The following is a 115343-nucleotide window of genomic DNA, read 5'->3' on the forward strand; positions in this document are numbered from 1 at the left end:
GCATGGAGATCTGGCGCCAGACCAATGGCTGCACCCTGATGCGGCCCGACAGCTTTTCCGAGAACGGCATTTACTGGCGGCGGAAATGGGAGGAATGCAGCCCCGGTTCAGCACTGGAATTCGCGCTTCATCCCGGCGCGCATGGCGTGCCCGAAGGCTGGGCCACCATGGCGCTGGACTGGTTCGAGGCGCTGCCGCCGCGTTAGGCGCGCCGCGCCTTCCATGGCTGCGATTTGAACCAGCCCACCAGCAGCGCCACGCCGACCAGCGCGGCGAAACCCGCCAGATTGACCAGCAGCACCAATGGCATGGCCCGCCCGGTCACATCCAGCAGCGCGCCCATCGCCTGCGCGGCCACCATGGAAAAGATGAACACCGCCAGCGATTGCTGGCCCACCTTTTCGACCACCGCCACGGCCTGCCGGAACAGCCGCTGGCCCGCCGTATCGCCCATCGGACGCAGCCGCGCGCCACCAAACCCCGCCGCCGCCCAGGCGAGATAAGCCAGTGCCAGAAAATGCACATAGCGCAGCAGGCCAAAGTCGGATTTCTGGGTCAGAAAGCTGATGCTCTTTGCCGCCTCGCGCAGTTCCGGCACGGCGTTCAGCAGGCGGAAATAGGCAAAGGGCACCGTGGCCACCACCACCACCCCCGCCAGCAGCAGCAGCCCGCGCGTCACTGGTGGCTGCGGCAGCCAGCCCCGCATGAAGGCAAAGCCGGTGAAGAACACCAATTGCCAGCCAAACGGGTTGAAGAACCATTCCCGCGCGCTCCACGGCTCGGCGGGCAGGCCAAGGCGGCCCATCTGCGCGCCCAGCCAGACCACGGCGATGAACCCCGCCACCAGCCACAGGTTCACCCGCGCCAGCGCCATGACCACCGGCATCATCGCCAGCACCACCAGATACATCGGCAGGATGTCAAAATAGTTCGGCACATAGGTCAGCGTCATCAGCCCGATCAGCTGCGCCTGCGCGCCCATGACCTGATCCTTGGCCCCCTCGAAAAACGGCACGAGGTTCAGGCGGCTGACATAGCTGCGTTCGCTGAAACCGACGCTGTCGAACAGCGCCATCATCATGGCGATGGTCAGGAACAGGCCGATATGCGCCCAATAGACCTGCCAGCAGCGGTGCGCCACCCGGGCCGTGCCCATCAGCCAGCCGCGCGTGTCGAACACCCGGCCAAAGGCAATGGCGCTGGCCATGCCGGAACAGAACACGAAAATCTCGGTCGCGTCGGAAAAGCCGAAACGCGCGGGGATCCACAGCGCCAGAAAGTTGCCCGGCACATGGGCGATCAGGATGATGAACATCGCCAGCCCCCGGAACACATCCAGCCGCGGGTCGCGCGTGCTGGCCGCGCCTGCGCGTGATGCGGCATAGCTGCGGGCGGCCGGGTCGGCCAGCATGGTCATTGCGCGGCCTGCCGGGCGGCATCCTCGGCGCGCGAGAGCAGGGCATGCCGCGCCTCGGCATAGCCATCGCGGCGACCTGCACGCAGGGCGGTGCGCTCGGCCAGCAGGGTCTGCGCATCCTCGTGATAGCCGGCACGAATGGCCGCATCTATGGTCAGTCGTTCGAACACGTCGCGCTGTGCGTGGCTGCCGCCGATGCCGGGCAGCGCCCGTCGCGCGCGGGCCAGATGCAGATAGGCCCGGCCGAAGTCCCCTTCACCAAACGCCTCCAGCCCGGTCGCTGCGGCAAGGCCCGGATGCGCGGCGATGCCCGCCATCTCGGTCTGGCCTTCGGCGGCGGTGCGCTGCATGCGGCCCATCATGCGGGTGATCGCCGTGTCGCGCTGGCCACCCACCAGCGCCAGCAGGTAATGCAGGTCGGCGAAGATCAGGCAGCCATCCTCGGTGCGTTTTTCGCAGATGTCGGCCAGTTCCTCCCACCGCGCGCCCACTTTCACGCCTTCGAGTTCGAGGCGGGACAGCAGCGAGGTGGCGTTGGAGATGTCACGGTAATCATCGGTGCGGTCGGCCCTGATCTGGGTGTCGTAAAGATCAAGCACCACATCGGTCTGCCCGAGGTCCAGATGCAGCAGCGCCTTGTGCCACCACACATGATAGCGGAAGTTGTTGCAATGCGCCCAGGCCTGTTCTCGCCCGGTCAGCCAGCCGATACCCCCCCGCGCATCGCCCGTCATGTCATACACATGGGCCACCGCATGCAGGCCCCAGGCATCATCAGGGGCCAGTTCCAGACCCGCGCGGCCCGCAGCCTCGGCCGCGGCATAATCGCCGGTTTCCTCCAGCGCGAAGGCGTGGCAGCCCAGCAGATAGCCGCGCGCCGCATGACCTGGGGCATAGGCGGGCAACACACGTTCCAGCGAGGCGCGCATGCCCGTGCTGTCACCCAGCATGAAGCGGATGCCATGGCCGATCTTCACCGCCAGCGCATCATCGGGGTGACGTGCCAGCACGGTTTCCATCTGCACGATGGCGCCGCGCGGGCTGCCGTTCAGCCATTCGGCCAAGGCCGCGATGAACGCCGCCTCACGCCGCGGCACGGGCCGGGCCAGCGCCGCCGCCTGCGCGGCAACCAGCGCCTCTTGCGCCACGGCCACCATTTCGCGCCGCCCCAGCATCAGGCAGAACAGCCCCTTCACCGCATGGGCCAGCGCAAAACCGGGGTCGCGTTGCAGCACGGCGGCCAGATGCACCGGGGTTTTCGCGCTATGGGCCAGAAAGGCCAGCACGGTCGCGCTCCAATCGTCGCGGACCTGGGCGCAGTTGGCCGAAACGTCCTGACCCATCATGTCGCTGTGGTTTTTCATTCTGCGCGCGCCTTCATTCCGGGACTGATCTTCCTGCCGAACGTATCACAGCGGGACGGAGTTTCATGATCTACACCGCCGAATAACGCGCAGTTTATCGGATGACGCCTTCTGTTCGCCATGGCCCGTGCCCTGCGGCAAGAATCGGCCTATCCGCTTGCAAATGAAGCGAAAAAAATACGGAAATCTGTCGAAATTCTTGATGCGGGCTGTAACGAAACCGGATTTCCCGCCCCGCATGGCGCAATTTGGCGCTGCCGGTTGACCGGCAGCCGGGAAATGTTTCAACCCGGTTTCGCGGATGCAGCAAGATCGGCCAGAATCCGGTCGGTATCCTGCCCGAAACGCGGCGGCGCGTGGCGGTAGCTGACCGGCGTGCGCGACAGATGCAAAGGGTTGCCCAGCAGTTTCACCGCGCCGCCCGCCACATCGTCGCGCGCCATGTCCACCACCAGCCCCCGCGCCGCCACCTGATCCGACGCCAGCGCCTGATCTATGCGGTTCACCGGGCCCACGGGCACGCCTGCGCCCTCCAGCCCCGCGATGATCGCGGCCATGGTCCGCGCGCGGAACAACGGCTCCAACGTGGCGATCAGGGTTGCACGGTTGGCGCAGCGGGCGGGGTTGGTGGCGTAATCGGGTGTGTCGGCCAGCCCCTCGACCCCCAGAAAGGCGCAGGTGCGGCGGAACTGGCCGTCATTGCCCGCCGCCACGATCACATGGCCATCGGCGGCGTCAAACACCTGATAGGGCACGATATTGGGGTGGCCGTTGCCGCGCCGTTGCGGCACCTGCCCCGAGGTGAGGTAATTCACCCCCTCATTGATCATCCAGGCGATCTGGGTATCGACCAGCGCCACATCGACAAGCTGCCCCTCGCCGGTGCGTTCACGGTGGCGCAGGGCGGCCAGGATGCCCACGGTCGCATACATGCCGCACATCACATCGGCGATGCCCACGCCCACCTTCATCGGCTGGCCATCGGGGTCGCCGGTCAGGCTCATGATGCCGCCATAGCCCTGCGCCATCAGGTCATAGCCGGGTTTCGCGGCATTCGGCCCGGTCTGGCCAAAGCCCGAGATCGAGCAATAAACCAGCCCCGGATGCGCAGCCAGCATGGTGGCGTGATCCAGCCCGTATTTGGCCAGCCCCCCGGGCTTGAAGTTTTCCAGCAGGATGTCGGCCTTTGCCGCCAATGCGCGGATGGTGGCCTGGCCGTCAGCCGTCGCAATATCCACCGCGACTGACAGTTTGTTGCGGTTGGCGGCCATGAAATAGGCTGAAAGATCGGTGGGTTGCCCGTCTGGGCCCATCACATAGGGCGGCCCCCAGGCGCGGGTATCATCGCCGCCCGAGCCGGGGTTTTCGATCTTTATGACCTTGGCCCCCAGATCGCCCAGCAACTGCGTGCAGGTCGGCCCCGCCAGAATGCGGCTGAGATCCAGCACCACGATACCATCCAGCGCACCTGCCATGATTTGCCCCCGTTCAGATTCGCCCGTCATATGACCTGCGATCAATGGCGGCTGCAATGAGGGTAAAGCGGTCGGCCTGCATCGCCTGTTCCAAGGCTGCGCGCAGGTCGGCGCGGTTATCCACCGTCACGCCATGGCCGCCAAAGGCCCGGCCAATGGCGGCAAAGTCGTGCCGCGCGAAATCGACGCCGGTGTTTGGCATCTGGCGCTGGCGCTGCTTCAGCTCGATCAGCGCCAGCGAGGCATCGACAAAGACGACAAAGATGGTGCGCAGGCCCAGTTCGGCGGCGGTGGACAGTTCGCCCGCCACCATCAGCATGCCCGCGTCACCGCTGAAGCTGACCACGGTGCGCGCCGGTTCCACCACTGATACCCCCATCGCCAGCGGCACGGCGCAGCCCATGGTGCAAAGGCCCGACGATTGCAGCAGCGCGCGGGGTTCGCCACAGCGCCACATCTGCGACAGAAGGATGCGGTGCGCGCCCGAATCCACCGATGCGATGGTGTCGCGCGGCAGAACGGCGGCGCATTCGGCAATCACCCCCGCTGCGCCCCAGTCATCATCGCGGGGGAAGGCCGCCGCCAGTGCCGCCTGCGTCTGGCCCGGCTCGCCGCCAGCCCAGGTCTTGCGCGGCGTGATCTCGCGCGCCAGCGCGGTCAGCGCGGCCCCGGTATCGGCCACGATGTTCACCCCGGCCTGATGCACGTAATGGTGGTTGGGCACGGCGGAAATGTCGATCACCCGCGTATCGTCGGGGTGCCAGATTTCCGTCCAGCCCTGCCGCATCTCGATCGGGTCGTAGCCCACGCACAGGATCAGGTCAGCCGCGCGCAGCAGGGGCAGCAGATGCCGGTCGGCCAAAGGCGACAGGCCCGCACCGCCCAGACACAGCGGATGATCCTCGGGCACGATGCCCTTGGCCTTGTAGGTGGTAAGGTATGGCACGCCAAAGGTTTCGGCAAAATGCCGGATCACCGGGCCCGCGCCATCCTTCACCGCATCCAGCCCCACGATCATCAGCGGGCGTTCGGCCGCGGCCAGCCAATCCTGCGCCAGCGCGAAACCTTCGGACGGTGCGGGCTCCAGCGGCAGGGCCACCGCGCGCCTGCGCAGCCGGTCAACCGTCACCGGCGCATCGGCCACGCTGATCGGCACGTCGATATGCACCGGGCCAGAGCGCCCCTCGGTGGCGATGCCCACCGCCTTGTCGGCGATGATGTCGGCCCCGGCGGCGGTCAGCCGGAACGTGGCCTTGGTGATCGGCGCGAACACCGCCTGATGATCCATTACCTGATGGGTATAGCGCAGCGCCTCGTCCGCATCGGTGCAGCCGGTCAGCACGATCAACGGCACGCGGTCTTGCAGGGCATTGGCCACCACATTCACCCCGTTCATCGCGCCCGGCCCGATGGTGGCCACCAGAATGCCGGGTGCGCCATCGCGGTGATGCACGCCCTCGGCCATGAAGCCCGCCGCGTTTTCATGCTTGCACAGGATGAACCGGATACCCGCCTTTTCCAGCGCGTCGATCAGTGTCAGCACCTCGCCCCCGGGCATGCCAAAGGCATGGCGGCATCCGGCCTGGTAAAGCCGTCCGGCCAGAAGATCGGCGGCGCGCGGCAAAGTGGTATCCTGTGGCATCCTGTCCCCCTGCTGTTGCCCCGATAAGCACGGGATCGGCCATGGCGGGCAAGAGCCTCACCACAAGTTGAGCCAGATTTCACCCCGCACCAGCCGCCAAAGCCACAGGGCTGCAAACCCCAGCGCCAGCCAGGGGCCAAAGGCCAGCGGCCGGTCGCGCTGCCCGCCATGCAGCACCAGCGCCTGCGCGATGCCCCCCAGCGCGGCAATCAGCAGCACGGCGGGCAGCGCCTGCCAGCCCAGCCAGGCCCCGGCGGCGGCAAACAGCTTGGCATCGCCCAGCCCCAGCCCCTCGACCCCGCGGCGGCGGAAATAGACCTCGCCGATGCCCGCCAGCATGCCATAGCCCAGGGCGGCACCGATCAGGTGATCGGGCCACCACGCCTGCGTCACGGCGGCCAGCGCCAACCCGGCGGCCAGCAGCGGCAGGCTCAGCGCATCGGGGATGCGGAACTGGCGCAGATCAATCAGCGTGATGGCCACCAGCACCAGCCCCAGCCCCACGCTGACCGCCAGCAGGAACAGGGTTTCGCCCGTCACCACCCGGCGCACCAAAGTTTATTTTCGCCAGAGCGCATCGCGTTGAAACTTCCTGTCGCCACCAGCCGTTGCATCGGTGCCGGGGATGAATTCCGAGAGGCAGGGCAGCGTTCCGTCCTGCGTCACAGCGATTCATTAAATGTTATTGCGCCCGAGCGCAAACGCACAGGGCGGTGTCTTGAACTGTCCGCATGGAGGAAGTGATGAAGGCAAGAAACACGTTTCTGATCAGCACGATGCTGGCAGGCTCGGCGGCCGTGCTGGCCCCGGTTGCCATGGCGTCCAGCCACCGCGAAGCCCCCGCAATTGCCGGCATGCCCCGCGTCGACGCCACCGATTTTTACATGTTCCGCAGCTATGAGCCTGGCCGGCAGGACTATGTGACCCTGATCGCCAACTATATCCCGGTGCAGGCCCCTTATGGCGGCCCGAATTATTTCACCATGGATACCGACGCGATCTATGAAATCCACATCGACAATGACGGCGCTGTGGATGCCGACGGCGCGATGGAGGATATCACCTTTCAGTTCAAGTTCGAAAACGCGCTGTCAAACGACGGCAAGGGGATCGAGCTGGACATCAACGGCACCATGGTGGGCATTCCGCTGCGCCAGGCCGGGCAGGTTGGCGTTGCGCCCAACGATGCCAACATCAACAACAACGAAACCTACCGCGTGACGATGATCACCGGCGACCGTCGCACCGGCACGCGCACCGAACTGGGCCGCGCCAGCAACCCGGCGGTAAAATCCTTCTCCAAGCCGGTCGACAACATCGGCCTGAAAACCATCCCGGACTATGAAGCCTATGCGCGCCAGCATCAGGCGAATTTCGAAATTCCGGGCTGCGCCAACAATGGCCGCGTGTTCGTCGGCCAGCGGGCCGAGGCGTTTGCCGTGAACCTGGGCGAGATTTTTGACCTGGTGAACCTGGTGCCGATCCAGGGTGCATCAAACCCCGACTGGCCCGCCTACAATGTCGCAGGCCCCTTCCCTGGCGGCATCACCCAGGACCGCGCCAATGACGATCTGGTGGGCAAGGCCAACGTGACCTCCATCGCGCTGGAACTGCCGATTGCCTGCATCACCGGTGACGGCAACGGCGTGATCGGCGGCTGGACCACGGCCAGCCTGCCGCAAGCCCGCCTGCTGGACCCCTCGCCCACCTATGACGCCGCAGCGTCGCAGGGCGGGGCCTATGTGCAGGTGTCGCGTCTGTCGAACCCGCTGGTGAACGAAGTGGTCATCGGGCTGAAGGACAAGAACCTGTTCAATGCGGTGGAACCGACCGCCGATGGCGCGGTGGCCACCTATGTGACCAACCCCACGCTGCCGGCGCTGCTTGACCTGCTGTTCCGTGGCGCGGTGAACGCGACGCTGGGCACCAGCATCACCAACCTCGCGCCCACCAACTTCCCGCGTCAGGATCTGGTGACGGCCTTCCTCACCGGCTTTCCGGGCGTGAACCAGCTGGCCACGGTGACGGCTTCGGAAATGATCCGCCTGAACACCGCCATTCCCGCAACACCGCGCGGGCAGCAGAACACCTTTGGCGTGGTGGCCGAGGATCTGGCGGGCTTCCCCAACGGGCGCCGTCCGGGTGACGATACGGTGGACATCGCGCTGCGCGTGGTGATGGGGGCACTGTGCCACCCGCTGCCGCTGGGTGCTGAACTGGGCATTGCGGGTGCCGTGGAAGACACGCCAAGCGACATGGTCAACCTGGGCATCTGCGCCCCGGAAGATGCGGTTGTGGGCAATGTCGCCTTCACCGATGGCGCACCCCTGCGCGCCACGGAGCTGCAGAACGCCTTCCCCTATCTGAACGCGCCGATCCCCGGCTCGCCGAACAACTGAGGGGATGGACATGACACGCGCACGCAAACTGGGCTGGACGGCGGGGGTTTCCCTGCTGGCCCTGGCCGCCTGTGATGGCAGCGACGGCATCATCGGCAACCCGTCCACGCAATTCGGCAAGATCTTCAGCGCCGCCTTTGCCGCCGACATGAACGCAGCCCCGGTCGATGATCCGCTGACGATCACCTACCGCGGCACCACAGGCCCCAGCCTGACAGAGGCGCCCCTCGACCTTTGAGCGGTTGACACTGTAGCGATTTCGAAAAGGCGGCAGGGCAACCTGCCGCCTTTTCGCATCGGTCAGCCGATACCGATCAGACGGATCGCACGATCCTGATCCAGCAGCCACAGCAGCACCCGCGCTGCCCGCCCGCGCGGGCTTTCCAGCGCCGGATCATCATGCAGCAGCTTGCGCGCATCACTTTGCGCCACCGCCATCAGCGCCGCCTGCCGTTCCATATCCGCCACGCGAAACCGCGGCAGGCCCGATTGCGCCGTGCCGATCAGATCGCCCGCGCCGCGCATCGCCAGATCCTCTTCGGCAATGCGAAAGCCGTCTTCGGTCTCGCGCAGCATCTTCAGCCGCCGCGCACCGCCCTCGCCCAAGGGTGCCTGATACAGCATGAGGCAGGTGGATTGCGCGGCCCCGCGCCCCACCCGGCCCCGCAACTGATGCAGTTGCGCCAGACCAAAGATCTCTGCCCGCTCCACCACCATGATTGACGCATTGGGCACGTTCACCCCCACCTCGATCACCGTGGTGGCCACCAGAACCCGCGTGTCGCCCGCCACGAAACGCGCCATCGCGGCATCCTTTTCGGCGGGGGGCATCTGGCCATGCACCAGCCCCACCACCCCCTCGCCCAAGGCCGCGCGCAGATGCTGGAACCGCGCCTCGGCGGAGGCGTAATCCAGCACCTCGCTGTCCTCGACCAGCGGGCAGACCCAATAGGCCTGCCGCCCCTCGGCCACCCGCGCCGCCAGACTGGCCACCACCTCATCCAGCCGGTCATTCGGCACCAGCGCGGTTTTCACCGGCTTGCGCCCCGCCGGTTTCTCATCCAGCACCGACACATCCATGTCGCCGTAGCTGGCAAGGGCGAGGCTGCGCGGAATCGGCGTGGCCGTCATCACCAGCACATCGGCGGCCTGCCCCTTGGCGCCCAGTTCCATCCGCTGCGCCACGCCGAAACGGTGCTGCTCGTCCACCACGGCCAGCCGAAGATCATGGAACTGCACGTCTTTCTGAAACACGGCATGGGTGCCCAGCAAGATGCCGATGCGCCCTGCCGCCAGATCGGCCAGTTTCGCCGCGCGCTCCGCCCCCTTGTCGCGCCCGGTCAATATCTCGATCCGCACGCCCGCAGCCCCGGCCATCGGGGCCAGACTTTCCAGGTGCTGCCGGGCCAATATCTCGGTCGGGGCCATCAGCACGCCCTGCCCGCCCGCCTCGACCGCGATCAGCAAGGCCAGCAGCGCCACCAGCGTTTTCCCAGACCCCACATCGCCCTGCAACAGCCGGTTCATCTTGAACGGCGCGGCCATGTCGGCGGCAATCTCGGCCACCGCGCGGGTCTGCGCAGCCGTCGGCGCATAGGGCAAGGACGCCAGCACCTGCGCCCGCAACGCGCCGTTGCCGCGGCTGGCCACACCCTTGCCCCGCCGCAACGATGCGCGCGCCAGGGCCAGCGTCAGTTGATGCGCAAAGAATTCGTCATAGGCCAGCCGTTGCCGGGCCGGGGCCGTGGCGGCCAGATCGGCGGCACCCAAGGGCGCATGCGCCGCCTGCACAGCGGCCTGCCAGCCTAGCCAGCCTTCGCGCGCCATCTGGCCCGCGTCGATCCATTCCGGCAGGGCAGGCGCGCGTGTTACGGCCGCCGCCGCCGCCCGGGCCACCACCTTTTGCGTCAACCCTGCGGCCAGCGGATAGACTGGCTCATAGGGCGGCAGATCACCCGCCTCTTCCAGCCGCAGCACATGGTCGGGGTGCACCATCTGCGCCACGCCGTCAAAAATCTCCACCCGGCCCGAGATCAGGCGGCGCTGGCCGGTGGGCAGCAGCTTTTCCAGGTAATCGCCGCGCGCGTGAAAGAAGATGAGCTGGAACTCCAGCGCCGCATCGCGCACCATCACACGCGCCGGCCCCCCCTTGCGCCGCGCGGGAAAATGGCTGCCCACCGTCACCTCGACCGTTACGGTGGCGGGCGGCGTGATGTCGCGAACCGATGCCTTGCGCGCCCGGTCCACCCCGGAATGCGGTAGCAGATACAGCAGATCCTTGGGCCGCTCGACGCCCAGACCGCTGAAATGCTTGGCGGTTTTCGGCCCCACGCCTTCCAGCGTCTCCAGATCCGCGTAAAGCGGGAACAGGATTTCGGGGCGGCTCATGCCTCGCCGATCAGGGCGATCCAGGCATCCTCGTCAATCATGCGGACCCCCAGCGCCTCGGCCTGCTTTGCCTTGCTGCCAGCGCCGGGCCCCGCCACCACCAAATCGGTCTTGGCACTGACCGAGCCTGCCACCTTTGCCCCCAGCGCCTCGGCCCGGGCCTTGGCCTCGTGGCGCGACATTTTCTCGAGCGTGCCGGTGAATACCACGGTCTTGCCCGCCACGGGGCTGGTGACGGGTGCGCGGCGCGTCACCTCCTGCACCGAAAGATGCGCGACCAGCGCGTCGATCGCCGCGCGTTCGGCGGGGTTGTGGAATGTGGCCAGCAGCGATTCGGCCAGCACCCGGCCCACGCCGTCGATGGCCAGCAGGTCATCCCATTCCGGCCCCTCGCCGGGCCGGGCCGCCGTCATCGCGCCCTCAAACGCCGCCCAGGTGGCGTAATGCGTGGCCAGCAGCGCCGCCGAAGTTTCGCCCACATGCCGGATACCCAGCGCGAAGATCAGCCGGTTCAACGGAATCTTGCGCTTTTCCTCGATGGCGGCGAACAAGTTCGTCACCGATTTCTTGCCGAATCCGTCGCGGTTTTCCAGCTTGCGCAGCGGGCTGGCCGCATCGCGGGCGGCGAGGGTGAAAATGTCGGCAGGGGCTTTCACCGGCAGGTCGGCGTCGTGAAAGAACATTTCCACCTGTTTCGCACCCAGCCCCTCGATGTCAAAGGCGTTGCGCGAGACGAAATGTTTCAGCCGCTCCACCGCCTGCGCCGGGCAGATCAGACCGCCCGAACAGCGCCGCACCGAATCACCCGGCTCGCGCAGCGCGGGCGATCCGCATTCGGGGCAGGTGTCGGGAAAGACATAAGGCACCGATTCCACCGGGCGCTGCGCCAGATCGGTATCGGCAATTTTCGGTATCACATCGCCCGCGCGGTAGATCTGCACCCAATCGCCGATGCGTATAGCCTTTCCGCCGCGAATTTCGCCGCCCTTGCTGTCGCGTCCCGCGATGTAATCCTCGTTGTGCAGCGTTGCATTGGCCACCACCACGCCGCCCACCGTCACCGGCGCCAGCCGCGCCACGGGGGATAGCGCGCCGGTGCGGCCCACCTGGATGTCGATGGCCAGAAGCCGCGTCCAGGCCAGTTGCGCAGGGAATTTATGCGCGATCGCCCAGCGGGGAGTGGCTGACCGGAACCCCAGCCGCCGTTGCAGCGCCAGGTCATTGACCTTGTAGACCACACCGTCGATATCATAGCCCAGCGTCGCGCGCTGCTGTTCTATCGCCCTGTAATGGTTCAGCAATTCTTCGGTAGAGTGGCAAAGATGCGTCAAAGGGTTGGTGGTGAAACCCAGCGCATTCAGCCGGGTGATCGCGCCGAACTGCGTGTCGGCCAAGGGTTCTGACACCTCACCCCAGGCATAGGCGAAAAACCGCAGCGGGCGGGCGGCGGTGATCGCCGCGTCCAGTTGGCGCAGAGAACCCGCAGCGGCGTTGCGCGGGTTGGCAAAGGTCTTGCCGCCGCTGGCCACCTGCCGGGCGTTCAGCGCGGCGAAATCATCGTGGGTCATATAGACCTCGCCCCGCACCTCCAGTACCGCTGGTGCGCCAGTCAGGGTCTGCGGGATATCGGCCATCGTGCGGGCATTGTCGGTGACATTCTCGCCCATCTCGCCATCGCCCCGCGTGGCGGCTTGTATCAGGATGCCGTTTTCGTAGCGCAAGGACAGCGACAACCCATCAATCTTGGGCTCGGCGGTGAAGGCCAGATCGCCCGCATGGCCCAGAAATTTGCGGATACGGTCGGCAAAATCGGCAATGTCGGCATCATCAAATGCGTTTTCGAGGCTGAGCATGCGCACCGCATGGGCCACTTTGGCAAAACCCTCGGCAGGGGCAGCCCCCACCTGTTCGGACGGGCTTTCACCGAGTTTCAGCTCAGGAAACAACGCTTCGATCGCGCGGTTGCGGGCCTTCAGGGCATCATAGGCAGCATCGTCGATCGCCGGGGCATCATCGCGGTGATAGGCAAGATTGGCGTCGGCCAGCAGGGCTGCCAGCCGGGCAAGCTCTTGCGCCGCCTCGGCCTCGGTCAGATGATCAACGGGTTTTTCCAGCACCATCCGCGCCTCCATCGCCTGCCCTTGGTTTAGGCAAGGCCCGGCGCGGCGTAAAGCCCTTCAGGCACCGATGGCAAAGCGGCGTTCGACATCGGCGGGGGCGGGATCACGCAGCACATAGCCCCGGCCCCAGACGGTTTCGATGTAATTCTGCCCACCCGTCGCCTCAGCCAGTTTCTTGCGCAATTTGCAGATGAAAACGTCGATGATCTTCAGCTCCGGCTCATCCATACCGCCGTAAAGGTGGTTAAGGAACATCTCCTTGGTCAGCGTGGTGCCCTTGCGCAGGCTGAGAAGCTCCAGCATCTGATATTCCTTTCCGGTCAGATGCACGGTCTTGCCATCCACATCCACCGTCTTGGCATCCAGATTGACGCAGACCTTTCCGGTGCGAATCACCGATTGCGCATGGCCCTTGGACCGGCGGATGATGGCGTGGATGCGCGCCACCAGTTCCTCGCGGTGAAACGGCTTGGTCATGTAATCATCGGCACCAAAGCCGAAGCCCTTGATTTTGTTTTCGTTATCATCCTGCCCCGACAGGATGAGGATCGGCGTTTCGATGCGGGCCAGCCGCAACTGGCGCAGCACCTCATGCCCGCTCATGTCCGGCAGGTTCAGATCAAGCAGGATCAGGTCGTAATCATAAAGCTTGGCCAGATCGATGCCATCCTCGCCCAGATCGGTGCAATAGACGTTGAGATTGGCATGGGTCAGCATCAATTCGATGCTGCGCGATGTTGTCGGATCATCCTCGACCAGAAGAATACGCATCTTGAAAAAATCTCCGCGACGCCCTTGTTCATCAACAATACTGGCGGTCAATGGTTAATCACGGGTTACTCTCGCAGAGCGCGTGGGAAAAACAATTTAAAGTTGCCGATACTTTTGTAGCATGGTCACCTTCAGGGCCTTTTCGCCATGGGCCTCGACCGCCGACCGCCACAGCGCGAATTCCTCGGCAGAAAGCGCATACCGCTCCAGTGCGTCGGCCTCGGAGATCAGACCGTGCTGCACCGCCTTTACCACCACCGCCTTGCGGCTGGCCACCCACCGCCGCGTATCGGTGGGCGGCAGGTCGGCCCGGCTGAGAACCGAGCCGTCGGGCAGCGTCACCTGACGCGGCCCATCCACACGTTTGAGATACATCACCATTCCCCCGCAGATCCCGGGTTGCCCTCACCGGGGGCAGTCTGGCGCAACAGGCTTAACAGCCCGTGAAACCGGGGGGTTGAGAATGGCGGGCATTTTCATATATTCCACGGTGAAAGCCGCAATGCGGCCACCTTTCCCCCACAGGTCTGCCCATGTCGCTTGATCATCCGCTGAATTCATTGGGCTTTGCCAAGCCGCCCGCCGCCACGCGGGTGGTGGTGGCGATGTCGGGCGGGGTGGACAGTTCGGTTGTGGCCGCCCAACTGGCCGAAGAGGGCTATGATGTGGTCGGCGTGACCTTGCAGCTTTACGACCATGGCGCGGCGCTGGCCAAGAAGGGCGCTTGCTGTGCGGGCCGTGACATCCATGATGCGCGCCGCGTGGCCGAGGCGATGGGCTTTCCGCATTACGTGCTGGATTACGAGAACACTTTCCGCGCGGCGGTGATGGATGATTTCGCCGATGCCTATCTGGCGGGGGCAACGCCGGTGCCCTGCATCCGCTGCAACGAACGGGTGAAGTTCAAGGATCTGCTGCAAACCGCCCGTGATCTGGATGCCGATTGCATGGCGACGGGCCATTACATCCAGCGCAAGCTGGGGGCCGAGGGGCCGGAACTTCATTGCGCAACAGATGCTGCGCGCGATCAAAGCTATTTCCTGTTTTCCACCACGGCAGAACAGCTGGATTACCTGCGCTTTCCCCTGGGCCACCTTGCGTCAAAGGCCGAAACCCGGGCGCTGGCCGCACGCTATGGCCTGGCCGTGGCCGACAAGCCCGACAGCCAGGACATCTGTTTCGTGCCCAACGGCAATTATGCTGCGGTGATCGAAAAACTGCGCCCCGGTGCGGCCGAACCGGGCGAGATTGTCGATCTGGCGGGCCATGTGCTGGGCACGCATCGCGGCGTGATCCATTACACGATCGGGCAGCGCAAGGGGTTGGGCATCGGCGGCCTTGGCGACCCCCTGTATGTGGTGCGGCTGGACCCTGATGCGCGGCGCGTGGTGGTCGGGCCGAAAGAGGCGTTGTCCACCCGCGTGATCCCCGTGCGGGAGATCAACTGGCTGGGCGATGCGGCGTTTGACAGCGTGGCGGAACGGCATGTGATGGTGAAGGTGCGCTCCACCCGCGCGCCCCGGCCCGCGGTGATCCGGCCCCTGTCGGCGACCGAGGCCGAGGTGGAGCTGCTGGCCCCCGAAGATGGCGTGTCGGCGGGGCAGGCCTGCGTGTTCTATGCGCCCGAAGGCTCACGCATTCTGGGCGGCGGGTGGATCTGGCGGGGTCGGTAAACCACTGATCTTCAAGACTGATTTCTTACTGGCCCAAGTATCCCTCGGGGGTCTGGGGGTGTGAAACCCCCAGCCGCCTGCAACCAATGCAGCGTGGGCCTCATGCCTCTGCCAGCCCCGCCCGGAACCGCCGCATGTTGGCCGCATATCCTGCCGCCGAGGCCAGCAGGCGGGCGCGCGCCGCGTCATCCAGCAGGCGCACCACCTTGCCCGGCGCACCCATCACAAGGCTGCCATCGGGAATTTCCTTGCCTTCGGTGATCAGCGCACCGGCCCCGATCAGGCAGCCGCGCCCGATTCTTGCCCCGTTCAGCACCGTGGCCCCCATGCCGATCAGTGATCCCGCGCCGATGGTGCAGCCGTGCAGCATGGCCTTGTGGCCGATGGTGCAATCCTCGCCGATGCTCAGCGGATAACCCCAGTCGGTGTGCAGCACGCAGTTTTCCTGAACATTGCTGCGCGCACCCACATGGATCGGTTCGTTGTCGCCGCGCAGGGTGGCACCGAACCAGACGGATGCCCCCTCCTCCAGCACCACCCGGCCGATCACATTGGCATCGGGCGCAACCCATGTGTCGGGGTGCATTTCAGGGGCAATCCCGTCAAGCGCATAGATCATCTGAGGTCAAACTCCCGGTTCAGGCCGCGCACAAGGTCGCTCAGCCCGGGCTGGCGGTCCCGGCGCAGGCGTTCGGCGGTCAGAATGCTTTTCAGCGCCGCTTCGGATGTATCCAGACTGTCGTTTACTAACACATAGTCATATTCCGCCCAATGGCTGATCTCGTCGCGGCTTTTCGCCATGCGGCCTGCGATCACGGCGTCGCTGTCTTGCGCGCGGCCGCGCAGGCGGCGTTCCAGCTCGGGGATCGATGGCGGCAGGATGAACACCGACACCACATCGCGGCCCAGCACCGAATTCCTGATCTGCTGGCCACCCTGCCAGTCGATGTCGAACAATGTGTCGCGCCCCTCGGCCATCGCCTGTTCCACCGGGGCCTTGGGCGAGCCATAGAAATTGCCGAACACCTCGGCATGTTCCAGCATTTCGCCCGCGTCGATCAGCGCCTGAAAGGCGGCACGGTCGCGGAAATAATACTCGCGCCCGTCCTGTTCGCCGGGTCGCGGCGCGCGCGTGGTGGCCGACACCGAAAACCGGATCGTCGGATCCCAGCCCATCAGCCGTTTCGCCAGCGTCGATTTGCCGGCACCCGAGGGCGAGGACAGGATAAGCAAAAGCCCCCTGCGGTTGGGCGTGCCAGAGCGGTCATCGGGCATGGTCATTCCACGTTCTGAACCTGTTCGCGCATCTGATCTATCACGGTTTTCAGGTCAAGCCCGATGCGGGTCAGCGCCAATGCCTGTGCCTTGGAACACAGTGTATTGGCCTCGCGCATGAATTCCTGCATCAGGAAATCCAGCTTGCGGCCCACCGGGGCGGGGTCGGCCAGCAGCGCGCGGGCAGCGGTCACATGGGCGGCCAGCCGGTCCAGTTCCTCGGTCACGTCGGCTTTCACCGCCAAGAGCGCCAGTTCCTGCGCCAGCCGTGTCGAGTCTGCGCCTTCGGCATTGGCCAGCACCCGGGCAAGCTGGGCTTGCAACTGCGCCGCAGCCTCACCCGCGCGGGCGGCGGCGGCGGTCTGCGCCTCGGCGGTCAGTGCGGCGATCCGGTCAAGCTGCGCGGCCACCACCTGCGCCAGTGCCGCCCCTTCGGCGGCGCGCATCGCGTTGAATTCGGACAGCAATGCGGGCAGATCGGCCAGCAGCGCATCGCGCAGCGGTGCGGTATCCTCGACCGCCTGTGCATTGTCCAGCACACCGCGCAGGCCCAGCACATCGGCCTGGCTGGCCTGTGCCAGCGTCACACCCGCCGCCATGGCGGCCTGTTCCACTTCGGCCAGCGCACGCAGCATGGCCGCCAGCATGCCGGGGTTCACGCGCGGGCCCTCTACAGACTCGCCGCCCTCACGCGCCAGACGCAGCGACAGGCTCACATTGCCACGCCCGATGCCGCGGCCCAATGCCGCGCGCAGCCCCGCCTCCAGCCCGTCGATGCCTTCAGGCAGGCGCAGCCGCAGATCCAGCCCCTTGCCGTTCACCGACCGGATGTCCCAGGCCCAGACATGGCCCGCACCAGCCCCCTTGCGGGTGGCAAAGCCGGTCATAGAGGTCATCATGCGGCGTCCTTCCGGCCCTACGGGGGCCATTTACCAACGGTTGAGAATCTTGCCCCGAATCCTCGGGCCAGGTGTAGTTTAACGATTGGGTAACAGGTCTTGCTTTACGGTTAACCCTGAAAGGCCAAGCCCGGTGCACACCTGCCAGACCAAGGCCGGCAGGGGCGGCCTAGCAGAGCCGGCGGGGTTGCGGCAAGGCCTTGCGGGCAGGTGCCGCAAGGCCGCGCGACAGGAAGACAGCAAGGGAAAGGTGACGATGACAGGGGCCACACGTTTCGCAGCCATCGCACAGGTCAGGGCCTATTGGGAGGGTCTGCGCCGCGGCAACGACCTGCCGCTGCGCTCGGCCATCGACCCGCGTGGCATCGAAGGCGCGCTGGAACAGGCCTTCCTGCTGGAACGCATCGCGCCCGGCCTGGCGCGGTTCCGGCTGGCGGGCATGACACTCAGCGACCTGATGGGCATGGATGTGCGCGGCATGCCGCTGTCGGCCATGCTGGACCCTAGTGCGCGGCTGCGGCTGGCAAGTGTGCTTGAGCAGGTGTTCCGTGAACCGGCCGCGCTGGACCTGAGCCTTGAGGCCGACCGGGGCATCGGGCGGCCCGCGCTGGAGGGGCGCATGCTGATCATGCCGGTGCGGGGTGACAGTGGCGCGGAACTGGCGCTGGGATGTCTGGCCACCGAAGGGCTGGTCGGCCGCAGCCCGCGGCGCTTTCATATTGCCCGCGCCTTGCTGGAGCCTTTGGCCCCCGCCAGCCCATCGGGGCCGGTCGCCCTGCCCCGCCAACCGGTTGCCGGTCTGGCAGATCCGCCCCGCTTGTTCCTGCGCCGCACCGATCCGCCGCCCCCCCGCACCACAGGCCGCGCGCATCTGCGGTTGGTGCGGCCCGACGAATAGCGCGCGGGTCATCGCCGGACAGCAAAAAACCCGGCGCAAGGCCGGGTTTCTGGCGTCATTCCAAAGCGTGCCTTACAATGCCATGCGCCGCGCGCTGGCACGCAGGCCCGACAGTTCCTCGGCCACCAGAAACGCAAGTTCCAGCGATTGCGAGGCGTTCAGGCGTGGGTCGCAGGCGGTGTGGTAACGGTCTGACAGATCCTCATCCGTCACCGCGCGCAGGCCCCCGGTGCATTCGGTCACATCCTTGCCGGTCATCTCGAAATGCACGCCGCCGGGGATCGTGCCCTCGGCCTTGTGGATGGCAAAGAACTCGCGCACCTCGCGCAGCACCGATTCAAACGGCCGGGTTTTATAACCCGAGGCCGCCTTGATCGTGTTGCCATGCATCGGGTCGCAGGACCACAGCACATTGGCGCCTTCCTGTTGCACCGCCTTGATCAGGCGCGGCAGGTTGTCGCCCACCTTGCCCGCGCCAAAGCGTGCGATCAGCGTCAGACGCCCGGCCTCGTTTTCCGGGTTCAGCTTGGCCATCAGGATTTTCAGATCGTCCGCCGTGGTGGTCGGCCCGCACTTCAGGCCAATCGGGTTCTGCACGCCCCGGCAGAATTCCACATGCGCGCCGTCCGGCTGCCGCGTGCGGTCGCCGATCCAGATCATATGGCCCGACCCCGCCACTGGCACGCCGGTGATGCTGTCGATGCGGCACAGCGCCTCTTCATATTCCAGCAGCAGCGCCTCGTGGCTGGTGTAGAATTCCACGCTGGACAGGGTATGCGCCGTATCGGCATTCACCCCGGCAGCATTCATGAAATCCAGCGCGTCCGAGATGCGGTTGGAAAGCTCGCGGTAACGCTCGGCCTTGTCCTGATCGGAAAAGCCCAGCGTCCAGGCATGCACCCGGTGGATGTCGGCGAAACCGCCGGTCGAGAAGGCGCGTAGCAGGTTCAGGCTGGCCGCCGCCTGGGTATAGGCCTGCAACATGCGCTGCGGGTCGGGCCGGCGCGCCTCGGGCGTCGCGTCAAAGCCGTTGATGATGTCGCCCCGGTAGCTGGGCAGTTCCACGCCGCCAATCACCTCGGTCGGGGCAGAGCGCGGCTTGGCGAACTGCCCGGCCATCCGGCCCACCTTGATCACCGGCACCTTGGCGCCGTAGGTCAGGACAACGGCCATCTGCAGCATCACGCGGAACGTGTCGCGGATGTTGTCGGCGCTGAATTCGGCAAAGCTCTCGGCGCAGTCGCCGCCCTGCAACAGAAACGCCTTGCCCTCGGACGCCAGCGCCAGCTGCTTCTTCAGCCGCCGCGCCTCGCCCGCAAAGACCAGCGGCGGATATTTCGCCAGTTGCGCCTCGACCGCGTTCAGCGCGGCCGCGTCGGTATAATCCGGCATCTGCACGCGGGGCTTCAAACGCCAGTCCGATTTCATCCAGCCCTTGGTCATGGCTCGTCTCCGAAGGTTAGCAGTATCGGCGCGGTATAAGGAAAGCGGCGCGGAATGCAAAGGGTGAAACCCCGCGATACCGCTTGAAGGTGCCCGCGATTCCTGCTTGCTTGCACCGATAACGACGCAGACAGGTCGCAAGATGGTATCCCCGCCGCGCAAAGCCACCCATATCGCCAAGGACATCCAGCCGCGGCGGTTCATCTTCCTGCTGCTGGAACGCTTTACCATGCTGTCCTTTGCCGGGGCGATCGAGCCTTTGCGCATCGCCAACCGGGTGTCGGGCGAAAACCTCTATCGCTGGGCGCTGGCGGGCGAAGGCGGCTTTGCCACCTCGTCCAATGGCGCGGCCTTCAAGCTGGACATGGGGCTGGACGAGATCGAGCGCGAGGACACCGTGCTGGTCTGCGGCGGCATCGACGTGCAGAAGGCCACCACGCGCGGCATCATCGGCTGGCTGCGGCGTGAGGCGCGGCGTGGCGTGGCGATCGGGGGCCTGTGCACCGGGGCCTATGCCGTGGCCAAGGCCGGTCTGTTGGACGGCAAGAAGGCCACGATCCACTGGGAAAACCAGGATGGCTTCCTCGAGGAATTCGAGGATGTGAAGCTGACGAAATCGGTCTTCGTGATCGACGGCAACCGGCTGAGCACCGCCGGGGGCACATCCTCCATCGACCTGATGCTGAAAATCATCGCCACCGATCACGGGGATGATCTGGCCAATACCGTGGCCGACCAGCTGATCTATTCCGCCATCCGCACTGACCAGGACACGCAACGCCTGTCGATCCCCACGCGGATCGGCGTGCGCCACCCCAAGCTGAGCCAGGTCATCCAGATGATGGAAACCAACATCGAGGATCCCATCAGCCCCGCCGATCTGGCCGAAGAGGTGGGCATGTCCACCCGTCAGTTGGAACGTCTGTTCCGCCGCTACCTGAACCGCAGCCCGAAACGCTATTACATGGAACTGCGCCTGTCCAAGGCGCGCAACCTCTTGATGCAGACCGACATGAGCGTGATCAACGTGGCGCTGGCCTGCGGCTTTGCCAGCCCGTCGCATTTTTCCAAATGCTACCGTGCGCAATACAACACCACCCCCTACCGCGAGCGCGGCACGCAAGGCAACCCGGTGGGCGCGCGGCTGTCGATCTGACGCGCCTGCGCATTTTCTGCCCTCAAGTATCCGCGCCGCAGGCCTCCCCGGCCAGCCCGGGGGTGCCGCCCTCGGGGGCATCGAGCCCCGCTCGGGCGGCATTGCCATGGGATGAACCCGAGCGGCCCGCAATCGCAGATGGCGAGGCCTGCGGCGCGGATATTTTTGCCAGTGTGAAAGCGCAAGGGTCTGCGACTTCCCGGTTGCTATCTGGACGGGGCTCCATGTGTCGCCCTGGTCCGGCTGTTCGAAAGCCACTCCACGCCCCTTGCAACGGAGAAAGTGACGCGACCGGCCGCGGCTTGCGCTGGCAAGGCCGCGCGAACGGGCTCGATGCCCGTGAGCGCGGCACCCCCCATTGCGTCAGGTGTCGGGCGCCATCCGGTAGACGGCGCCATTGCCCACCGACAGGAACCAGATCGCGCCGTCCGGCCCTTCGCGCACATCGCGGACGCGGGCGGTCTCGGGGGTTTCGATGCGTTCCTCGGCATAGCCGTTGTCGGGATCAAGCCGCGAGATATGGTCGAACTTCAGGCTGCCGGTGAACACATCCCCGGCCCAGGCATCGAACAGCGTGCCGGAGTGGATCATCAGACCCGACGGCGCGATGGAGGGGTCCCAGTAATGCACCGGCTGCTGCATGCCGCCTTTCGCCTGCCCCTCGCCAATCTGCGAGCCATCGTAATCCACGCCGTAGCTGATGACCGGCCAGCCGTAGTTGCGGCCCGGTTCGACCAGGTTCAGCTCGTCCCCGCCTTTTGCGCCATGTTCGACCACCCAAAGCCGCCCTGCGGCGTCCAGTGCGGCACCCTGCGGGTTGCGGTGGCCCAGGCTGTAGACCTCGGCCCCGCTGTCGCCCAGCAGCAGCACCTTGCCCTCGCCGCGCGCGGGGTCTTGCGACAGCATGGCCTGCCCCCTGTCACCCGTGGTCAGGAACACCTGGCCCTCTGGCCCTTCGACCAGGCGCGCACCGAAGTGCCTGCCCCCGGGCTGGCCCGCGACCGTGTGGAACGTCGTGAAATCATCCAGCCGCGCGCCATCTTCCGACAGGATGCCGCGCCCAACCGCCGTGCCCGCGCCCGCGCCGTCAGCGGCGGAAAAGCTGAGCCAGACTTCGCGCGTCGTGGCGAAATCGGCGGGGATCATCACATCCAGCAGGCCACCCTGCCCGCCCACGACAACTTGGGGCAGGCCCGCAACGGCGGCAGGTTCGCCCGCGCCATCGGCAGCGTGCAGCGTCAGCCGCCCGCCGCGTTCGGTGACAAGGAAGCGGCCATCGGGCAGGAACGCAAGGCCCCAGGGTTCGTCCAGCCCGTCGGCCATTGCGGTGATGCTTACCGGCCCGGCCGATGTTTCGGCTGCAGCAGCCGCCAGCGGCAGCGCGGCAATCCCGGCGATCAATGCGGATAGCGAGAGGGTTGTCATGGTCCGCCCGGTCATCGGAGGCTCCTTTTCCTGTGGTCTGGACGTTTTTCCTTGGTCTTGCCGCGACCTATGCAGGCGCGGGGCCAAGACCAGCCCCTGCCCGACCGGATGGCGCTTATGTGACCTTGCGTGAGCCGTCCCGGTGCCCCTTCGGCGAAGTTTCGCCGCTTTCCTTTTCAGATCGGGCGAATTAGGCTCCGCACAGGATTTCGATCCAACATGGGAGATACCAATGAAAAAACTGCTTCTGGCCTCAACGGCCTCCGTCCTTCTGGCAAGCACCGCAGGGGCCGAAGAGATCAAACTGGGCATTCTGATCGGCTTTACCGGCCCCATCGAATCGCTGACTGCCGATATGGCTGCCGCCGCCGAATTCGCCATGAAAGAGGTGAATGATTCCGGCCTGCTGCTGGATGGCTCCACCCTTGTGCCGGTGCGCGCCGACAGCACCTGCATCGACAGCGCCGCGGCCACCGCCGCCGCCGAACGCCTGATCACCTCGGACGGTGTGCTGGGCATCGTGGGCGGCGACTGTTCGGGCGTGACCGGGGCCGTGTTGCAGAACGTGGCGCGTCCGAACGGCATCGTGATGATCTCGCCCTCGGCCACATCGCCCGCGCTGTCCAGCGCCGAGGATGACGGCCTGTTCTTCCGCACCGCACCGTCGGATGCGCGCGAAGGCGAAGTCATGGCCGACATCCTGATGGAAAAGGGCGTGAAATCCATCGCGCTGACCTATACCAACAGCGACTATGGCAAAGGCCTGTCCGAAGCCATCGCCAATGCCTTCATCGCCAAGGGCGGCACCGTGACGATCAACGCCAGCCATGAAGACGGCAAGGCAGACTATTCGTCGGAAGTGGCGGCACTTGCGGCGGCGGGCGGTGATCTGCTGGTTGTGGCGGGCTATCTGGACCAGGGCGGCAAGGGCATCATCCAGGCCTCGCTGGATACCGGCGCGTTCTCGACCTTCGGTCTGCCGGGTGGCATGGTGGGTGACAACCTGCCGCTGGCCATCGGCCCGGCGCTGGATGGCTCCTACGGCCAGGTGGCACAGTCGGATGGCAGCGGTTCGGCCACGCTGATCGAAATGGGCAAGGAGGCGGGCTTCAACGCCGTGACCCCCTATACGATGGAATCCTATGATGCCGTGGCGCTGTTCGCGCTGGCGATGCAGGCGGCCGGCTCTTCGAAGCCTGCTGATTATGCCGCCAAGGTCATGGAAATCGCCAATGCACCGGGCGAAAAGATCTATCCCGGCGAACTGGCCAAGGCGCTGGAGCTTGTGAAAGCGGGCGTCGACATCGACTATGAGGGCGCGTCCTCGGTGGAACTGATCGGGCCGGGCGAAAGCGCCGGGCGCTACCGCCAGTTCGAGATCAAGGGCGGCAAATACGAAACCGTCACCTTCCGCTGATCACGCAAAGCGTGTAGGCGGGCGCGGCCCGGGGCCATGCCTCGGGCCGCGTCGTTAAAAACAACAGCCACCGGCGCCCCGGCAAACGGGCCTGCGAAACGGTGGATGACAGGGGAAACACATGATCGTCGTCGAGGATTTGCACAAGCATTTCGGCGGTTTTCACGCCGTTGACGGGGCCTCGCTTGAAATCGGGGCCGGGTCGATCACCGGGCTGATCGGACCGAACGGTGCGGGCAAGACCACATTGTTCAACGTGATCGCCGGGCGGCTGAAACCCACCTCGGGCCGGGTCTTGATGGCGGGTGAGGATATCACCGGCCTCGCCCCGCATGACCTGTTTCACAAGGGCCTGCTGCGCACCTTTCAGATCGCCCATGAATTCGGCAGCATGACGGTGCGGGAAAACCTGATGATGGTGCCCTCCGCGCAATCGGGTGAAACGCTGTGGAACGCCTGGTTCCGCCGCGGTGCCGTGGCGGCCGAGGAACGCGCGATCCGCGACAAGGCCGATGAGGTGCTGGAATTCCTGACCATCAGCCATCTGGCGGATGAACGGGCGGCGAACATTTCCGGCGGGCAGAAAAAGCTGCTGGAACTGGGCCGCACCATGATGGTGGATGCCAAGATCGTGTTTCTGGACGAGGTGGGCGCAGGCGTGAACCGCACGCTCTTGAACACCATCGGCGATGCGATCCGCCGCCTGAACACCGAGCGGGGATACACCTTCTGCGTGATCGAGCATGACATGGATTTCATCGGCAGCCTGTGCAACCCGGTGATCTGCATGGCCGAGGGCCGCGTGCTGGCGCAGGGCACGGTGGACGAGGTGAAGAACGACGAGCGGGTGATCGAGGCCTATCTGGGCACCGGGCTGAAGAACAAGGTGGTGGCGCATGGCTGACGGCGGCATGAGGGCCGGCGCCGGGGGGCTGACTGCCCCCCGGCCCCCCCGTGGATATTTGTCTCTGGAAAGAGGGGCCGGGTGGCGACAGGCGCGCGGGTGTTGGCATGGCTGAACCCTTTCTGATCGGCGAGAACATGACCGGCGGCTATGGGGCCGTGGATATTCTGCACGGCTGCACGCTGGCCGTGGAAAAAGGCGAGATCGCGGTGATCGTCGGCCCCAACGGGGCTGGCAAATCCACCGCGATGAAGGCGGTGTTCGGCATGCTGAAGCTGCGCGGTGGCGCGGTGCGGCTGGCGGGCGAGGATATCACCACGCTGACCCCGCAGGCGCGCGTGGCCAAGGGCATGGCGTTTGTGCCGCAGACGCAGAACATCTTCACCACCATGACGGTGGAGGAGAACCTGGAAATGGGTGCCTTCCTGCGCCGCGATGACATCAAGGGCACGATGGCGCAGGTGTATGACCTGTTCCCGATCCTGAAAACGAAACGTTATCAGGCGGCGGGCGAATTGTCGGGCGGGCAGCGCCAGCAGGTCGCCGTGGGCCGCGCGCTGATGACGCAGCCAAAGGTCTTGATGCTGGACGAACCGACCGCAGGCGTCAGCCCCATCGTGATGGACGAGTTGTTCGACCGCATCATCGAGGTGGCCCGCACCGGGATTTCCATCCTGATGGTGGAACAGAACGCCCGGCAGGCGCTGGAGATTGCCCACAAGGGCTATGTGCTGGTGCAGGGTTCCAACCGTTTCACCGACACCGGGCAGGCGTTGATGGCCGACCCCGAGGTCCGCCGTTCGTTTCTGGGGGGCTGAGGCCATGGACATTCTCAACGCCCTTGTGGCCTTTGCCAATTTCGTCTTTGTCCCCGGTCTGGCTTACGGCGCGCAGATTGCGCTGGGGGCGCTGGGGGCCACGCTGATCTATGGCATCCTGCGGTTTTCCAACTTTGCCCATGGCGATACCATGGCCTTGGGCACAACATTCGCCATTCTTGTGACCTGGGGGTTTCAGGCGCTTGGCATCACCTTCGGCTTTCTGCCCACCGCGCTGCTGGCCCTGCCCTTTGCCATCATCATGACCGCCGCCTTCGTGCTGGGCACTGACCGGGTGGTGTATCGGTTCTACCGGCGGCAAAAGGCGGCGCCGACCATTCTGGTGATCGTTTCGCTGGGGGTGATGTTCATCATGAACGGCCTCAACCGCTTCATCATCGGGGTGGGCGAGATCAACTTTGCCGATGGCGCGCGGTTCGTCATCACGGCGGGCGATTTCCGGGCGATGACCGGGCTGACAGAGGGGCTGGCGATCAAGGCCACGCAGGCCATCACCGTGGTGACGGCGGTGATCGTGGTGGGCCTGCTGTTCTGGTTCCTGCAAAAGACCCGCACCGGCAAAAGCATGCGCGCCTTTTCCGACAACGAGGATCTGGCGCTGCTGTCGGGCATCAACCCCGACCGTGTGGTGCAGGTGACATGGATCATCGCGGCCGGCCTCGCGACCATTGCCGGGGTGCTTTACGGGCTGGACAAAAGCTTCAAGGCCTTCACCTATTTCCAGCTTTTGCTGCCGATCTTCGCCGCCGCCGTGGTGGGGGGCTTGGGCAACCCGCTGGGCGCGATTGCGGGCGGGTTCATCGTGGCCTTTTCCGAAGTGATGGTCACATATGCGTGGAAAAAGGTGCTGACCTATCTGGTGCCCGAAAGCATGGCACCGGATGGTTTGGTGCAACTGATGTCCACCGACTATAAATTCGCCGTCAGCTTCACGATCCTGATCATCGTGCTGCTGTTCCTGCCCACCGGCATCTTCAAGGGGAAATCGGCATGAGCACCCGCATCAACGCAAACCCGAACAGCCGCAGCCGCACCTTGCTGCTGTTCGGCCTTGTCGCGGCCTTGTTCATCGGCACGGGGTTCGTGCAAAGCTGGAACTCGTCGCTGGGCATTCTGAACATGGCGCTGATCTCGGCGATCATGGCCATGGGGGTGAACCTGCAATGGGGCTATGCGGGCCTGTTCAACGTGGGCATCATGGGCTTTGTGGCGCTGGGGGGGCTGGCGGTGGTGCTGACGTCATCAACCCCGCTGCCTGATGCCTGGCGCGCGGGCGGGCCGGGGATCGTGGCGGGGCTGGCGCTGGGGGCGGCGACCATCGGTGTGGCCGTGGCGCTTTACAAGCGCCTGCCCAAGGGGCGGTTGCGGACGGTCGTCATGCTTGCGGTGCTGGTGGGCGGGTTCTTTGCCTATCGCGCCGTGTTTGACCCTGCGGTCGCGGCCGTCGAGGCGAACAACCCCGCCGCTCATGGCAATATCGGCGGGCTTGGCCTGCCGGTGCTGCTGGCCTGGCCGATGGGGGGCCTTCTGGCCGCCGCCGCCGCCTGGGCCATCGGCAAGACCGCGCTGGGGCTGCGGTCGGATTATCTGGCCATCGCCACGCTGGGCATCGCCGAGATCATCATCGCGGTGATGAAGAACGAGGACTGGCTGGCGCGCGGGGTAAAGAACCTGATCGGCCTGCCCCGCCCGGTGCCCTATGAGGTGGATCTGCAAAAGGATGCCGATTTTCTGGCCCGCGCCGCCGATTGGGGCGTGGACCCGGTGACGACTTCCTCGATTGTCGTGAAGCTGAGCTACGCCGGGCTTTTTGCCGCGGTGCTGGTGGCCATTGTCGTGCTGTCGGAACTTGCGCTGAAATCGCCCTGGGGCCGGATGATGCGCGCCATCCGCGACAACGAGGTGTCGGCCGAGGCGATGGGCAAGGATGTGACCCGGCGGCATCTGCAAATCTTCATCCTTGGGTCGGCCATCGTGGGCATTGCCGGCGCGATGATGACGACTCTGGACGGGCAGTTGACGCCAGGCACCTACAACCCGCTGCGATTCACCTTTCTGGTCTGGGTGATGGTGATCGTGGGCGGTTCGGGCAACAATCTGGGGGCTGTGCTGGGCGGCTTCCTGATCTGGTGGCTGTGGGTGATGGTAGAGCCGATCGGGTTGCTGCTGATGGACGGGATCACCGCTGGCATGGCAGACGGGTCTTGGCTGAAGGCGCATCTGCAGGATGCGGCGGCGCATATGCGGCTGCTGACCATGGGGATCGTGCTGCTGCTGGTGCTGCGGTTCAGCCCGCGGGGGTTGATACCGGAGAAGTAGCGATAGCAACCAAGGCCGGGGGGCTGTCTGCCCCCCGGACCCCCCGAGGATATTTGCCGACAGAAAATGAGAACAGAGCCGCAGTTCTTTCACGACATGTTTTGTCGCATCCAAACATGACCCCCGAGCTGTGACCGGGCCACTCTGCCCCAAAGTTCACGCGCGGAGTCCCCCATGAAAACCCATACCCGAGTCCTTGTCATCGGCGGCGGCGTTGTCGGCTGTTCGGTGCTGTATCACCTGACGAAGCTCGGCTGGTCGGATGTGATGCTGGTGGAGCGGTCGGAGCTTACCTCCGGGTCCACCTGGCATGCGGCGGGCGGGTTTCACACGCTGAACGGCGACACCAACATGGCGGCGCTGCAAGGCTACACCATCCGGCTTTACAAGGAGCTGGAGGCGATCACGGGTCTGTCCTGCGGGCTGCACCATGTGGGCGGCATCACGCTGGCCGACAATGCCGAACGGTTCGACATGCTGAAGGCGGAACGCGCCAAGCACCGCTACATGGGGCTGGATACCGCGATCCTGTCGCCCGCCGAGGTGGAGGCGATGACCGATGGCATGGTGAACACGGCAGGCATTCTGGGGGCGCTGTATGATCCGCTGGACGGGCATCTGGACCCCTATGGCACCACCCACGCCTATGCCAAGGCCGCAAAAATGGGCGGGGCCGAGATCGTGCTGCACAACCGGGTGCTGGAAACCAACCCCCGCCCGGACGGGTCGTGGGAGGTTGTGACCGAAAAGGGCACGATCATCGCCGAGCATCTGGTGAACGCCGGGGGCCTTTGGGCGCGGGAAGTGGGCGCGATGGCCGGGGTTTACCTGCCGTTGCTGCCGATGGCGCACCAATACCTCGTGACCGACGACATTCCCGAGATCGTGGCGCGGGGCCGCGAGTTTCCGCATGTGATGGACCCGGGCGGTGAAAGCTATCTACGGCAGGAAGGCCGGGGCTTCTGCATCGGGTTCTATGAGAAGCCCTGCGAGGCCTGGTCGGTCGATGGCACGCCCTGGACCTTCGGGCAGGAGCTGTTCAACGAACAATATGACAAGATCGCGGATTCCATCGAATTTGCCTACAAACGCTTTCCCGCGCTGGAACGTGCGGGGGTGAAGCGGGTGATCCACGGCCCCTTCACCTTTGCCCCCGATGGCAACCCCTTGATCGGGCCGGTGCCGGGCCTGCGCAACTACTGGTCTGCCTGCGCGGTGATGGCAGGTTTCAGCCAAGGCGGCGGCATGGGGCTGGCGCTGGCGCAATGGATGATCCATGGCGAGGTGGAGCGTGACCCGCGCGGCTTTGACGTGGCGCGCTTCGGGTCGTGGACGACGCCGGGCTATACCGTGCCCAAGGTGATCGAAAACTATCAGACGCGGTTTTCGGTGGCCTATCCGAACGAGGAAAAACCCGCCGCGCGCCCGTTCCGCACCACGCCGATGTATGACACGTTTACCGGGCTCAACGCGGTCTGGGGCCAGCAATACGGGCTGGAGGTGGTGAATTACCACGCCCTGCCCGGTGAGCCGCTGTATGAAACGCCCACCTTCAAGCGGTCGAACGCATGGGAAGCGACCAAGGCCGAGGTGCTGGCGGTGCGGGGTGGCGTGGGCATCAACGAGGTGCAGAATTTCGGCAAATACCGCGTCACCGGGCCAAAGGCGCGCGAATGGCTGGATGTGATCATGGCCGGGCTGATCCCCAAGCCGGGGCGGCTGAGCCTGACGCCGATGCTGGCGGCATCGGGCAAGATCATTGGTGATTTCACCGTGTCCTGCCTCAGCGAGACCGAGTTTCAACTGACCGCCAGCTATGGCGCCCAAGGGTGGCATGGCCGCTGGTTCGAACAGCACGCGATGGATGGCGTGACGGTGGAAAACATTTCCGACGCGCGGTCAGGCTTTCAGATTGCCGGGCCGCGCGCGCGCGACCTGCTGGCAAAGGTGACGCGGGCCGATGTGTCGGGTGCTGCGTTCAAGTTCATGGATGTGAAGCGGATGACCGTGGGCATGGCAGACTGCATCGTGCAGCGCGTCAGCTATACCGCCGATCTGGGCTATGAGATTTACTGCGATCAGATGTCAGTGCGGCATCTGTGGCAGGTGCTGACCGAGGCAGGGGCCGAATTCGGCCTGCGCCCCTTCGGCATGCGCGCGATGATGTCGCTGCGGCTGGACAAGTTTTTCGGATCATGGGGCCGCGAATTCAGCCCCGATTACACGCCCTGCGAGACCGGGCTTGACCGTTTCATCCGCTGGAACAAGCCGGTGGAATGGATCGGCAAGGCGGCAGCGATGGCGGAAAAGGCGGCTGGGCCGAAGCGGCGGCTCTGTGCCTTCGTGGTTGATGCGGTGGATGCCGATGTGGTGGCTTGGGAGCCGATCTGGGTCGGCGATCAGGTGCTGGGTTTCTGCACCTCGGGCGGGTTTTCGCATTACACCGGCAAATCCGTGGCGCAGGGTTTCCTGCCAGTGGACCGCATTGCGGATGGTCTGGCGGTGGAGATCGAGATTCTGGGCGAAAAGCGGCCGGCCGTGCTGGTGACAGAGCCGCTGTTCGACGCCGACGGCGCAAGGATGCGTGGGTGAGGTGCGCCCGGACGATCTTCCTGTGGAAGATCGTCAGCACCGAACGCCCATTCCGCAAGGAATGGGCCGGACGAGGCCGTAAAGAAAACGGTCCGGGGGACCGTTTTCAGGCCGAACGCACATTGCGCGAGCAATGGGCCGGAAAAGCTGCGCCCGGACGATCTTCCTGTGGAAGATCGTCATTACCGAACGCCCATTCCGCAAGGAAAGGGCAGGACGTGGCCGCAAAGAAAACGTGGTGGCGCGCAGGGTCGGCATGATCGCCCGTCCGGCACGTTTCCCTTATCCGCTTGCGCCATCCATCGCGTGAATCGTCAAGGCGTCCAGATCCACCGCAGGCACGCAGCGCAGGTTGACCGCGCGCACCGGCGAGCCGTCCGGCATCACACCCTTGAAAAACGGCTGCGTTCCGCAGTGGGTGCAGAACTGGTGTTCGACACGGTGGGTGTTGAACTCATAGCGTTGCAGCAGCGCCTCGCCAGCCGTCAGTGTGACCTGATCCTCGGGAAAGAAGGCCAGCACGAAGCCCTTCCGCCGACAGTAGGAACAGTTGCAGCTCATCGCCATGGTCGGCAGGTCGGCATCCACCGTGAACGCCACCGCGCCACAATGACAGCTTCCGTCAAAGGCCATGTCTTCCCCCCCTTTCGTGGAACGACGGTCGCGCCGTGCGGCGATTCGTGCAAGGGCCACTGCTTGACGCCGCCTGCCCCGCGGCCCAACCTGCGCCCTGATGGCCCGGTATGGGCGGAGAATGGCCGGGGATGCCGCACAATATGGCCTGCACGATCCTGATCCTGGCCGCCGGGGCGTCATCACGGATGCGCGGCGGCGACAAGCTGCTGGAGGAGGTTGCAGGCCACCCCCTGCTGGCGCGGCAGGCGCGGGCGGCGCTGGACACGGGCTGCCCGGTCAGGGTGGCCCTGCCGCCAGACCGCCCGGCACGGCACGCGGCACTTGATGGGCTGGATGTAGACGTGGTGACAGTGGCGGATGCGAATACCGGCATGGCCGCCTCGATCCGCGCCGGGGTGGCGGGGCTGCCGGGGGCCGTGCTGCTGCTGCTGGCCGACCTGCCCGAGATCACGCGAGACGATCTGGAGCGGGTTCTGGCGGCGCAGCCCGCCGACCCCGACATGATCCTGCGTGGCACGGCCGCGGACGGCACGCCGGGGCATCCGGTGCTGTTTCCACCTTGGGCCGTCCCGGCGCTGGCGCGGCTGACCGGCGACACCGGCGCGCGCGACCTGCTGAAGGCCGAGGCCGCACGCACGCGGCTGATCGCCCTGCCCGATGCCCATGCGACCACCGATCTGGACACGCCCGAAGATTGGGCGGCCTGGCGGGCACGGCAAGGGCGATAACACCCGCACCCGGCGGCAGCTTAGCCGAACAGCAGCGCCGCCTCGTGCCGTTTCAGCGACAGCCGGGCAGAGGCATAGGCCACCAGCCCCTCGGGCCGGCCGAGCTGGGGGAAAAGCGCCAGAATTTCCGCCCTTTGCGCCGCACCGATGCCGTTCAGCGTCAACTCGCCGGGCTGGAAGCTTTCAGACCAGGCCCCGTCGGCGCGAATGATTTCATGCCGGTCGAACATCAGGTGAATGTAGGTCACGTCACGCGGGGCGATGCGCGCCACGCCTGTCAGCCCGACCAGATGGGTCGCGGCAACCAGCACCTCATGCTCGCCAAAGAACATCTCGGCACGCGGCCCGGTTATCAGCATGCGGTGCTGCGGCGATACCTGCATGTCGCGTTCCGGCAGGGCATCGCCCAATGCGCCCGCGCGGATCAGCACGGGGTTCATATGCGGCTGGGCCAGCAGATCGGCACGGCCCAGCCTGCGGCTGCCCGCCCAGCGGATCACCTGATAGCCGTTGTCGCGCGTCAACACGCGGTCGCCGGGCTCCAGATCCTCGACCGGCACCTCGCCCCGGTCGGTCAGGATCAGGCTGCCGGGGGTGAAACAGGGCACGATGGATTCGATGTTGCTGAAGGTCAGCGAGCCCGTCACATTGCCATCGGCATCAAGGAAATTGACCGTCCCGTTTTCGGCATTGTCCGCGTCGGGCAGGATTTCGAAGCGGCCGGTGCCGGTCAGGTCCAGCACGTCGAAATCATCGCCGCCCTCGCCGCCATCCACGGTGTCGCCCGCATTGCCGAACAGCCGGTCACGACCATCGCCACCGAACAGCTTGTCGGGGCCCGCGCCACCCACCAGCGTGTCGTTTCCGGTGCCGCCATCCAGCACGTCCAGATCATCGCCGCCATAGATCAGGTCGTCGCCCGCATCGCCGAACAGGGCATCGGTGCCGGTGCCGCCAAAGATCGTGTCATTCCCGTCACCTGCCTGCACGGTGTCATTGCCCGCCCCGGCCTGCACCAGATCATCATCGGGCCCCGCCGCCGGATCAACCGCATCGGCATTGTCGATCCGGTCGCCCTCGGGGTCGCCGGTATAGCCGGCGTCGATCAGATCGGCGCCATCCGTGCCCTCGACCACCCCGTCACGGCCCAGATGCTGACCGTCGGCCACCACATGTTCGATGCCGGTGAAGGTCAGAGTGCCACCGCTGTTGAAGGTGACGATGCCATTTTCCGCGTTGTCGGCATCGAAATGCACTGAGGCCACGTCATTCACATGCAGCGTGTCAAGGTCATGCCCGCCCTCACCGCCATAGACCGCATCACCTTCGGCACCATGGAATGTGTCGGCATCATCCTCGCCCACCATTTCATCGGCCCCGGCCCCGCCGTAGAACGTGTCATTGCCGATGTTGCCCGACATCCGGTCGTCGCCGTCGCCGCCATAGATCACGTCATCGCCGAACATGCCGAACATCGTGTCATTGCCGTCTTCGCCAAAGATCGTGTCCTGGCCCAGCCCGCCAAACACGGAATCGTTGCCAACGCCGCCGAACACCTGATCGTTGTCGGCGCCGCCGAACACCTGATCGTCACCTTCGCCGCCATAGACGCTGTCATCCCCGGCATCGCCACGGATGAAGTCATCGCCCTTCTGGCCATGGAGCGTATCGTTGCCGGCGTCGCCCTGCGCGTAATCGTTGCCGTCGCCCAGTTCCAGCAGATCGTCGCCGTCGCCACCGTAGACATCATCCACGCCCGCGCCCGAACGCACGGTGTCATTCCCGGCCCCGGCCGAGATACCGTCATCATCCGGTGCTGTGCCCGCGAACACCGCATCGCCCGCATCCACCCGGTCGCCGCCCTGCGCATCGACATAGCTTTCGTCGATCAGGTCATCGCTGTCGGTGCCATAGATGATGCCATCCGGCCCGCCGTTCAGGATCAGACGCTCCATGTTGCTGAAGGTCATGGTGGAGCTGTCAAAGAAGGTCAGCGTGCCGCCTTCGGGGTTGCCGGGGTCAAGGCTGATCGAGAGGACATCGCCCGCATAAAGCGTGTCATTGTCATCGCCGCCTTCGCCGCCGTCCACCACATCGCCCGCGCCGCCGTAGATCGCATCGGCATCGGCACCGCCAGCAAGGTGGTCAGCACCCGCGTCGCCGCGCAACGTGTCGTTCCCGGCCCCGCCATATACCGTGTCATTGCCGGTGCTGGCAAAGATGTTGTCGGCCCCGTCGCCGCCAAAGACCACATCATCGCCGTCGCCGCTGTCGATCAGGTCGGCCCCCTCGCCCCCCGCCAGCGTATCAGCGCCGTCACCGCCGAACAGGCTGTCATCGCCCGTGCCGCCATCCAGTGCATCATCGCCGGAATCGCCGTGCAGCGCGTCATCGCCCGCGTCGCCGGTGATGTCGTCATTCCCGCCGCCGCCATAGACCGTATCATGGCCATCGCCCGCCGCGATGATGTCGTCATTCGGGGCTTCGCCCGGCAGCAGGGCATCATTGGCATCCTGCGCATCGCCATCGGCATCGACATAGCCGTAGCCGATCAGGTCATCGCCCGCCGTGCCATCGACCACGCCGTCTCGCCCTGCCGCAAAGACGTATTCCTCGATCTGGCTGAAGGTCATGGTGGAGCTGTCGATGAAGGTGATGGTGCCTGCACCCGGGTTCAGCGGGTCATAGGCAATGGTCAGCACATCGCGCAGCAGCAGCGTATCGCGGTCTGCGCCGCCATCCACCGTGTCGCCGCCCGTGCCGGAAATCGTATCCGCACCGTCGCCGCCAGCCAGCAAGTCGCCACCGCCGCCGCCAACAAGCACGTCATTGCCCGCATCGCCCAGCAGCGTCTCGGCCGCAGTGCCGCCTGTCAGCGTGTCATCGCCCGTCGTGCCGGTTATGGTTGGCATCCGTCTCACCCGTTCGCGCGGCCCCGGCATCATCGCAGGGCAGTCTCCACTTGCCATATGAGCGGGCCAGCGCGGCACAATGAAGGCCCAAGCTGCGCGCTTGGGGGGGCTTTTCGTGGCAAAATTGTGGCAAAGGCGCTGTTTCGGCGGTCAAAGACCCGGATTCAGCCCTTGTCGGCCCGAAATACAAAAAGAGGCTCCGCGGGCGGAGCCTCTTTTCTGTCGCACCGGGAAAACCGCAGGCGGAACCCGGTCCGCGCTGCATAACCCGTTATTTCATCATCAGCAGGCGTGCCTCGTGCCGCTTCAGGGTGCGGCGGGCCGAGGCATAGCTTTCCAGACCGTCATCATTGCGCAGATCGGGGAACAGCTCAAAGATCTCGTTGCGCTGCGCGTTGCCCATGCCCTTCAGGGTGAAATCGCCGGGCTGGAAGCTTTCGGTCCAGGCCCCGTTCGACAGCACAACCTGATGCTGGTCGAACATGAAGTGGTGATAGGTGGTGCCGATGCTTTCGACCTCGTGCACGCCCTTGCCCGACACCAGATGCTTGGCCGCGACCAGAACCTCGTGCTCGTCGAAGTAAAGCGCGGTGCGGTCATTGGCCACCAGAACGCGGTGGTTGGGGCTGACCATCATGTCACGTTCCGGCAGACCGTTGCCAAGCGCGCCCTGACGGATCAGGATCGGCTTCAGGTGCGGATTGGCGGTGAAGGTCTGCCAATCCATCGCCTTGGCACCTGTCCACGCGATTTCCTGAATGCCGTTGTCGCGGGTGATCACCTTGTCGCCGGGACGCAGGCTTTCCACCGCCACTTCGCCCTTGGGCGTGGCAATCATGGTGCCGGGGGTGAAGCAGGGGATGACATTCTCGATGTTCTTGAAGATCATCTCGCCAGTCACGTTGCGGTCGGCGTCAAGGAACTGGACCGTACCGTTTTCGGCGTTGTCCGCATCATAGATGATGCGCAGCGGGCCGGAACCCGTCAGGTCCAGCGTGTCGTAATCGTCGCCACGCTCGTTGCCATTGACGATGTCGCCAGCGGTTCCGCCAATGATCAGGTCACGGTCGGCACCACCGAATATGTGATCGGCACCCTCGCCGCCAATGATCGTGTCATTCCCCTGGGCGCCACGGATATAGTCATCGTCGATGCCGCCATACAGCAGATCATCGCCATAGCCGCCCTTCAGCGTGTCGTCGTCATCGCCACCATAGATCGTGTCGTTGCCATCGCCGCCAAACAGCAGGTCGGTGTTGTTGTCGGGGCGCGGGTCAATGTCATCGGGCAGCTCGACCGGATCGAACACACCGGGAAATCCGTCGCCATAAAGCACGTCATCGCCCGCTTCGCCATAGAGCGTGTCGGCACCTTCGCCGCCAATCAGCTTGTCGTCGCCGTAACCGCCCCAAAGCAGGTCATCGTCATCGCCGCCGTCCAGCGTGTCGTTCCCCACACCGCCATAAAGCGTGTCACCATCATCGCCCGAGCGCACCACGTCGTCGCCTTCACCGCCATAGACGACATCGCGGTCATCTTCGGGGTCGGCATCATCGCCGTAAAGACCGGGGAAGCCACGGTCGGGCGACGATGCAAAGCGACCGGTTTCGATCAGGTCATTGCCGTTGCCACCATAGACGGTGTCGCTGCCCAGCCCGGATATCACAGTGTCATCGCCATCACCGGCCTCGACAATATCATCATTCGGGGCATTGCCCGGAAAGATGTTGTCGCCCGCGTCGATCATGTCGCCGTCCTTGTCGCCCGTATAGGCCCCGTCGATCAGGTCGCCGACCATGGTGCCCATAACGATGCCGTCAGTGCCCCGCGGCGGATTGGGGTTCTGTGTGGCGTCTTCAAACTCATCAATCGTAGCCATGTCCGTTCCCTCATCTCAGCAGAGCCCCGGTTCGCCGGCCCCGTCCGATCCCATCAACCGCGCTGCCCACAGGACAACGCACGATCGGCGCGGCCCGGTTGCCCGGGCATCTGCGCCACGATGACCTGTCGTCAGACCGGCGAAATGAAGGAAGTGCGCGGACCCCGCTGCTGCGGAACCGTTTGCTGGCGTTCCTGACTGTCACCAATCAAGACGCACTCCTGAAACCTGTCCGGTTCCAGTTTCGGCAGCACTTTCAACACCATTCCTGCACCCTGCGGTGCGATACCACTGACAGACCGCCCCCACGGCCATTTGTCTTACCCAGCAAGACTCCTCTTAATTACCTTTCGTTAAGCCTTGCGGGAAGCGAAAAAAGGCGGCGCGGCGGCGCGAGAGCGACAAGGGGCGCAATACGCCACAATCGGCAGTCAAGGGGCCTGCACGCATAGCGCGAGTGTTGTTTCCGATCGGGCAAGGCCGGGCGCGGCGACTTTTCACCGAGGCCTTAGAACATTGGACAAAATCACCTCAATCCCGCCAATGTCAGCGCTGGCCATTGTAGCCAGGTTGGAAACGGCAGCTTCCGCTGCGCGTGCATTAAGGTTCTTCACTTTTTTGCCCTGTTCTCGCCGCAGCGCACCAATCCTTGTTGCCAGCGGCGCATCAATCGCGCGCGGCGGCGCGCTTCGATGCAAATCAACACACTATTAACGTTACGGAAAGCCGAATCACCCGCCAACTGCGGCTTCATGGGCGGGGCGTGGACCTCAGGCCGCCAGCAACCGGGCGACGGCAGCGACCAATGCGGCATCCGACAACGGATTCTTCTGCAGAACCGTGTTCATCAGGGTCGGCGGAACGGCACCGGCGCGGGGTGAACACTCTGCCGCAGGCGCTGCCGCCGCGCATAGCCGGATCACCGGCGTGTCGGTGTTGGGGCAGGTAGAGGCCCGCAAGTGCCGCAGCACGCGGTCGCCGCTGATCTGCGGCACGTTCTGGTCAAGGATCATCAGGTCGAACCGCCGCGTCATGGCCGCCACGAGTGCGGCATGGCCGTCCTGCACCACCGTCAGCACCACACCGGGCACATTGGCCAGCAGGCGCTGCACCCTGGCCTGAAATGTGATGTCCTGTTCGGCCAGAAGTATCCTGCGTTCCCGTGGCATGGCGCTGCCCCCCCCGTTCTGCCGGCGCATCGCCGGTGGTGCGCGGGACGAGGATAATCCCTTCGCGCACATACAACAGCACGGTCGGACTGACCCAAGACATTGGGCAGAAAACCGCCGTCCCCGGCCGGGCAACCGGCAAATCCCGGCAGTTTCCGCCGCACGCAAGGTCGGCTTTCGCATGTGAACCCTTGCCCTTGCGGCGGTCCGGCGGTTCAGCGCCCGATCAACGTGCGAATCGCATGCATAAGTTCCTGATGCTTGAAGGGCTTGGCCAGATGCGAATCAAACCCGCCCAAAATGTAGTCTGCCACCTGATGCGGCATCGCATTGGCGGTGACGGCCACGGCGGGCACCGCGGCCAGACCCGCCGCACGCTCGGCCTCGCGGATGGTCCCCAGTGCGCTGAGCCCGTCCAGCACCGGCATGGTGATGTCCAGCAGCAGCAGGTCAAACCCCTGCCCCGCCGCCTGCGCCGCCTGCCATGCCTCGATGGCAAGCTGGCCATTCTCGGCCGTTGTGATCTGCACGCCGGTGCCCGCCAGCATCTCGCACAGCACCAGCCGGTTGGTGGCGTTGTCATCGGCGATCAGCAGGCGCCGCCCGATCAGCACGCTGGCCCCGGGTGCCGGGGCCGCCAGACGCGGACGGGCGGGCTCAGTCTCGCGCGCGTCGGGCAGCGGCAGGCTGACACGCACCTTGGTGCCCCGGCCCGGTGCCGATTCCAGCGCCATTTCGCCGCCCATCAGCGCCACCAGCTCCTTGACGATCGACAGCCCCAGCCCCGTGCCGCCAAAGCGCCGCGTCGTGCTGCCATCGGCCTGCTCGAAGCTTTCGAACACGCGGGCCACCTGTGCCTCGGCCATGCCGATGCCGGTATCCGTCACCTCGATCACCATCGGCTTGCCGGGCTTGCACGACAGTTTCAGGCTGACCGCGCCCTTTTCGGTGAACTTGATCGCATTGTGCAAAAGGTTGTTCAGGATCTGCTGGATGCGGTGCGGGTCGCCCAGCAGCGAACGGTCGCTGCCCGCGCTGATCAGCACGTCGAATTCCAGCCCCTTTTCCTCGGCCTGCACGGCAAAGACCGCCTCGGTATGGCGCACCACCGTGCTGGGCTTGAACGCCACGGCATCCAGCACCATCTTGCCCGCCTCGATCTTTGACATGTCAAGAATGCTGTTCAGCACCATCAAGAGCGTCTCGCCCGAGGTGCGGATGATGCCGACGATGCGCTTGTGTTCGGGTTCCTTCAGGCTGGATTCCAGCACTTCGGTCATGCCCAGCACACCGTTCAGCGGCGTGCGGATCTCGTGGCTCATGTTGGCAAGGAACACCGATTTCGCGCGGCTGGCATCTTCGGCGCGCTGGCGGGCCTCGTCCAGGCTGCGGTTGATCGCCAGTTGCTCGGTCACGTCGGTAAAGGATTCCACCACCCGCAGATCGCCGTCATCCGACATCAGCCGGGCGGCGTTGCACGACAGGATGCGCCGCGTGCCATCAGGCCAGCGCAGCGCGAACAGCGCATCGCGCACCGGCACGCCCGAGGCCAGCGCCCGCCGGAAAGGGGTTTCGGCATCGGGCAAGGGGCCGCCCTCCACCCGCTCCAGATACCAGGCGGGGTCGTTGAAGGCGCGGCTCTCGGCCTCGGCGCGGGTCAGATGCAGCACGCGCTCGGCCTCGGGGTTGCAATAGACCAGCCCGCCCTCGGCATCGAACACCACCAGGGCGGCGATGCTGGTCTGCATCACCTGTTCCAGAAAGGCCCCGCCCATTTCGACGGCGCGTTGCAGGCGTTTCTGGTTGCTCACATCCAGATTGACGCCGCCGATGGCAATCGCCTCGCCATCCGGGCCGCGTTCTGTCACCCGGCTGCGCGACAGGATCCAGACCCAATGGCCGTTCTTGTGCCGCATGCGGAATTCGCGCTCGATGAAATTGGTGTCGCGCGCCAGATCCGCCGCGCGGTTGGCATCCAGCATGCGCATGTCGTCGGGGTGCACCAGACTGCGGAACATCTCGATCGGCACGATGTCGGATGTGTGATCCTCGTAGCCCAGCATGGCCAGCCAATGCCCGCCCACCCGCGTCACGCCGGTGCCCAGTTCCCATTCCCAGGTGCCCACCAACGCGGCCTCGATGATGCCCATCATCCGGGCCTCGGTGTTGGCGCGGTCATGCAGCGCGCGGCGCAACTGCGTGTTGGCCGCATCCAGCGCGGCCATGTGGTTGTGCCGCGCGGTCACGTCGAACCCCAGCGCGATGCAGCCACCGTCTGCCGTGCGCCGGTTGATGCGGTTGATCCAGCGCCCGTCGGGCAACTGCATCTCTTTTTCCGAGTCCGTCTCGCGGTAGTCGCGCAGCCGGTCCGCGACCCAGTGGTCGCGGGCTTGCGGCGATGCATCCGACAAGAACAGCCCGCGGTCAACGCCCGCGCGCAGCACATCGCCGACATGCGCGCCTTCCACCGCCACATCGGCCAGCGCGGGGAACATCTTGTAATAGGCTTTGTTGGCAACCACGATCCGCTCGTCGGCATCCAGCACGATCGCGCCGTCGGGCAGCGCATCCAGCGCGCGCTCCAGCCGCAGGCGCGCGGCGGTGGCCCTGTCCGCCATGGCTGCCAGTGCGGTTTCCTGCTGCTTTTGCGTGGTGATCACCGTTTCGACCGACACGAACCCCTGCAAGGCCCCGTCCGGTGCCCACAGCGGCAACATGTTGAAATCTATCCAGTAACGGTTGCCATGCCGGTCCTGATTCAAGGTTTCGCCGTGAAACGGCTCGCGCCGCGCCAGCGCCTCGGCCAGCCGCGCCGATACCGCCGGATCACTGGCGGCGCAGCGCACCAGATCGCCCAACACCTTGCCCCTGATCTCGTCCAGCCGCCATCCGGTCTGCCGCTCGAACGCGGCATTCACCCAGACAATGCGGCGTTCGGGATCGACCACGGCGACCAGATTGCTCATCGTTTCAACAATCTTGCCCAGTCGTGACAGTTCCTCGCGCAGCGCGGTGTCAGCAGTCACTTCACGCACGAGGAAAATGGCCGAAGGCTGTTGCCCGGCCGCATCCGGCTCCTTGCGCGCGCCAGAAAGTTCAAACCAGCGCCGGCCCTGAGGCAGATCAAGCGCATAGCGCACGCCACCCACCCGGCCCGTGGCAATCACCTGATCAAAGGCCCGCCGCGCGATGGCACCGACATCGGGCGGAAGCATGGCCTCCAGCCTGTGACCTTTCAGCAACTCCGGCGGGGCGGCCATCAGATCACGCGGGCCCGCGACAAAGCCGGAATAGCAGCCGCTGGCGTCGATCTCGAACAGCAGGTCCGGCAGGGCGGCAAGCGTCGCCTCCAGCTGGCGCGAGGTGGCGCGCAGCCTGGCCTCGGCCTGCTGGCGCAGCAAGGCCCCCTGCACCACATCTGCGGCCCCGGTCAGCACGCCCAACTGGTCATCACTGAACACGCCGGTCGCCCGGGTGCGGTCAAACCCGATGAAGCCGAACAGCCGCCCGTCCTCCAGCATGGGGGCGGCCAGCAGGGCGCGGATGCCCTGCATCCTGAGGCTTGATTTTTCCGGCGCATCGGCGGGCAGCGCCGCCACATCGGGAATATGCACCGGGCGGTCCTGCGCGAAATCATCACGCCAGCGCGCGATCAGGCTGACGGGCAGGCCCTGCAAACTGTCCTGCATCGGGGCCACACCGGGGGCGCACCATTCCTGCGTGTTGTCCATCAGCCCCGGGTCGCGCAGCACGAAGATATAAGCGCGGTCCGCCCCGGCATATTCGCCCAGACGGCGCAGCGCCGCAGCGATGGCCCGGTCCAGATCCGCCGAGGGGGACCGGACCAGTTCATTCAGCAGGCTCACCACCAGCATCTGTGCCGTCACTGTGCGCTCTCCCGCAAAGGTTGCAGGCCTGACAGGGCAACACAATGCAGGGCAATGTAAAGGCAAAGCCGCGGCAGAATTGGGCTTTTCCATGTTCGGATGCGTTGGCCCACCGGCGACACGACGACACGCAGACGGATGCCCGGCACAAAGTCCGCCAGCGGACAAAAAATCGGAAAAATTCACCGAGATAGCACCATCTTTCCGTTTGCACGCTATGGTTTAGTCGCAGTTTTGCTTCATTTCAGCGTTACAGACACCGTGATGCAGGATTGACGCAAGGCATCCCAGAGGGTGTGGATGAGCAGACTGATGCGGCCAGAGGCAGAAAAAAATACGCCGGAACGCGTGGTTACGGTGCAGGACATGGCATCGGATGTGGTGGGGCTATTGCTGCGCGCCGCTGATTCCCGCCTGCCCGCCGCGCTGACAGCGGCATTGGCGGAACTGGGCGGTTTCGCCGGGGCCGACCGGGTCGCGCTTTACCGTCTTGTGCAGGGCCAGCCGCGCCCGGTCGCATCCTGGTGCCGGGCTGAGACAGCCGCAGCGCCAGAGGCCGGGTTGCCCGGCGGGGCCGACCTTGTGGATCAGGTGCAACCCGCTCTGCTGCATGGCCAGCCGCTGCTGCTGACCAAATCCGCGTTGCAACGGCTGGATGAACAGGCAGGGCCCAAGGCCTCGCTTCCGGTGGCGGCTGAAATGATCGTTCTGCCATTGACCGAGGATGGACGCCTGACCGGGGCCATCCTGCTGGCCGCGCCGCCCACGGGCCGACTGAAGGCCGAGCCTATGTCGCTGATGCCCGCCGTGGGGGCTTTTACCCTGGCGCTGCACCGCTGTGACGTGACAGATGCCCCGCCTCACCTGACGCTGGTGGGGGCCACCCCGGCCCCAGCGTCGGCGGAACAGGCGTTGGCGCTGCGCCAGCAGATGCTGGATGCGGTCGAAACCCTGAACGAGGCGTTTTTCCTGTTTGACGCCGACGACCGGCTGGTGCTTTGCAACCGCCGCAGCAAGCTGCTTTACCCCAAGATCGCCGAACTGCTGGTGCCCGGCATCACCTACGAATCGATACTGCGGCATTCGCTGGCGGCGGACCAGCTGCGCGTCGATGACGGGGATGAGGATATCTGGCTGGCCGCACGTCTGGCGGAACGCCAGCGCGGCGATGTGCTGCGCGAGGAACATCTGCCCGACGGCACCATCCTGCGCATCGACGAACGCCGCACGCCGGGGGGGCTGTCGATCGCGGTGCATTCCGACATCACCGCGGTGAAGCAATCGGAACAGCGGCTGCTGCATGTGATCGAGGGCGCGCAGGTCGGCACCTGGGAATGGTCGCTGTTCACCGGCAAGCAGTATATCAACGACCGCTGGGCGGAAATGCTGGGCTACCGGCGCGACGAATTCGGCGAATTCCGCTATCAACTGTGGCAGGGCCTGATCCACCCGGAAGACATCGCGCGGGCCGAGGCGCGCATCCGGTCCTGCATGCAGGGCGATGCCGAAAGCTACGAGGCCGAATACCGCATGCGCCACAAGGCGGGCCATTGGGTCTGGGTGCTGGACCGGGGCCGCATCATCCTGTGGACCGCAGACGGCAGCCCCGAAACCATGGCCGGGGTGCAGATCGACATCAGCGAGCAGAAAGCGCGCGAGGCGGCGCTGAACGATGCCAAGGCCGATCTGGAAAAGGCGCTGGCCGACCGCGCCTCGGCGGAAAAGCGGTTTCTCGACATCGCTTCGGTATCCGAAGACTGGTTCTGGGAGATTGACCGCGATCTGCGCTTCCGCTTCGTATCGAAAAGCGGCCTGAACACGCCCGGCAACGATGTGGTGATGATCGGCAAGACCTATGACGAATGGCTGGCGCATTACCCGGTGGTGCGGGCCAGTGCCGACTGGGGCAGCTTTTTCATGAAGCTGCTGTCGCATGAGCCGTTCAGCGATTTCGTCTACCGCGCGCCCAATTCCACGCCGGATGACGAACGCTGGCTGCGCATCACCGGCGCGCCGGTGTTTGACGCCAAGGGGGCCTTTACCGGCTATCGCGGCGTGGGGTCGGACGTGACGCAGCTTTATCTGGCCAAGGCGCGGGCCGAGGTGGCCAACCAGACCAAATCGCTGTTTCTGGCGAACATGAGCCACGAGATCCGCACACCGCTGAACGGCGTGCTGGGCATGGCCGAGATTCTGGACATGTCGCTGACCGACAAGAACCACAAGCGCCTGATCGGCACGATCCGCGAGTCGGGCGAGGCGCTGCTGACCATCCTCAACGACATTCTGGACATGTCCAAGATCGAGGCCGGCAAGCTGGAGCTTGAATCGGTGCCGTTCCGCCCGATGGAAATCGCAGCGCGGGTCGAGGATCTGCATTCGCTGCGTGCGCAGGAAAAGGGTCTGGCGTTCGAGGTGCTGACAGGTTCGGGTGCCGAACTGGCCCGGATGGGCGACCCCCACCGGGTGCGCCAGATCATGCACAACCTGGTCAGCAACGCCATCAAGTTCACCGAGACGGGCGAGGTGACGGTGAAGGTCAGCGGCAAGGCGGGCAAGCCCCTGACGCTGGAGGTGCAGGACACCGGCATCGGCATGACGCCCGACCAGATCGCGCATCTGCACGAGGAATTCAGCCAGGCCGACAACTCGATCACCCGCCGCTATGGCGGCACGGGCCTTGGCATGTCGATCACGCGCAAGCTGGTGGATCTGATGCATGGCACGATCAGCATCCATTCCGAACTGGGCGAAGGCACCACGATCCGCGTCACACTGCCCCTGCCGATCTATGAGGGCAAGATCGCGGTCGAACGCCTGCCCGATGATCCCACGCCCAGCCTTGAAGGGCTGCGGATTCTGGCGGCCGATGACAATGTGATCAACTGCGCCGTGCTGGCCGAAATGCTGTCGCGGCTGGGGGCCGAGATCAAGATTGTCCACGATGGCCAGCAGGCCGTGCAGGAATGGGCACCCGGGGCCTATGATCTGGTGCTGATGGATCTGGCGATGCCGGTGATGGACGGAATGACCGCCCTGAAGAAAATCCGCAGCCTTGAGGCGGAACGCGGTGCTGCCCGCACCCCCGTCATCGCCGTCACGGCCAATGCGATGCTGCACCAGGTGGCCGACTATCTGGCCGAGGGGTTCGATCAGCACGTCGCCAAGCCGATCCAGATCGGTGAGCTTAGCCGGATGATCCGCGCGCTGGCCGCGCCGCTGCCCATGCGGCATTAAGCCACAGACACGCCCGACCCACCGGATAATCGTATCCAGATAAGTCTTTTCGCTGGGGCGAAGTGATTCGTTACAGATGCAGGTGCAGCAAAAAGACGTGATTGCATCACGAAATCGCGCGTTGCGTGGAAACAAGGCAGATTGCCGCCATGCGTCTGCAACATACCGCACATCCCGTTGAACCAGGGGGTCTGCGGCTTGCAACTGCGGGCGGTCGACCTTTATAGACAAGGGGCGCGAATCTTTCATCTGCGCTGCGCAAGCCCTTGGAATGTAGACCTCGTTGCAAAATATGCCCCCGATTTACGCAGGCCCCGCCCGTGTCTCGCGCCGTCACCTGATCCTGACGGCATCCTCTGCTGCAGCCTTGCTGGCCGGGGGGGCGTTTGGCCTGCCCGCCGCCGCCCAGACCGCGGCCGCGCCAGAAGCTGCGCCGCAGCAATTCAGCTTTGACCTGCTGACCGAAGAGATGCGGATTGCTGCAACGCAGCCCCATGTCACCGCGGAAATGCCCGAAGGTTTTCTGGGCGAGCTGCATTACGACGACTATCGCCTGATCAATTTCCGCGCGAACCAGGCGCGCTGGGGCGACAGCGACAGCCAGTATCGCGTGCATGCGTTCCACATGGGCTGGCTGTTCGGCGAACCCGTGCGCCTGTTCGAGGTCACGGGTGGCACGGTCAGCGAGATGCTGTTCACCACCGACGATTTTGAATACTACAATGAACTTGCCGCCAAGGTGCCCGCGCATGGGCAATTGCCCGGCGTGGCCGGGTTCAAGCTGAACACGCCGCTGAACCGCCCCGATCTTTATGACGAACTGGTGGCTTTCCTTGGGGCCAGCTATTTCCGCGCGCTGGGTCAGGGCAATGCCTATGGCATTTCGGCCCGGGGTCTGGCGATCAACACGGCCTCCAGCATGCCCGAGGAATTTCCACGGTTCTCGCGGTTCTATCTGGAACGCCCGGCCGCCGGGGTCAGCACCGTGGTGGTGCATGCCGCGCTGGAAAGCCCCAGCGTCACCGGCGCCTACCGTTTCGTCATCACCCCTGGCGTCGATACGGTGATGGAGGTGACGGCCCGGCTGTTCTTCCGCGCCGATGTGGCGCAGCTTGGTGTGGCCCCGCTGACCTCGATGTTCCTGTTTGCCGAAAAGAACCGCGCGGATTTCGACGACTACCGCCCGAATGTGCATGACAGCGACGGTCTGCGCATCCGCCGTTCCACCGGTGACATCATCTGGCGGCCGCTGAACAACCCGCCGCATCTGGCCGGGTCGTATTTTGGCGAGGATTCGCCGATGGGTTTCGGCCTGCATCAACGCGACCGCGATTTCGGCAATTACCAGGACCCCGAGTCGCGTTACGAACGCCGCCCCTCGCTGGAGGTGGAGCCGCTGGGCAACTGGGGCAAGGGTGTGGTGCGGCTGGTGGAAATTCCCACCGAATTCGAGGTGAACGACAATATCGTGGCCTTCTGGGTGCCCGAAGGCGTGGTGAGGGCAGGCGACGCGCGGGAATTTGCCTATCGGCTGCGCTGGGGCGATCTGGTGCAGGATGCCCGCGCGCCGCTGGCCTATGTGTTCGAGACGCGCTCGGGCCATGGTGGGGTGTCGGGCGTCGAACAGGTCGAAGAAACCCGGAAATTCGTGATTGATTTCAAGGGGGGTCTGCTGGCCGCGCTGCCCGCGCCCGACCCTGATGACACCGATCCGCCGGTGAAGGCTATCACCAATGTGCAGAACGGCGAAATTGTGGTGACGACGCTGCAGAAGCTGGATGGTCTGGATATCTGGCGTCTGGTTCTTGACGTGAAGGCAGCCGAAGGCGCGACCGTGGAACTCGGGGCGCACCTGGCGGGTTATGGACGCAAGCTGTCAGAAATCTGGCTCAATCAGTGGATCAACGCATAATGCTCGACCATCACTCATCGGCCGACTTCGATCACCCCGACCTTGCCGAGGCGCTGGGTGCCCTGCCCGATGCCCCGCTTGCCATGCCGAAACAGGCGCTGGAACTGAACACCGCCGGGCTGGCCGAGCGGCTGTCAGACCGGGCGCTGCGCCTGCTGCGTCCGCGCGCGCCGAGGCCGGGGCTGTGACCCATGACACGCGTGCCACGATCGGCTGACGCGGCCCGCGTGCTGCCCGCGCGCATTGTCGCGCTGGCCATCAGCACGCTTGCCGCTGCCGGCGCTTTCCTGTTGTTCTTGCAATTCGGCTGGGCCGACGGGCTGGACGCGATGGATATCGTGCGTTCGGCCTTCATCCTTGCCTCGACCTTCTGGCTGGCCTGGGGGGCGGCGCATGCGCTGCTGGGGTTGCTGACGCAGCCCCGCGCGCCGCAGATCGACCGCAGCGCGCCGATCAGGGGCCGCACCGTGATTCTGGTTCCGGTGTATAACGAGGATCCCGTGACCACATTCTCGCGCATCGCCGCGATGGATATGTCGCTGCGCGCCACCGGCACGACGGCGCATATTCACTTTGCCATCCTGTCCGACACCCGGGATGAGGGCATAGCCGCGCGCGAACGCCTGTGGTTCCTGCGGCTTCTGCGTGAAACGGCGGGCGAAGGGCGAATCTTTTACCGCCGCCGCACGGTGAACAAGGGTCGCAAAGCCGGCAATATCGAAGAATTCATCCAGCGGTCGGGTGCCGCCTATGATTACGCGCTGATCCTTGATGCGGACAGCCTGATGGAAGGCGAAACGATCGTCGAGATGATCCGCCGGATCGAGGCGGAGCCTCGCCTTGGCCTGTTGCAAACATTGCCCAAGGTAATCCGCGCCCGCGCGCGTTTCGGCCGGGCGATGCAGTTTTCCGCCAGTTTCCACTCGCCGGTCTTTGCGCGCGGTCTGGCGATGATGCAGGGCGATACCGGCCCGTTCTGGGGCCACAACGCCATCGTGCGCGTGCGCGCCTTTGCCGAAAGCTGCGGCCTGCCGGAACTGTCGGGCCCGCCGCCCTTTGGTGGCCATATCATGAGCCATGATTACGTCGAGGCGGCCCTGCTGGCCCGCGCGGGCTGGGTGGTGCGGCTGGATGATGATCTGGGTGGTTCGTTCGAGGAAGGCCCGGAAAATCTGGTCGATCACGCCAAACGCGACCGGCGCTGGTGCCAGGGCAACCTGCAACATGCCCGGCTGGTCGGTGCGCCGGGCCTGCGCGGCTGGAACCGTTTCGTGTTCGTGCAGGGTATCCTTTCCTATATTGCGCCGCTGTTCTGGCTGGGTTTTCTGGTGGCCAGCATCGCAGCCCCCTATTTCGCCCCCGCGCCCGATTACTTTCCCGTGCCCTACTGGCCCTTCCCTGTCTTTCCCAGTGACGAGACGTGGAAGGCCATCGGGCTGGCCGTTGGCATATTCGGCCTTTTGCTGCTGCCCAAGCTGATGGTGGCGGTGGATGCCATGATCCGGGGCCGGGCGCAGGGTTTTGGCGGCAATCTGCGGGTGCTGGAATCGACGCTGGCGGAACTGCTGTTTTCGTCCATCACCGCGCCGATCCTGATGATGTTCCAGACACGCTCGGTGGTTCAGGTGCTGTCGGGCCGCGATGGCGGCTGGCCCACCAACAACCGCGGCGACGGCAGCCTGACCTTTGCCGAGGCCTGGGCCGCCTGCTACTGGATCGTGACCTGGGGCCTGCTGGGCCTTGGCACAACGTGGACCTTTGCCCCCGGTCTGGTGCCCTGGCTGCTGCCCGTGGCGCTGCCGATGATCCTGTCGCCGCTGATCGTGGGCTGGACCTCGCGGCCCAGCAGCACGGCGCTGTTCAGCACGCCGCGCGACCGTGACCCCGCCCCGGTGATGCTGCTGCAAGAGGCGGTTCTGGCCGGTTGGCAACGCGCTGTGGCGGACGAGGCTGAACCCCTGCCCTTCGCCGCCGGTGCGCGTCATGCCTGACAGCGCCGCGCCTCCGGGCCGCGACCCCCGGCTGGATGTGCTGCGCGGGCTGGCCCTGGTGATGATCTTCATCAACCATGTGCCGGGGACGTTCTATGAACACCTGACCAGCCGCAATTTCGGCTTTTCCGACGCGGCCGAGGGGTTCGTGCTGATGTCGGGCATATCGGCCGGGCTGGCCTATGCTGCCGGGTTTCGCCCCCATGCCACATGGGCGGGCGCGCGCCGCATCTGGCGGCGGGTCTGGACGCTGTATATGGTGCATATCCTTGTCACCATGCTGGCCATGGCCGTTTCGGCGGCGGCGGCGATATGGCTGGCGGCCCCGCAACTGCTGCAAGAAAACCAGTTGGAATGGCTGTTCCAGCGCCCGCTGGGTGTCATGCTGGGCGTGCCGCTGCTGACGCATCAACTGGGCTATGCCAATATCCTGCCGCTTTATGCCGTGCTGCTGGCGGTGACGCCGGGCCTGATCATCCTGGGCCTGCGCTGGCCCAAGACGCTGATGTTCGGCGCGTTGGTGCTGTGGGCGGCGGCCGGGCAGTTCCGCCTGAACCTGCCGAATTACCCGATGCCGGGGGGCTGGTTTTTCAACCCATTTGCCTGGCAGGTGCTGTTCGTTGCCGGTCTGCTGACCGGACTTGCGATGAAAGAGGGCCGCCGTTTCGTGCCGGTCTCGCGCCCGCTGCAATGGCTGGCGGGCGGCTATCTGCTGCTGTCGCTGGTCTGGGCACGGTCCGATACGGTGGCGGGCGTGCTGGGCCATGGCATGTGGCTGCTCAGCGAGCTTGGCCTGCCGCATTACATCCATGTCTTTGACAAGACCTTTGTGACGCTGCCGCGCCTGCTGCATATTCTGGCACTGGCCTATTTTCTGTCCACGCTGCCGGTGGTGCGCAGGCTGGCCGCCAGCGCACCGGCGCAGCCCCTTGCCATGCTGGGGCGGCAGTCGCTGCCGGTGTTTGCCACTGGCACCGTGCTGTGCTTTGCCGCACAGGGCATGCTGGATGCATGGGGCAGCCCGTTCTGGCTGGATACGGTGTTGTTGGCCTGCGGGCTGGCGGTGCAGTTCGCGCTGGCCTTTCTGTGCGAACGCTGGGGGGCCAAGGCCCCGCGGCGCCAGCCGCCGGTTGCTGCGGTCGATGCCCAGCCCGTTGCGCCGCAGATCCCCCCGCTGACGGCGCCAGGTTCTGCCCCCGCCACCGCGCTGGCACCCGCCTAATCCGCCACCTGCCCCCTTGCCCCGCCCCCTTTCGGGTGCTTTATCTGGCGCATGAGCAAGCCCAGCGACAACCCCGCCGATCCCTTCAAGAAAGCCTTGGCCGAGGCCACGAAGACCATGGCCAATGACCCCGACATGGCGGTGGCCTATTCGGTCGATCCGCCCGGCATGACCAAGGACGGCATGCGCCTGCCGCAGGTCAGCCGCCGCATGACGCGCGACGAGGTGCTGCTGGCGCGCGGCACCGCCGATGCCTTCGCGCTGCGCCGCCGCTACCATGACGAGGGCGTGGCGGCGCGCTATGCCCCCACCGGGCAGTTGGCACGCGAGATTTACGACGCGATGGAAACCGCGCGCTGTGAGGCTGTGGGCGCGCGCGCCATGCCCGGCACGGCAGGCAATATCGACGCCAAGATCGGGCACGAGGCCGACCGCAAGGGCTATGCCCAGATCACGCAGGCCGCCGATGCGCCGCTGGCCACCGCGGCGGGCTATCTGGTGCGGCATCTGGCCACCGGGCGCGCGATGCCCAAGGGTGCCGCCAATGTGATGGAGCTGTGGCGCGGCTTCATCGAGGAACAGGCGGGCGGCAGTCTGGAAAACGTGGGGCATGCGCTGGCCGATCAGGCGGCCTTTGCACGGCTGACCCGCAAGGTGATTTCCGATCTGGGCTACGGCGACCAGCTGGGCGACGACCCCGATCAGGATGACCAGAACGACGAGGCCGCCGACGAGGCCGAGGAAGACCCCGACCAGCCCGACAGCACCGGCGACGATCAGGATGACGGCGACGATGCCGAAGCGTCACCCGAGCGCAGCCAGGAAGAACAGCAGGATGCGTCGCAGGCTCAGGTCAGCATGGACGATCAGCCGGATATGGAGCAGGGCGAAGAGGCCGAACTGCCCGAAGGCGAGGCCCCGCTGGAGCCGCCGCCCCCTGCCCCCCATTCCGACGCCGACCCGAACTACACGGTCTTTGTCACCGATTTCGATGAAGAAATCCGCGCCGAGGATCTGGCCGAGCCGGCCGAGCTGGAACGCCTGCGCGCCTATCTGGACCAGCAGCTTGAACCGCTGAAAGGGGCCGTGTCGCGACTGGCCAACAAGCTGCAACGCCGGTTGCAGGCCCAGCAGAACCGTTCGTGGAATTTCGATCTGGAAGAGGGCATGCTGGATGCCGGGCGTCTGGCCCGCGTGGTGGCCAACCCCACGACCCCGCTCAGCTTCAAGGCGGAAAAGGATACCGAATTCCGCGATACCTGCGTGACCTTGCTGCTCGACAACTCCGGCTCCATGCGCGGGCGGCCGATTTCCATCGCAGCGATCTGCGCCGATGTGCTGGCCCGCACGCTGGAACGCTGTGCGGTGAAGGTGGAGATTCTGGGCTTTACCACGCGTGCCTGGAAAGGTGGCCAAAGCCGCGAAAGATGGCTGGCCACGGGCCGCGCGCAGCAGCCGGGCCGCCTGAACGATCTGCGCCACATCATCTACAAAGGGGCGGACAGCCCCTGGCGGCGGTCGCGCACCAACCTGGGCCTGATGATGAAAGAGGGCCTGTTGAAGGAAAACATCGACGGCGAGGCGCTGGAATGGGCGCACCGCCGCATGACCATGCGCCCCGAGGCGCGGCGCATCCTGATGGTGATTTCCGATGGCGCGCCGGTGGATGACAGCACCTTGTCGGTGAACCCCGCGAATTATCTGGAAAAACACCTGCGCGACGTGATCGCCATGGTGGAGCGGCGCAAACAGGTGGAGCTGATCGCCATCGGCATCGGCCATGACGTGACGCGCTATTACAACCGCGCGGTCACAATCACCGATGTCGAGCAGCTGGCGGGTGCGATGACCGAACAACTGGCCGGGCTGTTCGACGCCGATCCGCGCAAGCGGGCCCGCGCAGCGGGGCGGCGGGCGGGGTAAGGGGGCTTGCCGCCCCCTCGGCCTGCGGCCTCTCCCCCGCGGATATTTTCATCTGGAAAGAAGACGCCATGTTTCAGAGTTTTGAGGCCACGTCTGACACCTCTACCGGCCCTGCCCGGCTGGCGGCCCTGCGCGCCGCCTTGGCCGCCGAGGGGCTGGCGGGCTTTCTGGTGCCGCGCGCCGATGCGCATCAGGGCGAATATGTGGCCGCGCGGGATGAGCGCCTGCAATGGCTGACAGGCTTTACCGGATCGGCGGGGTTCTGCATCGTGCTGCCCGATCTGGCGGGGGTGTTCATCGACGGGCGTTACCGTGTGCAGGTCAAGGGGCAGGTGGACCTATGGCATTTCACCCCGGTGCCCTGGCCCGAAACCAAACCCGGCGACTGGATCAGGGCGCATCTGGCGGAGGGTGTGGTGGGCTTTGACCCCTGGCTGCACACCGGCGACGAGATTGCGAAACTGGAAACCGCGCTGGCGGGCAGCGGCGTGACCCTGCGCGCAAGCGCAAATATGGTGGACCGGGTCTGGCCCGACCAGCCTGCCCCGCCGATGGGCCGCGCCTTTGTGCATCCCGAGGAACTGGCGGGCGCCTCCAGCCATGACAAGCGCGCGGCACTGGCCGAAGGCTTGCGCAAGGCGGGGCAGCGCGCGGCGGTCATCACCCTACCGGATTCGTTGTGCTGGCTTTTGAACATCCGGGGGGCGGATGTGCCGCGCAACCCGGTGTTGCATGGCTTTGCCGTGCTGCATGACGATGCCCGCGTGACGCTGTTTGCCGAGAGCGCCAAGTTCGATGCGGCCACCCGCGCGCATCTGGGCCCGCATGTCACGCTGCGCCCGCCGCTGGCCCTTGTGCCCGCGCTGCACACGCTGACGGGGCCTGTCAGGGTCGATGCGACCACCGCCCCTGTTGCGCTGCGCATGGAACTGGAGGAGGCGGGCGTGGTCGTGGCCGCGGGCGATGACCCATGCCGCCTGCCGAAAGCCCGCAAGACCCCCGCCGAGATTGCCGCCACCCGCGAGGCGCATCTGCGCGACGGGGCGGCGATGGTGGAATTCCTGTGCTGGCTGGACGCCGAGGCCCCGAAGGGCGGGCTGACGGAAATCAGCGTGGTGCGCGCGCTGGAAGGCTTCCGCCGCGCCACCAACGCCTTGCATGACATCAGTTTCGACACGATCTGCGGCGTGGGGCCACACGGGGCCATCATGCACTACCGCGTGACGGAACAGTCGAACCGGCCGGTGCGGGCCGGTGAGTTGCTGCTGGTGGATTCGGGCGCGCAATACATTGACGGCACCACCGACATCACCCGCACCGTGGCCGTGGGTGATCCGGGGGATGAGGCGCGGGCCTGCTACACCCGCGTGTTGCAAGGCATGGTCGCCATCAGCCGCGCCCGCTTTCCGCGCGGGGTTGCGGGCTGCCATATCGACGCGCTGGCGCGTTACCCCTTGTGGCTGGCGGGCATGGATTTTGACCATGGCACCGGGCATGGCGTGGGGGCCTTCCTGTCGGTGCATGAGGGGCCGCAAAGGCTGAGCCGGGTTTCGGATGTGCCGCTTGACCCCGGCATGATCCTGTCGAACGAGCCCGGCTATTACCGCGAGGGGGCCTTTGGCATAAGGCTGGAAAACCTGATCGTGGTCGCGCAGGCTCCGGCCCTGCCCGGCGGCGATAGCCGCGACCAGTTGTGCTTTGAGACATTGACCTTTGTGCCGCTGGACCGGCGGCTGATCCTGACCGATGAGCTGGCGCGGGGAGAGCGGGCCTGGCTGGATGCCTATCATGCCGAGGTCTTGGCCCGCATCGGCCCGCGCGTGTCGGCCCCGGCGCTGGACTGGCTGCGCGCCGCCTGTGTGCCGTTGTGACCGGCTGCGCCGCTTTGACGCAGGGGAAGGCGGCAGATCCGTGATCTACAGTTTCCGCAACGCAGAAAGCCTGCGGCGCGGCGACAGGCTGTCAGGGCTTCAGGGGGAATGAGCGATGAGTGACCATATCCACATCCGCAAGGCCTCGGGCACCTGGGTGATCCGGGCCGATGGCGCAGTGCTGGGCGAAAGCCGCAATGCGCTGGAACTGACCGAGGGCAGCCGCGCCCCGGTGATCTATTTCCCCCGCGCCGATCTGGCGATGGCGTTCTTTGACGTGACCGATACCACCTCGACCTGCCCATGGAAGGGCACGGCCAGCCACTATGCGCTGGTCACAGAAAGCGGTCGCATCCGCGACGCGGCCTGGTCCTATGAAGCGCCGAAGGCAGAGGTTGCGGCGATTGCCGGGCATCTGGCATTTTATACCGACAAGGTGACGGTGGAGCAGCTTTAGGCCGCCGCCACCTGCCGGATGCGTTCGACCATCGCGCGCACGCCGTTTGACCGCTGCGCCGACAGATGGTCGTTCAGCCCCAGCCGGCCCAGCTCGGCCACGGCATCGACACGGCCCACCTCGGCCAGTGTCAGCCCGGCGTAAAGCGCATGCAGGATGGCAATCAGCCCGCGCACGATCATCGCGTCACTTTCACCCTGAAAGTCAAAGGTCGCATCCGCGCCCTGCCCTGTCACGGTGGGCCTGATCCAGACCTGGCTGGCGCAGCCATCCACCTTGGTGGCGGGCACCTTGAAGGCGGCATCCAGCGCGGGCATCGCCTTGCCCAGTTCGATGACATGGCGGTAGCGGTCTTCCCAATCATCCAGGAAGTCGAAGGTTTCGGCAATCTCTTCAAAGGCGGGGGTGGCCATGCGCTGCTCCGGCTACTGCTGGGGGTTAGGTAGGCCGTGCGGTGGCAAAGGTCCAGCCTTGCGACCGCCCGCACCGCCAAGCGGCTTTTCAAACGCCCGTGCATCGGATACCCAAGGCGGGTGCAAGAGGGATACAGGCATGAGACAACCGCTGCTGGCCGCACTGACGCTTATGCTGGTTCTGGGGGGCTGCGGCGGGTTCAGCGCCCGGCTGAACCCGTTCAACTGGTTCGGCGGATCACAGGAAACCCAGACCGCCGCGCTGGCCGTGCCGATCGATGCTGACCCGCGCCCGCTGGTGGAACAGGTGACGTTCATGACGGTGGAGCCGATGCAGGGCGGCGCCATCGTGCGCGCCACCGGCCTGCCGCCGACCCAAGGCCATTGGGATGCCGAACTGGTGCCACGCCCGCTGGATGAGAATGGCGTGCTGGTCTATGACTTCCGCCTTGTGCCGCCGCTGCGCCGTGCCGATGTGTCCACCCAGCAATCGCGCGAGGTGCAGGTGGCGGCCTTCCTGTCGGATTTCAAACTCGACAGCATCCGCCAGATCACCGTGCAGGGCGCGGCCAACGCGCGGTCAAGCCGCAGGTAAGCCGCCCGCGCGGCGCAGGCAGCCAAATTTCTTTGAAGAAATTTGCAAAAAATCCTTCGGAGGATTTTTGTGTCCGGCCGTCGGCCGGATTGGCAAGGACGAGCCCGCATTCCGTGCGGAACCGCCGCTTACAGCACCACCACCCGCACTTCGCTGCCCTTGGCTGACAGGGCGATCTCGCCCCGGCACAGCCGCAGCGCATCGTCGCCAAAGGCCTCGCGCCGCCAGCCTTTCAGCGTCGGCAGGTCACGCTCGCCCGCTGCGATGGCATCCAGATCGACGGAAGATGCGATCAGCTTGGCCGCCACGCCCAGACTTTCCGATTTCGCCTTCAAGAGCACGCGCAGCAGGTCTGCCAGAGCCGGGTTTACCTGCAACTGGTCGCGGCTGAGGTCGGGCTTGGGCAGCAGTTCGGGCTTCATCTCTATCCCCGCCTTGACCGCCGCAAGGATGCCATCGGCTATGTCGCCACGCCGCCCTTCGCGCATCAACAGGCGCGAGCGGCCCAGCTCCTCATGATTTGTCGGCCGGGTCGAGGCAATCTCCAGCAGCGCGTCATCCTTCATCACCCGGCTGCGCGGCACGTTGTGGCCCTGCGAATAGACCTCGCGGAAACGCGCCAGTTCCTTGACCACCGCCAGAAACCGCCCCGAGGTGGTGCGCGTCTTGATGCGCAGCCAGGCCTCTTCGGGATGCACGGTATAGGTGGCGGGGTCGGTCAGCACCGACAACTCCTCGGCCACCCATTTCTGCCGCCCGTTCTTGGTGATCTGCGCCGACAGGCTTTCATAGATAACCCGCAGATGCGTCACATCGGCCAGCGCATATTCCTTTTGCGCATCCGACAGGGGCCGGCGCGACCAGTCGGTAAAGCGGCTGGTCTTGTCCAGGGGTTCATGCGCGATCTTCTTGACCAGCGTTTCATAGCCCACCTGTTCGCCAAAGCCGCAGACCATGGCCGCCACCTGCGTGTCGAACAATGGCACCGGAAACACATTGCCCTCGACAAAGAAGATCTCCAGATCCTGCCGGGCGGCGTGAAACACCTTTACCGTCGCCTCGTGGCGGAACAGGTCATAAAGCGGCTCCATCGACATGGCTTCGCCTTCGATCGGGTCCACCAGCACGGCCAGCCCGTCGCGGCCGGGCAGCGCCATCTGGATCAGGCAGAGTTTCGACCAATAGGTGCGCTCGCGCAGAAATTCGGTGTCGATGGTGACATAGGGCGCGGCCTTTGCCGCCGTGCAGAAGGCGGCAAGCGCTTCGGTCGTGGTAATGGTCTGCATGAAATTCCCGGTGCAAGGGGTGTCACGGGGGCATCCCGCCCTACCGCTATAGGGCCAAGGGCCAGCAAAATAAACCCCCGCGCGCGGCGGCCTGTCGGGAATGGGCGGCGATTGCGGCAGAATCCGCGTGAACTCGGGCCCTATGCGCGGTAACAGAGGGCCGGATTTGGGCAGGGGTGACGGCATGATCTATGCAACGGCAAGGGAATGGCGCGCGGCTTCGGCCAAGCGTGTGCTGCTGTTCGGCATGTCGGGGCTGGGCAAGACGCATGTATCCAACCTGCTGCGCGACACCGCGGGCTGGTTTCACTACTCGGTCGATTACCGCATCGGCACCCGCTACATGGGCGAACACATCGCCGACAATTTCAAGCGCGAGGCGATGAAAGTGCCGTTCCTGCGCGAACTGCTGCTGACGGATTCCGTCTATATCGCCTCGAACATCACCTTCGACAATCTGGCGCCGCTGTCCAGCTACATGGGCAAGCCCGGCAATCCCGAACTGGGCGGGCTGGATTTCGATGATTACCTGATCCGCCAGGGCCAGCACCGCGAGGCCGAGATTGCCGCCCTGCTGGACACGCCGCGTTTCATCCGCCGCGCCGCCGACATCTATGGCTATGCCGATTTCGTCTGCGACAGTGGTGGGTCGATCTGCGAGGTGGTGAACCCCGACGATCCCGACGACCCGGTGCTGCGGGCCTTGGCGGGCAACCTGCTGCTGGTCTGGATCAAGGGGTCGGAAGCCCATACCGCCGAGCTGATCCGGCGTTTCGACCGCGCACCCAAGCCGATGTATTACCAGCCCGATTTCCTGCATGCCGCCTGGCGTGATTATCGCAGCGAGACGGGTGAAACCGAGGCGCAGGTGAACCCCGATTCCTTTGTGCGCTGGACCTATGCCCGCGCGCTGGCGCACCGCCAGCCCCGCTATGCCGCCATGGCGCGCTGGGGCGTGACCGTGACGGCCGAGGATGTGGGCGCGCTGCGCGATGCCGCAGGTTTTACCGACCTGATCGCCACCGCTCTGGAAACCCGCAGCGAAACCGCCTAGACAGCCGCGCCAGACTGGCCGCCCCAAGGACCGAACATGCCCATCACCTTGCCCGAAACCCTGCCCGCCTTCGACGTTCTGCGCCGTGAAGGTGTCATGGTCATGTCGCCCGAACGGGCGGCCCGGCAGGACATCCGGCCCTTGCGGATCGCGCTCTTGAACCTGATGCCGAAGAAGATCCAGACCGAAAACCAGTTCGCCCGGCTGATCGGGGCCACTCCGTTGCAGATCGACCTGCACCTGATCCGCATGTCCGAGCATCAGACGAAAAACACCGCCGCCGCGCATATGGAGACGTTCTACCGCCCGTTTCAGGACGTGAGGGATGAAAAATTCGATGGCCTGATCATCACCGGCGCGCCCATCGAACATCTGGCCTTCGAAGAGGTCACATATTGGAATGAACTTTGTCAGGTGATGGACTGGACGCAGACCCATGTGCAATCCACCCTTGGCGTCTGCTGGGGCGGGATGGCGATGATAAACCATTTCCACGGCGTGCAGAAACACATGCTGCCCGCCAAGGCCTTTGGCTGTTTCCCGCATGTCAATCTGGTGCCCCATTCGCCCTATCTGCGCGGGTTTTCGGATGAATTCGTGATTCCGGTCAGCCGCTGGACCGAAATGAAACAGCCCGAGATCGACGCGGCTCCTGCCCTGACCACGCTGGTGGGCAGCGATCTTGCGGGGCCCGCGCTGGTCGAGGATCCGGCGCATCGCGCGCTCTATATCTTCAACCATTTCGAATATGACAGCGACACGCTGAAACAGGAATATGACCGCGACGTGGCCAATGGCACGCCCATCAACGTGCCGATGAACTATTACCCCGATGACAATCCCGGCAACGCGCCCCGCAACCGCTGGAGAAGCCACGCCCACCTGCTATATGGCAACTGGATCAACGAGATTTATCAATCAACCCCCTATGACATCACGCAGATTGGCTCTTAGTTTCGTCCTTGCCACGCTGGCCCTCGGCGGCTGCGCCGCGGTGGTGGGCAGCCGCGCGGCGGAACGCGAGGCTGTGGCGGAAACGAAATACCCACCCACCGGCCAGTTGATCGCGGTGAACGGCAAGGCGGTGCATGCCGATGTGCAGGGTGCCGGGCCTGATCTGATCCTGATCCACGGGGCCAGCGGCAACACACGCGATTTCACCTTTGCGCTGGTCGATCAGTTGAAGGACCGCTACCGGGTGATCAGCCTTGACCGGCCCGGTATGGGCTGGTCGGACAGTCTGGGCGATGCGGGCAATTCGCCGCTGGTGCAGGCCGATCAGCTGATCGCGGCGGCGCGCGTGCTGGGCGTGCGCGACCCCGTGGTGCTGGGGCACAGCTATGGCGGCGCGGTGGCGATGGCCTGGGCGCTGCGCGACCCCGGCAACACCGGCGCGCTGGTGGTGCTGTCAGGTGCCACAATGCCCTGGCCGGGGGGTCTGGGGCCGCAATATGCCATCCTCGGCAGCAGTCTGGGCGGGGCCACGGTGGTGCCGCTGGTCACGGCCTTTGCCGGGGAAAAACAGGCGCAGGCGGCGATCGCCAGCATCTTTGAACCCTTCCCCCCGCCCGCAGGCTATGCCGACTACATCGGTGCGGGCCTGACGCTGCGCCGCGCCAGCCTGCGCACCAATGCCCAACAGGTAGGCGGGCTGAAACCCTATGTCACCGCCATGGCGGAAAACTATCCAAAGCTGACCCTGCCGGTGGAAATCGTGCATGGCGATGCCGATACCACCGTGCCGCTGGCCATCCATGGCGAACCGCTGTCACGCCTGCTGCCGGGCGGGGTGCTGACCGTGCTGCCGGGGGCGGGCCACATGCCGCACCATACCCATGCGGCTGCCGTCATCGCCGCCATCGACCGCGCTGCCGCCCGCCGCTGATTGCGGCTGGCCGCGCCACGGGCCATACTGGCCTACGGCAGACATGGAGCATGCGATGGACCTTCCCTTTGACGGCGCGATCACCCGCTATTTCAAGGACGACGCCCCGAAGGCCATCCGCCAGGCCATCGAGGCGGCAGGCAAGGATGACATTCTGGCCAAGGATTTCCCCTACCCCGAGGAAATGAAGGGCAAGGACTATGACGCGCAGATGGAGGGGCTGCAAGTTCAGCTTGCCCGGCTCCAGGCCGATGTGAAGGACACCGGCAAGCGCATCGTGGTGATATTCGAGGGCCGCGATGCGGCGGGCAAGGGCGGCACCATCGCCGCGATGCGCGAGAACATGAACCCGCGCGTGGCATCCGTGGTGGCGCTGGCCAAACCGTCAGACCGCGAGGCGACGCAATGGTATTTCCAGCGCTATATCGACTGGCTGCCCGCCGCAGGGGAAATCGTGCTGTTCGACCGCAGCTGGTATAACCGCGGCGTGGTGGAACCGGTGTTCGGTTTCTGCACGCCCGCGCAGAAAGAGGCGTTCTTTCATCAGCTTCCCAGTTTTGAGCGCCTGCTGGTGGATGACGGGATCGTGCTGGTGAAGCTGTGGCTGAACGTGGGCCGCGCCGAACAGTTGCGCCGCTTTCTGGCCCGCGAGGCTGACCTGTTGAAGCAATGGAAGCTGAGCTGGATCGACATCGAGGGCCTGAAGAAATGGGATGAGTATTCGGCCGCCATCACCGAAACCCTGACGCGCAGCCATACCGATCTGGCCCCCTGGACGCTGCTGCGGTCCGACGACAAGAAACGTGCGCGCATCGCCGCGATCCAGACCGTGCTGCACAAGGTCGATTACAAGGGCAAGGATCCGGCGGTGATCGGCACGGTTGACCCGTTGATCTGCGCGGGGCCCGAATTGTGGCATGACCAGACCGCATGAAACGCGGCTACCACCACGGCAATCTGCGGCAGGCGCTGGTCGAGGCGGCGCTGGCGCTGATCAGCGAAAAGGGGCCGCAGGGGTTCACCCTGTCCGAGGCCGCGAAACTGGCCGAGGTGACACCCGCCGCCGTCTACCGCCACTTCGCAGGCCGCGAGGATCTGATCGCCGAGGTCGCCCGCCAGGGCTATGACATTTTCGCGGCGCTGATGGAATATGCCTACAACGACGGCAAACCCTCGGCTTTGGCGGCGTTCGAGGCGACGGGGCGGGCCTACCTTGCCTTCGCCCGCAAATACCCGGGCCATTACCCGGCGATGTTCGAAAGCGGGCTGACCTTCAACGCGCATCCCGAACTTGCGCTGGTGGCGGGCAAGGCGCGCGCGGTGCTGGAACGCGCGGCCGAAAAACTGTCAGACCACCTGCCCGCCGACCGCAGGCCGCCGCCCACAATGGTGTCAAACCACGTCTGGGCCATGAGTCACGGGGTTGTGGAACTGTTCACCCGGGGCAATCCGGGGGCCAAAAGCCCCTTCCCGCCCGAGGATCTGCTGGAGGCCGGGATCGGCATCTATCTGCGCGGGCTGGGGCTGATTGCGCCGGACCGGTAGCGGTGTGCGGGATGCGGGCGCCGGGGGTTTCACACCCCCGGACCCCCGTGGGATATTTTGAGACAGAAAATGAGAAAAGCGCTGTGTTCCGCAAGGCGGCACGGCAGCGGACGATCGGGCGGGAAGTTGCGTTCCGTCAGCAGTTCGGCACATTCACCGCCAGACCGCCCAGCGAGGTTTCCTTGTATTTCTCGTGCATGTCGCGGCCCGTTTGCCGCATGGTTTCGATGCAGACATCAAGGCTGACCAGATGCACCCCGTCGCCGCGCAGCGCCAGTGACGCTGCCGATACCGCCTTGATCGCGCCCAGCCCGTTGCGCTCGATGCAGGGCACCTGCACCAGACCCTTCACCGGGTCGCAGGTCATGCCCAAATGATGCTCCAGCGCAATTTCGGCGGCGTTTTCCACCTGTTCCGGCGTGCCGCCCAGCACGGCGGCAAAGCCCGCTGCCGCCATCGCCGCCGCTGATCCCACCTCGGCCTGGCAGCCGCATTCTGCCCCCGAGATGCTGGCATTGTGCTTGACCAACCCGCCCACCGCCGCCGCCGTCAGCATGAAATCACCCAGCCGGGTGATGGACGCGCCCGGCACATGATCCAGCCAGTAGCGGATCACCGCAGGCACCACACCCGCCGCGCCATTGGTGGGGGCCGTCACCACCTGGCCACCGGCGGCGTTTTCCTCGTTCACCGCCATGGCATAAAGGCTCATCCAGTCGTTGATCACATGCGGCGGGGCCATGTTCATTCCGCGTTCGGCCATCAGCGCGTCATGGATGCCCTTGGCGCGGCGCCGCACCTTCAGGCCGCCGGGCAGGATGCCATCGCGCGCCATACCCCTGTCGATGCAATCCTTCATCACCTGCCAGATGCGTGCGATGCCCTGATCCAGTTCCGCCGCCGTGCGGAAGGTCAGTTCATTGGCGCGTTTCATCTGCGCGATGCTGAGGCCCGAGGTGGCGGCCATCGCCAGCATCTGTTCCGCCGTATCAAAGGGATAGGGCACGCCGGAGGGTGCCTTGGCTTTGCCGCTGCCCGCCTCGGCCAGCTCATCCCCGGTCAGCACGAAGCCGCCGCCGATGGAATAATACGTCTCCTGCAGGATCACGTCGCCCTGCGCATCGGTGGCGCGCAGGATCATGCCATTGGCATGCTGCGGCAGCGCCGGGCCGAAATCGAACAACAGGTCGCTGCCGGGATCGAACCGCAGAGGGCGCAGGCCGGGCGCATGAATGGTCTTGGTGGCGCGGATCGAGGCCAGCGTTTCCTCGGCCTTTTCCGCGTCATATGTGGCGGGTTCAAACCCGGCCAGCCCCAGGATCGTGGCCCGGTCGGTGGCATGCCCCACGCCGGTAAAGGCCAGCGAGCCGTGCAGCGAGGCGCGCAGCCCATGGGCGTGGAACGGGCTGGCGCGCAGCCGGTCCAGAAAGCGCGCGGCGGCCACCATCGGCCCCATCGTATGCGATGACGACGGGCCGACCCCCACCTTGAACATGTCGAAAACCGAAAGGAACATGCCTACCTCACAGCAGCGGTGCGGAGAACGGATGCGGCCCCAGATCCTCGGCGGCACAGGCGCGCTGCGCTGCCGGATGCGCCTCCAGCGCCAGGGTCAGGGCGTGCAGCGCGGGGTAATCGGCCAGCCGCAGCCAGGCCTGATCGCCCGGAAAGCTCAGCGACCAGCGCAGCAGCGTGCCCAGATAGGGCGCGAGGATGGCGGGCGGCGCGAACAGCGCGGGCTCTGATGCCACCGCCTTCTCAAGCAGCCCGAAATGGCGGTGCATGCGTGCGACCAGCAGCGCGCGGTGGGCGGGTTCGCCTTCGGGCGGCACGAAACGCTCGGGGTAAAAGATTTGCAGCAGATCGGGATGCGCGGTATTGGCGATGAAGAACAACCACTTGAGCATATGCCCACGCGCCGGATCGCCCGGCTTTGGTGCCAGCGCGGCCTCGGGCAGATTGTCAGCCAGCCACAGCAGTATCGCCCCGGTTTCAAACAATGGCCCGTCCGGCGTTTCCAGCACCGGAATCAGCCCCGCCGGGTTCAGCTCACGGTATTCTGGCCGGTCGAGACCGGCATTCGCCCGGTCCACCTGCACGATGCGGTAAGGCAGGCCAGAATCCTCCAGCGCGACATGCACGATAAGCGCGGCCGAGTCGGGCGAGGAATGCAGCGTCAGCATGGCGGGCCTTTCGTGGTTTTTGCCTTTATGCGCCGCATCCTGCACCGGCACTGGGCGGAAAGCGACCCCATGCAGGAATTCGCGGCATCGCGCCGGAAAGGGTTGGGAAACTGCGGCGCGCATTCACCTTTCATTAAGGGTGGTGCGGCAGGATGGAATGAGAACAAAAAGGGGGTAAAGATGCTGCGAGTGGTGATGATGCTGGGCGTTCTTGCCCTGGCAGGCCAGGTTCAGCTTGCGGGTTCGGCCATGGCGCAGGACAGGGCCGCGCAGGGCAGCTCCACCCTGTCCGAACGGCTGGCCAAACGCCTGCGCGACAACCCGGAGCGGTTCGTGGAAACGGTCACAGGGCTGATCCTGGGCCATGGCACAGGTGGCGGCATCGACGCGGCCGGCATCGACCGCTTCATCGCGGTGGAACGGGCGGCGGCGCGGGCCAGCGCATTGCGCCGCCTTCTGGCCGCCGATCTGGATGATGACGGCACGGTGACGGCGGAAGAAAGCGCGGTGATCGTCGCACTGGCAGCCGCACGGCAGCGCGGGCGGCTGCATCTGGGGTTTCAGCGCGCCGATGCCGATGGCAACGGGCGCATCACACCGTCTGAACTGCGCAGAACTGCTCAGGCCGCGGCGGAAGCGGCCTTGCCAGAGGCAGAGGCGGCACAATGGCGCAGCCTGCTGGCGCTGGACGCTGACAGCAATGGCAGCCTCACTCTGTCCGAGGTGAGGGACGCGGCGCAAACCATTCAGGACAATGGCGAAACTGCCAGCGCCATGCGCCGTGCGCGCGGGGCCGGCACCGGGGCGGCGCAGTTGTGACGCGGCCCGCTTGCCTACCGGAACAGCACGAGCGCGCCAGGCGACCAGGCAATACGCGTGCGGGTGCCGATATCGAGCACAGGGCGGCCAAAGACATTGCGCATCGAGATGCGGGTGGCGCTGTCCATCCCGTCCAGCTTCACGTCGTAATAGGTCATGTCGCCGTAATAGACGACCTCCTCGATGGTCGCCATGGTCTCGCGGTCGGTCGCCTGCTGGCCGTCAAACAGGATCGTCAGCGTTTCGGGGCGGAAACCCACCATCGCCTCGCCGCCTGTCGCGGCACCGGGCGCCTGATCTGCGGCCAGCGTCACGCGGCCAAAGCCTTTGGCCTCCACCTCGATCTGCCCGTCCGATTCCGACAGGATGCTGGCGGGCAGGAAATTCATCGTGCCGATGAAATCCGCCACTTTCTTGGAGTTTGGCCTGCGATAGAGCGTCTCGGGATCGGCCAGTTGGGCAATCTCGCCTTCAAACATGACGGCGATCCGGTCAGACATCACCAGCGCCTCTTCCTGGTCATGGGTGACCAGGATGAAGGTGATGCCGACCTGCCGCTGCAACCGGATCAATTCAACCTGCATCTGTTCGCGCATCTTCTTGTCCAGCGCCGACAGGGGTTCGTCCAGCAGCAGCACCTTGGGCTTCAGGATCAGCGCCCGCGCCAGTGCCACCCGCTGCCGTTGCCCGCCCGACAATGCATGCGCGGCCCGCGCGCCATAGCCCTTCAGCCCCACCATTTCCAGCGCCTCGGCCACGCGGGCGGCCAGCGCCTCTTTGCTCAGCCCCTCGCGGCGCAGGCCAAAGCCCACGTTCTGTTCCACCGTCAGATGCGGGAAGATGGCGTAGCTTTGGAACACCATGTTGGTCGGCCGCTTGTTGGCAGGCACAGCCGCCACATCCTTGCCGTCAATCAGCACCACGCCCGAAGAAATGCCCTCAAACCCCGCGATGGTCCGCAGCAATGTGGTCTTGCCGCAGCCAGAGGGGCCCAGCAGCGAAAAGAACTCACCCGCCCGAATCGTGGCGGTAATGCCGCGCAACGCGTGATAATCGCCATAGTATTTGTGCACATCGCGGAATTCGATCATCGTCTGGGCCGGGCGCGCGCCCGGTGCCGCCATGGGTTTCACGCTCACAGGAAGCCTCCGGTATCCTTGGTGCCAGACCGGGCGAGACCCCGGCGGCGGAAAAACTCAGCAATGGAGAGTAGCACGATCGAAAGCAGCACCAGAATGGTCCCCAGCGCCATTATTGACGGCACCTTGGCCGGAAAGCGGAACTGGCCAAAGATGTAAACCGACAGGGTGGTCTGGTTGCCGCCCAGGAAGAAGGCGATGATGAATTCGTCCAGGCTGATGGTGAAGGAAATCAGCAGGCTGGAAACGATGCCCGGCATCACCAGCGGCAGGATGATCAGCCGGAACGTGGACAGCGGCGTTTCACCCAGATCATAGGCGGCCTCTTCCAGCGATTTGTCGAGGCTTTGAAAGGCGGAGGACAGGATGGCTACGGCAAACGGGGTGCAGATCAGCACATGGCCCAGGATGATCGTGAAGATCGACAGGTTCACACCCATCGCCAGCAACACGATCAAGAGCGCCATGGCCACGATCATCTCGGGCAGGACCAGCGGCAGCATCACCAGCCCCATGATGCCCGCCTTGTAGGGAAAGTTGAACCGGGTGGAGGCGCGGGCGGCAAAGACGCCAAAGGTGGTGGCCAGAATGGCGGCGGAACTGGCCACGATCAGGCTGTTCTTCAGCGCATTGTGCAACTGCGTGTCGGCCCACATCTCGGCAAACCATGCGGTCGTGAAGCCCGACAGCGGAAAGGCGATGACCTTGCTGTCGTTGAAGGCGAACAGCGGCAGAAGCAGGATCGGCGCGTAAAGGAACACGAGGTAGAGGATGGTGTAAAGGCGCAGGCCGGAGAATTTCATTTCGTCCCCCCCAGAAAGCGGCGGTTGAGAAAGACGAAGATCAGGCTCACCACCGTGACGATCAGCATGGCTGACACGGCGATGGCCGAACCAAGGGGCTTGTTGTCACGCACAAGCATCAGGTTTTCGATCATGTTGGCGATCATCGGTATCTTGCCGCCGCCGATCAGGTTGGGGGTCACATAATCGCCGATCACCGGGATGAACACGATCAGAACCGCAGCCACCACCCCCGCCATCGACAAGGGCAGCGTGACGCGCCAGAAGGTCATCAACCGGCTTTCGCCCAGATCCTGCCCGGCTTCAAGCAGCGAGCGGTCGATCTTTTCCATCGCCACGAAAATCGGCAGGATGGCGAATGGCGCATAGGCATGGGCCAGCGTCACCACAAAGGCCTGGATGTTGTAGTTGATCCATGTCAACGGCTCGTCAATCACGCCGATGCTCATCAGCGCCGAATTGACCACGCCGTTGTAGCCCAGGATCACCTTCCACAGGAAAACACGGATCAGATAGCTGGTCCAGAACGGGATGGTGATCAGGAAAAGCCAGAGGGATTTGCGTGACGGATCAACGTGAAAGCTGACGAAATACGCCACCGGATAGGCCAGCAGCACCGTCACCAGCGTGACGGCCATCGACACCGACAATGACCGGATCATGACCGAACGGTAAATCGGGCTGGACCAGGTCTCAACGTAATTGTCAAAGGTAAAGGCCGGGATCACCGTCAGATAACCGTCGCGGAAGACGGAGTAGAGGATGATCATCGCCAGCGGCGCCGCCAACAGCAGGATCGCATAGGCCGCCGTGGGACTGACCAGCAGATAGCCGCTTGCCGCCTCGGACCGCCTGAAGCGCCCCCACCGCGTTTCCTGTGCCATGGTGCCCCCTGTTGCACGCCCTTTGATGATTTAGTTGCACAGGTCTTCGGGCAAGGAAAGGGGGTCGCGGCGTGGAAGACCGTGATGCGCCTCAGGCTTGTGCAGATGCGGCAAGGCCCACACGGTGCTGTAACCTGCCCGTCACAACCCAGGTTTTCATGGGCTTTTCAGCAGGTTACACCAGAAATCGCAAGTTGCTGAACAGCACGGCAATCGCACCGCCACGGTTCAGCCCGCCACACGTTCAATCGCGATTGCCCGTTTTTTCAGCTCGTCATAAAGCGTGGGCACCACCCGCAGCGATCCTACCGCCACGCGCAGCGCATCCGACAGACGCGCCTCGCTGACCGCGGCAGCCCCGGCGACACGCCAGACCATGCGGCGGGTCACGCCGTCATCATAGACAATTTCGGTGTGTCCGTCCCGCGCAACGCGCAGGCCCAGAAAGTCCGCACCCCCGTGCGGGGCGTGAAAGGTGGCCTGATGTCCCATTTTGGGTCTCTTTTTTATAACTGCTCTAAAATAAGCGTGCCATTCCGGCCCCTCGGTCGTCAATCCTGCGCGCCCCGCCTTGTCACAATTGTGCGTGAACGGGTCAGGCGGGCCACAGTGCCCCCTGATCAGACGGCCAGCTCTGCCGGTGGACGCGCCAGCAGCCGGGCCAGCCGCAACAGGGCCGCCTCCAGCTGTGCGCGCGGGATGCCACCGGCAATCGCCAGCCGCACCGCATTCGGTGACCGCCCATGCACCAGCGCATATTCATCGGCTGAACGCACCAGCACGCCCTCGGCCTCGGCCATGCGGGCGAATGTGCTGACCCGCCAGCCCGAAGGCAGCCGCAGCCAGACAAAGGGCAGGCCCGGTTGCCAGCCCAGATCATGCGCGCCCAGGCAATTGACGATCAGTTGCAACCGGTCGGCAAATTCGGCCTGCACCTTGCGGCGCAGATCGGCAGCCACGCCGCTGGTCAAGAGGTCAAGACACAGGTCAGACACCGGGCGCGGCAGGGCGAAATAGCTGTGCTGCGCCGTCAGCCGCCCGGTGTGGCCCATGCCCGACGGGCAGATGATGTAGCCGAACCGCAGCGCGGCGGAAATGGATTTGGAAAAGCTGCCGACATACCAGGTGCGTTCGGGGGCCAGCGCGCGAATGGCGGGGGCGCTGCTTTCGGCGATGGAATAGCAATCATCCTCCAGCACTTGCAGGTCGTGGTGCTGGGCGATAGCGGCGATTTCGGCGCGGCGGGCCTCGGGCATGCGGGCGGCGGTGGGGTTCTGCGCCTCGGTCGTCAGGCACAAGACCTGGGGGCCGTGGCGGCGGCAGGCGGCCTCCAGCGCGTCGGGGCGCAGGCCGTGCTGGTCAAGCTCCACCCCCACCACCTCGGCGCGCGACAGCCGGGCGGCATGGCGGAACCCCGGATAGGCCAGATCCTCGGTCAGCACCACGGGGCGCTCGCCGCGCAGGCAGCATTGAAAGATCAGGCCGACGGCGCTTTGCCCGCCCAGTGTCAGCGCCACGTCATCGGCGGTAGCAGGCCCCAGCACCCGGTCGGCCAGCCAATCGCAAATGGCGGCGCGCAGCGGGGCTTCGGCGCGCTGGCTGGGGTAATCGACACAATCCGGGGCCATGGCATCGGCCATCCGGCGCAGGGACGCCGCAAGGGCCGCGCCCTGCCCCACATCAGGCAATTGCGGCGAGCGCAAATCGACAAGCCCGGTCACAAGCCCCGGATCGCGTTCAGTAAACAGCGATTGCGTGGGGCCAAGGCGCGGGGCGGCGGCAGCCACGAAAGTGCCGCGCCCCACGGTGGCGGCCAGCAGCCCCTCTTGCGTGGCCAGCTGATAGGCGCGCGAGACGGTGCCCGGCGTCGCCCCGATCTTCCAGGCCAGATCGCGCACGGTGGGCAATTGTGCGCCTTGTGCCAATGCGCCGCTGCGGATCGCCTCGCGCAGCGCCCGGCTGAGCGCGAGGTATTTCGGCCCGGGGAATTGTGTGAGGTCTGGCGCCCAAATTGTATCTGTCACAATGTTCCTCTGGTGGCATGCGGCGGCATATTGTATCTTTTCCCTATCCGAAAATCAGGATTGTATCAATACAAAAATCAGGTGTCCCATGTCACGCTCTCTGCCACTGTCGCCGTTGACCTCTCTTGCCGCACATCACCCGCTGCCGCCCTTCGCGCGCGTGGCGTTCAATGTGGCTTTGGTCATCCTGGCCTGGGAAGAGCGCCGACAGAGCCGCCGGCATCTTGCCAGGCTGGATAAGCATATGTTGCGCGACATCGGCATGACGCTGCGCGAGGCCGAGGACGAGGTGGCCAAACCCTTCTGGCGTGGCTGAGGCCCGCTGTTGATACTCCCCACTGGGGCCGGGGCAACCCGGCCCTTTTTTATTGGCCCGCCGGTGTTGCTCGGCCCTTGCCGGCAAACAAAAAGGCCCGCCGGAATGGCGGGCCTTTTGCAGGATGTGGCAGGTATCAGCGCTTGGAGAACTGGAAGCTGCGGCGGGCCTTGGCCTTGCCGTATTTCTTCCGTTCCACCACACGGCTGTCGCGGGTCAGGAAGCCTGCGGCTTTCAGCGCGCCGCGCAGGCTGGGTTCATAAAGCTGCAGGGCTTTCGACACGCCATGCTTCACCGCACCGGCCTGGCCCGACAGGCCGCCACCGGCCACGGTGGCCATCACGTCGAACTGGCCTTCCACACCGGCAACGGTGAAGGGCTGGCGCAGGATCATCTGCAACACCGGGCGGGCGAAGTATTCCGCCATGGTCTTGCCGTTCACCACGACCTTGCCGGAACCCGGCTTGATCCACACACGGGCGACGGCGTTCTTGCGCTTGCCGGTGGCATAGGCGCGGCCCAGCTTGTCACGCACCGGCACGCGGACGATGGCGATGGGGGCAGCGGCGGCAGGGGTGTCGGCGACGACCGATTTCAGATCGTCGAGGGATTTGATATCGGCCATGCTCATGCGCTCCGGGTGTTCTTCGGGTTCAGCGAAGCCAGATCCATCACGATCGGCTGCTGGGCCTCATGCGGGTGATCGGCGCTGGCATAGACGCGCAGATTGGTCATCTGCTGGCGGCCAAGGCTGTTGCGGGTGATCATGCGCTCAACCGCTTTCACGACCACACGCTCGGGGTGGGCACCGTCAAGCACCTGCGCCGCCGTGCGGAACTTGATGCCGCCCGGGTGGCCGGTGTGCCAGTAGTAGCGCTTGTCAGCGCGCTTGTTGCCGGTCATCTGCACCTTGTCGGCGTTGATGACGATCACGTTGTCGCCCATGTCCATGTGCGGGGTGAAGGTCGGCTTGTTCTTGCCGCGCAGGATATTGGCCACGATGGTGGCGAGACGGCCCAGAACGATGCCTTGGGCGTCGATCAGGATCCATTTCTTGTCAATATCCGCCGGGGTAGCGGTGAAGGTTTTCATGGGGAACCCTATGGAGTGATGCCGGGGTTGCCCCCCGCGAATTCGGATGGGGGTGTTTCGGGCATTTTGCGCGTCGCGTCAAGGGGCGCATTCCAGTTAAAATCACATGAAAACATGTGCTTGCAATATAGGTATCTATTTACCCCAAAAACCGCCGGTCCGTTGAGCCGATTTTTCGCAGAAAAATCACCCCCGGCCCGGTCAACGCAGGATCGGCGGGCGCGACGGGTCCATCCCCGGGGCGGCGGGGGCGGTGGGTTCGCGCGGTTCCGGCTGCGGCAGATCGAACCGCAGCGCCACGCGCGCCATGGCGGCAGTGGCCGGATCAGCCGCGCCCAGAAAGGTCACATCCATCTCGCCCGCCTCGATGCCGGAAAATGTCAGCGCCTCGGCCACCGCGCGCGCCAACGCGCCCTCGGCCCCCGGTGCGGCCCCCACCAGCGCCAGCATGTGCCCGCGCCGCCCGCCCGCATAGGTCACTCCCGCCAGCAGCGCGTGGTCGGCCAGACCGGCGGCGCGGGCCAGCTTGGCATCCAGCCCCTCCAGCAGCGCCTGCGGCAGGCCCATCGGCGCATGGAACGCCTCGGGCCGCGCCTCTACCTCGTCAGGGCCATGCACCAGCGTTTCGGCCAGCCAGTCCACCGCCTCGGGTGGCAGCAGCATCGAGGACGGCGCGGCCCCCAGATTGATGCCCAGCCCGATACCCTGCCCTGCCAGTTGCGCGGCGATCACCCGGCCCGGCAGGGCGGCATAGGGCGCGGGAATGCCGGTAAAGCCCGCCAGCCGTTCCTCGGTATCGAACACCAGCACCACCGGGCCATCCTCCAGATCGAACACCTTGGGGGTCAGGTTGTCGCCGCTGGGCTCTTCCTCCAGCAGCAGGAACATCTCGCCATCGGCCAGCCGTTCGTAGAACCGCAGCCGGGCGGCGTGATCGCCGGGTTTGGCTTCCATCACGGCATGGGCGGCGTCAAGCGGGGTCATGGCGGTTCCTTTGCGGTGGCGGGCGTCGATGGGCGGATGCGGCCCCACCTAATCCGCCTGCCCCTGCCGGGCAAGGGCACAGGCCGGCCCGGCCATTGCCCTTGCCTTGCCTTGCACTTTGCCGACATAATGCTGCCCAGAAGTGCGCATAAGAAAAATGACCGGGCGTTAAAGAAGATCCGGTATGCGGGACGCACCGCTGTTGGGGCGCAGGCCAAGGGCACGTCGATGATCGAGTTCGAGAATGTCAGCAAGTCCTTCTGGACGGGCACACGGCGCAAGGTGATCCTTGACCGGGCCTCGTTCCGGGTAGAGCTTGGCAATTCGCTCGGCATCCTGGCCCCCAATGGCGCGGGCAAGACCACGATCATCAACATGATGGCTGGGCTGGAAAAACCCGATGAGGGCAAGGTGCTGCGGTCCTCGCGCATCTCGTTCCCGCTGGGGTTCATGGGCGGGGTGGTCAGCAAACATTCCGGCACCGAAAACGCCCGCTACATCGCGCGGCTTTACGGCCTCGATGCCGATTATGTCGAAAGTTTCTGCCGCTGGCTGTGCGGGATCGCCGAATATTTCGACATGCCGGTGGGCACCTATTCCTCGGGCATGCGGTCACGCTTCTCGTTTTCGCTGATGCTGGCGCTGGAGTTTGACATCTATCTGATCGACGAAGGCATGCCCGCCACGACCGATGTCGAATTCAACCGCAAGGCGGGCAGCATCCTGCGCGAAAGGCTGAAGAATTCCACCGTGGTCGTGGTGTCGCATCAGGCGCAGACGCTGGAGAAATTCTGCCGCTCGGCGGCCGTGCTGCGCAACGGGCAGCTTTACATGTTCGAAACCCTGGAAGAAGCGAAACGTCTTTATGACTATGAAGCTCACAGCTAAGCGGTTCCGCATCCGTCGCCCCGATCTGGTGGTGGCCCCGCCGCCGCGCATGCAGGCGGGCGGGCAGTCGGGAACACAGTCGGGCGAACATCTGTTCAGCCCGCCGGATGACGATGGTTTCGGCCCGCTGCGCTATCCCTCTGCCGCGCCCGATGGCACGCCCGCCACCGGCCCCACCGATCTGGATTCGATCCGGCACGAAGGGTTGACGGGGCGCCAATTGCGCATGGCGCGGCGCGTGGCGCAAAAGCACGGCCTGCCCGCCACATCCGATTTCGACGCGGTGCGCCTGCTGCGGCAAGCGGGCATCGACCCGTTCCAGCGCAACAACATGCTTGAACTCGTGACTTCTGACGGTGAACCCACCGAAGCCTCGCGCGCGCTGGCGCCCCTGCCGCGCGGCGACGGGGTGCAATTGCCCGGCAGCCTGCGCCCGCTGAAAGTGCCCACGACCGAGGTGCGGGCCGAGCAAAGCCACGCCGCCGATATCATGCGCATCCAGCGTGACATCGCCAAACGCCGCCGCCGCAAGATGATCCTGCTGACCTCGCGGCTGCTGTTCTTCGTGATGCTGCCCACGCTGCTGGCGGGCTATTATTATCACGTCGTGGCCACGCCGCTTTTTGCCACGAAGTCAGAATTCGTGATCCAGCAGGCGGAAAGCCCGGCGGCGGCGGGCATGGGGGGCCTGCTAAGCGGCACCAGCTTTGCCACGTCGCAAGACAGTATCGCGGTGCAAGGCTATTTGCAGTCGCGCGATGCCATGCTGCGGCTGGACAGTGACATCGGTTTCCGCGACCAGTTCAGCCAGCCCGAGATCGACCCGCTGCAACGCCTGGCCCCCGATGCCACACAAGAGGCGGTCTACAAGGTTTATCAGCGCAACGTGAAAATCGCCTATGACCCGACCGAAGGCATCATCAAGATGGAGGTGGTGGCCCCTGACCCCGCCGTTGCCGCACGCTATGCGCAGGCGCTGATCGGCTATGCCGAGGAACAGGTGGATCAGCTGACCACCCGCATGCGCGAAGACCAGATGGCAGGCGCGCGCGACAGCTATGAAGACACCGAGGCCAAGATGCTGGAGGCACAGCGCCGCGTGGTCGAATTGCAGGAACGCTTCAAGGTGCTGTCGTCCGAGGTGGAGGTGACGCTGATCACCACGCAGCTGGGCCAGTTGGAAACCCAACTGACCACCGACCGCCTGTCGCTGATGCAGATGGAATCGAACGCCAACCCCAATGCCGCGCGGATGGAACCGTTGCGCCGCCGCATCGCCTCGCTTGAGGCGGAGATCGCCTCGGTGCGGGCGAAACTGACCGAAGACGGCGAAAGCGGGTTGTCGCTGGCCAAGGTGCAAAGCGAATTGCTGGTGGCGCAGGCCGATGTGCAGACGCGCCAACTGATGCTGGCGCAATCGCTGCAATCGCTGGAAACCGCGCGGGTCGAGGCGAACCGGCAGGTGCGCTATCTGTCGGTCTCGGTCAGCCCGGTGGCCCCGGATGCGCCCAGCTATCCGCGCGCCTTTGAAAATACACTGGTGGCAATGCTGATCTTTGCGGGTATTTACCTGATGATCTCGATGACCGCAGCGATCCTGCGCGAACAGGTCTCGGCGTAAGGACGAAGTGATGAAAGACGTGATGATCGGCGGGCTGACCGTCGGCAATGACCAGCCTTTGCTGGTGATCGCGGGCCCCTGCCAGCTGGAAAGCCTGGATCATGCCCAGATGATTGCGGGCGTGATGGCAGAGGCCTGCAAGGCTGCGGGAGCGCAATATGTGTTCAAGGCCAGCTATGACAAGGCCAACCGCACCTCGCTGAAAGGCAAGCGCGGCATGGGGATGGAGGCGGGGCTGGAGGTGCTGGCGGCGATCCGCGCCATGGGCATCCCGGTGCTGACCGACATCCACGATGCCGATCAGGCGCGCGCAGCGGCGCAGATGGTGGATGTGATCCAGATACCGGCGTTCCTGTGCCGCCAGACCGATCTCTTGATCGCGGCGGGTGAGACGGGCGCTGTGATCAACATCAAGAAGGGCCAGTTTCTGGCGCCCTGGGACATGGCGAATGTGGCCGACAAGGTGGCCTCGACCGGCAACGAGAAAATCCTGCTGACCGAACGCGGCGTGTCCTTCGGCTATAACGCGCTGGTGGCCGACATGCGCAGCCTGCCCACCATGGTGAAAACCGGCTATCCGGTGATCATGGACGCCACCCATTCGGTGCAGCAACCGGGGGGCCTTGGCGGGGCCACCGGTGGGCAGCGTGAATTTGCCCCGGTGATGGCCCGCTGCGCCGTCAGCATCGGCATTGCGGGCGTGTTCATCGAAACGCATCAGGATCCCGACAATTCGCCGTCAGACGGGCCGAACATGGTGCATCTGCACCAGATGCCCGCACTTGTCGCCAGCCTGATGGATTTCGATCGGCTGGCCAAGGCCAACCCGCTGCGGGTGTGATCTGATCTGGTCCCTGTCCGCTGATCCGGCCTGCCGGTGTTCTTTGCTGTGACACGCGAAGAAGGCCGTTCAGGCCTGATGAGCGTGGGGTGCCTTACAGCGCCCGCATGGCCCGGCCCAGCAGATTGCCCCGGCGCAGGGTGGCGGCAGGATAGCGCGGGTCGTCGCGGATCAGCGCAAGGCTGAAATCCGGCTCCACCCGGCGCAGGTCGGCCAGCACCTGATGCGCCTTTTCCACCCGGCCCGCCACCAGATGCAGCACCACCAGATGCCGCATCGGCGCGCGAAACGATGGCGCACGCACATGCGCCGCCTGATAAAACGCCGTCGCGGCCTCCAGTTGCCCCATCGACATGGCCGCCAGCCCCGCCAGCGAATCCCACCAGAAGGAATAGATCGACCGCCCGGCAACCGAGGCGCTGCGCCGTGCCGCGCGCAACGCGTCTTCCGACCGGCCCATGCGCAGATGCGCGCCTGACAGTGCGGCATGGGTAAAGGCGTTGAACGGGCTCAGCGCCGCCGCATCGCGGGCCAGCGCGAACCCTGCCTCGGGGTTGGCATCCAGCATCACCCTGACCTGCGACACCAGCGCCAGCACCAAGGGGTTGGCCCCCGGCACCTCCACCGCCTTGCGCGCGAATTCGTCGGCCTCGGCGCGCAGGCGTTCCCAGTCGGGCTCGGTGCGCTCTACCGCCATGATCTGCCGCAGATAGCCGCGCCAGGCATAGGCCCGCGCCGAGGGTGCGGCCGCCAGCACATCCTGCAACCGCCTGTCGGCGCGGCGCAGCTTGTCGGCCTCGAAGGTGAACATGTCGCGCATCGCCAGCGAGATCGCCGCATCGCCCCAGGCCTTGTGCTCCACCGGTGCAGGCAGGGCCGCAGTGGCGGCATAGGCGGCCTCGGCAGCCTGGAACACGATCTGCGGAAATTCGCCCTCGGCGATCAGGTCGGGCTGGTCCAGCGGCAGGGTGGCCCGGCGCGACCACAGCACCTGCCGCGACCCCAGCGCGGTCAGCGATACCAGCATGTGCAGCACGCCGCCGCTGGCCGCGCCGTTGATCGACAGTTCCATTCCACGCCCGGGCAGCAGCACCGGGCCCATGTGGCCCTGATCCGAAAACACCTCGACCTCGGCGAATTCGCCGATCAGCCGGGCAATGGCATCGACCAGCGCCAGCCCCACGAAACCGCCGATGCCTTCGGGCAGTTGCTGCGGCCGCACCAGCAGCGGCAGCACCGCCTGCACGATCTGGCCCCGCCGATCGGCGGGATAGGCGTGATCGACCGTCAGCCGCAGCCGTTCGCTGCGCAGCCAATCCTCGAATTCCTGATCGCCGATATCCAGCCCTTCCAGAAACTCGCGCCCCGAGACCAGCGCGCGCCGCGCCCCCTCGGGGTCTTGATCCAGGTCGGTTTCCAGCCCCGGAAAGGCAATGGTGTCACGGTCGCTGATCAGCCGGTGCGCATGTTCGCCCAAGGCACGCCGGATCTCTGTCAGCGCCTGGCGCATGCTGCCGCTGGCCTGATCTGCGCCCCGGTCCGACCACAGCTTGCCCTCCAGCCAGCGCCGCCCGCGCCGCCGTTCGGGCACGCGCCCCAGCATGGCCAGAATCGCACGGGCCTTGGCGCTGCGCGGGGTCAGGTCACGCCCCCCGTCATCGCGCAGCTCCACTGTGCCGATCAGTTGCAGTTTCATGGTATTCCGATGATTTCCCCAAGGTCAGCGTAGCGAAACATGGGGCCAGCAGCAATATCCGTGAAAAATACGCCAAACGGGCCGGGGGCTTGCGATCTGGCATTGATCGGGGCGGGCCATGCCGCATGCTGGGGCCTGTCTTGCGGAAAACGGGGGAAGATATGTCGGTCAGCGGTGTTCACGGTGTGCATGGTGTTCATGGGGTGCATGGCGTCCACGGGGTTCATGGCGTGCATGGGGTTCACGGGGTGCATGGCGTCCACGGGGTGCATGGCGTGCATGCTGCGGGTGGCGGCTCGCCGGGGCTGAGTTCGGCACTGGCCCTGACCGCCGAGGCGCTGATGGGCTATTGGGATGGCAACCAGAGCGGGTATTGGAAGGGCACAGAACCCTTTGCCCCCTCGACCAACAAGGTGGAGGAGTTGCGCCGCCTTGACAGCCTGCAACCCGATGCCCGCATCGCCGTGCTGACGCACGAGGCGATGTCGCTGTTTGACGTGATGCCCAAGAACGGCAATGTGCTGCTGAAGGCGGGCGGCAAGACGGTGCTGACGCTGACCTCGCCCACCCTGGCGGATCTGGAGCTGCAACTGCCGATCCTGCGCATGGCATCTGATCTGCGCGGCGACCGGATGGCCGAGATTCTGGCGCAGCAGGGTGACATGCTGTCGTTCTTCGGGGCGCAGCAGCCGCTGAACTGGAACCGCAAGCGCTGGACGATGATCTTTCTGCATGCGGTCTACAATGCCGTGTCGTCGCAAGAGATGCGGATCAAGCATTTCTGCTCGGTGCCGCGGCCCAACGCCCTGTCGCCGCAGGTGCAGCCGGTCATCGCCACGCCGGGGCATTCGGCCTATCCCAGCGGGCACGCGACCGAGGCTTTTGCCTTTGCCGCCGTGCTGGCCTGCCTGCGCATGGCGGTGGAAAACCCCGGCACCTCGCCCGTGGCGGCGGTGCGCGATGCCTTGGGCGTGATGCCCGCCCCCGGTGCGCCCGAGGCTGCGGGCGCGCCCGATGCGCTGACGCTGCTGTTCCGGCTGGCCGCGCGCATCGCCGACAACCGCACGGTGGCGGGGGTGCATTACCCGGTGGATTCGGCGCATGGCGCGTTGCTTGGTGTGGCCTCGGCCATGGCGCTGGTGGCCCATGCCGAAGGTGTGGCAACCCCCCTGCCCGTTCTGGCGGCGCGCGGCAGCGACTGGGTCATCCCGGCGGCAGGCGGGCAACCGGCCACTGCAAAGGATTTCACCCTGCGCGACTGGCGCGTGGCGCTGGCCACCGCCCCGGGCGCTGCGGATGCCTGGCAGACCGGCGACAGCTATGCCATGGCCAAGCCCGCTGCATGGCACAGCCTGCCTGCGGTCTGGAAAGCGGCGGTGGCGGAATGGTGACATGACACCGGGGGGCTAACAGCCCCCCGGTGTCATCAGCCTTGGCTGGGGGCCAAGACTGCCGGCCTTGCTGGGGAACGCGGCCGGATGGCGGTGCGGGAAAGAACCGGCCTCAGGCCAGCTCCCCCGCATGGGTATAGGCGGCCTGCCCGGCCAGCGCGCCCCAGCCGGTCAGCCGGTCTTTCGGCGCATTGGGCGGCACAGGGGTTTTCAGCAGGTCGTTCAGCACCACGCTGCCCGCCCCGGCCAGATAGGCGCGCAGCAGGGCGCGCGCCACGGCGGGGGCCGCCACCGATGTGCCCGACAGCCGCTGCACCGCACCCGACAGCACGCCCGACGTGCGCCGCCCGAACAGATGCGATCCGTCATCGGCCAGAGCCACCAGTGACGGCCCGGTGCTTTGCCGCAGGCCCGCGCCGGGTGCAGCGCAGGCGGCCCCGGGGGCAGCCGTGGCATCCAGCCCCTCGGCGGAATACAGCGAGGATACCGTGTCATCGCCGCCGCCCACACGCGGCTTGATCGAGCCCACCAACAGGATGCGCGGGTCAATGGCCCCGGCATGGGCGGCGCTGCTGCCCAGCCGCGACACGACGCAGGTCTGCATTTGGGCCCCCGGCATACCCGCCTCCAGCGGTCTGATCCAGTCACGGGTCTGGATATCCCATTCCCAGGCCAGCGGGTGATCCAGCCAGCTTTGCCGCCCCAGCGGGCGATAACCTGCGGGCGTGTCGTCGCGCTGCACATGGAACGACACGACAACACCCGCAGCATCCGCGCCCGTCACCTCTACCCGCCAGCGCCCGGCGGGGGCCAGCGGCCCGGCATCCACCCGCGCCGAGGGCGCCAGCGCCAGCAGCAGCGCCGCATGATGCACCTCGGCCAGCGGCAGGACGGCGGCCAGCGGCCCTGCCCCGGCGGGGCCTGCCACCTGCCAGCCCTGCGCCGCCTCGGCCCAGGTCATATCCAGCACATCGACCCGCCCGTCAGGCGCCACCAGCCGCAGGCGCAGCCCCGCCGTGGCCCCGGCAGGCGCGCGAATCTCCAGAAAGCTGGGGCTGTGGTCATCGGGCAGAAGGCACCAGTCCAGCGCGGCAGGGCTGCCCGCCGCCACGCAGGCCCGGCCATAGAGCCGCTGGCGGTGGGCATTGCCGTAGGGCAGCACCACATGCAGATCGGCCCCGGTCAGCGCGTGATAGCGCCCCGCCTCATAGGTCAGCCATTCCGCCAGAAAGGCCGTGTCATCGCCCGGCCCGCCCAGGCTGCCCAAGCTGATATTCACCACCAGCGGTCCGCCGCCACGCGCCAGCGCCTCGGCCACCAGCCAGCGCAGGCCCTGCACCACAAAAGGCTCCAGCCGCCGCCCCGATGTGTCGATCACCGCCGCCGGGGGCAGTTGCACCGCCAGCACATCGACCGCGCGCATCGCCGCATCATCGGCATCGCCGCCTTCGGCCAGCGCCCCCGCCGCCGCATCCAGCACCTGCGCGCCATGGCTGACGCGGTGGTTGGTGCTGTGGCGGTGGATCACCGGCAGCAGCGCCCGGTTCTTGCGGCGGTAGATGTCGGCCTCTTCCTCGCCACTGGCCAGCAGGGCATCAATATCAGCCGCGCGCAACACGCGGCCTGCGTGGATCAGGCCGCCCGACACCCCCGGAACAACCCGCGCATCGGCTTGAAGCCAGACGGCACGCACCCGGCTTTGGCCCGGCCCGCGCCTCAGCCGCGCGTGCAGAAAGGCGATGCCATCGTCGATCACCCCCAGCAGCGGCGTGGCGGGGGCCATGCCACCAGCAGCCAGCAAGCCTTGCCCCGCAGGCAGGCCATCGGCTGCGCCCGGCTGGTCTGGCAGCGGCAGCGGCGGGCCCACATGCAGCACATCGGCCACCGCCATGATCGCGCCGATCTGCCCGCGCGGCGCGTGCAGCACCAGACGCAGCCCGGCAACCGGCGGCCCGGCAGGCGGCCATTCGGTGGCAATCCCGTCCAGCTCGGCCTGCGTCAGAAACGCGCCACCGGCCACCAGCCCGTTCAGCAGCGCCATCAGCGCGGCATGGTCGGGCACGGCAGAATCATGCAGGCGCAGGAAAAGCGGCACGACTTGCGCCCCGGCAAGGCCCGGGGTCTGCAACGATTCCCAATCCGCATAGCCCCATTGCGGCGTTGCGCCAAAGCCCGTCCAACCCGGCATGATCACCCTCCGCCTGCCACTGCTTGGCGCCATCCTGCCACAGCCGCAGGGGCAGAAAAGCCGCCCCGCCCGCAATTCGCGGATTTTTCACGACCCCGCGCGCGGCCCCCAGCTGCGGCTCACGTCCAATTCACGGCCTTCGGGCATTGCTGAACCTGCGGCCCCTTTGTGTCGGGCCATTGCGAGGGGTTTGCCTGCCATGCCAAGTTTTTCCGAAGAAATAACATTCAGCGCCACGCCGATCGCCAGCCGACTGACGGTGAACGGTGCCCTGCGCCCCGCGCGCAACAGCGTGAATACCGCGCTGATCGGCATGCCGCGCGGCACCTATACACAGGATTGCCAGAACCCCACCAACCCGGCCTTCATCGCCATGGTCGAGACGGCGGATATGGGGCCGTTCCGGGTGACGGGCCTGCGCCCCGCCGTGCGTGCGCTGCGCCGCATCATGGATGACATCCAGGCCGAACAACCGGCGATCCACCGCGTGCTGGGCTCGGCCGGCATGCTGTGCTGCCGGCTGGTCAGAGGGTCGTCCACGTCAATCTCCAACCACGCCTGGGGCATCGCGGTTGACCTGACCATCGAGGGCAGGCTTGACGGCTACAACGACGGTCTGGTGCAGCGCGGGCTGGTCGAGATCTACCCGATCTTCAACCGCCATGGCTTTTACTGGGGCGCGGCCTTTCCGCGCGAGGATTCGATGCATTTCGAGGCGTCAGACCAACTGGTGCAGAAATGGGCCAGGGATGGCGAATTCGGCACCCCCGCCAGCGTGCCGCCACGCGCGCTGACCATCGGCGACCGTGGCCCCGCCGTGCTGGCGCTGCAAATGGCGCTGAACCGCGCGCTGGCCCCGGTGGAAATCGACGAGGACGGCATTTTCGGCAAGGACACGCGGGCCGCCGTTCTGGCCTTTCAGGCGCAGCGCGGGTTGACCCCCGACGGGCAGGGATCAGGCGTGGTGCTGGAGGCTCTCGGCCTGAAATGACCGAACCCGGCCCCGGGGGAAAGGCTGCCCCCCACCGCGGCATCGACGTGCTGCATGGCACTGTCGCGCAATATCTTGACCCGGCGAACCCCGATCTGCTGGACCGCTGGGCCATTGTTGCCGACTGGGTCAAGGCGCAGGCCGATGCCGGGCTGTCGCCGCATGGCAAGGCCACCGTCACACCCGTCGGGCCGCAGATCAGGGGGCTGGATGCGGCGGGGCACAATTTCGAAGGGGTGAATTTCGCCTCGCAGGATTGTCTGGGTCTTGGCAGCCACCCGCGTGTCGTCGCGGCGGCAATGGCGGCGGCGCAAAGCTCGGGCGTGCATGCCGGGGGGCCTGCCGGGCTGATGGGGCTTTCGACCCGCAGCATCGCGCTGGAACAGCGCATCGCCCGATTTCTGCGCTGCGCCGATGCCACGCTGTTTCCCGGCGGCGGGGGCGCGGGCCAGGCCGTGCTGCGCGCCCTGCTGCGCCCCGGCGACCATCTGGTGCTGGATGCTGCCGCCCCGGCATCCTGGCACGAGGCGGGGCGCGCCGCCATGGCCAGCCTGCATGCCGTGCCGCCCGATGCGGCGGCGGTGGCGGGCACGCTGGCCGCGATCCGTGGCAGGGCGCACGATGCGGGCATACTGCTGATGATCGAAGCCCTGACATCCAGCGGCAGCACCAGCCCCGATCTGACCGCGCTTTGCGATCTGGCCCGCCGCTGGCGCGCGACGTTTCTGGTGGATGTCTCGCAGGATCTGGGCGCGCTTGGCCCGACAGGCGGCGGCGTGATCGAAGAGCAGGGCCTGCCGGGTGAGATCGACATCGTGACCGGCGGCTTTGCCATGGTGTTTGCGGGCAATGGCGGCTTTGTGGCCGGGCGGCATCCGGCGCTGAAGACCGCGCTGCGGCTGGGGGCCGGTGCGCAGGGCGGCGGCTGCGCGCTGTCACCCGTGCTGACCGCCAGCGTGCATGCCGCCATTACCATTGTGGACAGTATCGAAGGCCAGGACAGGCGGCAGCGGCTGATGGCCAATGTGCTGGCCCTGCGCGGCGCGCTGGCGGCGCAGGGCTTTGTGCCGGGGGGCCGCCCGGGGCCGATGGTGCCGCTGGCCCTGGGTGATGCCGCCACCGCCCGCCGCATGACCGCCGCCATGCTGGCGCGGGGCGGCATCGTCAATCTGGTGGAAGGCCCGGGGGGCTGGCACTGGCCGCTGATGGTGATGGCCGATCACAGCGCCGAAGACATCGCTCGCATGCCCGCCCTTGCGGCCATGGCCCGGGCAGCATTGCACGAGGCTGACCTTGGCAGCACCGCACAAACCCCCTAACCAACGGCCACCCGCCGCAAAGCAAGACCCCGGCGCGGCGGCACCGGGGTTCGCATGCCGTCATGCCAGCGTCAGTCCTGCGCGCGGCCCTGATAGGAATTGTCTTCGGTGTTGATCACGATGCGCGTGCCGGCCCCGATATGCGGCGGCACCATCACCCGCACGCCGTTGGTGCAGATCGCGGGCTTGTAGGATGAGCTGGCCGTCTGGCCCTTCACCACCGGCTCGGTCTCTGCAATCTCTACCGTCAGCTTCTGCGGCAGTTCGACCGAAAGCGCGACACCCTCGAAGGTTTTCAGATAAACCTTCAGCCCGTCGGCCAGAAACACGCGTGCGTCGCCCACCACATCGGGATGCACGGCGATCTGTTCATAGGTGGTCGGCTCCATGAAATGAAAGCCCTCGCCGTCTTCATAAAGGAAATCATACTCCCGCTCGTCCACCGTGGCCTTTTCCACCATCTCGGTGGTGCGCCAGCGTTCGGCCACCTTCACCCCGTCGGAAATGCGGCGCATATCGACGGATGTGGTGGGCGTGCCCTTGCCGGGATGAAAATTCTCGGCGCTGAGAACGACATACAGCCGCCCGTCCAGTTCGACGACATTCCCTTTGCGCAGGCTCGAAGCGATGACTTTCACTGAGGTCTTCCTTGTGGTTGCAGGGCCCGCCAAGTAAGCAGCGCGGGCTTTGCCCTGCCGCTTAGCGCATCCTGATGAAAATCGCCAGCCGAAAGCCGATGCCATGACCCCCTGGTGGAATGCCACAACCCATGCCGACCGCCGCCCGCTGCTGATCACCCGCAACCGCATTCAGGCGGCGCTGCGCGGCTGGTTCGCCGATCAGGGCTTTACCGAGGTGGATACCGCCGCCTTGCAGGTCAGCCCGGGGAACGAGGCGCATCTGCATGGTTTTGCGACCGAGGCCATCGGCAATGATGCCGTGGCCCGCCCGATGTATCTGCACACCAGCCCCGAATTCGCGATGAAGAAACTGCTGGCGGCCGGCGAGACCCGCATCGCGGCCTTTGCCCATGTCTGGCGCAACCGCGAACGGGGCGCCCTGCACAGCCCCGAATTCACCATGCTGGAATGGTATCGCACGGGCGAGGATTACACCGTGCTGATGGAGGATTGCGCAGCCTTTCTGCGGCTGGCGGCGCGTGTGAACGGTGGTGGCCCGCTGCGCTACCGCGACCGCACCTGTGATGCCTTTGCCGAACCGGAACGGCTGGGCGTGGCAGAGGCGTTCCAGCGCCATGCGGGCATCGACCTGCTGGCCACGATCAACGCTGACGGCACGACCGATGCCGATGCCCTGCGGGCCGCTGTCACGGGCATCGGCCTGCGCGCCGTGGCGGATGACACATGGTCGGATCTCCTCAGCCGCGTTCTGGTGGTAAAGGTAGAGCCGCACCTGGGCCATGGCCGCATGACGGTGCTTGACCGCTACCCTGCCGCCGAGGCGGCCCTCGCCCGCCCCGCCGCCGATGACCCGCGCCTTGCCGAACGGTTCGAGCTTTATGCCTGCGGGGTGGAACTGGCCAATGGCTTTGGCGAACTGACCAACCCCGCCGAACAGCGCCGCCGCTTCGGGCTGGAGATGGACGAAAAGCAGCGCGTTTACGGCGAGCGTTACCCGCTGGACGAGGATTTTCTGGCGGCGCTGGCCCATATGCCACCCGCATCGGGCATCGCTTTGGGCTTTGACCGGCTGGTGATGCTGGCCACCGGAGCCCCAAGGATCGACGATGTGATCTGGACGCCGGTGGCGGGCTGACCCCCTGCCCCGGCGAAGCCCCGCGCATCCGCCGCTTCGGCTTTGCCGCGCCCGCCGGATGGGTTAGGATGCGCCAAAGCAGCAAAAAACGGGCGGGCAGCATGCAGGCAACACGACGCACATTGATCTTGGGCGCTATCGCCATGGGCCTGTCGGCCTGTGGTGGCGGCATTGGGGCCAGACCCACAGGTGGCGGCGCGCGCGCGCCGGAACCGGTGCTGCAACCCGTGCCGAATGCGGGCTTTGACGCCTGGCTTGCGGGCTTTCGTGGCCGCGCCGCCGGTCAGGGCATATCCGCAGGCACGCTTGATGCCGCCCTGCGCACCGCGGGCTTTCTGCCCGGCGTGATCGAGCGTGACCGCAACCAGACCGAATTCACCCGCACGCTGGAGGATTATCTGGCGATCGCCGCATCGGATGAACGGGTGGCCAGTGGCCGCGCGGCGCTGGCGCAGAATAGCGGCGTGCTGGCCGAGATCGAATCCCGCTACGGCGTAGAGGCTGCGGTTGTCACTGCCGTCTGGGGGCTGGAAAGCCAGTATGGCGCGCGGCGCGGCAATGTGCCGGTGGTGTCGGCGCTGGCGACGCTGGCCTATGACGGGCGGCGCGGCGCGTTCTTTGAACAGCAACTGGTGGCGGCGCTGAAGATCCTGCAAAACGGCGATGTCACCCCGCAGGGCATGACCGGCAGCTGGGCCGGGGCGATGGGCCATACCCAGTTCATCCCCACATCCTACCTTGCCTATGCGGTGGATTTCCGCGGCGACGGGAGGCGCGACATCTGGTCGGATGATCCCACCGATGCGCTGGCTTCGGCGGGGGCTTACCTCTCACGCTCCGGCTGGACGCGGGGCCAGCCCTGGGGGGTGGAGGTGCGGCTGCCCGCCGGCTTCGGCGGGCCATTCGGGCGCAGCACCACCCGCAGCCCGGGCGACTGGGCGGCGCAGGGCGTGCGCGACATGGATGGCCGCGCGGTGCCCGATCATGGCGCAGCCTCAATCCTGATCCCGCAGGGGGCCTCTGGCCCGGCCTTCATGGTGTTCCGCAACTTCACCGTGATCACCCGCTACAACAACTCCGAGAATTATGTGATCGGCATCGGCCACCTGTCAGACCGGCTGCGCGGCGGCCCGGCAATCCGCGCCAGCTTCCCCCCCGACGCACAGGGCCTGACCAAAGCCGACCGGCAGGAGTTGCAACGCCGCCTGACCTCGGCGGGTTTTGACACGCAAGGCACGGATGGCGTGATCGGCAAGAACACCGAGACGGCGATCAGAGGCTATCAGCAGAGCGTGGGCCTGCCGGTAACGGGCGTGCCCTCGGCGGAACTGCTGGGGCGGTTGCGGTAAGGGAAAACGGGCGAGGAGCAGTCCCCGCCCGTTCAATCACAGTTGAAAGCCGGGACGCATCGCGGCAACGCTGCGTCCCAACCTCAATCTCCTCAGCTACACCCACTCGTCCCACCGCAGGTGTTGCATTTCATGCACGTCCCGTTGCGCACCAGCGTGTAGTTGCCGCATTCGCCACAGGGGTCGCCTTCATAGCCCTGCATCTTTGCCTTGACCCGGGCGTCCATGCCCACGACACCGCTTACAAGCGCGGTCATGCCGCTGGTGCCGGTGGCCAGACCGGTCAGCAGGCCCATGTCGGCGGAAAGGCTGCCGCCTGCCCCGCCTTGCAGCACCACCAGATCCTGCGGCAGGCGTTTGCGCAGATAGCCGGTCGAGGAAATCTGCTTCAGCACCTCAAGGCTGCGCGACGCTGCCGCATCGGTCACTTCGGTGATATTGGTGCGCTTGCCCTCTTCGGTGCCGCCGCCGATGTCATCAAAAGACGCGCCTTTCGGGGCCACATGGGCCAGATCGGTGCGGTCAAGATAAGACACAGCCAGTTCGCGGAAGATATAGTCGAGGATCGAGGTCGCGTTCTTGATGCTGTCATTGCCCTGCACCATGCCCGCCGGTTCGAATTTGGTGAAGGTGAAGGCCTCCACAAACTCCTCCAGCGGCACGCCGTATTGCAGGCCCACCGACACGGCGATGGCGAAGTTGTTCATCATGGCGCGGAAGCCCGCGCCTTCCTTGTGCATGTCGATGAAAATCTCGCCCAGCGTGCCGTCTTTATACTCGCCGGTGCGCAGGTAAACCTTGTGACCGCCGACGATGGCTTTTTGCGTGTAACCCTTGCGGCGTTCCGGCAGCTTTTCGCGGTGCGATTTGATGATCTCGCGCACGATCACCTTTTCGATGATCTTCTCGGCCAGAACCACGGCCTTTTCCTGCTGCGACCCCGAGGCCATGATCTCCTCGGCCTCTTCATCATCCTCGACCAGCGCCGATGCCAGCGGCTGGCTGAGTTTCGATCCGTCACGGTAAAGCGCGTTGGCCTTGATGCCCAGGCTCCACGACAGTTCATAGGCCGCCAGCGTTTCGGCAATGGTGGCCGTGTTCGGCATGTTGATCGTCTTGGAAATCGCACCCGAGATGAAGCTTTGCGCCGCAGCCATCATGTGAATGTGGCTTTCAACTGACAGATAACGCTTGCCCTTTTTACCGCAGGCATTGGCGCAGTCGAACACGCTGTAATGTTCGGCCTTCAGGAACGGCGCGCCTTCCAGCGTCATCGTGCCGCAGACATGGTCGTTCGCCGCCGCGATCTGCGCCGAGGTGAAGCCCAGATGGCGCAGCAGGTCGAACGTCGGATCAGCCAGCTTGTCCGCCGGGATGCCAAGGGTTTTCTTGCAGAAATCCTCACCCAGCGTCCACTGGTTGAAAACGAAGCGGATGTCGAAGGCCGAGGGCAGCGCCGCCTCGACCTTTTCCAGCTCACGCGGGCCAAAGCCGTGGCCGACCAGCGAGGTATGGTTGATGCCGGGGCAGTTGCCCAAGGAGCCATGGCCCACGGCATAGGCCACCATTTCCGCAATCTGCGCCGAACGGTAGCCCAGCTTTTCCAGCGCGGCGGGCACCGACTGGTTGATGATCTTGAAATAGCCGCCACCGGCCAGTTTCTTGAACTTCACCAGCGCGAAATCGGGCTCGATGCCCGTCGTGTCACAATCCATCACCAGCCCGATGGTGCCGGTGGGGGCAATCACGGTAGTCTGGGCGTTGCGGAAGCCATGCTTTTCACCCAGGCTCAGCGCCTCGTCCCAGGCAGATTTTGCAAGCGGAACAAGCGATTGGTCCGGGCAGTTCGCGTGATCCAGCGGCACGGGGGCCACGTTGACAGCCTCATACCCCGTCACGCGGCCATAGGCGGCGGCACGGTGGTTGCGGATGACGCGCAGCATGTGTTCACGGTTGCGGGCGTAGCCCGAGAATGCGCCCAGTTCCCCCGCCATTTCGGCGGATGTGGCATAGGCCACGCCGGTCATGATCGCCGTCAGCGCACCGCACAGCGCGCGGCCCTCGGCGCTGTCATAGCCAAAGCCCATGTTCATCAACAGGCCGCCGATATTGGCATAGCCCAGGCCCAAGGTGCGGAAATCAAACGAAAGCTGCGCGATTTCCTTCGACGGGAACTGCGCCATCATCACGCTGATTTCCAGCGTGATCGTCCACAGCCGCGAGGCATGGATATAGGCGGCGCTGTCGAACTTGCCGTCCTTGAAGAAGGTCAGCAGGTTCATCGAGGCCAGGTTGCAGGCGGTATCATCGAGGAACATGTATTCCGAACAGGGGTTCGACCCCCGGATCGCGCCATCTTCGGGGCAGGTGTGCCAGGCGTTGACCGTATCGTGGAATTGGATCCCCGGATCGGCGCAGGCCCAGGCGGCATGGCCCACCTGATCCCACAGATCCTTGGCCTTGATGGTTTTCGCCACCTTGCCGTCGGTGCGGCGGATCAGCGCCCAGTCGGCATCATCCTTCACCGCTTGCAGGAAGGCATCGGTCACGCGGACCGAGTTGTTGGAATTCTGGCCCGAGACCGAGATGTAGGCCTCGGAATCCCAGTCGGTGTCATAGGTCGGAAACTCGATCGACCCAAAGCCTTGCCGGGCGTATTGCAGAACCCGGTTGATGTAGGTTTCCGGGATCATCACCTTTTTCGCGCCACGGATCGCAGCTTTCAGCGCGTCATTTTTCGCCGGGTCGGTGGCATCGGCAATCGCGCCGTCCCAGCCGCGGATCGCGGCAAAGATCAGGTTCAGCTTTTGCTCGTGCATCTTGGAGCCGGCGACGAGCGACGCCACCTTCTGCTCTTCGATCACCTTCCAGTTGATGAAATCTTCCACATCGGGGTGATCCATGTCGATGATCACCATCTTGGCCGCGCGCCGCGTGGTGCCGCCCGATTTGATCGCCCCCGCCGCCCGGTCGCCGATCTTCAGGAACCCCATCAGGCCGGATGACTTGCCGCCGCCCGACAGCTTTTCGCCCTCGCCGCGCAGGCTGGAAAAGTTGGTGCCGGTGCCCGAGCCGTATTTGAACAGCCGCGCCTCGCGCACCCACAGATCCATGATGCCGCCATCGCCCACCAGATCATCCTTGACCGACTGGATGAAGCAGGCATGCGGCTGCGGGTGTTCATAGGCGCTGGCCGATTTGGTCAGAACGCCCGACTGGTAATCCACATAATAATGCCCCTGCGACGGGCCGTCGATGCCATACGCCCAGTGCAGCCCGGTGTTGAACCACTGGGGGCTGTTCGGCGCCGCCATCTGCCGCGCCAGCATGAATCGCATTTCGTCGTAATAGGCCCGCGCGTCGGATTCGGTGGTGAAATAGCCGCCCTTCCAGCCCCAATAGGCCCAGGCCCCTGCCAGACGGTCAAACACCTGCTTGGCCGATGTTTCGCCGACGATCCGCTCGGATTCGGGCAAGGCCGCCAGCGCCGCGTCATCCGCGACTGACCGCCACAGGAATTCGGGCATGCCCTTTTCCTTGATCTTCTTCAGCCGCGCCGGAACCCCCGCCTTGCGGAAATACTTCTGCGCCAGCACGTCGGATGCCACCTGGCTCCAGCCCTCGGGCACTTCAACCGCGTCGTTGCGAAAGACCACGGTGCCATCGGGGTTGCGGATTTCCGACACGGTGGTCGTGAACCCCATCGCACCATAGGCCCCGGTCGCTTCGGTCGTGAATGTCCGCTCGATCTTCATCTGCCCCAACTCCGTTTCTTGTGGCGGGCGATACGCCCTTGTTTGTTCCCGGCGGGGCAATGGTTCTCGGCCCCCGTCCGCTTGAGCGGACAGGCCAGCGCGCCGCCTGGGCGCTGTGCTGTGACGAGTTCCGTGTCCCCGGTCGCGCGCCACAAGATGTAGTGGCTGCGCGACCAACTTCGTCAAACTGTCGTAATTCCGACTCTGCCGCAACGAATAAATTAGCCACCTGGTCAGGTTTTTGCGCTTGACCGCGACCCACCGCCAAAGGCCCGATTCTGCCCGGCCTGTGGGCGGTTCTGGGGATAAGCCGGGCCCTCGCTGTGGGTAACGCGCATTTCCCCAAGGCAGCGGCCCACTTGCCGCCCCCGCCTCAGACGGTGGATGAATTGTGACAGACCAAGGCGCCCCGGCGGCACATAATGCGCGCCTGTGGCCCCCGCGCCGCGCTGCCCAAAAATCAGGCGCGCCGGTTGATCAGGATGATTCCCCCGGCCACCAGACCAGCGGCCACCAGCACCTGTGCGCTGACCGGCTCGTTCAGCAGCAGCCAGCCAAGCGCCAGCCCCATGATCGGCGTGAGGAAGGAAAAGCTGGCCACGGTTGAGGCCGGATAGACCGACAGCAGCCACAGCCAGGAAATGAACCCCCCCGTCACCACGACCGAGGCCTGAAACACCAGCCAGAACAGATGCACCGGTTGCAGATCACGGATCAGCGGGCCAAAGAACGGTGCGGCCAGCAACAACAGCGGCCCCGACACCAGCACCATCCAGAACAACTGCATTTCCGGCCCCACCGCCGCCATCACCGGCCGCCGCGCGACAAAGGCGGTGGCCGCCCAGCCCAATGCGCCCCCCAGTGCGAACAGATCCCCCGTCAGGCTGGCCTGCCCCCCGGCCCCGCTTTGATCCAGTATCGCCAGCGCGGTGCCGCCGAAGGCCAGCACCAGACCCAGCGCGCGCAGGGGCGTGATCCGCTCGCCCGGCAGGCCGAAATGCGCCATGACCGCCATCCAGACCGGCATGGAATAAAAGATGATCGCGGCCCGGCTGACGGTCGTCAGATCCAGCGCCATGAACAGGCACAGGAATTCCAGCGCGAACACCGTGCCGATCAGCAGGCCCGGCCCCAGTTCGGCGCGGCGCAGTTGCGGCGGCTTGCCGCGGAACCACAGCCAGCCCGCCACGAACCCCACCGCCAGCACCGACCGCACCCCGGCAAAGAACACCGGCTGCAAGCCTTCGTTCACCACCTTGACGATCACCTGGTTGAAGGCCAGCAGCAGCATCACCGCCAGCAGCGCCACCGTGCCGAACGTGTCGATCCTGTCCTTGCGCATCTGGCCCCCCTGCGTTCGGCGCACCCTTTCGGTGCGGCAGGGGGAAGTCAAGCCGGGCAAAAGCACTGGCGATGCCGCCACGAATGGCTTAAACGCCGCCCGATACCCCAGCCCTACCCTCCAGCCCGACACTCCAAACGGACGCGCGACATGCAGGACAACATCATCGCCCGCTGCGAGGCCAAGGGCCTGCGCATGACAGACCAGCGCCGCATCGTGGCCCGGGTGATCGAGGCGGCCGATGACCACCCCGATGTCGAGGAACTGTATGCCCGCGCCGCGCGCATCGACCCGCGCATTTCCATCGCCACCGTCTACCGCACGGTGAAACTGTTCGAAGAGGCGGGCATACTGGACAAGCTGGAATTCGGCGATGGCCGCGCCCGCTATGAGGATGCCGAACGCAACCACCACGACCATCTGATCGACATGAATTCCGGCAGCGTCATTGAATTCGTCGATCCCGATATCGAGGCCCTGCAGGAACGCATCGCCGCCAAGCTGGGCTACAAGCTGATTGGGCACCGGCTTGAACTCTATGGCGTGCCGGTCAAACCAGCCCGCCCCACGGACAAATCCGGGTGAGCGCCACCGACAACAGACGCGGCGCGCTGCTGATGGTGGGGTCGATGTTCGCCTTTGCCTTCGAGGATCTGTTTCTGAAACGCGCCGCCATGGCGCTGCCGCCGGGGCAGGTCATCGCCATGATGGGGGCTGTGGGCGCGCTGTGTTTCTGGGCGGTGGCTGCCTGGAAAGGCCAGCCGATACTGACCCGCGTGGCCCTGTCACGCCCCGCGCTGATCCGCAGCCTGGCCGAGGCTGTGGCGGCCATGCTGTATATCACCGCGCTGGCGCTGATACCGCTGACGATGAACGCGGCGATCCTGCAAGCCTCGCCGCTGGCCGTCACCATGGGCGCGGCATTGTTCCTCGGCGAACCTGTGGGTTGGCGGCGCTGGACGGCCATCGCGCTGGGATTTCTGGGCGTGCTGATCATCCTGCGCCCGGGGACGGATGGCTTTGCAGCGGCCGGGCTTTTGACCGTGGCCTGCGTGGTGGTGCTGGTGGTGCGCGATCTGGCGACCCGGGTGATGCCCGCCAGTATCGGCACGTTCCAGCTGACGACATGGGCCTATATCGCGCTGATCCCCGCCGGGCTGGTGCTGATGGTCCTCGCCGGCGACACCCCGCAGCTGATTGCGGATGACCGCTGGGGCGACCTGATCGGTGCGCTGCTGACCGGGCTTGTGGGCTATTGGGCCGTCACCGCCGCCATGCGGCTGGGCGAAGTGTCGGTGGTGGCCCCGTTCCGCTATGCGCGGCTGGTCTTTGCCATGGTGCTGGCCATGCTGTTTCTGGGCGAACGCCCCGATGTGGCGACGCTGCTGGGGTCAGCGCTCATCATCGGCTCCGGCCTTTACACCTATTTCCGCGAAGCCCGGCGCAAGCGCACCCTTTCCATAGGGGCCTCCCCAAGGTAAAGACGCAGCCGAGAGCACCCCCCTTCAGTCTCGGGAGACCCCCATGAGCACGATCATCGACATCCACGCGCGCGAAATCCTCGACAGCCGCGGCAACCCCACCGTCGAGGTGGATGTGACGCTGGAAAGCGGCGCGATGGGCCGGGCCGCCGTGCCCTCGGGCGCATCGACCGGCGCGCATGAGGCGGTGGAACGCCGCGACGGCGACAAGGGCCGCTATAAGGGCAAGGGCGTGCTGGAGGCCGTGGCCGCCGTGAACGGCGAACTGGCCGAGGAACTGGTGGGCTTTGACGCCACCGAACAGGTCGGCATCGACCGCACCATGATCGAGATGGACGGCACGCCGAACAAATCGCGTCTGGGTGCCAATGCGATTCTGGGCGTGTCGCTGGCCGTGGCCAAGGCCGCCGCCGAAGTGACCGGCCAGCCGCTTTACCGCTATGTCGGCGGCACCTCGGCCCGCATCCTGCCGGTGCCGATGATGAACATCATCAACGGCGGCGAACATGCTGACAACCCGATCGACATCCAGGAATTCATGATCATGCCGGTGGGCGCGGACAACATCCGCGAAGCCGTGCGCTGGGGGTCGGAAGTGTTCCACACGCTGAAGAAGGAACTTCAGCAGGCCGGCCACAACACCGGCATCGGCGACGAGGGCGGCTTTGCCCCCAACCTGTCGTCAGCGCGCGAGGCGCTGGATTTCATTCTGAAATCCATCGAAAAGGCCGGTTTCACCCCGGGCGAGGACATCTATCTGGCACTGGATTGCGCCGCGACCGAGTATTTCAAGGGCGGCAAGTATGAGATGGTCGGCGAAGGCAAATCGCTGAGCATCGCGCAGAATGTCGATTTCCTGGCCGGTCTGGCAGCGGATTACCCGATCATCTCGATCGAGGACGGCTGCTCCGAGGATGACTGGGAAGGCTGGAAACTCTTGACCGACACGCTGGGCGGCAAGGTGCAACTGGTGGGTGACGATCTGTTCGTGACCAACCCCAAACGTCTGGCCGAAGGTATCGCGCGTGGCTGCGCCAACTCGATGCTTGTAAAGGTCAACCAGATCGGCACGCTGACCGAAACGCTGGCCGCCGTCGATATGGCGCACCGCGCGCGCTATACCAACGTGATGTCGCACCGTTCCGGCGAAACCGAGGACAGCACGATCGCCGACCTGGCCGTGGCCACCAACTGCGGCCAGATCAAGACCGGATCGCTGTCGCGGTCTGACCGGCTGGCGAAATACAACCAGCTGATCCGCATCGAGGAAATGCTGGGTGAGGTGGCCGAATATGCCGGACGCTCTATCCTGAAGGCCTGACCGCCTGCCCCGCCGCAGCCAATCACGGCTGCGGCGGGGCGGTTCAAGAATTTTTGGGAAAATTCTTGAAAAAATCCTGGAAGATTTTTTAGGTGACATGCGCCCTGACGGGATCGGCCTTTGCTGCGGCGGAGACCTCCGGTGGGGATATTTGAAGACAGAAAATGAGCGGGCCCATGACCGAGGCTGATCGCCTGATTGCTCAGCTGAAGCTCTCCCCCCACCCGGAAGGCGGCTGGTATCGCCAGACATGGGTGGCCGAAAACGCAGGCCGCGCGATCGGCACCGCCATCTTGTTCGTGCTGAAGGCTGGCGAAGTCAGCCATTGGCACCGGGTGGATGCGGTGGAGATCTGGCATTTTCATGCGGGTGCGCCGCTGATCCTGTCCACCGCCGCCGATGCCGCGGGGCCCGCCCGCGACCTGCGGCTTGGCCCCGATGTTCTGGCAGGGGATGCGGCGCAGGGCATCGTGCCTGCCCATCACTGGCAGAGGGCGCGCAGCAGCGGCGATTGGAGCCTTGTGGGCTGCACCGTCTGCCCCGGCTTCCGGTTCGATGGGTTTGAACTGGCCCCCCCGGGCTTTGACATTCCAGGGTGAGAGCGGGGCTCACCGCACCGTGGCCTGACTGAACCGTGGCCACATCAAACCGGGCCCGCCCTCAACCCTCCGGCAGCACCACGGTAAACGTGCTGCCCCGGCCCAGATCGCTGTCGATACGGAACCGCCCGCGGTGCCGGTTGACGATGTGTTTCACGATGGCCAGCCCCAGCCCCGTGCCGCCCTTTTCGCGCGAACGGTGGCTGTCGACCCGGTAGAACCGTTCCGTCAACCGGGGCAGGTGTATCGGGTCTATTCCTTCGCCCCGATCGGTCACGGCAATGGCAACCGAAGGCCCCAACCGGGCCTGATCGCGCAACTGGCGGGTGATGCTGACCGTCACCAGCTTGCCGGGCGCACCATATTTCACTGCGTTTTCGATCAGGTTGTGGAACACCTGTGTCAGCTGGTCAGGGTCGGCGGGGATGACAAGCGGGCCTTCTTCGCCCTCGACCTCGATCACCACGCCTGCCGCGTCGGCCACCGGCCGCAGCGCCGTCACTGCCATGCCGATCAGCGCCACGATGTCGATACGCTCGGTCGGGCGCACCCGTTCTTCCGATTCCACCCGGCTGAGTGACAGAAGATCACGCACCAGCCGGTTCATCCGCTCGGCCTCGCGCGCCATGATGCCAAGGAACCGGCCGCGCGCCGCCGGGTCATCCCGGGCAGCACCCTGCAACGTCTCGATGAAGCCTAGCAGCGCCGTCAGCGGCGTGCGCAGCTCGTGGCTGACATTGGCCACAAAATCGCGGCGGATCTGGCCCATCTGCTCTTGCTCGGTGATATCCTCGAATGCGCAAAGCGCACCGGCCTGCCCCTCGCCCGCCACCGGGCTGATGGTGACGCGGTAGGTCACTTCGCGCGACGGGCCGGTGATCACATGCCGCGCCTGCCCGGGCTGGCGGTGGCGCAACGTGCCCTCGATGGCATCCAGCAGCCCGGGTTGCCGCATGGCGATGATGTAGTGCCGCCCCACGATACCCGGTCCGAACAGCGCCAGTGCGGGCGCATTCGCGGCGGCAATCCGCTCGGCCCGGTCGATCAGCACCAAGGGCAGCGGCACCCCGGCCAGCACCGTTCCGACAAGCTGCGATTCCATACCCGGCCCCCTGATCACCACCCGCCAAAGGCGAGTCCGCGTGTTCTATACGGTGGCGTGTAACAGAATGTGACAGCCCGGCCCATGGGTTGCGCCTGACCCTCGCCGTGCGGCCCTGCCTTACAAGGCATTGTCACGTTTGAAAATCCAGTCATGGTCGGGATGGTTGGCAAACCGCCACTTGCGCAGCGGCCCGGCCATGACATTCAGGTAATACATCTCATAGCCATGCGGCACGCCGCAGGGATGATGCCCTTTCGGCACCAGCACCACATCGTGATTGGCCACCGCCATCGTCTCATCCAGGCTGCCATCCTCGGTAAACACCCGCTGGATGCCATAGCCCTGCGCCGGGTTCAGCCGGTGGTAATAGGTCTCCTCCAGATAGGTCATGCGCGGGTAATCATCCTCGTCATGCCGGTGCGGCGGATAGGACGACCAGTTCCCCGGTGGCGTGAACACCTCTGTCACCAGCAGGCTGTCGCAATAATCCTCGTTCTCCATGGCGATGTTGTTGATGTGGCGCAGGTTTGCGCCCTGCCCGCGTGGCGTCAGGGTGATGCCCTCCGGCCCGATCCGCCGCGCCGGATGCCCGGCCCTGCCCGGCGCCGCACACACCGCCAGCGTGCAATCCGTCACCGCCACCGCCTCCCAGTCGCTGCTTGACGGCACATACAGGCAGTGCGGCGGCGTCTTTTCAAACACATCCATCCGGTCGCCCAGCACACCGAAATCCACGGCCCCCGCGCGGCATTCCGCGCGGCCTTCCACCAGCACCAGGATCACCTCGCGCCCGCCGGTGGCCGCGCCCACCCGCTCGCCCGCCGCAAGCCGGTGCAGCGCAAAGCCCACATAACCCCAACCCGCGCTTTCGGGCGTGATGTCATGCAGCGTGCCGGTCTTGCCCAAAGGCTTGCGCAGAAGATCAGCCATTTTCGCCCTCGCTCGGGGGCGTCCTCCCCCCATTTTCTGTCTCTAAACATCCTCGGGGGGTCCGGGGGGCAGACAGCCCCCCGGCGCTGGCCCGATCAGATCAGGCCAGCGTCCCGCGCCAGACGCTTCAGCGTCGCCAGCCCCAGCGTCTGATACAGCAGCGGGTTCCTCGCCGCCGGATCCTGCTCCGCCTCGATCACGATCCAGCCGCCATAACCCGCGCCCGCCAGCACCTTCAGCAGCGGGCCGAAATCCACACAGCCCTCCTGGTCGCCCGGCACCGTGAAGGCACCCGCCACCACGCCTTGCAAAAAGGACAGCCCTTCCGCCCGCACCCGCGCCACCACAGCGGGGCGGATGTTCTTGGCGTGGAAATGCCGCACCCGGGCCACGTGCTTTGTCAGCACCGCCAGCGGGTCGCCGCCGCCAAAGGCACAATGGCCCGCGTCAAACAGCAGATGCGTGGCAGGCCCGGTCGCCGCCATCAGCGCGTCGATCTCCTCGGGCGTCTCCACGATGGTGCCCATGTGGTGATGATAGACCAGCGTGACACCCTCACCCGCCAGATAAGCGGCAAACTCCTCCAGCTTCGCGCCAAAGGCTGCCATTTCCGCCGGGCTCAGCACCGGCCGGTCATTCACCGGCTTCGACGCATCCCCGTGAATCGCGTTCGAGGTTTCGCAGACGATGCAGACCGCGCAGCCGTTGTGTTTCAGCTTGGCCAGATGCGGCTGCACCGCTGCAATCTCATCCGCGACAGAGCGCACCAGCAGGTTGGTGGAATACCAGCCCGAGATGAACTTCAGCCCGTAACCCGCCAGCAATGCACGCAAAGCCTCGGGTTCCTCGGGCCAGCGGTGGCCGTTTTCGATACCGTCAAAGCCGATCTGCCGCCCGGCCTCGTCCAGTATGCGCGTCGTCGGAATATCCGCGCCGATGGTCTGGTCGTCGTCATTGGCCCATGCAATCGGGTTCGTGCCAAACAGGATCATCATTCACCTTAAGATCAATCAGCAAGCCGCTGGTTCTGTGTCATTTCTTCATAGCGCGCCCGGGCCGCGCCCACTTCCGGCCGCACCGATACCGCAGGCACCGCCACATCCCACCAGTATCCGCCGGCCTCGGTCGAAGGCGCGGGGTCGGTGTCGATCACGATCACAACCGGAATGGCCGCACCCTTGGCCGCCGCCAGTTCCCGCTCGAGTGCCGCAATATCCGCCGCCTTCACCGCCTTGGCCCCCATGCTGGCCGCATGCGCCACGAAATCAATCGCCGCGGGGTTCACATGATGGCTGTCATCCAGCAGGTTGTTGAAAGGCGCGCCCCCCGTGGCCTGTTGCAGCCGGTTGATGCAGCCGTAGCCACGGTTGTCGGTCAGCACCACGGTGAATCCGATGCCCATCATCACCGCCGTCGCCAGTTCGCTGTTGGCCATCATATAGCTGCCATCGCCCAGCATGCAGACCACATCCGCCCCGGGCCGCGCCATCTTGATGCCCATCGCGCCCGCAATCTCGTATCCCATGCAGCTAAAGCCGTATTCCATGTGATAGCCGCCCTGCGCGGCATCCCAGATCTTGTGCAACTCGCCCGGCATGGTGCCCGCCGCGCCCATCACCACCGTTTCCGGCATGGCCGCACGGTTCACCGCGCCGATCACCTGCGCGTCGGTGGGCAGCGCATTGCCCGCACCCGGCGCGGCCTTGACCGCCGCCGTGGCCGCGAACCAGTCGTCCCGCAGGGCGGCGTTGGCGGCAAAGCTTTGGCTTCCCAAAGCATCGCCAAGGGCTTGCAGCGCGATCTTCGCATCCGCCACCAGATGCAGCGCGCCGTGTTTGTAGGCATCATAGGCCTGCACGTTGATGGAAAGTATCCGCCGCGCCGGGTTCTTGAACAGTGCCCAAGACCCGGTGGTGAAATCCTGAAACCGCGTGCCAAGGCCGATCACCAGATCCGCCGCCTCACACGCGATATTGGCCGAGGACGCCCCGGTAACACCCACCGGGCCAAAATTCAGCGGATGGTCAAAGGCCAGCGCCGACTTGCCGCCCTGCGTTTCCACCACGGGAATGTTGTGCGCCGTCGCGAAAGCCGCCAGTTCCGCCTCGGCCTGGGAATAGATCACCCCGCCACCCGCCACGATCACTGGGGCCTTGGCCGCCTTCAGCGCCGCCACAGCCTCGGCCAGATCGCCTGCATCCGGTTCGGGGCGGCGAAAGCGCCAGACCTTCGGCGCAAAGAATTCCTCGGGGTAATCAAAGGCTTCTGCCTGCACATCCTGACAGAAGGCCAGCGTCACCGGCCCGCAATCGGCGGGGTCCGTCATCACGCGGAAGGCGCGCGGCAGGGCTGTCAGTAGATGTTCGGGCCGTGAGATCCGGTCGAAATACCGCGACACCGGGCGGAAGCAATCATTGGCCGAAACCGTGCCATCGCTGAAATCCTCGATCTGTTGCAGCACAGGGTCGGGGGCGCGGTTGGCAAACACATCGCCCGGGATGATCAGCACCGGCAGGCGGTTCACATGCGCCAGCGCCGCCGCCGTCACCACGTTCAGCGCCCCGGGGCCGATCGAGGTTGTCACCGCCATGGCCCGCCGCCGCTTGGCCGCCTTGGCATAGGCAATCGCCGCATGGGCCATGGTCTGTTCATTATGCCCGCGCCAGGTGGGCAGAGCCGCGCCGATGCCATGCAGCGCCTCGCCGATGCCCGCCACATTGCCATGGCCGAAGATTGCCCAGACACCCTCGATGAACCGCCCGCCATCCTCGGTTTGCTGCACCGAAAGCCAGCGCATCATCGCCTGCGCCGCCGTCAAACGAATGGTCATGCTGCCAACCCCTTTGCGGCCCGCGCCGCATCCCAGATGCGGCACAGCCGCGTGTAACGTTCCGCCATCATGGCCACCGCGCCGGCATCGTCCAAAGCACCCGCCAGCCACGCTTTTGCCGCATCAACGAAAATCGTGCGCCCCACGGCGAAACCCTTGACCAGATCATGCCGCGCGGCCAAAGCCATCGAGGCCGCCAGTTCATCCTCTGCCGCATCCAACCCCAGCACCACGACGCCGCGCACATGCGGGTCATTGGCGGTGATCACCGCGCAGGCCCGTGCCCAGGCGGCATCGGTGCCAAAGGGTTCCAGCTTCCACCAGTCGGGATAGATGCCGATGTCATAGAACCGCTGGATCAGCCGGGCCGAGGTGTCATCATCCACCGCCCCCACCTTTGACGGAATGATTTCCAGCAGCATTTCCAGCCGGTTGCGCCGCGCGGCGTGGAAAAGCCGCGTCACCACCGCCTCTTGTTCGGCCTGCATCGCCGCATCGTCATCGGGGTGGCAGAAGCACAGCACCTTGACCACATGGCCCAGCGGCCATTCCGCCAGCCCGCCATAATCCGGCCCGATCTCGGGCTCCAGCGTCAGGGGGCGTGAGCCCGGCCATTCCACCGGCCGCCCCACCCACAGCCCCGTGCCCGCCGCCGCCTGCAATGCCTGCCGCCCCAGCCGGTTGTCGCACAAGATGCCATGGCCGGGCTGGCCATCCGCCACCTGCAAGGCCGCCGTCAGGCACAGCTTCTTGAACGCCCCGATCCGCGCAGGGGTTGCCCCTTCCATCGCCTCCAGCTGCATGCGGTGGTCAAAGGCGAACACCCGCATGGTGGACCAATCCTCATGCCGGTTGGTGGACCAATGCACCTGCTCCAGCGCCGCATCCTTGCGCAGGGCGGGCGTCACCACGCCCCGGTTCAGGAAAAACCGCAACTCATCCCAACTGGGATAGGCCGGGGTGCAGCCATGCCGCGACACCGCGAAAGCCCCGCAGGCATTGGCATATGTCAGCGCCACGGGCCAGGGCTCGCCATCCAGCCAGCCCTTTATCAGGCCCGACATGAACCCGTCACCCGCCCCCAGCACATTGAACACCTCGATGGGAAAGCCCGGCCCCGCCTGCCCCTGATCCAAGGTATCGGGGATCGGCCCGGTAAAGGCCGCAGCCCCCATCGGCCCGCGCTTGCACACCAGCGTGGCCCCCGACACCGCCCGCACCGCCCGCAGCGCGGCGATGGTATCGGTTGTGCCGCCCGCGATGTGAAACTCTTCTTCCGTGCCCACGATCAGGTCGAACAGATGCAGCGTGGCCTGCAACTTGGCCGTTACGGCGGCGCTTTCAATGAACCGGCTCTCGCCAGCGCCATGCCCCGCCAACCCCCACAGGTTCGGGCGGTAATCGATATCCAGCGCGGTCTGCGCGCCATTGGCCCGCGCCAGATGCAGCGCCTTCATCACCGCCGCCTCGGTGCGGGCATGTGACAGATGCGTGCCGGTCGCCACCACCGCCCGCGCCTCGGCGATGAACACCGGGTCAATGTCATCCTCGCACAGCGCCATGTCGGCGCAATTCTCGCGGTAGAATATCAGCGGAAACTGCGTGTCGTCGCGGATGCCCAGCAGCACCAGCGCGGTCAGCCGCTCCGGGTCGGTTTTCACCCCCCGCACATCCACCCCTTCGCGGGCCAGTTCCTCGCGGATGAAGCGGCCCATGTGTTCATCCCCCACCCGGGTGATCAGGGCTGAACGCAGCCCCAGCCGCGCCGTGCCCGCCGCCATGTTGGTAGGGCTGCCGCCGATGTATTTCTGGAACGACCCCATATCCTCCAGCCGCCCGCCCACCTGCGCGCCGTAAAGATCGACCGAGGAGCGGCCGATGGTGATGACATCCAGCGTCTTCATCTGATATGCATTCCCCGTGCATGGGTTGTGCATCGGTTAAGCAGCTGCCTTTCGGCCATCCCACACCCCGATGTCCCTCCCAGAGACTCAACCGTTTGCACGGTTTTGGAATATTTATTCCATTTTATTCGGCAGGCAAAGCCTTTTCTTCGGGCTTGCGCAAATCATCTGCCCCGCCCCGCGCCGACCCCACCGCCACCGCCAGCGAAATCGCCAGCGCGATAGTGGCCGACAGCGAACGAAACGCGCCAAAATCCACCTCCGGCACGGTCAGCACGGCATCCGAATGCCGCGCCAGCGGGCTGGTCAGCCGGTCGGTGATGCCGATCACCGGCAGGCCACGCTCGCGGGCATCCTGCGCCAGTTGCAGGGTTTCCTCGGAATAGGGGGTAAAGGTGATGGCGATCATCGCATCGCCGGGCCGCAGCGCGAAACGGTGGTCAAGCCGGCCAACCGCATCATGCAGCATCGCCGGAACCGCCATTTTCTCAAACACATAGGTCAGGTATGTGGCCACCGGAAAGGCGCGGCGCAGCCCCACCACATGCAGGGTTTCCGCCCGGGCCAGCACCGCCACTGCCGCATCCAGCGCCGCCTCGTCCACCGATTTGGCCAGCGCTTCCAGCGACAGCCGCCCCGCCTCGACAAATTCGGCCAAAAGCGCGGCAGGGCTGCCCGCACCATTGTCTTTCAGGTTCTTCAACCGCGTCGAATAATCCGGCCAGCCGGGGGCATAAGCCTCGCGGAACAGCTTTTGCATTTCGGAAAAACCCGAAAATCCCATGATCTGACAGAATCGCATCAGAGCCGAGGGCGGCACATCCGCCCCGGCCGCCAGTTCCGCCACGGTCGACACGGCGATCCGGTCGGCGTTGGCGGCGATATGGTCGGCGCATTGCCGCAGCCGCTTGGGCAGGCCTTCCGACACCAAGGCCAGCCGGTCGCGGAATTCCTCCACCGTGGCAGGGGCGGTGTTGAGGGCGGGCGCGGCATCATCCATGCGTTTTTCCTTGACAGGGACGGGTCATTTCAGGCTAGCACGCATGGAACAAATATTCCAATCGGAAAGCGGTGGGGCAACGAATGCTTAACATTGGTGTGGCACTGATCGGCACAGGTTTCATGGGCAAGACCCATGCCCTGGCCTGGCGCAATGTCAAGGCGGTGATGGGTGATGTGCCCACGCCGGTGTTGACCGTGCTTTGCGACACGCCTTTGCCGCAGGCCGAACGTTTCGCGGGCCAGTTCGGCTTTGCCCGCGCGACCGATGACTGGCAGGCGATGCTGGCCGACCCGGCGGTGCAGGTGGTGTCGATCACAACGCCCAACCGGATGCATCACGCCATGGCGCTGGCGGCACTGGCGGCGGGCAAACATGTGTGGTGCGAAAAACCCATGGCCCTGACGCTGGAACAGGCCGAGGAGATGGAGGCCGCGGCCCGCGCGGCGGGCGTGGTCACGATGGTGGGCTACAATTACATCAAGAACCCCGCTTTCACCCATGCGCAGCGCCTGATTGCCGAGGGTGCCATCGGGCGGCTGGTGCAGTTCCGCGGCTGGGTGGATGAGGATTATCAGGCCGATCCCGCCCTGCCCTGGTCCTGGCGCGCGATGATCGCCGAGGCCGGGCTGGGCGCGCTGGGTGACATCGGCAGCCATCTGGTCAGCATGGCGCATGGGCTGATGGGGCCCATAGCCTCGGTCATGGCCGACATGCAGACCATCCACGAAACCCGCCCCCTGCCCGACGGAAGCGGCAGCGGCGTGGTGGAAAACGAGGACGCGGCCTCGGTCCTCTTGCGCTTTGCCAGTGGCGCGCAGGGGTCGATGGTCATCTCGCGTTCGGCCTGGGGCCGCAAATCACGGCTGGGGTTCGAGGTGCACGGCACCACCGGCATGATCACATTCGATCAGGAACGGATGAATGAATTGCAGCTTTATCAAAACCTTGGCCCGATGGCCGAGCAAGGCTTCAAGACCATCCTCACCGGCCCCGCGCATCCGCCCTACGGGGCCTTCTGCCCCGCCCCGGGGCACCAGCTGGGCTTCAACGAGATGAAGATCATCGAATGCGCCGCCCTGCTGCGTGCCATCGCGGGCGGGCCAAAGGCGCATCCCGATTTCACCGATGCCTTGGCCTATGAACGCGCAATACATGCCATGGCGCAATCGGCGCGCGAGGAACGGCGCGTATCGCTCTGATCTTTCTTCATTTTCTGTCTCTAAAATATCCCACGGGGGTGTGGGGGTGTGAAACCCCCACTCCGCCCTCAGACAAGGCACCACCCCCGGCAGTCATCAGCAAAAATCGCCGTCAGGCGTGATGAGCGGCCCCCAGCGCGCCCAGCACAGACCGCGCCGCGCGCAGGCCCGGGGCCTCACCGCCCTGCCCCAGCCGCTGCATGGTCAGCGCCATGGCCGCCCGCTGGCCTTTGGCCCCCGCCAGCAGCGCCTCCAGCGCCGGGGCTATCCGCTCTGCCCGGCAGTCGCGGCCCAGAAACTCCGGCACCACGCGAGTTTCCGACACCAGGTTCACCAGCGTCACCGTATCCACCAGCGCCGCGCGGCGCATCAGCCACAGCGTCAGAGGGTGCATGTCATAGGCGATGACCATCGGCACACCGGCGGCTGCCAGTTCCAGCGACACGGTGCCCGATGCCGCCAGCGCCACATCCGCCGCGCCAAAGGCTGCGCGCTTTTCCGCAGCGGTTTCAATGATCTGCGGGGCCACCGGCCAATCCGCCACCCGTTCCCGCACCAGCCCGGCCACGCCGCGCACCGTGGGCAGCAGCACCCGCAGCCCCGGGTGGCGTGGCAGCAGCAGCCCCAGCGTCGCGCCGATCACCGGGGCCAGCCGCGCCACCTCGCCCCGGCGCGAGCCTGGCAGCGCCAGCAGCACCGGCCCCGGCCCCAGCGTGGCGTGCAGCGCCGCCACATCGGCAGCGGGGGCCAAAGGCTCGGCCACCACCGGATGCCCCACGAAATCGCAGGTCATACCCGCAGCGGTCATATAAGGCGGCTCGAACGGCAGCAGCGCCAGCACATGATCAATCACCTGCGCCATCTTGGCCGCCCGGCCCGGCCGCCAGGCCCAGACCGAGGGTGCCACATAGTGGATGGTGCGCAGCCCCGGCCGGGCCGCTTTCACGATCCGCGCCACCCGCAGGCAGAAATCGGGGCTGTCGATGGTGATCAGCGTCGCCGGTTCCGCCGCCAGCGCCGCCGCGGCGGTTTCGGCAATGCGGCGTTTCAGGTGGCGGTATTTCGGCAGGATCTCGGCGATGCCCATCACCGACAATTCCTCCATCGGGAACAGGCTGGCCAGCCCCTCGGCCTGCATCAGCGGCCCACCCACCCCGGCGAATGTCACCCCGGGGGCCAGCGCCTTCAGCCCCGCCATCAGCGCCGCCCCCAGCCGGTCGCCCGAAGGCTCGCCCGCGATCAGGAACAGTTTCAAGGCCTTGCCCACAGGAACAGGCCAAGCCGCCCCGCCTCGGCCACCATCGCCGCCGGGTCCAGCAAGATCACCCCGCCCGCCTGAAACGCCACCCCGGCCAGCCCCGCCGCCGCGGCCCGGTGCAGGGTTTCCACCCCCAGGGCGGGCAGGTCGATGCGCCGGTCCTGCCCCGGTTTCGGGGCCTTGTAGAACACGCCCTTGGCGCCTGCGGGGTTGGGGCGGCGGGCGGTTTGCGCCACCCAGTCCAGCATCGCATCGGTGCCGGGCAAAGCCTCGACCGCCAGACACAGGCCCTGCGCCACCACCGCGCCCTGCCCCACATCCACCGCACCCAGCGCCGCCACGATGGCCGCCGCACGGTCGGCATCGCGGGCATCCGCCTCGGTGGGCGCACCGCACAGCACGCCTTCGCCGGGCAACAGCGCCGGGGCCAGATCGGCCACCCCCTGCACGGCAAAGCCGTGATCCTCGAATATGCCGATCACCGCGCGCAGGGTGGCGTCGTCACCGCCCTGCAAGGCCGCCAGCAACACAGGCACCAGTTGCGCGGTGGCAGGGTCGAACAGAGCGGGGTCAAGGCGGGGCCGTGTCACCGCCCCGGCAAAGACCACGCGGGTCACGCCCTCGTCCTGCAAAAGCCGCAGGAACGGGGCCAGCCGTTCGACGCGGAACACATGGTCTACCGCCACGGCATCGGGCACAAACCCCTCCAGCGCCGCCACCAGCGGCGGCTGCGGCAAGGCCGCCACCAGCGCGGCAGGCAACCCGCCACGCCCGGCGATCAGCGCCAGCCGCCCGGATTCAGCGGCCCCTGTCATTTCGGCGTCAGGAATGATCGGTCAGACGCGGCGAGAATGAAATCGGTCATCTCGCGCACATGGTCGCTGTCGGTTTCGTCATGCAGGCGCTGCGCGCGTTGCAGGAACGTGCCCTCGCCCTGCGCCAGCATCTGGTAGCCTGCGCGCAGCGCGGTGATCTCGGCCCGGTTGACGCCACGGCGTTTCAGCCCCACCAGGTTCAGCCCGTCCAGATCGCCGCGCGGACCCTGCACCAGCCCATGCGGCAGCACGTCATTCGTCACCATGGTCACGGCCCCGATGATCGCGCCGCGCCCCACCCGCACCCATTGATGGATGCCCGACAGACCGCCCACGATCACATCATCGCCCAGCACGCAATGGCCCGCCACCGCCGCCTGATTGGCCAGGATCACACGGTTGCCCACCTGCGCGTCATGGCCCACATGCGCACCGGTCATCAACAGGCAGTCATCGCCCACCCGGGTCACACCGCCGCCGCCCTCGGTGCCGGTGTTCAGCGTGGCCCCTTCGCGGATGCGGCAGCGTTCGCCCACGATCAGCCGCGTGTGCTCGCCCCGGTATTTCAGATCCTGCGGCACCTCGCCCACCACGGCAAAGGGGAATATCACCGTGCCCGCACCCACTTCGGTCCAGCCGGTCACGACGGCATGGCTTTTCACCACCACGCCCGCGCCCAGTGTCACCTCGGGGCCGATCAGCGCAAAGGGGCCGATCGTGCAGCCCTCGCCGATCACCGCGCCGGGCTCGATGACGGCGGAAGGGTGGATGCTGGAGGTCATGCCTCAGGCCTTCGGCACGTCGAACATGGCGGTATAGACCGCCTCGGTGGCCAGTTCGCCCGCCACCATGCCGCGCCCTTCGAATTTCCACACCCGGCCACCGCCGCGCAGCGCCTTGACATGCAGTTCCAGCACATCGCCCGGCACCACCTTGCGGCGGAACTTGGCGCTTTCCACGCCCATGAAGAACACGTTCGCGCCCTTGTCCACCAGATCCATCGACACGCCCACCAGCACGCCCGCCGTCTGGGCCAAGGCCTCGATGATCATCACGCCGGGCAGAATGGGCATGCCCGGGAAATGGCCCTGAAACTGCGGCTCGTTATAGCTGACGTTCTTGATGCCCACGGCGCTTTCATGCGGCACGATGCTGTGCACCTTGTCGATCAGCAGGAACGGGTAGCGGTGCGGGATGATCCGCTGGATCATCGACAGGTCGGCCTCGGCCATGCGGGGGGTCATGTCATTCATCGCGCTGGCTCCTCGTTATGCGGCACAGGCCCTTGGCCCTTGGTTCTGACTAGCAACTTGATCGGGGTGAAACAAGCGCAACGGCGCAGCAATCAGGGTGCTGCGCGCGGGGTGCCCGGGTCGTCGCCGGGGGCTTCGGGCAAGGCGCTGCCGTCGCCAAGCACCTGATCCAGCCGGGCAATCGCCGCCTCGGTGATGTCGATGCGGTCAAATGAAATGAGGACGGTGCTGCGTTCGATGATCGCCACCGCGCCCATTTCCTCCATCAGCGCGGCCAGCACGGGCACGGCGGCGGCAAAGATGCGCTGGCGATCCTCGTCGCGCTGCCGGGTCAGGGCGCGCGATTTCGCCTCGCGGGCGTCGCGGATGCCTTCGGCCTTGGCGTCAAACGCATCGGCCAGCGCGCGGAATTCCTCGGGCGGCAATGTGGCGCGACGGTTGGTCAGATCGCGTTCCTCGGCCTCCAGCGCCGTCTCGATCTCGCGATTCTCGGCCACCAGAGCGCGCGATTCCGCCTGAAACCGGGCCTCGGCCGCCTGCCCGATGCGGCTGCCGGAAAACAGCCGCTCCTGCGTCACCGTCAGGATGCCGGCGGGCGGCACCGTCGTATCGGCACCCTGCGCGGCCAGCGGGCCAGCCAGCCCCAGCATCAGGACGGCCGGCAGAAAGGCCCGCAACCCGTGCATCAGAACTGGGTCGAGATGGTCAGGTCGAACACCCGGTCCCTGTCGTAATCTTCCTGCACCAGCGCCTTGGCAAAGTTGAAGCGCAGCGGCCCGATCGGCGTGGCCCAGAACACCGAGAACCCGATGGACGACCGCAGGTGGAACCCGTCATCCACCGGCCCGCCGGTGCCAGCGGTGTTGTCAAGGCTCCAGATAGAACCCACGTCAAAGAACAGACCACCGTTGATGCCGTATTCCTCGGGCAGGCCCAGCGGGAAATCGGCCTCCAGCCGTGCCACGGCAAACATGTTGCCCCCCAGCGCATCCTCGTTGGTGGCCCCCAGGTCGCGCGGCCCGATGCCGTTCGGCTCAAACCCGCGGATCTTGCCATTGGCGAAATAGCGGTTGGTCACGCGGCTGACATCGCCGCCCAGCATATGCACCATGCCGCCTTCGAAGATGGCCCGCACCGTGACCTCTTCGTTCAGCACCTTGGTTTCGGCCAGCGCCAGCAGGTTGGTCGAGATGTAATTCACATCGCCACCAATACCCGCGAAATCCTGGCCAAAGCGCAGCAGCACGCCGCCCTTGGGGTTCAGCCCGTTGATGCGCGTGTCATAGGTATAGGTATAGCCGATGCTGCTGGTGATCAGCGCGCCCTGAGCCTCTTCATCCCGCAGGATCTGTGACGAGCCGTTTGTCAGCGGGTCATCAGGGTCTTCGATGCCCAGATCAACGCTGCTGATCCGGTCTTCGGACAGGCGATAGCGCAATTCCAGACGCCCGCTTTCGCTGACCGGAAACGCGATCGACGGGCTGATCGAGATGCTGCGCGTGTCGTAATCGGCGTTTTCGTTATCGGTTTCGACATAGGCCGCATTGAAGCCGAACCGCAGGTCGCGGCCCAGGAACGCCGGTTCCGCGAAGGTGATGCTGGAATTCACGCTGTCAGAGCCGGTGGAAACGTTGACCCCCACAAACTGCCCGCGCCCCAGAAAGTTCGACTCGGTAAAGCCGATGTTGAAACCCACGCCCGAGGTCTGACCATAGCTGACCCCAAGGCTCAACGAGCCGGTGGGCTGTTCCTCCACATCGACGTTGACGATGACCTGATCGGGGCCGCTGCCCGGTTCGGCCTCGACCGAGGCGTTGGAGAAAAATCCCAGCGCGCGGATGCGTTCTGCCGACTGGCGGATTTCGCGCGGGTTGAAGGGGTCGCCTTCCACGGTGCGGAACTGGCGGCGCACCACCTGATCCAGCGTCGTGGTGTTGCCCTCGATGTCGATGCGTTCCACGAACACCCGGTCGCCGCGCACCAGCGCAAACTGGATGTTCAACAGCCGGTTCTGTTCGTCACGCGTCACGCGCGGGTCGATGCGCACAAAGGTCAGCCCCTTGCGCAGCGCCAGATTTTCCAGCCGGGCGATGTTGTTCTCGACGATGGCGGGCGAATAGGTCGTGCCGGGGCGAATGCGCAGCAGCGCCTCGAATTCCGCGGCATCCAGCCCTTCGATCTCGCTGACGGCGCTGATGTCGCCAAAGGAAAACTGCTGGCCTTCCTGAATGCTGAAGGTCACGAAAAACGCGTCACGCTCCCGCGCCAGTTCGGCCGAGGCATCCTGCACCTGCATGTCGATATAGCCGCGCGACAGGTAGAAATCGCGCAACAGCTGCTTGTCCAGTTCCACCCGTTCGGCAATGAACGTGTCCGACTGGATCAGCGTGCGCAACAGGCCCGCCTGCTTGGTTTCCAGCACCTGCCGCAAGCGGCGGTCGGAATAGCTGCGGTTGCCGACAAAGGCCAGACGCTCGATCTCCACCACCCGGCCCTCGGCGATGTCGAACACCAGATCGACGCGGTTGTCTGACCGGCGGATGATGCGCGGCGTGACGGTGGCGGCCACGCGCCCCGACTGGGTATAGGCGGCGGTGATGGCGGCGGCATCCGCCTCGGCCTGCGCGGGGGAATAGGCGCGGCGCGACTGCGAGCCGACCAGCTCGGCCAGCGCCTCGTCCTTCAGGCGGCGGTTGCCCTCGAAGTTGATGATGTTGATGGTGGGAAATTCCTGCACCCGGATCAGCAGCGTGCCGCCCTGCGGGATCAGTTCCACCTCTTCGAACAGGCCCGAATCCACGATCCGCTGATAGGCCGCGTTCAGACCGCCGCCCGACACCGCCTCGCCCCGGGCGATTCCGGCGAATGACAGGATCGTTGCGGCATCGACACGGGTGTTGCCCTCGATCACCACATTGGAAAAGCTGTAGGCCTGCGCCAGCGCGAACTGCGGGAACGCCGCAGAAACCCCTGAAACACCAAGGAAAACCGAAAGAACCACCGGGCGGATGCGCCCTTTGCCCCTGCTGCCCCGCATGCCGTAACCCGATGTCGCCCGTTGCATGCCGCCGCCCCGCAGAAAACTGATGTTGTGACCTGACTAGCGGGAATGGCCGGGCTTGTCAAAAGGCGAGGGCCGCCCGGTTTGCGCGGGCGGCCCTTGGGCAGGATCGGCGGCAATCCGCCGCCGATGTCAGTGCTGGATCAATGCGGTGCCCAGAAACGCCCCGGCCAGCAGGCCCAGCACCATGGTGCCCGCGCTGAACACCCAATCCCAGTTCAGCCCCACCAGAAAGGACAGCCCGCGATAGCCCTTGATCACCGTCTGCATGATATGTCTCCGAGTCCCCGTCTTGGGCACGGCAATAGACCATGAATATGGCAGCATTTTGGCGCACAACCACAGCGGGTAAGGGTTGCAGGCGCTTGGCCCGCACCCGTCAGGGATGTGCGGCGGTCAGGGGCAGAAGATGTCGTTGGTCAGCGCGAACACCATCAGCGTCAACAGCAGCGCAAGGCCGGTGGTCATCAGCACTTGCAAGGCGCGGTCGCTGGGCGGTTTGCCCGACACCGCCTCATAGGCGTGAAACACCAGATGCCCGCCATCCAGCACCGGCACCGGGAACAGGTTCATCAGCCCCACGGCGGTCGACAGCATGGCGATGAACCAGATGAAGCTGGCCGCCCCCGCACTGGCCGCAGCACCCGAGGTTTCGGCAATGCCGATGGGGCCTTGCAGGTTGCACGACGAAATCGCCCCGGTGATCATGTGCCACAGGCCCGAAAGGCTGGTCTGCGCGATGCGCAGCGTCTGGGCCGCGCCGTCGCCCACAGCCTCGAACGGGCCCGGAGTGCGGGTTTCGGGCTGAAACACCAGCCCCCCCGACAGGCCGATCAGCCAGCGCGTTTCAAACCCGCCCTCGGGCAACGGAATATCCATGCGGCGCGGCACCAGCGCCGCCTCATAGGTGGTGCCACCGGGCCGCCAGATGTTCAGCAGCAGGGGTTTGCCACCCGATGCGCCCACGGCATCGCGCAATTGTTCAAAGGCGTGGATAGCGGTGCCATCGACCGACAGCACCACATCGCCCGGCATCATGCCCACATCCTGCGCCGCCGACATGGCCTGCACGCCGTCAGCCACCGGGGGGAAGGGGAACGGCCCGTCAAACGTCACCTCGGCCCCGTCGCGCAGCACGCGGTAGGCCACGGCGGGCGCGGGCGGCAGATCACCGGCCTTGGCCACCAGTGCTGCCAGATCGGGCGTATCCTGCCCTGCGACCGACAGGATCTGATCGCCCGGCAGCAGGGTCTGGCCCTGATGCGGCACATCTTTCATCTGGCCCACCACTGGCAGATCAGTGGCGATGCCGTTGATCATGAAAAACCCGGCAAACACCAGAATCGACAGGATGAAGTTGAACACCGGCCCCGCCGCCACGGTTGATGCCCGCGCCCACAAAGGTGCCCCGTGCATCGTGTTGCGCGCCTGATGCGGGGTCATGCCCGCCATGGCCACGGTATCCTTGCCGGAGGCCGCATCAGCATCGCCCAGAAACTTCACGAACCCGCCAAAGGGCAGCGCCGCCAGTTGCCAGCGCGTGCCGCGCCGGTCCACCCGGGACCAGATCACCGGGCCGAAACCCAAGGAAAACACCTCGGCATGGATGCCGGTCCAGCGGCCCACGATGTAATGGCCGTATTCATGCACCGCCACGATGATCGACAGGGCGACCACAAAGGCCAGCACCGTCCAGACCAGCCCGCCGAACGAGGGGATAAGACCGAGAATATCCAACTGTGCTACCTTCTGCTCTGCCGTGCCTGCACGGTCTTTTCTGCCGCCCTGCGTGCGAGATGGTCCATCGACAGCACATCCTCAAGGGTCGGCGGGGCATTTCCAAGGCAATTCTGGCGCGAAAGATCGGCAAGCGTGTCTTCCACCACCTCGGCCATGGCGGCAAAGCCCAAGGCCCCGCCGATGAAATGATCCAGCGCCACCTCTTTGGCCGCGTTGAAGGCACAGCCGGCCATGCCGCCCGCCGCCATCACCTCGCGTGCAAGGCGCAGCGCGGGGTAGCGGGCAAGGTCTGGCGCGCGGAAGGTCAACTGGCCCACGGCGGCAAAATCCAGCCGCGCCACGGGCAGCGCCGCGCGTTCGGGCCAGTTCAGCGCATAGCCCACGGCATGCCGCATGTCGGGCGCGCCCAGATGCGCCATCACCGCGCCATCACGAAAAGCCACCATGGAATGGATCAGCGATTCCGGGTGGATGATCACCTCGATCTGGGCCGGGTCCACGCCAAAGTATTCCCGCGTCTCGATCACCTCCAGCGCCTTGTTGAACATGCTGGCCGAATCGATGGTGATCCGCTTGCCCATCGCCCAGTTCGGATGCGCCAGCGCCTGATCCACCGTTGCCGCCGCCAGCCGGTCCAGCGGCCAGTCGCGCAACGCGCCACCGGATGCGGTCAGGATGATACGTTCCACCGCCGCCATATCCTCGCCCGCCAAGGCCTGAAAGATGGCGGAATGTTCACTGTCCACCGGCAATATCCGCGCGCCATGCCGCGCCGCCGTGGCCATCAGCAAAGGGCCCGCGGTGACAAGGCTTTCCTTGTTGGCCAAGGCCAGCGTGCCACCATGGGCCAGCGCGCGAAAGCCGGGCTCCAGCCCCGCCGCGCCCACGATGGCCGACATTACCCAATCGGCGGGCCGGTCTGCGGCCTCGGCCAGTGCCTGACGCCCCGCCGCCACCTGCACACCCGACCCCGCCAAAGCCGCACGCAGCGCGGGCAGGCAGTCATCATGCGCCGTCACCGCCAGTTCGGCCCGCAGCGCGCGGGCCATTTCCGCCAGCCGCGCCACGTTGCGCCCGCCGGTCAGCGCCACGGTGCGGTAGCGGTCTGGCCCGCCCTGCCGCATCAGAAGGTCAAACGTGCTGCCCCCCACCGACCCGGTCGCCCCGAACACCGAAACGCTGCGCATCCTATCCCCCCGGTCGTGGCAGGGGCAGCGGCAGCGGCAACAGCAGGCTCAGCACCAGCACGGCCAAGGCCGCGCCGATCAGCGCATCGAACCTGTCCAGCACCCCGCCGTGCCCCGGGATCAGCGTCGAGGCGTCCTTGACGCCCGCCCGCCGCTTCACCCAGCTTTCGGCAATGTCGCCCATCTGGCCCGCCAGGGCAATCAGCGGCGACAGCGCCACAAGGCCCCAGCCCGCCCGGCCATCCAGCACGAACAGCGCCCCGGCAAAACCGGCGCCAAACCAGCCCGCCACCGTGCCCGACCAGGTCTTGTTCGGGCTGATGCGCGGCCAGAATTTCGGCCCGCCGAACCGCCGCCCCACGAAATAGCCCATGACATCGGACGCCACCACCACGGCGATCAGCCACAGGATCACGGGTGATCCGCCCTGTTCGCGCAGGCCCACCAGCGTATGCCCCGCCGCCACGATTGCCAGACCGTAGAACAGAAACACCCGGCGGTTCTGGCCCATCAGCGCAAAGCCCAAAACCGGCGGCAACAGCAGCGGCAGGGGGCCAAGCGGCACCGGCACCGCCAGCACGCCGAACATCACCGCTGCCGCGAATATCCCCAGCCCCACCCAGACTGCGGGCCGCCGTGCATCGGTCATCCGCGCCAGTTCCCAGATCATCAGCCCGGTCAGCACCACCACCAGCAGGGCAAAGAACGGGCCGCCGAACCACAGCTCGAACGCCGCAACGGCCAGCATGATCACCGCCGAAATCAGCCGTTTCGGCAGGTCTCCCCAGCGGCCCTGACGCTTTGGCCGTCGGCTCATCCGCGTGCCACGCCGCCAAAGCGCCGGTCGCGCCCCGAAAACGCCGTCAGGATCGCAGCCAGTTCGGCGGGGGTGAAATCGGGCCACAGGGTCGGGGTGAATTCATATTCGGCATAGGCCGACTGCCAGGGCAGAAAGTTCGACGTGCGGCTTTCGCCCGAGGTGCGGATCACCAGATCGGGGTCGGGCAGGCCCGCCGTATCCAGATGCGCGGCAATCGCCGCCTCTGTCACCTGTGCGGGGTCGATGCGGCCCTCGGCCACGTCGCGGCACAGCGCCCGTGTGGCGCGCAGCAGTTCATCGCGCCCGCCATAGTTGATGGCCACCGTCAGGTTCAGGCGGCTGTATTGCGCCGTGCGCGCCTCGATCCCGGTCATCAGCCGTTGCAACCGGTCGTCCAGCCGCCTCCGGTCGCCGATGAACCGCATGCGCACGCCCTCGGCGGCCAGCCGGTCGGCCTCGCGCTCGATGTAGCGCGCGAAGATCGACATCAGGCCCAGCACTTCCTCGGTCGAACGTTTCCAGTTCTCGGTCGAAAAGGCATAGATCGTCAGCCAGTCGATGCCCAGATCGGGGGCGCAGCGCACGATTTCCTTCACCCGCTCGGCGCCTTTGCGGTGCCCCACAAGGCGCGGCCAGCCCCGGTTCGTGGCCCAGCGGCCATTGCCATCCATGATGATGGCCACATGGCGGGCTTGGCGCGGTGCGGGCTGGGCCTCGCTTGGGTCTTTGGCGGCCAATTGCTGCCCCTTCTGCCTGGCTGTTCAATGTCGTCGCGGGTCGTCGCGGGTCGTCATCGGGCGGCAGGCCCGGCAATCATGCCCCTGCCCCCCGCGCGGGTCAGACCTGCATGATCTCGGCCTGCTTGGCCTCCAGCGCGCGGTCCACATTGGCGATGGCCTTGTCGGTCAGGGCCTGCACCTCGTCCGACCACATCTTCTGGTCATCCTCGGCCATGCCCGAGGCCTTGGCCTTCTTGATCTGGTCCATCCCGTCGCGGCGCACGTTGCGGATCGCCACCTTGGCGCTTTCGGCATATTGCGCGGCCACCTTGGTCAGCTCGCGGCGGCGCTGTTCGTTCAGTTCCGGGATCGGCAGGCGGATCAGCGGGCCGTCCGAGACGGGGTTGATGCCCAGCCCGCTTTCGCGGATCGCCTTTTCCACCTTGGCGATCATGCCCTTGTCCCAGACGTTGATCACCACCATGCGCGGCTCGGGCACGTTCACCGTGCCCAGCTGGTTGATCGGCGTCATCTGGCCGTAGGCGTCGACATGGATGGGATCAAGCATGCTGGCCGAGGCCCGCCCGGTGCGCAGGCTGGCAAATTCCGTGCGCAGCGCGTTCATCGCGCCATCCATCCGCCGTTCGATCGCATCAAGGTCAATGTCCAGATCGTCTTGCGACATGCTGTCTTCCTTCCGGTTCTGCAAGGGCCGCTGCTGGCGGCCCGGTGTTCGGCCCGACGCGCGGGCGGCTTTGACTTGGGCTGTGCCTTGCTTTGCTGAGGGCGGTCTATAGCAGCCCGACCGCCGCATGTGGAGTCAGGCGTTGCGCGCCCCGCAGCCCGCAAGCGATGGGGTCAGCCCTGCACCCGCGTATAGGTGCCCTCGCCCCGCAGGATGCCGCAGAAACCACCGGGCTCGTCCAGCGAAAACACGATGATCGGCAGGTCGTTGTCACGGGCCAGGGCGATGGCGCTGGCATCCATCACCGCCAGATGCTTTTGCAGCACCTCGTCATAGCTGACGCGGTCGTAACGCACCGCATCGGCATGTTTGCGGGGATCCTTGTCGTAGACGCCATCCACCTTTGTGCCCTTGAAGATCGCCTGGCAGGCCATTTCATTGGCGCGCAGCGTGGCCGCCGTGTCAGTGGTGAAATAGGGGTTTCCGGTGCCTGCGGCAAAGATGCAGACGCGCTTTTTCTCCAGATGGCGCACGGCGCGGCGGCGGATGTAGGGCTCGCAGACCTGATCCATCGGGATGGCGCTGATGACGCGGGTGAACACGCCCAGCTGCTCCAGCGCCGACTGCATGGCCAGCGCGTTCATCACCGTGGCCAGCATGCCCATGTAATCGGCAGTGGTGCGTTCCATACCCTGTGCCGAGCCGGCAAGGCCGCGAAAGATGTTGCCACCGCCGATCACCATGCAAATCTCGACCCCCAGATCGCGCACCGACTTCACCTCATGCGCGATGCGCTGCACGGTGGGCGGATGCAGGCCGAACCCCTGGTCGCCCATCAGCGCCTCGCCCGAGATTTTCAGCATCACGCGGGTGTAGGTGACGGGGGCGGGCGGGGCGGCTAGGGTGTTCATCGGCGAGGCTCCCGCAAGGTGAAATGTGTTTTCGGTCTGGACTGCGGCGCAAAATGTCGCAAAACGCCGGGAGGTTCAACGGGGAAGGTGGCGGGCATTCCGG

Annotated in this window: 98 protein-coding genes (1 of these 98 running past the window's edge); 43 read left to right on the plus strand and 55 right to left on the minus strand. The window is 65.6% G+C overall.

Annotated features, from left to right (window positions below):
• Nucleotides 1-206 carry the 3' portion of a CE1 family esterase gene (locus GEU84_RS02750; protein ID WP_174539275.1) on the plus strand. Its footprint begins 628 nt before the window's first position, so 206 of the gene's 834 nt are visible here — the last part of the coding sequence; its start codon lies off the left edge, out of view; its stop codon occupies nt 204-206.
• Here the strand turns inward: GEU84_RS02750 and GEU84_RS02755 are convergent.
• The 5 genes from GEU84_RS02755 to GEU84_RS02775 form a co-directional block, all read right to left on the minus strand.
• Nucleotides 203-1417, minus strand: coding sequence for an OpgC family protein (locus tag GEU84_RS02755; protein ID WP_152823945.1), 1215 nt, complete (start codon nt 1415-1417; stop codon nt 203-205). The genes GEU84_RS02750 and GEU84_RS02755 overlap by 4 nt on opposite strands.
• A complete protein-coding gene (locus GEU84_RS02760; RefSeq protein WP_420899260.1) occupies nt 1414-2781 on the minus strand; it encodes a tetratricopeptide repeat protein in 1368 nt (455 codons plus the stop codon). The genes GEU84_RS02755 and GEU84_RS02760 overlap by 4 nt, the downstream gene beginning before the upstream one ends.
• Before the next feature lie 284 nt (nt 2782-3065).
• Nucleotides 3066-4256, minus strand: a complete 1191-nt coding sequence (locus tag GEU84_RS02765) for a CaiB/BaiF CoA transferase family protein (protein WP_152823946.1) — start codon at nt 4254-4256, stop codon at nt 3066-3068.
• Between the two features lie 13 nt (nt 4257-4269).
• A complete protein-coding gene (locus GEU84_RS02770; RefSeq protein WP_152823947.1) occupies nt 4270-5898 on the minus strand; it encodes a thiamine pyrophosphate-binding protein in 1629 nt (542 codons plus the stop codon).
• Nucleotides 5899-5955: 57 nt separating this feature from the next.
• The gene (locus tag GEU84_RS02775; RefSeq protein ID WP_174539276.1) at nt 5956-6450 is read right to left on the minus strand and encodes a prepilin peptidase; all 495 of its coding nucleotides are present in this window, start codon (nt 6448-6450) and stop codon (nt 5956-5958) included.
• Between the two features lie 191 nt (nt 6451-6641).
• On the opposite strand from GEU84_RS02775, the gene GEU84_RS02780 reads away from it, so the two are divergent.
• Both GEU84_RS02780 and GEU84_RS02785 read left to right on the plus strand, forming a co-directional pair.
• On the plus strand, nt 6642-8297 hold the full coding sequence (locus GEU84_RS02780; RefSeq protein WP_152823949.1) for a DUF4331 domain-containing protein: 1656 nt from the start codon (nt 6642-6644) through the stop codon (nt 8295-8297).
• Between the two features lie 10 nt (nt 8298-8307).
• Nucleotides 8308-8535, plus strand: coding sequence for a hypothetical protein (locus tag GEU84_RS02785; RefSeq protein WP_152823950.1), 228 nt, complete (start codon nt 8308-8310; stop codon nt 8533-8535).
• A 62-nt stretch (nt 8536-8597) separates the two neighbouring features.
• Here GEU84_RS02785 and recG read toward each other — a convergent pair whose 3' ends face one another.
• The 4 genes from recG to sciP form a co-directional block, all read right to left on the minus strand.
• A complete protein-coding gene (gene recG, locus GEU84_RS02790; protein WP_152823951.1) occupies nt 8598-10685 on the minus strand; it encodes an ATP-dependent DNA helicase RecG in 2088 nt (695 codons plus the stop codon).
• Nucleotides 10682-12805, minus strand: a complete 2124-nt coding sequence (gene ligA / locus GEU84_RS02795; RefSeq protein ID WP_152824106.1) for an NAD-dependent DNA ligase LigA — start codon at nt 12803-12805, stop codon at nt 10682-10684. The genes recG and ligA overlap by 4 nt, the downstream gene beginning before the upstream one ends.
• 57 nt (nt 12806-12862) lie before the next feature.
• Nucleotides 12863-13576: a response regulator transcription factor CtrA gene (gene ctrA, locus GEU84_RS02800; protein WP_152823952.1), complete on the minus strand. Its 714-nt coding sequence runs from the start codon at nt 13574-13576 to the stop codon at nt 12863-12865.
• A gap of 96 nt (nt 13577-13672) precedes the next feature.
• Nucleotides 13673-13951, minus strand: coding sequence for a CtrA inhibitor SciP (sciP, locus tag GEU84_RS02805; protein ID WP_152823953.1), 279 nt, complete (start codon nt 13949-13951; stop codon nt 13673-13675).
• Nucleotides 13952-14109: 158 nt separating this feature from the next.
• On the opposite strand from sciP, the gene mnmA reads away from it, so the two are divergent.
• Complete coding sequence (gene mnmA, locus GEU84_RS02810; RefSeq protein ID WP_152823954.1) at nt 14110-15249, plus strand: tRNA 2-thiouridine(34) synthase MnmA; 1140 nt, start codon at nt 14110-14112, stop codon at nt 15247-15249.
• A gap of 100 nt (nt 15250-15349) precedes the next feature.
• Here the strand turns inward: mnmA and GEU84_RS02815 are convergent, their stop codons facing one another.
• From GEU84_RS02815 to GEU84_RS02825, 3 genes are read right to left on the minus strand one after another with little or no spacing between them, the layout of a single operon-like run.
• Entirely contained in the window at nt 15350-15868 is a 519-nt protein-coding gene (locus GEU84_RS02815) for a gamma carbonic anhydrase family protein (RefSeq protein WP_152823955.1), read from the minus strand.
• The gene (gmk, locus tag GEU84_RS02820) at nt 15865-16524 is read right to left on the minus strand and encodes a guanylate kinase (RefSeq protein WP_152824107.1); all 660 of its coding nucleotides are present in this window, start codon (nt 16522-16524) and stop codon (nt 15865-15867) included. The genes GEU84_RS02815 and gmk overlap by 4 nt, the downstream gene beginning before the upstream one ends.
• 2 nt (nt 16525-16526) lie before the next feature.
• On the minus strand, nt 16527-17423 hold the full coding sequence (locus GEU84_RS02825) for a YicC/YloC family endoribonuclease (protein WP_152823956.1): 897 nt from the start codon (nt 17421-17423) through the stop codon (nt 16527-16529).
• 256 nt (nt 17424-17679) lie between these two features.
• Here GEU84_RS02825 and GEU84_RS02830 point away from each other — a divergent pair, with 256 nt between their 5' ends.
• A complete protein-coding gene (locus tag GEU84_RS02830) occupies nt 17680-18321 on the plus strand; it encodes a PAS domain-containing protein (protein ID WP_152823957.1) in 642 nt (213 codons plus the stop codon).
• Nucleotides 18322-18393: 72 nt separating this feature from the next.
• Here the strand turns inward: GEU84_RS02830 and GEU84_RS02835 are convergent, their stop codons facing one another.
• On the minus strand, nt 18394-19764 hold the full coding sequence (locus GEU84_RS02835; protein WP_152823958.1) for a class II 3-deoxy-7-phosphoheptulonate synthase: 1371 nt from the start codon (nt 19762-19764) through the stop codon (nt 18394-18396).
• A gap of 142 nt (nt 19765-19906) precedes the next feature.
• Here GEU84_RS02835 and GEU84_RS02840 point away from each other — a divergent pair, with 142 nt between their 5' ends.
• Nucleotides 19907-20920, plus strand: a complete 1014-nt coding sequence (locus GEU84_RS02840; protein ID WP_152823959.1) for a GlxA family transcriptional regulator — start codon at nt 19907-19909, stop codon at nt 20918-20920.
• 363 nt (nt 20921-21283) lie between these two features.
• On the opposite strand, the gene GEU84_RS02845 is transcribed toward GEU84_RS02840, so the two are convergent.
• Nucleotides 21284-22360 carry a PQQ-dependent sugar dehydrogenase gene (locus GEU84_RS02845; protein ID WP_241427549.1) on the minus strand — a complete coding sequence of 359 codons (1077 nt, stop codon included), beginning with the start codon at nt 22358-22360 and terminating at the stop codon, nt 21284-21286.
• Between the two features lie 217 nt (nt 22361-22577).
• Between GEU84_RS02845 and GEU84_RS02850 the strand changes: the two genes are divergently transcribed.
• The 7 genes from GEU84_RS02850 (at nt 22578) to GEU84_RS02880 (ending at nt 30726) form a co-directional block, all read left to right on the plus strand.
• Nucleotides 22578-23762, plus strand: coding sequence for an ABC transporter substrate-binding protein (locus tag GEU84_RS02850; RefSeq protein WP_152823960.1), 1185 nt, complete (start codon nt 22578-22580; stop codon nt 23760-23762).
• A gap of 121 nt (nt 23763-23883) precedes the next feature.
• Nucleotides 23884-24666 (plus strand): ABC transporter ATP-binding protein, encoded by a 783-nt coding sequence (locus tag GEU84_RS02855; RefSeq protein ID WP_152823961.1) that lies wholly within the window; start codon nt 23884-23886, stop codon nt 24664-24666.
• Between the two features lie 107 nt (nt 24667-24773).
• Complete coding sequence (locus tag GEU84_RS02860; RefSeq protein WP_152823962.1) at nt 24774-25484, plus strand: ABC transporter ATP-binding protein; 711 nt, start codon at nt 24774-24776, stop codon at nt 25482-25484.
• Between the two features lie 4 nt (nt 25485-25488).
• Nucleotides 25489-26499: a branched-chain amino acid ABC transporter permease gene (locus GEU84_RS02865; protein WP_152823963.1), complete on the plus strand. Its 1011-nt coding sequence runs from the start codon at nt 25489-25491 to the stop codon at nt 26497-26499.
• Nucleotides 26496-27824, plus strand: a complete 1329-nt coding sequence (locus tag GEU84_RS02870; protein ID WP_152823964.1) for a branched-chain amino acid ABC transporter permease — start codon at nt 26496-26498, stop codon at nt 27822-27824. Before GEU84_RS02865 ends, GEU84_RS02870 begins: the two co-directional genes overlap by 4 nt.
• Before the next feature lie 174 nt (nt 27825-27998).
• Entirely contained in the window at nt 27999-30416 is a 2418-nt protein-coding gene (locus tag GEU84_RS02875; protein ID WP_152823965.1) for a GcvT family protein, read from the plus strand.
• 133 nt (nt 30417-30549) lie between these two features.
• Nucleotides 30550-30726, plus strand: a complete 177-nt coding sequence (locus GEU84_RS02880) for a hypothetical protein (protein ID WP_174539277.1) — start codon at nt 30550-30552, stop codon at nt 30724-30726.
• Here the strand turns inward: GEU84_RS02880 and GEU84_RS02885 are convergent.
• Entirely contained in the window at nt 30699-31049 is a 351-nt protein-coding gene (locus GEU84_RS02885) for a GFA family protein (protein WP_152823966.1), read from the minus strand. The two genes, GEU84_RS02880 and GEU84_RS02885, sit on opposite strands and share 28 nt — an antisense overlap.
• 131 nt (nt 31050-31180) lie before the next feature.
• Between GEU84_RS02885 and GEU84_RS02890 the strand changes: the two genes are divergently transcribed.
• Nucleotides 31181-31780: a nucleotidyltransferase family protein gene (locus GEU84_RS02890; protein ID WP_152823967.1), complete on the plus strand. Its 600-nt coding sequence runs from the start codon at nt 31181-31183 to the stop codon at nt 31778-31780.
• 20 nt (nt 31781-31800) lie between these two features.
• Here GEU84_RS02890 and GEU84_RS02895 read toward each other — a convergent pair whose 3' ends face one another.
• The 4 genes from GEU84_RS02895 to GEU84_RS02910 form a co-directional block, all read right to left on the minus strand.
• Nucleotides 31801-34692 (minus strand): Hint domain-containing protein, encoded by a 2892-nt coding sequence (locus GEU84_RS02895; protein WP_174539278.1) that lies wholly within the window; start codon nt 34690-34692, stop codon nt 31801-31803.
• Nucleotides 34693-34963: 271 nt separating this feature from the next.
• A complete protein-coding gene (locus GEU84_RS02900; RefSeq protein ID WP_152823969.1) occupies nt 34964-36571 on the minus strand; it encodes a Hint domain-containing protein in 1608 nt (535 codons plus the stop codon).
• Nucleotides 36572-37341: 770 nt separating this feature from the next.
• Nucleotides 37342-37740, minus strand: a complete 399-nt coding sequence (locus GEU84_RS02905; protein ID WP_174539279.1) for a response regulator — start codon at nt 37738-37740, stop codon at nt 37342-37344.
• Nucleotides 37741-37955: 215 nt separating this feature from the next.
• A complete protein-coding gene (locus GEU84_RS02910) occupies nt 37956-41615 on the minus strand; it encodes a PAS domain-containing protein (RefSeq protein ID WP_174539280.1) in 3660 nt (1219 codons plus the stop codon).
• Nucleotides 41616-41927: 312 nt separating this feature from the next.
• Between GEU84_RS02910 and GEU84_RS02915 the strand changes: the two genes are divergently transcribed.
• The 8 genes from GEU84_RS02915 (at nt 41928) to GEU84_RS02950 (ending at nt 54240) form a co-directional block, all read left to right on the plus strand.
• The gene (locus GEU84_RS02915; protein ID WP_152823972.1) at nt 41928-44864 is read left to right on the plus strand and encodes an ATP-binding protein; all 2937 of its coding nucleotides are present in this window, start codon (nt 41928-41930) and stop codon (nt 44862-44864) included.
• Between the two features lie 292 nt (nt 44865-45156).
• Nucleotides 45157-46776, plus strand: a complete 1620-nt coding sequence (locus GEU84_RS02920) for an OpgD/OpgG family glucan biosynthesis protein (protein ID WP_152823973.1) — start codon at nt 45157-45159, stop codon at nt 46774-46776.
• On the plus strand, nt 46761-46964 hold the full coding sequence (locus GEU84_RS02925; protein WP_174539281.1) for a hypothetical protein: 204 nt from the start codon (nt 46761-46763) through the stop codon (nt 46962-46964). The genes GEU84_RS02920 and GEU84_RS02925 overlap by 16 nt, the downstream gene beginning before the upstream one ends.
• A gap of 3 nt (nt 46965-46967) precedes the next feature.
• Entirely contained in the window at nt 46968-48767 is a 1800-nt protein-coding gene (gene mdoH / locus GEU84_RS02930; protein ID WP_152823975.1) for a glucans biosynthesis glucosyltransferase MdoH, read from the plus strand.
• Nucleotides 48760-49989, plus strand: a complete 1230-nt coding sequence (locus tag GEU84_RS02935) for an OpgC family protein (protein ID WP_152823976.1) — start codon at nt 48760-48762, stop codon at nt 49987-49989. Before mdoH ends, GEU84_RS02935 begins: the two co-directional genes overlap by 8 nt.
• A 51-nt stretch (nt 49990-50040) precedes the next feature.
• Nucleotides 50041-51912: a cobaltochelatase subunit CobT gene (gene cobT / locus GEU84_RS02940; RefSeq protein WP_152823977.1), complete on the plus strand. Its 1872-nt coding sequence runs from the start codon at nt 50041-50043 to the stop codon at nt 51910-51912.
• 68 nt (nt 51913-51980) lie between these two features.
• On the plus strand, nt 51981-53783 hold the full coding sequence (locus tag GEU84_RS02945) for an aminopeptidase P family protein (protein ID WP_152823978.1): 1803 nt from the start codon (nt 51981-51983) through the stop codon (nt 53781-53783).
• A gap of 115 nt (nt 53784-53898) precedes the next feature.
• Nucleotides 53899-54240 carry a DUF427 domain-containing protein gene (locus tag GEU84_RS02950; protein WP_152823979.1) on the plus strand — a complete coding sequence of 114 codons (342 nt, stop codon included), beginning with the start codon at nt 53899-53901 and terminating at the stop codon, nt 54238-54240.
• On the opposite strand, the gene GEU84_RS02955 is transcribed toward GEU84_RS02950, so the two are convergent.
• Nucleotides 54237-54653 (minus strand): SufE family protein, encoded by a 417-nt coding sequence (locus tag GEU84_RS02955; RefSeq protein ID WP_152823980.1) that lies wholly within the window; start codon nt 54651-54653, stop codon nt 54237-54239. The two genes, GEU84_RS02950 and GEU84_RS02955, sit on opposite strands and share 4 nt — an antisense overlap.
• A 139-nt stretch (nt 54654-54792) precedes the next feature.
• Between GEU84_RS02955 and GEU84_RS02960 the strand changes: the two genes are divergently transcribed.
• Nucleotides 54793-55248: a hypothetical protein gene (locus GEU84_RS02960; protein WP_152823981.1), complete on the plus strand. Its 456-nt coding sequence runs from the start codon at nt 54793-54795 to the stop codon at nt 55246-55248.
• A 128-nt stretch (nt 55249-55376) separates the two neighbouring features.
• Here GEU84_RS02960 and rnd read toward each other — a convergent pair whose 3' ends face one another.
• Nucleotides 55377-56534, minus strand: a complete 1158-nt coding sequence (gene rnd, locus GEU84_RS02965) for a ribonuclease D (protein WP_152823982.1) — start codon at nt 56532-56534, stop codon at nt 55377-55379.
• Between the two features lie 184 nt (nt 56535-56718).
• Between rnd and GEU84_RS02970 the strand changes: the two genes are divergently transcribed.
• From GEU84_RS02970 to GEU84_RS02990, 5 genes are read left to right on the plus strand one after another with little or no spacing between them, the layout of a single operon-like run.
• Nucleotides 56719-57588: an ATPase gene (locus GEU84_RS02970; RefSeq protein ID WP_152823983.1), complete on the plus strand. Its 870-nt coding sequence runs from the start codon at nt 56719-56721 to the stop codon at nt 57586-57588.
• 36 nt (nt 57589-57624) lie between these two features.
• Nucleotides 57625-58542, plus strand: a complete 918-nt coding sequence (gene metA, locus GEU84_RS02975; protein ID WP_152823984.1) for a homoserine O-acetyltransferase MetA — start codon at nt 57625-57627, stop codon at nt 58540-58542.
• Nucleotides 58532-59473, plus strand: a complete 942-nt coding sequence (locus GEU84_RS02980) for an alpha/beta fold hydrolase (RefSeq protein ID WP_241427550.1) — start codon at nt 58532-58534, stop codon at nt 59471-59473. Before metA ends, GEU84_RS02980 begins: the two co-directional genes overlap by 11 nt.
• A gap of 55 nt (nt 59474-59528) precedes the next feature.
• Nucleotides 59529-60407 (plus strand): polyphosphate kinase 2, encoded by an 879-nt coding sequence (gene ppk2 / locus GEU84_RS02985; RefSeq protein WP_152823986.1) that lies wholly within the window; start codon nt 59529-59531, stop codon nt 60405-60407.
• Entirely contained in the window at nt 60404-61018 is a 615-nt protein-coding gene (locus GEU84_RS02990) for a TetR/AcrR family transcriptional regulator (protein WP_152823987.1), read from the plus strand. The genes ppk2 and GEU84_RS02990 overlap by 4 nt, the downstream gene beginning before the upstream one ends.
• 136 nt (nt 61019-61154) lie before the next feature.
• Here GEU84_RS02990 and GEU84_RS02995 read toward each other — a convergent pair whose 3' ends face one another.
• The gene (locus tag GEU84_RS02995; protein ID WP_152823988.1) at nt 61155-62534 is read right to left on the minus strand and encodes an L-serine ammonia-lyase; all 1380 of its coding nucleotides are present in this window, start codon (nt 62532-62534) and stop codon (nt 61155-61157) included.
• Between the two features lie 7 nt (nt 62535-62541).
• Entirely contained in the window at nt 62542-63201 is a 660-nt protein-coding gene (locus tag GEU84_RS03000; protein WP_152823989.1) for a glutathione S-transferase family protein, read from the minus strand.
• A 180-nt stretch (nt 63202-63381) separates the two neighbouring features.
• Between GEU84_RS03000 and GEU84_RS03005 the strand changes: the two genes are divergently transcribed.
• The gene (locus tag GEU84_RS03005) at nt 63382-64020 is read left to right on the plus strand and encodes an EF-hand domain-containing protein (RefSeq protein ID WP_174539282.1); all 639 of its coding nucleotides are present in this window, start codon (nt 63382-63384) and stop codon (nt 64018-64020) included.
• Nucleotides 64021-64034: 14 nt separating this feature from the next.
• Here GEU84_RS03005 and GEU84_RS03010 read toward each other — a convergent pair whose 3' ends face one another.
• The 5 genes from GEU84_RS03010 to GEU84_RS03030 all read right to left on the minus strand — a co-directional run bounded on the left by GEU84_RS03010 (nt 64035) and on the right by GEU84_RS03030 (nt 68870).
• Entirely contained in the window at nt 64035-65111 is a 1077-nt protein-coding gene (locus GEU84_RS03010; RefSeq protein ID WP_174539299.1) for an ABC transporter ATP-binding protein, read from the minus strand.
• 44 nt (nt 65112-65155) lie between these two features.
• Nucleotides 65156-65962: an ABC transporter permease gene (locus GEU84_RS03015; protein WP_152823991.1), complete on the minus strand. Its 807-nt coding sequence runs from the start codon at nt 65960-65962 to the stop codon at nt 65156-65158.
• Entirely contained in the window at nt 65959-66846 is an 888-nt protein-coding gene (locus GEU84_RS03020) for an ABC transporter permease (RefSeq protein WP_152823992.1), read from the minus strand. The genes GEU84_RS03015 and GEU84_RS03020 overlap by 4 nt, the downstream gene beginning before the upstream one ends.
• Before the next feature lie 228 nt (nt 66847-67074).
• Nucleotides 67075-67338, minus strand: coding sequence for a hypothetical protein (locus GEU84_RS03025; protein WP_152823993.1), 264 nt, complete (start codon nt 67336-67338; stop codon nt 67075-67077).
• Between the two features lie 128 nt (nt 67339-67466).
• Nucleotides 67467-68870: an aminotransferase class I/II-fold pyridoxal phosphate-dependent enzyme gene (locus GEU84_RS03030; protein WP_174539283.1), complete on the minus strand. Its 1404-nt coding sequence runs from the start codon at nt 68868-68870 to the stop codon at nt 67467-67469.
• A gap of 115 nt (nt 68871-68985) precedes the next feature.
• Here GEU84_RS03030 and GEU84_RS03035 point away from each other — a divergent pair, with 115 nt between their 5' ends.
• A complete protein-coding gene (locus tag GEU84_RS03035) occupies nt 68986-69186 on the plus strand; it encodes a DUF1127 domain-containing protein (protein ID WP_241427551.1) in 201 nt (66 codons plus the stop codon).
• Nucleotides 69187-69322: 136 nt separating this feature from the next.
• On the opposite strand, the gene rpsI is transcribed toward GEU84_RS03035, so the two are convergent.
• The 3 genes from rpsI to GEU84_RS03050 form a co-directional block, all read right to left on the minus strand.
• Complete coding sequence (gene rpsI / locus GEU84_RS03040; protein WP_152823995.1) at nt 69323-69811, minus strand: 30S ribosomal protein S9; 489 nt, start codon at nt 69809-69811, stop codon at nt 69323-69325.
• 2 nt (nt 69812-69813) lie between these two features.
• Nucleotides 69814-70278 (minus strand): 50S ribosomal protein L13, encoded by a 465-nt coding sequence (gene rplM / locus GEU84_RS03045; RefSeq protein WP_152823996.1) that lies wholly within the window; start codon nt 70276-70278, stop codon nt 69814-69816.
• Between the two features lie 201 nt (nt 70279-70479).
• Complete coding sequence (locus tag GEU84_RS03050; protein ID WP_152823997.1) at nt 70480-71262, minus strand: SseB family protein; 783 nt, start codon at nt 71260-71262, stop codon at nt 70480-70482.
• A gap of 228 nt (nt 71263-71490) precedes the next feature.
• Between GEU84_RS03050 and GEU84_RS03055 the strand changes: the two genes are divergently transcribed.
• Genes GEU84_RS03055 through kdsA form a run of 3 tightly spaced genes read left to right on the plus strand, consistent with a single transcriptional unit; the run spans nt 71491 to nt 74612 of the window.
• Complete coding sequence (locus GEU84_RS03055; RefSeq protein ID WP_152823998.1) at nt 71491-72150, plus strand: ABC transporter ATP-binding protein; 660 nt, start codon at nt 71491-71493, stop codon at nt 72148-72150.
• On the plus strand, nt 72134-73771 hold the full coding sequence (locus GEU84_RS03060) for a capsule biosynthesis protein (RefSeq protein WP_338144745.1): 1638 nt from the start codon (nt 72134-72136) through the stop codon (nt 73769-73771). The genes GEU84_RS03055 and GEU84_RS03060 overlap by 17 nt, the downstream gene beginning before the upstream one ends.
• A 10-nt stretch (nt 73772-73781) precedes the next feature.
• Nucleotides 73782-74612 carry a 3-deoxy-8-phosphooctulonate synthase gene (gene kdsA, locus GEU84_RS03065; protein WP_152824000.1) on the plus strand — a complete coding sequence of 277 codons (831 nt, stop codon included), beginning with the start codon at nt 73782-73784 and terminating at the stop codon, nt 74610-74612.
• Between the two features lie 94 nt (nt 74613-74706).
• On the opposite strand, the gene GEU84_RS03070 is transcribed toward kdsA, so the two are convergent.
• A complete protein-coding gene (locus tag GEU84_RS03070) occupies nt 74707-76308 on the minus strand; it encodes an AfsR/SARP family transcriptional regulator (RefSeq protein WP_152824001.1) in 1602 nt (533 codons plus the stop codon).
• A 161-nt stretch (nt 76309-76469) separates the two neighbouring features.
• Between GEU84_RS03070 and GEU84_RS03075 the strand changes: the two genes are divergently transcribed.
• Nucleotides 76470-77699 carry a phosphatase PAP2 family protein gene (locus tag GEU84_RS03075; RefSeq protein WP_152824002.1) on the plus strand — a complete coding sequence of 410 codons (1230 nt, stop codon included), beginning with the start codon at nt 76470-76472 and terminating at the stop codon, nt 77697-77699.
• A 112-nt stretch (nt 77700-77811) separates the two neighbouring features.
• Here GEU84_RS03075 and GEU84_RS03080 read toward each other — a convergent pair whose 3' ends face one another.
• The gene (locus tag GEU84_RS03080) at nt 77812-79887 is read right to left on the minus strand and encodes a S8/S53 family peptidase (protein ID WP_152824003.1); all 2076 of its coding nucleotides are present in this window, start codon (nt 79885-79887) and stop codon (nt 77812-77814) included.
• Nucleotides 79888-80086: 199 nt separating this feature from the next.
• Here GEU84_RS03080 and GEU84_RS03085 point away from each other — a divergent pair, with 199 nt between their 5' ends.
• Both GEU84_RS03085 and GEU84_RS03090 read left to right on the plus strand, forming a co-directional pair.
• Nucleotides 80087-80878, plus strand: a complete 792-nt coding sequence (locus GEU84_RS03085) for a M15 family metallopeptidase (protein WP_217438500.1) — start codon at nt 80087-80089, stop codon at nt 80876-80878.
• Nucleotides 80875-82197, plus strand: coding sequence for an aminotransferase class I/II-fold pyridoxal phosphate-dependent enzyme (locus GEU84_RS03090; RefSeq protein ID WP_152824004.1), 1323 nt, complete (start codon nt 80875-80877; stop codon nt 82195-82197). The genes GEU84_RS03085 and GEU84_RS03090 overlap by 4 nt, the downstream gene beginning before the upstream one ends.
• Before the next feature lie 71 nt (nt 82198-82268).
• Here GEU84_RS03090 and efp read toward each other — a convergent pair whose 3' ends face one another.
• The gene (efp, locus tag GEU84_RS03095; RefSeq protein WP_174539285.1) at nt 82269-82835 is read right to left on the minus strand and encodes an elongation factor P; all 567 of its coding nucleotides are present in this window, start codon (nt 82833-82835) and stop codon (nt 82269-82271) included.
• Between the two features lie 103 nt (nt 82836-82938).
• Between efp and epmA the strand changes: the two genes are divergently transcribed.
• Together epmA and GEU84_RS03105 are read left to right on the plus strand one after the other, a co-directional pair.
• A complete protein-coding gene (epmA, locus tag GEU84_RS03100; protein WP_152824006.1) occupies nt 82939-83973 on the plus strand; it encodes an EF-P lysine aminoacylase EpmA in 1035 nt (344 codons plus the stop codon).
• A 101-nt stretch (nt 83974-84074) separates the two neighbouring features.
• Nucleotides 84075-85322, plus strand: coding sequence for a lytic murein transglycosylase (locus tag GEU84_RS03105; RefSeq protein WP_152824007.1), 1248 nt, complete (start codon nt 84075-84077; stop codon nt 85320-85322).
• A gap of 92 nt (nt 85323-85414) precedes the next feature.
• Here GEU84_RS03105 and GEU84_RS03110 read toward each other — a convergent pair whose 3' ends face one another.
• The gene (locus GEU84_RS03110) at nt 85415-89077 is read right to left on the minus strand and encodes a vitamin B12-dependent ribonucleotide reductase (RefSeq protein ID WP_152824008.1); all 3663 of its coding nucleotides are present in this window, start codon (nt 89075-89077) and stop codon (nt 85415-85417) included.
• A gap of 460 nt (nt 89078-89537) precedes the next feature.
• Nucleotides 89538-90419, minus strand: coding sequence for a DMT family transporter (locus tag GEU84_RS03115; protein WP_152824009.1), 882 nt, complete (start codon nt 90417-90419; stop codon nt 89538-89540).
• Between the two features lie 150 nt (nt 90420-90569).
• On the opposite strand from GEU84_RS03115, the gene GEU84_RS03120 reads away from it, so the two are divergent.
• From GEU84_RS03120 to GEU84_RS03135, 4 genes are all read left to right on the plus strand, one after another.
• The gene (locus tag GEU84_RS03120; RefSeq protein ID WP_152824010.1) at nt 90570-91004 is read left to right on the plus strand and encodes a Fur family transcriptional regulator; all 435 of its coding nucleotides are present in this window, start codon (nt 90570-90572) and stop codon (nt 91002-91004) included.
• A complete protein-coding gene (locus GEU84_RS03125; RefSeq protein WP_338144746.1) occupies nt 91001-91900 on the plus strand; it encodes a DMT family transporter in 900 nt (299 codons plus the stop codon). Before GEU84_RS03120 ends, GEU84_RS03125 begins: the two co-directional genes overlap by 4 nt.
• 43 nt (nt 91901-91943) lie before the next feature.
• On the plus strand, nt 91944-93221 hold the full coding sequence (eno, locus tag GEU84_RS03130; RefSeq protein ID WP_152824011.1) for a phosphopyruvate hydratase: 1278 nt from the start codon (nt 91944-91946) through the stop codon (nt 93219-93221).
• A 176-nt stretch (nt 93222-93397) separates the two neighbouring features.
• Nucleotides 93398-93820 (plus strand): cupin domain-containing protein, encoded by a 423-nt coding sequence (locus tag GEU84_RS03135; protein WP_152824012.1) that lies wholly within the window; start codon nt 93398-93400, stop codon nt 93818-93820.
• A gap of 61 nt (nt 93821-93881) precedes the next feature.
• On the opposite strand, the gene GEU84_RS03140 is transcribed toward GEU84_RS03135, so the two are convergent.
• From GEU84_RS03140 to GEU84_RS03165, 6 genes are all read right to left on the minus strand, one after another.
• Nucleotides 93882-94922 (minus strand): sensor histidine kinase, encoded by a 1041-nt coding sequence (locus GEU84_RS03140; RefSeq protein ID WP_152824013.1) that lies wholly within the window; start codon nt 94920-94922, stop codon nt 93882-93884.
• A 120-nt stretch (nt 94923-95042) separates the two neighbouring features.
• Nucleotides 95043-95855, minus strand: a complete 813-nt coding sequence (iolB, locus tag GEU84_RS03145; protein ID WP_152824014.1) for a 5-deoxy-glucuronate isomerase — start codon at nt 95853-95855, stop codon at nt 95043-95045.
• Between the two features lie 95 nt (nt 95856-95950).
• Complete coding sequence (iolE, locus tag GEU84_RS03150; protein WP_241427553.1) at nt 95951-96850, minus strand: myo-inosose-2 dehydratase; 900 nt, start codon at nt 96848-96850, stop codon at nt 95951-95953.
• An 11-nt stretch (nt 96851-96861) separates the two neighbouring features.
• Nucleotides 96862-98685: a 3D-(3,5/4)-trihydroxycyclohexane-1,2-dione acylhydrolase (decyclizing) gene (gene iolD / locus GEU84_RS03155; protein ID WP_152824015.1), complete on the minus strand. Its 1824-nt coding sequence runs from the start codon at nt 98683-98685 to the stop codon at nt 96862-96864.
• The gene (locus tag GEU84_RS03160) at nt 98682-100589 is read right to left on the minus strand and encodes a bifunctional 5-dehydro-2-deoxygluconokinase/5-dehydro-2-deoxyphosphogluconate aldolase (protein WP_152824016.1); all 1908 of its coding nucleotides are present in this window, start codon (nt 100587-100589) and stop codon (nt 98682-98684) included. The genes iolD and GEU84_RS03160 overlap by 4 nt, the downstream gene beginning before the upstream one ends.
• 124 nt (nt 100590-100713) lie before the next feature.
• Nucleotides 100714-101589, minus strand: coding sequence for a MurR/RpiR family transcriptional regulator (locus tag GEU84_RS03165; protein WP_152824017.1), 876 nt, complete (start codon nt 101587-101589; stop codon nt 100714-100716).
• A gap of 83 nt (nt 101590-101672) precedes the next feature.
• Between GEU84_RS03165 and GEU84_RS03170 the strand changes: the two genes are divergently transcribed.
• Nucleotides 101673-102791: a Gfo/Idh/MocA family protein gene (locus GEU84_RS03170; protein WP_152824018.1), complete on the plus strand. Its 1119-nt coding sequence runs from the start codon at nt 101673-101675 to the stop codon at nt 102789-102791.
• Nucleotides 102792-102903: 112 nt separating this feature from the next.
• On the opposite strand, the gene lpxB is transcribed toward GEU84_RS03170, so the two are convergent.
• The 13 genes from lpxB to pyrH form a co-directional block, all read right to left on the minus strand.
• Nucleotides 102904-104046, minus strand: coding sequence for a lipid-A-disaccharide synthase (lpxB, locus tag GEU84_RS03175; protein ID WP_152824019.1), 1143 nt, complete (start codon nt 104044-104046; stop codon nt 102904-102906).
• A complete protein-coding gene (locus GEU84_RS03180) occupies nt 104043-104864 on the minus strand; it encodes an LpxI family protein (protein WP_152824020.1) in 822 nt (273 codons plus the stop codon). The genes lpxB and GEU84_RS03180 overlap by 4 nt, the downstream gene beginning before the upstream one ends.
• Nucleotides 104861-105646, minus strand: a complete 786-nt coding sequence (lpxA, locus tag GEU84_RS03185; RefSeq protein WP_152824021.1) for an acyl-ACP--UDP-N-acetylglucosamine O-acyltransferase — start codon at nt 105644-105646, stop codon at nt 104861-104863. Before lpxA ends, GEU84_RS03180 begins: the two co-directional genes overlap by 4 nt.
• Nucleotides 105647-105649: 3 nt before the next feature.
• The gene (gene fabZ, locus GEU84_RS03190) at nt 105650-106117 is read right to left on the minus strand and encodes a 3-hydroxyacyl-ACP dehydratase FabZ (protein WP_152824022.1); all 468 of its coding nucleotides are present in this window, start codon (nt 106115-106117) and stop codon (nt 105650-105652) included.
• Nucleotides 106118-106209: 92 nt separating this feature from the next.
• Nucleotides 106210-106767: an OmpH/Skp family outer membrane protein gene (locus GEU84_RS03195; protein ID WP_241427554.1), complete on the minus strand. Its 558-nt coding sequence runs from the start codon at nt 106765-106767 to the stop codon at nt 106210-106212.
• A gap of 35 nt (nt 106768-106802) precedes the next feature.
• Entirely contained in the window at nt 106803-109181 is a 2379-nt protein-coding gene (gene bamA, locus GEU84_RS03200) for an outer membrane protein assembly factor BamA (RefSeq protein ID WP_152824024.1), read from the minus strand.
• Between the two features lie 129 nt (nt 109182-109310).
• The gene (locus GEU84_RS03205) at nt 109311-109448 is read right to left on the minus strand and encodes a hypothetical protein (RefSeq protein WP_174539286.1); all 138 of its coding nucleotides are present in this window, start codon (nt 109446-109448) and stop codon (nt 109311-109313) included.
• 126 nt (nt 109449-109574) lie between these two features.
• Nucleotides 109575-110915: an RIP metalloprotease RseP gene (gene rseP, locus GEU84_RS03210; RefSeq protein ID WP_152824025.1), complete on the minus strand. Its 1341-nt coding sequence runs from the start codon at nt 110913-110915 to the stop codon at nt 109575-109577.
• A 5-nt stretch (nt 110916-110920) separates the two neighbouring features.
• Nucleotides 110921-112105, minus strand: coding sequence for a 1-deoxy-D-xylulose-5-phosphate reductoisomerase (gene dxr / locus GEU84_RS03215; RefSeq protein WP_152824026.1), 1185 nt, complete (start codon nt 112103-112105; stop codon nt 110921-110923).
• A gap of 1 nt (nt 112106) precedes the next feature.
• The gene (locus tag GEU84_RS03220) at nt 112107-112922 is read right to left on the minus strand and encodes a phosphatidate cytidylyltransferase (RefSeq protein WP_152824027.1); all 816 of its coding nucleotides are present in this window, start codon (nt 112920-112922) and stop codon (nt 112107-112109) included.
• Nucleotides 112919-113662, minus strand: a complete 744-nt coding sequence (uppS, locus tag GEU84_RS03225; protein ID WP_152824028.1) for a polyprenyl diphosphate synthase — start codon at nt 113660-113662, stop codon at nt 112919-112921. The genes GEU84_RS03220 and uppS overlap by 4 nt, the downstream gene beginning before the upstream one ends.
• Nucleotides 113663-113762: 100 nt before the next feature.
• Nucleotides 113763-114329: a ribosome recycling factor gene (gene frr / locus GEU84_RS03230; RefSeq protein WP_152824029.1), complete on the minus strand. Its 567-nt coding sequence runs from the start codon at nt 114327-114329 to the stop codon at nt 113763-113765.
• Nucleotides 114330-114502: 173 nt separating this feature from the next.
• Nucleotides 114503-115240, minus strand: a complete 738-nt coding sequence (gene pyrH / locus GEU84_RS03235; RefSeq protein ID WP_152824030.1) for a UMP kinase — start codon at nt 115238-115240, stop codon at nt 114503-114505.
• Nucleotides 115241-115343: the final 103 nt, after the last annotated feature.

The sequence above is a fragment of the Fertoeibacter niger genome (assembly GCF_009380135.2).
In the GTDB taxonomy this organism is placed as follows: Bacteria; Pseudomonadota; Alphaproteobacteria; order Rhodobacterales; family Rhodobacteraceae; genus Fertoeibacter; species Fertoeibacter niger.

Coding starts and splice junctions, on each gene's coding strand:
- GEU84_RS02755 (WP_152823945.1), bottom strand. CDS start 1,417: ATGACCATGCTGGCCGACCCGGCCGCCCGCAGCTATGCCGCATCACGC.
- GEU84_RS02760 (WP_420899260.1), bottom strand. CDS start 2,781: ATGAAAAACCACAGCGACATGATGGGTCAGGACGTTTCGGCCAACTGC.
- GEU84_RS02765 (WP_152823946.1), bottom strand. CDS start 4,256: ATGGCAGGTGCGCTGGATGGTATCGTGGTGCTGGATCTCAGCCGCATT.
- GEU84_RS02770 (WP_152823947.1), bottom strand. CDS start 5,898: ATGCCACAGGATACCACTTTGCCGCGCGCCGCCGATCTTCTGGCCGGA.
- GEU84_RS02780 (WP_152823949.1), top strand. CDS start 6,642: ATGAAGGCAAGAAACACGTTTCTGATCAGCACGATGCTGGCAGGCTCG.
- GEU84_RS02785 (WP_152823950.1), top strand. CDS start 8,308: ATGACACGCGCACGCAAACTGGGCTGGACGGCGGGGGTTTCCCTGCTG.
- recG (WP_152823951.1), bottom strand. CDS start 10,685: ATGAGCCGCCCCGAAATCCTGTTCCCGCTTTACGCGGATCTGGAGACG.
- ligA (WP_152824106.1), bottom strand. CDS start 12,805: ATGGTGCTGGAAAAACCCGTTGATCATCTGACCGAGGCCGAGGCGGCG.
- ctrA (WP_152823952.1), bottom strand. CDS start 13,576: ATGCGTATTCTTCTGGTCGAGGATGATCCGACAACATCGCGCAGCATC.
- sciP (WP_152823953.1), bottom strand. CDS start 13,951: ATGTATCTCAAACGTGTGGATGGGCCGCGTCAGGTGACGCTGCCCGAC.
- mnmA (WP_152823954.1), top strand. CDS start 14,110: ATGTCGCTTGATCATCCGCTGAATTCATTGGGCTTTGCCAAGCCGCCC.
- GEU84_RS02815 (WP_152823955.1), bottom strand. CDS start 15,868: ATGATCTATGCGCTTGACGGGATTGCCCCTGAAATGCACCCCGACACA.
- gmk (WP_152824107.1), bottom strand. CDS start 16,524: ATGCCCGATGACCGCTCTGGCACGCCCAACCGCAGGGGGCTTTTGCTT.
- GEU84_RS02825 (WP_152823956.1), bottom strand. CDS start 17,423: ATGATGACCTCTATGACCGGCTTTGCCACCCGCAAGGGGGCTGGTGCG.
- GEU84_RS02830 (WP_152823957.1), top strand. CDS start 17,680: ATGACAGGGGCCACACGTTTCGCAGCCATCGCACAGGTCAGGGCCTAT.
- GEU84_RS02835 (WP_152823958.1), bottom strand. CDS start 19,764: ATGACCAAGGGCTGGATGAAATCGGACTGGCGTTTGAAGCCCCGCGTG.
- GEU84_RS02840 (WP_152823959.1), top strand. CDS start 19,907: ATGGTATCCCCGCCGCGCAAAGCCACCCATATCGCCAAGGACATCCAG.
- GEU84_RS02845 (WP_241427549.1), bottom strand. CDS start 22,360: ATGACCGGGCGGACCATGACAACCCTCTCGCTATCCGCATTGATCGCC.
- GEU84_RS02850 (WP_152823960.1), top strand. CDS start 22,578: ATGAAAAAACTGCTTCTGGCCTCAACGGCCTCCGTCCTTCTGGCAAGC.
- GEU84_RS02855 (WP_152823961.1), top strand. CDS start 23,884: ATGATCGTCGTCGAGGATTTGCACAAGCATTTCGGCGGTTTTCACGCC.
- GEU84_RS02860 (WP_152823962.1), top strand. CDS start 24,774: ATGGCTGAACCCTTTCTGATCGGCGAGAACATGACCGGCGGCTATGGG.
- GEU84_RS02865 (WP_152823963.1), top strand. CDS start 25,489: ATGGACATTCTCAACGCCCTTGTGGCCTTTGCCAATTTCGTCTTTGTC.
- GEU84_RS02870 (WP_152823964.1), top strand. CDS start 26,496: ATGAGCACCCGCATCAACGCAAACCCGAACAGCCGCAGCCGCACCTTG.
- GEU84_RS02875 (WP_152823965.1), top strand. CDS start 27,999: ATGAAAACCCATACCCGAGTCCTTGTCATCGGCGGCGGCGTTGTCGGC.
- GEU84_RS02880 (WP_174539277.1), top strand. CDS start 30,550: ATGGGCCGGAAAAGCTGCGCCCGGACGATCTTCCTGTGGAAGATCGTC.
- GEU84_RS02885 (WP_152823966.1), bottom strand. CDS start 31,049: ATGGCCTTTGACGGAAGCTGTCATTGTGGCGCGGTGGCGTTCACGGTG.
- GEU84_RS02890 (WP_152823967.1), top strand. CDS start 31,181: ATGCCGCACAATATGGCCTGCACGATCCTGATCCTGGCCGCCGGGGCG.
- GEU84_RS02895 (WP_174539278.1), bottom strand. CDS start 34,692: ATGCCAACCATAACCGGCACGACGGGCGATGACACGCTGACAGGCGGC.
- GEU84_RS02900 (WP_152823969.1), bottom strand. CDS start 36,571: ATGGCTACGATTGATGAGTTTGAAGACGCCACACAGAACCCCAATCCG.
- GEU84_RS02905 (WP_174539279.1), bottom strand. CDS start 37,740: ATGCCACGGGAACGCAGGATACTTCTGGCCGAACAGGACATCACATTT.
- GEU84_RS02910 (WP_174539280.1), bottom strand. CDS start 41,615: ATGCTGGTGGTGAGCCTGCTGAATGAACTGGTCCGGTCCCCCTCGGCG.
- GEU84_RS02915 (WP_152823972.1), top strand. CDS start 41,928: ATGAGCAGACTGATGCGGCCAGAGGCAGAAAAAAATACGCCGGAACGC.
- GEU84_RS02920 (WP_152823973.1), top strand. CDS start 45,157: ATGCCCCCGATTTACGCAGGCCCCGCCCGTGTCTCGCGCCGTCACCTG.
- mdoH (WP_152823975.1), top strand. CDS start 46,968: ATGACACGCGTGCCACGATCGGCTGACGCGGCCCGCGTGCTGCCCGCG.
- GEU84_RS02935 (WP_152823976.1), top strand. CDS start 48,760: ATGCCTGACAGCGCCGCGCCTCCGGGCCGCGACCCCCGGCTGGATGTG.
- cobT (WP_152823977.1), top strand. CDS start 50,041: ATGAGCAAGCCCAGCGACAACCCCGCCGATCCCTTCAAGAAAGCCTTG.
- GEU84_RS02945 (WP_152823978.1), top strand. CDS start 51,981: ATGTTTCAGAGTTTTGAGGCCACGTCTGACACCTCTACCGGCCCTGCC.
- GEU84_RS02950 (WP_152823979.1), top strand. CDS start 53,899: ATGAGTGACCATATCCACATCCGCAAGGCCTCGGGCACCTGGGTGATC.
- GEU84_RS02955 (WP_152823980.1), bottom strand. CDS start 54,653: ATGGCCACCCCCGCCTTTGAAGAGATTGCCGAAACCTTCGACTTCCTG.
- GEU84_RS02960 (WP_152823981.1), top strand. CDS start 54,793: ATGAGACAACCGCTGCTGGCCGCACTGACGCTTATGCTGGTTCTGGGG.
- rnd (WP_152823982.1), bottom strand. CDS start 56,534: ATGCAGACCATTACCACGACCGAAGCGCTTGCCGCCTTCTGCACGGCG.
- GEU84_RS02970 (WP_152823983.1), top strand. CDS start 56,719: ATGATCTATGCAACGGCAAGGGAATGGCGCGCGGCTTCGGCCAAGCGT.
- metA (WP_152823984.1), top strand. CDS start 57,625: ATGCCCATCACCTTGCCCGAAACCCTGCCCGCCTTCGACGTTCTGCGC.
- ppk2 (WP_152823986.1), top strand. CDS start 59,529: ATGGACCTTCCCTTTGACGGCGCGATCACCCGCTATTTCAAGGACGAC.
- GEU84_RS02990 (WP_152823987.1), top strand. CDS start 60,404: ATGAAACGCGGCTACCACCACGGCAATCTGCGGCAGGCGCTGGTCGAG.
- GEU84_RS02995 (WP_152823988.1), bottom strand. CDS start 62,534: ATGTTCCTTTCGGTTTTCGACATGTTCAAGGTGGGGGTCGGCCCGTCG.
- GEU84_RS03000 (WP_152823989.1), bottom strand. CDS start 63,201: ATGCTGACGCTGCATTCCTCGCCCGACTCGGCCGCGCTTATCGTGCAT.
- GEU84_RS03005 (WP_174539282.1), top strand. CDS start 63,382: ATGCTGCGAGTGGTGATGATGCTGGGCGTTCTTGCCCTGGCAGGCCAG.
- GEU84_RS03010 (WP_174539299.1), bottom strand. CDS start 65,111: ATGATCGAATTCCGCGATGTGCACAAATACTATGGCGATTATCACGCG.
- GEU84_RS03015 (WP_152823991.1), bottom strand. CDS start 65,962: ATGAAATTCTCCGGCCTGCGCCTTTACACCATCCTCTACCTCGTGTTC.
- GEU84_RS03020 (WP_152823992.1), bottom strand. CDS start 66,846: ATGGCACAGGAAACGCGGTGGGGGCGCTTCAGGCGGTCCGAGGCGGCA.
- GEU84_RS03025 (WP_152823993.1), bottom strand. CDS start 67,338: ATGGGACATCAGGCCACCTTTCACGCCCCGCACGGGGGTGCGGACTTT.
- rpsI (WP_152823995.1), bottom strand. CDS start 69,811: ATGGCCGATATCAAATCCCTCGACGATCTGAAATCGGTCGTCGCCGAC.
- rplM (WP_152823996.1), bottom strand. CDS start 70,278: ATGAAAACCTTCACCGCTACCCCGGCGGATATTGACAAGAAATGGATC.
- GEU84_RS03050 (WP_152823997.1), bottom strand. CDS start 71,262: ATGACCCCGCTTGACGCCGCCCATGCCGTGATGGAAGCCAAACCCGGC.
- GEU84_RS03055 (WP_152823998.1), top strand. CDS start 71,491: ATGATCGAGTTCGAGAATGTCAGCAAGTCCTTCTGGACGGGCACACGG.
- GEU84_RS03060 (WP_338144745.1), top strand. CDS start 72,134: ATGAAGCTCACAGCTAAGCGGTTCCGCATCCGTCGCCCCGATCTGGTG.
- kdsA (WP_152824000.1), top strand. CDS start 73,782: ATGAAAGACGTGATGATCGGCGGGCTGACCGTCGGCAATGACCAGCCT.
- GEU84_RS03070 (WP_152824001.1), bottom strand. CDS start 76,308: ATGAAACTGCAACTGATCGGCACAGTGGAGCTGCGCGATGACGGGGGG.
- GEU84_RS03075 (WP_152824002.1), top strand. CDS start 76,470: ATGTCGGTCAGCGGTGTTCACGGTGTGCATGGTGTTCATGGGGTGCAT.
- GEU84_RS03080 (WP_152824003.1), bottom strand. CDS start 79,887: ATGCCGGGTTGGACGGGCTTTGGCGCAACGCCGCAATGGGGCTATGCG.
- GEU84_RS03085 (WP_217438500.1), top strand. CDS start 80,087: ATGCCAAGTTTTTCCGAAGAAATAACATTCAGCGCCACGCCGATCGCC.
- GEU84_RS03090 (WP_152824004.1), top strand. CDS start 80,875: ATGACCGAACCCGGCCCCGGGGGAAAGGCTGCCCCCCACCGCGGCATC.
- epmA (WP_152824006.1), top strand. CDS start 82,939: ATGACCCCCTGGTGGAATGCCACAACCCATGCCGACCGCCGCCCGCTG.
- GEU84_RS03105 (WP_152824007.1), top strand. CDS start 84,075: ATGCAGGCAACACGACGCACATTGATCTTGGGCGCTATCGCCATGGGC.
- GEU84_RS03110 (WP_152824008.1), bottom strand. CDS start 89,077: ATGAAGATCGAGCGGACATTCACGACCGAAGCGACCGGGGCCTATGGT.
- GEU84_RS03115 (WP_152824009.1), bottom strand. CDS start 90,419: ATGCGCAAGGACAGGATCGACACGTTCGGCACGGTGGCGCTGCTGGCG.
- GEU84_RS03120 (WP_152824010.1), top strand. CDS start 90,570: ATGCAGGACAACATCATCGCCCGCTGCGAGGCCAAGGGCCTGCGCATG.
- eno (WP_152824011.1), top strand. CDS start 91,944: ATGAGCACGATCATCGACATCCACGCGCGCGAAATCCTCGACAGCCGC.
- GEU84_RS03135 (WP_152824012.1), top strand. CDS start 93,398: ATGACCGAGGCTGATCGCCTGATTGCTCAGCTGAAGCTCTCCCCCCAC.
- GEU84_RS03140 (WP_152824013.1), bottom strand. CDS start 94,922: ATGGAATCGCAGCTTGTCGGAACGGTGCTGGCCGGGGTGCCGCTGCCC.
- iolB (WP_152824014.1), bottom strand. CDS start 95,855: ATGGCTGATCTTCTGCGCAAGCCTTTGGGCAAGACCGGCACGCTGCAT.
- iolE (WP_241427553.1), bottom strand. CDS start 96,850: ATGATGATCCTGTTTGGCACGAACCCGATTGCATGGGCCAATGACGAC.
- iolD (WP_152824015.1), bottom strand. CDS start 98,685: ATGACCATTCGTTTGACGGCGGCGCAGGCGATGATGCGCTGGCTTTCG.
- GEU84_RS03160 (WP_152824016.1), bottom strand. CDS start 100,589: ATGAAGACGCTGGATGTCATCACCATCGGCCGCTCCTCGGTCGATCTT.
- GEU84_RS03165 (WP_152824017.1), bottom strand. CDS start 101,589: ATGGATGATGCCGCGCCCGCCCTCAACACCGCCCCTGCCACGGTGGAG.
- GEU84_RS03170 (WP_152824018.1), top strand. CDS start 101,673: ATGCTTAACATTGGTGTGGCACTGATCGGCACAGGTTTCATGGGCAAG.
- GEU84_RS03180 (WP_152824020.1), bottom strand. CDS start 104,864: ATGACAGGGGCCGCTGAATCCGGGCGGCTGGCGCTGATCGCCGGGCGT.
- lpxA (WP_152824021.1), bottom strand. CDS start 105,646: ATGACCTCCAGCATCCACCCTTCCGCCGTCATCGAGCCCGGCGCGGTG.
- fabZ (WP_152824022.1), bottom strand. CDS start 106,117: ATGAATGACATGACCCCCCGCATGGCCGAGGCCGACCTGTCGATGATC.
- GEU84_RS03195 (WP_241427554.1), bottom strand. CDS start 106,767: ATGCTGGGGCTGGCTGGCCCGCTGGCCGCGCAGGGTGCCGATACGACG.
- bamA (WP_152824024.1), bottom strand. CDS start 109,181: ATGCAACGGGCGACATCGGGTTACGGCATGCGGGGCAGCAGGGGCAAA.
- GEU84_RS03205 (WP_174539286.1), bottom strand. CDS start 109,448: ATGCAGACGGTGATCAAGGGCTATCGCGGGCTGTCCTTTCTGGTGGGG.
- dxr (WP_152824026.1), bottom strand. CDS start 112,105: ATGCGCAGCGTTTCGGTGTTCGGGGCGACCGGGTCGGTGGGGGGCAGC.
- GEU84_RS03220 (WP_152824027.1), bottom strand. CDS start 112,922: ATGAGCCGACGGCCAAAGCGTCAGGGCCGCTGGGGAGACCTGCCGAAA.
- frr (WP_152824029.1), bottom strand. CDS start 114,329: ATGTCGCAAGACGATCTGGACATTGACCTTGATGCGATCGAACGGCGG.
- pyrH (WP_152824030.1), bottom strand. CDS start 115,240: ATGAACACCCTAGCCGCCCCGCCCGCCCCCGTCACCTACACCCGCGTG.